This window comes from Neobacillus notoginsengisoli (assembly GCF_003515685.1).
GTDB classification, from domain to species: domain Bacteria; phylum Bacillota; class Bacilli; order Bacillales; family Cytobacillaceae; genus Bacillus_D; species Bacillus_D notoginsengisoli.
Window position 1 is genome coordinate 284,735 of the sequence record NZ_QWEG01000002.1, and the last position, 115,343, is coordinate 400,077.

92 protein-coding genes and 1 pseudogene (1 of these 93 cut by a window edge) are annotated in these 115,343 nt (G+C 42.7%); 15 read left to right on the forward strand and 78 right to left on the reverse strand.

Annotation, left to right across the window (positions count from 1 at the left end):
- On the reverse strand, positions 1–4,412 hold the 5' portion of the coding sequence (locus D1B31_RS04075) for a chitobiase/beta-hexosaminidase C-terminal domain-containing protein (RefSeq protein WP_240035156.1). It extends 112 nt beyond the left edge of the window; 4,412 of the gene's 4,524 nt are visible here — the first part of the coding sequence; its start codon is at positions 4,410–4,412; the stop codon falls past the left edge of the window.
- Positions 4,413–4,522: 110 nt separating this feature from the next.
- On the opposite strand from D1B31_RS04075, the gene D1B31_RS24055 reads away from it, so the two are divergent.
- Complete coding sequence (locus tag D1B31_RS24055; protein ID WP_158587439.1) at positions 4,523–4,669, forward strand: hypothetical protein; 147 nt, start codon at positions 4,523–4,525, stop codon at positions 4,667–4,669.
- A 135-nt stretch (positions 4,670–4,804) separates the two neighbouring features.
- Here D1B31_RS24055 and D1B31_RS24820 read toward each other — a convergent pair whose 3' ends face one another.
- The 19 genes from D1B31_RS24820 to D1B31_RS04175 form a co-directional block, all read right to left on the reverse strand.
- Positions 4,805–9,802 carry a 5'-nucleotidase C-terminal domain-containing protein gene (locus tag D1B31_RS24820; RefSeq protein ID WP_240035166.1) on the reverse strand — a complete coding sequence of 1,666 codons (4,998 nt, stop codon included), beginning with the start codon at positions 9,800–9,802 and terminating at the stop codon, positions 4,805–4,807.
- A 715-nt stretch (positions 9,803–10,517) separates the two neighbouring features.
- Entirely contained in the window at positions 10,518–12,014 is a 1,497-nt protein-coding gene (gene xylB, locus D1B31_RS04090; RefSeq protein WP_118919465.1) for a xylulokinase, read from the reverse strand.
- Between the two features lie 61 nt (positions 12,015–12,075).
- Entirely contained in the window at positions 12,076–13,194 is a 1,119-nt protein-coding gene (locus D1B31_RS04095) for a GntR family transcriptional regulator (RefSeq protein WP_118919588.1), read from the reverse strand.
- 70 nt (positions 13,195–13,264) lie between these two features.
- A complete protein-coding gene (gene araA / locus D1B31_RS04100; protein ID WP_118919466.1) occupies positions 13,265–14,758 on the reverse strand; it encodes an L-arabinose isomerase in 1,494 nt (497 codons plus the stop codon).
- 28 nt (positions 14,759–14,786) lie between these two features.
- Positions 14,787–16,457 (reverse strand): ribulokinase, encoded by a 1,671-nt coding sequence (locus D1B31_RS04105; protein WP_420846058.1) that lies wholly within the window; start codon positions 16,455–16,457, stop codon positions 14,787–14,789.
- An 11-nt stretch (positions 16,458–16,468) separates the two neighbouring features.
- Positions 16,469–17,161 carry an L-ribulose-5-phosphate 4-epimerase gene (gene araD / locus D1B31_RS04110; RefSeq protein WP_118919468.1) on the reverse strand — a complete coding sequence of 231 codons (693 nt, stop codon included), beginning with the start codon at positions 17,159–17,161 and terminating at the stop codon, positions 16,469–16,471.
- A 161-nt stretch (positions 17,162–17,322) separates the two neighbouring features.
- A complete protein-coding gene (locus D1B31_RS04115) occupies positions 17,323–17,862 on the reverse strand; it encodes a D-lyxose/D-mannose family sugar isomerase (RefSeq protein ID WP_118919469.1) in 540 nt (179 codons plus the stop codon).
- Positions 17,863–17,893: 31 nt separating this feature from the next.
- On the reverse strand, positions 17,894–18,769 hold the full coding sequence (locus D1B31_RS04120) for a class II fructose-bisphosphate aldolase (RefSeq protein ID WP_118919470.1): 876 nt from the start codon (positions 18,767–18,769) through the stop codon (positions 17,894–17,896).
- Positions 18,770–18,780: 11 nt separating this feature from the next.
- On the reverse strand, positions 18,781–19,797 hold the full coding sequence (locus tag D1B31_RS04125) for a carbohydrate kinase family protein (RefSeq protein ID WP_118919471.1): 1,017 nt from the start codon (positions 19,795–19,797) through the stop codon (positions 18,781–18,783).
- Between the two features lie 38 nt (positions 19,798–19,835).
- Positions 19,836–20,831, reverse strand: a complete 996-nt coding sequence (locus D1B31_RS04130; RefSeq protein ID WP_118919472.1) for an ABC transporter permease — start codon at positions 20,829–20,831, stop codon at positions 19,836–19,838.
- 1 nt (position 20,832) lies between these two features.
- Positions 20,833–22,323 (reverse strand): sugar ABC transporter ATP-binding protein, encoded by a 1,491-nt coding sequence (locus D1B31_RS04135; RefSeq protein ID WP_118919473.1) that lies wholly within the window; start codon positions 22,321–22,323, stop codon positions 20,833–20,835.
- 160 nt (positions 22,324–22,483) lie between these two features.
- Complete coding sequence (locus D1B31_RS04140) at positions 22,484–23,443, reverse strand: sugar ABC transporter substrate-binding protein (RefSeq protein ID WP_118919474.1); 960 nt, start codon at positions 23,441–23,443, stop codon at positions 22,484–22,486.
- Positions 23,444–23,924: 481 nt separating this feature from the next.
- Entirely contained in the window at positions 23,925–24,734 is an 810-nt protein-coding gene (locus D1B31_RS04145) for a creatininase family protein (protein WP_158587440.1), read from the reverse strand.
- Positions 24,735–24,913: 179 nt separating this feature from the next.
- Positions 24,914–26,314: an APC family permease gene (locus tag D1B31_RS04150; RefSeq protein ID WP_118919476.1), complete on the reverse strand. Its 1,401-nt coding sequence runs from the start codon at positions 26,312–26,314 to the stop codon at positions 24,914–24,916.
- A 341-nt stretch (positions 26,315–26,655) separates the two neighbouring features.
- Positions 26,656–27,537 (reverse strand): IclR family transcriptional regulator, encoded by an 882-nt coding sequence (locus D1B31_RS04155; RefSeq protein WP_118919477.1) that lies wholly within the window; start codon positions 27,535–27,537, stop codon positions 26,656–26,658.
- A 38-nt stretch (positions 27,538–27,575) separates the two neighbouring features.
- Positions 27,576–30,149: a fibronectin type III domain-containing protein gene (locus D1B31_RS04160; protein WP_158587441.1), complete on the reverse strand. Its 2,574-nt coding sequence runs from the start codon at positions 30,147–30,149 to the stop codon at positions 27,576–27,578.
- 164 nt (positions 30,150–30,313) lie between these two features.
- Positions 30,314–30,682 carry a hypothetical protein gene (locus D1B31_RS04165; RefSeq protein ID WP_118919479.1) on the reverse strand — a complete coding sequence of 123 codons (369 nt, stop codon included), beginning with the start codon at positions 30,680–30,682 and terminating at the stop codon, positions 30,314–30,316.
- 202 nt (positions 30,683–30,884) lie between these two features.
- Complete coding sequence (locus D1B31_RS04170) at positions 30,885–31,643, reverse strand: anthrax toxin lethal factor-related metalloendopeptidase (RefSeq protein ID WP_240035157.1); 759 nt, start codon at positions 31,641–31,643, stop codon at positions 30,885–30,887.
- Positions 31,644–31,910: 267 nt separating this feature from the next.
- Complete coding sequence (locus tag D1B31_RS04175; RefSeq protein WP_118919480.1) at positions 31,911–32,894, reverse strand: aldo/keto reductase; 984 nt, start codon at positions 32,892–32,894, stop codon at positions 31,911–31,913.
- A 93-nt stretch (positions 32,895–32,987) separates the two neighbouring features.
- On the opposite strand from D1B31_RS04175, the gene D1B31_RS24060 reads away from it, so the two are divergent.
- The gene (locus D1B31_RS24060; RefSeq protein WP_158587442.1) at positions 32,988–33,245 is read left to right on the forward strand and encodes a hypothetical protein; all 258 of its coding nucleotides are present in this window, start codon (positions 32,988–32,990) and stop codon (positions 33,243–33,245) included.
- A gap of 259 nt (positions 33,246–33,504) precedes the next feature.
- On the opposite strand, the gene D1B31_RS04180 is transcribed toward D1B31_RS24060, so the two are convergent.
- The 24 genes from D1B31_RS04180 to D1B31_RS04295 all read right to left on the reverse strand — a co-directional run bounded on the left by D1B31_RS04180 (position 33,505) and on the right by D1B31_RS04295 (position 62,980).
- Positions 33,505–35,235: a glycine betaine ABC transporter substrate-binding protein gene (locus D1B31_RS04180; RefSeq protein ID WP_118919481.1), complete on the reverse strand. Its 1,731-nt coding sequence runs from the start codon at positions 35,233–35,235 to the stop codon at positions 33,505–33,507.
- The gene (locus D1B31_RS04185) at positions 35,232–36,443 is read right to left on the reverse strand and encodes a quaternary amine ABC transporter ATP-binding protein (protein WP_118919482.1); all 1,212 of its coding nucleotides are present in this window, start codon (positions 36,441–36,443) and stop codon (positions 35,232–35,234) included. Before D1B31_RS04185 ends, D1B31_RS04180 begins: the two co-directional genes overlap by 4 nt.
- Positions 36,444–37,176: 733 nt before the next feature.
- Positions 37,177–38,136, reverse strand: coding sequence for an ATP-grasp domain-containing protein (locus D1B31_RS04190; protein WP_118919483.1), 960 nt, complete (start codon positions 38,134–38,136; stop codon positions 37,177–37,179).
- 24 nt (positions 38,137–38,160) lie between these two features.
- Complete coding sequence (locus tag D1B31_RS04195) at positions 38,161–39,471, reverse strand: type III PLP-dependent enzyme domain-containing protein (protein WP_240035158.1); 1,311 nt, start codon at positions 39,469–39,471, stop codon at positions 38,161–38,163.
- Positions 39,468–40,418 (reverse strand): beta-1,6-N-acetylglucosaminyltransferase, encoded by a 951-nt coding sequence (locus D1B31_RS04200; RefSeq protein ID WP_118919484.1) that lies wholly within the window; start codon positions 40,416–40,418, stop codon positions 39,468–39,470. Before D1B31_RS04200 ends, D1B31_RS04195 begins: the two co-directional genes overlap by 4 nt.
- A 249-nt stretch (positions 40,419–40,667) precedes the next feature.
- Entirely contained in the window at positions 40,668–41,762 is a 1,095-nt protein-coding gene (locus D1B31_RS04205; protein ID WP_158587443.1) for a polysaccharide pyruvyl transferase family protein, read from the reverse strand.
- Positions 41,763–41,949: 187 nt separating this feature from the next.
- Positions 41,950–43,764, reverse strand: coding sequence for a right-handed parallel beta-helix repeat-containing protein (locus tag D1B31_RS04210; RefSeq protein ID WP_118919486.1), 1,815 nt, complete (start codon positions 43,762–43,764; stop codon positions 41,950–41,952).
- A gap of 106 nt (positions 43,765–43,870) precedes the next feature.
- A complete protein-coding gene (locus D1B31_RS04215; RefSeq protein ID WP_118919487.1) occupies positions 43,871–45,043 on the reverse strand; it encodes a DegT/DnrJ/EryC1/StrS family aminotransferase in 1,173 nt (390 codons plus the stop codon).
- Between the two features lie 103 nt (positions 45,044–45,146).
- Positions 45,147–45,749, reverse strand: a complete 603-nt coding sequence (locus tag D1B31_RS04220; RefSeq protein WP_275670693.1) for a sugar transferase — start codon at positions 45,747–45,749, stop codon at positions 45,147–45,149.
- Between the two features lie 28 nt (positions 45,750–45,777).
- Positions 45,778–46,809 carry a dTDP-glucose 4,6-dehydratase gene (rfbB, locus tag D1B31_RS04225; protein WP_118919489.1) on the reverse strand — a complete coding sequence of 344 codons (1,032 nt, stop codon included), beginning with the start codon at positions 46,807–46,809 and terminating at the stop codon, positions 45,778–45,780.
- A 48-nt stretch (positions 46,810–46,857) separates the two neighbouring features.
- Positions 46,858–47,757, reverse strand: coding sequence for a glucose-1-phosphate thymidylyltransferase RfbA (gene rfbA / locus D1B31_RS04230; protein WP_118919490.1), 900 nt, complete (start codon positions 47,755–47,757; stop codon positions 46,858–46,860).
- 42 nt (positions 47,758–47,799) lie between these two features.
- Entirely contained in the window at positions 47,800–48,954 is a 1,155-nt protein-coding gene (locus D1B31_RS04235) for a DegT/DnrJ/EryC1/StrS family aminotransferase (RefSeq protein ID WP_118919491.1), read from the reverse strand.
- 130 nt (positions 48,955–49,084) lie between these two features.
- Positions 49,085–50,119 (reverse strand): ATP-grasp domain-containing protein, encoded by a 1,035-nt coding sequence (locus D1B31_RS04240; protein ID WP_118919492.1) that lies wholly within the window; start codon positions 50,117–50,119, stop codon positions 49,085–49,087.
- A 142-nt stretch (positions 50,120–50,261) separates the two neighbouring features.
- Positions 50,262–51,743, reverse strand: a complete 1,482-nt coding sequence (locus tag D1B31_RS04245) for a lipopolysaccharide biosynthesis protein (RefSeq protein ID WP_118919493.1) — start codon at positions 51,741–51,743, stop codon at positions 50,262–50,264.
- Positions 51,740–52,702 carry a glycosyltransferase family 2 protein gene (locus tag D1B31_RS04250; protein WP_240035159.1) on the reverse strand — a complete coding sequence of 321 codons (963 nt, stop codon included), beginning with the start codon at positions 52,700–52,702 and terminating at the stop codon, positions 51,740–51,742. The genes D1B31_RS04245 and D1B31_RS04250 overlap by 4 nt, the downstream gene beginning before the upstream one ends.
- Positions 52,703–52,826: 124 nt before the next feature.
- Entirely contained in the window at positions 52,827–53,915 is a 1,089-nt protein-coding gene (locus tag D1B31_RS04255) for a glycosyltransferase (protein WP_118919494.1), read from the reverse strand.
- 15 nt (positions 53,916–53,930) lie between these two features.
- The gene (locus D1B31_RS04260; protein WP_118919495.1) at positions 53,931–54,950 is read right to left on the reverse strand and encodes a glycosyltransferase family 2 protein; all 1,020 of its coding nucleotides are present in this window, start codon (positions 54,948–54,950) and stop codon (positions 53,931–53,933) included.
- Positions 54,950–55,957: a glycosyltransferase family 2 protein gene (locus tag D1B31_RS04265; RefSeq protein ID WP_118919496.1), complete on the reverse strand. Its 1,008-nt coding sequence runs from the start codon at positions 55,955–55,957 to the stop codon at positions 54,950–54,952. Before D1B31_RS04265 ends, D1B31_RS04260 begins: the two co-directional genes overlap by 1 nt.
- On the reverse strand, positions 55,954–56,973 hold the full coding sequence (locus D1B31_RS04270) for a glycosyltransferase family 2 protein (protein ID WP_118919497.1): 1,020 nt from the start codon (positions 56,971–56,973) through the stop codon (positions 55,954–55,956). Before D1B31_RS04270 ends, D1B31_RS04265 begins: the two co-directional genes overlap by 4 nt.
- On the reverse strand, positions 56,973–58,172 hold the full coding sequence (locus D1B31_RS04275) for an O-antigen ligase family protein (protein WP_158587445.1): 1,200 nt from the start codon (positions 58,170–58,172) through the stop codon (positions 56,973–56,975). Before D1B31_RS04275 ends, D1B31_RS04270 begins: the two co-directional genes overlap by 1 nt.
- A 10-nt stretch (positions 58,173–58,182) precedes the next feature.
- Positions 58,183–59,367 (reverse strand): glycosyltransferase family 4 protein, encoded by a 1,185-nt coding sequence (locus D1B31_RS04280; protein ID WP_118919499.1) that lies wholly within the window; start codon positions 59,365–59,367, stop codon positions 58,183–58,185.
- Positions 59,368–59,453: 86 nt separating this feature from the next.
- Entirely contained in the window at positions 59,454–61,280 is a 1,827-nt protein-coding gene (locus tag D1B31_RS04285; RefSeq protein WP_118919500.1) for a polysaccharide biosynthesis protein, read from the reverse strand.
- 358 nt (positions 61,281–61,638) lie between these two features.
- The gene (locus D1B31_RS04290; RefSeq protein ID WP_118919501.1) at positions 61,639–62,298 is read right to left on the reverse strand and encodes a CpsD/CapB family tyrosine-protein kinase; all 660 of its coding nucleotides are present in this window, start codon (positions 62,296–62,298) and stop codon (positions 61,639–61,641) included.
- Positions 62,282–62,980 (reverse strand): YveK family protein, encoded by a 699-nt coding sequence (locus D1B31_RS04295; RefSeq protein ID WP_118919502.1) that lies wholly within the window; start codon positions 62,978–62,980, stop codon positions 62,282–62,284. Before D1B31_RS04295 ends, D1B31_RS04290 begins: the two co-directional genes overlap by 17 nt.
- A gap of 451 nt (positions 62,981–63,431) precedes the next feature.
- Here D1B31_RS04295 and D1B31_RS04300 point away from each other — a divergent pair, with 451 nt between their 5' ends.
- From D1B31_RS04300 to D1B31_RS04310, 4 genes are all read left to right on the forward strand, one after another.
- Positions 63,432–63,788 (forward strand): helix-turn-helix domain-containing protein, encoded by a 357-nt coding sequence (locus tag D1B31_RS04300; protein WP_118919503.1) that lies wholly within the window; start codon positions 63,432–63,434, stop codon positions 63,786–63,788.
- A gap of 384 nt (positions 63,789–64,172) precedes the next feature.
- Entirely contained in the window at positions 64,173–65,201 is a 1,029-nt protein-coding gene (locus D1B31_RS04305; protein WP_118919504.1) for a PTS sugar transporter subunit IIC, read from the forward strand.
- 247 nt (positions 65,202–65,448) lie between these two features.
- Positions 65,449–65,610 (forward strand): hypothetical protein, encoded by a 162-nt coding sequence (locus tag D1B31_RS24065; RefSeq protein ID WP_158587446.1) that lies wholly within the window; start codon positions 65,449–65,451, stop codon positions 65,608–65,610.
- Between the two features lie 272 nt (positions 65,611–65,882).
- The gene (locus D1B31_RS04310; RefSeq protein WP_118919505.1) at positions 65,883–66,062 is read left to right on the forward strand and encodes a hypothetical protein; all 180 of its coding nucleotides are present in this window, start codon (positions 65,883–65,885) and stop codon (positions 66,060–66,062) included.
- Between the two features lie 192 nt (positions 66,063–66,254).
- Here D1B31_RS04310 and D1B31_RS04315 read toward each other — a convergent pair whose 3' ends face one another.
- From D1B31_RS04315 to D1B31_RS04330, 4 genes are all read right to left on the reverse strand, one after another.
- Complete coding sequence (locus D1B31_RS04315) at positions 66,255–66,581, reverse strand: hypothetical protein (protein WP_118919506.1); 327 nt, start codon at positions 66,579–66,581, stop codon at positions 66,255–66,257.
- A gap of 197 nt (positions 66,582–66,778) precedes the next feature.
- Positions 66,779–67,564: a MurR/RpiR family transcriptional regulator gene (locus D1B31_RS04320; protein ID WP_118919507.1), complete on the reverse strand. Its 786-nt coding sequence runs from the start codon at positions 67,562–67,564 to the stop codon at positions 66,779–66,781.
- Positions 67,565–67,970: 406 nt separating this feature from the next.
- Positions 67,971–68,720 (reverse strand): glucosamine-6-phosphate deaminase, encoded by a 750-nt coding sequence (locus D1B31_RS04325; protein ID WP_240035160.1) that lies wholly within the window; start codon positions 68,718–68,720, stop codon positions 67,971–67,973.
- Positions 68,721–68,822: 102 nt separating this feature from the next.
- Positions 68,823–70,415 carry a PTS transporter subunit EIIC gene (locus tag D1B31_RS04330; protein ID WP_118919508.1) on the reverse strand — a complete coding sequence of 531 codons (1,593 nt, stop codon included), beginning with the start codon at positions 70,413–70,415 and terminating at the stop codon, positions 68,823–68,825.
- Between the two features lie 524 nt (positions 70,416–70,939).
- Here D1B31_RS04330 and D1B31_RS04335 point away from each other — a divergent pair.
- Entirely contained in the window at positions 70,940–72,196 is a 1,257-nt protein-coding gene (locus D1B31_RS04335; protein ID WP_118919509.1) for a Zn-dependent hydrolase, read from the forward strand.
- 310 nt (positions 72,197–72,506) lie between these two features.
- Here D1B31_RS04335 and D1B31_RS04340 read toward each other — a convergent pair whose 3' ends face one another.
- From D1B31_RS04340 to D1B31_RS04370, 7 genes are all read right to left on the reverse strand, one after another.
- Positions 72,507–74,066, reverse strand: a complete 1,560-nt coding sequence (locus D1B31_RS04340) for a hydantoinase/oxoprolinase N-terminal domain-containing protein (protein WP_118919510.1) — start codon at positions 74,064–74,066, stop codon at positions 72,507–72,509.
- 1 nt (position 74,067) lies between these two features.
- Positions 74,068–75,159 (reverse strand): DUF917 domain-containing protein, encoded by a 1,092-nt coding sequence (locus D1B31_RS04345; RefSeq protein WP_118919511.1) that lies wholly within the window; start codon positions 75,157–75,159, stop codon positions 74,068–74,070.
- A gap of 99 nt (positions 75,160–75,258) precedes the next feature.
- Positions 75,259–76,599 (reverse strand): purine-cytosine permease family protein, encoded by a 1,341-nt coding sequence (locus D1B31_RS04350; protein ID WP_118919512.1) that lies wholly within the window; start codon positions 76,597–76,599, stop codon positions 75,259–75,261.
- A gap of 18 nt (positions 76,600–76,617) precedes the next feature.
- Complete coding sequence (locus D1B31_RS04355; protein ID WP_118919513.1) at positions 76,618–77,430, reverse strand: nitrilase-related carbon-nitrogen hydrolase; 813 nt, start codon at positions 77,428–77,430, stop codon at positions 76,618–76,620.
- Between the two features lie 74 nt (positions 77,431–77,504).
- Positions 77,505–78,449 (reverse strand): DUF1177 domain-containing protein, encoded by a 945-nt coding sequence (locus tag D1B31_RS04360; RefSeq protein WP_118919514.1) that lies wholly within the window; start codon positions 78,447–78,449, stop codon positions 77,505–77,507.
- Positions 78,450–78,693: 244 nt separating this feature from the next.
- Positions 78,694–80,274, reverse strand: a complete 1,581-nt coding sequence (locus tag D1B31_RS04365; protein ID WP_118919515.1) for a PucR family transcriptional regulator — start codon at positions 80,272–80,274, stop codon at positions 78,694–78,696.
- 295 nt (positions 80,275–80,569) lie between these two features.
- Positions 80,570–80,770: a hypothetical protein gene (locus D1B31_RS04370; RefSeq protein ID WP_118919516.1), complete on the reverse strand. Its 201-nt coding sequence runs from the start codon at positions 80,768–80,770 to the stop codon at positions 80,570–80,572.
- A 414-nt stretch (positions 80,771–81,184) separates the two neighbouring features.
- On the opposite strand from D1B31_RS04370, the gene D1B31_RS04375 reads away from it, so the two are divergent.
- Together D1B31_RS04375 and D1B31_RS04380 are read left to right on the forward strand one after the other, a co-directional pair.
- The gene (locus D1B31_RS04375; protein WP_118919517.1) at positions 81,185–82,066 is read left to right on the forward strand and encodes a DMT family transporter; all 882 of its coding nucleotides are present in this window, start codon (positions 81,185–81,187) and stop codon (positions 82,064–82,066) included.
- 83 nt (positions 82,067–82,149) lie between these two features.
- Complete coding sequence (locus D1B31_RS04380) at positions 82,150–82,545, forward strand: secondary thiamine-phosphate synthase enzyme YjbQ (RefSeq protein WP_118919518.1); 396 nt, start codon at positions 82,150–82,152, stop codon at positions 82,543–82,545.
- Positions 82,546–83,664: 1,119 nt separating this feature from the next.
- Here the strand turns inward: D1B31_RS04380 and D1B31_RS04385 are convergent.
- From D1B31_RS04385 to D1B31_RS04405, 5 genes are all read right to left on the reverse strand, one after another.
- Positions 83,665–84,120, reverse strand: coding sequence for a hypothetical protein (locus D1B31_RS04385; RefSeq protein WP_118919519.1), 456 nt, complete (start codon positions 84,118–84,120; stop codon positions 83,665–83,667).
- A gap of 6 nt (positions 84,121–84,126) precedes the next feature.
- Positions 84,127–84,945 carry a DUF3100 domain-containing protein gene (locus tag D1B31_RS04390; protein WP_118919520.1) on the reverse strand — a complete coding sequence of 273 codons (819 nt, stop codon included), beginning with the start codon at positions 84,943–84,945 and terminating at the stop codon, positions 84,127–84,129.
- A gap of 128 nt (positions 84,946–85,073) precedes the next feature.
- A complete protein-coding gene (locus D1B31_RS04395; RefSeq protein ID WP_118919521.1) occupies positions 85,074–86,267 on the reverse strand; it encodes a M20 family metallopeptidase in 1,194 nt (397 codons plus the stop codon).
- A gap of 15 nt (positions 86,268–86,282) precedes the next feature.
- Entirely contained in the window at positions 86,283–87,161 is an 879-nt protein-coding gene (locus D1B31_RS04400) for an NAD(P)-dependent oxidoreductase (protein WP_118919522.1), read from the reverse strand.
- Between the two features lie 228 nt (positions 87,162–87,389).
- Entirely contained in the window at positions 87,390–88,841 is a 1,452-nt protein-coding gene (locus D1B31_RS04405) for an aldehyde dehydrogenase family protein (RefSeq protein ID WP_118919523.1), read from the reverse strand.
- A gap of 1,039 nt (positions 88,842–89,880) precedes the next feature.
- Between D1B31_RS04405 and D1B31_RS04410 the strand changes: the two genes are divergently transcribed.
- Entirely contained in the window at positions 89,881–90,930 is a 1,050-nt protein-coding gene (locus D1B31_RS04410) for a YecA family protein (protein ID WP_158587447.1), read from the forward strand.
- 69 nt (positions 90,931–90,999) lie between these two features.
- Here D1B31_RS04410 and D1B31_RS04415 read toward each other — a convergent pair whose 3' ends face one another.
- The 6 genes from D1B31_RS04415 to D1B31_RS04440 form a co-directional block, all read right to left on the reverse strand.
- The gene (locus D1B31_RS04415; RefSeq protein WP_158587448.1) at positions 91,000–92,454 is read right to left on the reverse strand and encodes a PAS domain-containing protein; all 1,455 of its coding nucleotides are present in this window, start codon (positions 92,452–92,454) and stop codon (positions 91,000–91,002) included.
- 240 nt (positions 92,455–92,694) lie between these two features.
- Complete coding sequence (locus tag D1B31_RS04420; protein ID WP_118919526.1) at positions 92,695–94,590, reverse strand: PTS fructose transporter subunit IIABC; 1,896 nt, start codon at positions 94,588–94,590, stop codon at positions 92,695–92,697.
- Positions 94,591–94,678: 88 nt separating this feature from the next.
- Positions 94,679–95,590: a 1-phosphofructokinase gene (gene pfkB / locus D1B31_RS04425; RefSeq protein WP_118919527.1), complete on the reverse strand. Its 912-nt coding sequence runs from the start codon at positions 95,588–95,590 to the stop codon at positions 94,679–94,681.
- Positions 95,587–96,339, reverse strand: coding sequence for a DeoR/GlpR family DNA-binding transcription regulator (locus D1B31_RS04430; protein ID WP_118919528.1), 753 nt, complete (start codon positions 96,337–96,339; stop codon positions 95,587–95,589). Before D1B31_RS04430 ends, pfkB begins: the two co-directional genes overlap by 4 nt.
- Positions 96,340–96,691: 352 nt before the next feature.
- Positions 96,692–97,417 (reverse strand): endonuclease, encoded by a 726-nt coding sequence (locus D1B31_RS04435; protein WP_118919529.1) that lies wholly within the window; start codon positions 97,415–97,417, stop codon positions 96,692–96,694.
- The gene (locus D1B31_RS04440; protein ID WP_118919593.1) at positions 97,414–98,379 is read right to left on the reverse strand and encodes a S8 family peptidase; all 966 of its coding nucleotides are present in this window, start codon (positions 98,377–98,379) and stop codon (positions 97,414–97,416) included. Before D1B31_RS04440 ends, D1B31_RS04435 begins: the two co-directional genes overlap by 4 nt.
- Positions 98,380–98,673: 294 nt before the next feature.
- Here D1B31_RS04440 and D1B31_RS24070 point away from each other — a divergent pair, with 294 nt between their 5' ends.
- The gene (locus tag D1B31_RS24070) at positions 98,674–99,834 is read left to right on the forward strand and encodes an SEC-C metal-binding domain-containing protein (protein ID WP_158587449.1); all 1,161 of its coding nucleotides are present in this window, start codon (positions 98,674–98,676) and stop codon (positions 99,832–99,834) included.
- A 165-nt stretch (positions 99,835–99,999) separates the two neighbouring features.
- On the opposite strand, the gene D1B31_RS24075 is transcribed toward D1B31_RS24070, so the two are convergent.
- On the reverse strand, positions 100,000–100,158 hold the full coding sequence (locus D1B31_RS24075; protein ID WP_158587450.1) for a hypothetical protein: 159 nt from the start codon (positions 100,156–100,158) through the stop codon (positions 100,000–100,002).
- A complete protein-coding gene (locus D1B31_RS24080; protein ID WP_158587451.1) occupies positions 100,151–100,297 on the reverse strand; it encodes a hypothetical protein in 147 nt (48 codons plus the stop codon). The genes D1B31_RS24075 and D1B31_RS24080 overlap by 8 nt, the downstream gene beginning before the upstream one ends.
- 495 nt (positions 100,298–100,792) lie before the next feature.
- Between D1B31_RS24080 and D1B31_RS04450 the strand changes: the two genes are divergently transcribed.
- The 4 genes from D1B31_RS04450 to D1B31_RS04465 all read left to right on the forward strand — a co-directional run bounded on the left by D1B31_RS04450 (position 100,793) and on the right by D1B31_RS04465 (position 105,292).
- On the forward strand, positions 100,793–101,530 hold the full coding sequence (locus tag D1B31_RS04450) for a GntR family transcriptional regulator (RefSeq protein ID WP_118919530.1): 738 nt from the start codon (positions 100,793–100,795) through the stop codon (positions 101,528–101,530).
- Between the two features lie 66 nt (positions 101,531–101,596).
- On the forward strand, positions 101,597–102,985 hold the full coding sequence (locus D1B31_RS04455) for a purine-cytosine permease family protein (protein WP_118919531.1): 1,389 nt from the start codon (positions 101,597–101,599) through the stop codon (positions 102,983–102,985).
- A gap of 28 nt (positions 102,986–103,013) precedes the next feature.
- Entirely contained in the window at positions 103,014–103,724 is a 711-nt protein-coding gene (deoD, locus tag D1B31_RS04460; RefSeq protein WP_118919532.1) for a purine-nucleoside phosphorylase, read from the forward strand.
- A 554-nt stretch (positions 103,725–104,278) separates the two neighbouring features.
- Positions 104,279–105,292 carry a PD-(D/E)XK nuclease family protein gene (locus tag D1B31_RS04465; protein WP_118919533.1) on the forward strand — a complete coding sequence of 338 codons (1,014 nt, stop codon included), beginning with the start codon at positions 104,279–104,281 and terminating at the stop codon, positions 105,290–105,292.
- Positions 105,293–105,432: 140 nt separating this feature from the next.
- Here the strand turns inward: D1B31_RS04465 and D1B31_RS24825 are convergent, their stop codons facing one another.
- From D1B31_RS24825 to D1B31_RS04510, 10 genes and pseudogenes are all read right to left on the reverse strand, one after another.
- The gene (locus D1B31_RS24825) at positions 105,433–105,810 is read right to left on the reverse strand and encodes a PTS sugar transporter subunit IIB (RefSeq protein WP_338036449.1); all 378 of its coding nucleotides are present in this window, start codon (positions 105,808–105,810) and stop codon (positions 105,433–105,435) included.
- A complete protein-coding gene (locus D1B31_RS04470) occupies positions 105,726–107,063 on the reverse strand; it encodes a PTS transporter subunit EIIC (protein ID WP_240035161.1) in 1,338 nt (445 codons plus the stop codon). The genes D1B31_RS24825 and D1B31_RS04470 overlap by 85 nt, the downstream gene beginning before the upstream one ends.
- Before the next feature lie 76 nt (positions 107,064–107,139).
- The gene (locus D1B31_RS04475) at positions 107,140–108,543 is read right to left on the reverse strand and encodes a Sapep family Mn(2+)-dependent dipeptidase (protein ID WP_118919534.1); all 1,404 of its coding nucleotides are present in this window, start codon (positions 108,541–108,543) and stop codon (positions 107,140–107,142) included.
- Positions 108,540–109,196 (reverse strand): transaldolase family protein, encoded by a 657-nt coding sequence (locus tag D1B31_RS04480; RefSeq protein ID WP_118919535.1) that lies wholly within the window; start codon positions 109,194–109,196, stop codon positions 108,540–108,542. The genes D1B31_RS04475 and D1B31_RS04480 overlap by 4 nt, the downstream gene beginning before the upstream one ends.
- A 55-nt stretch (positions 109,197–109,251) precedes the next feature.
- Complete coding sequence (gene glpX / locus D1B31_RS04485; RefSeq protein ID WP_118919536.1) at positions 109,252–110,244, reverse strand: class II fructose-bisphosphatase; 993 nt, start codon at positions 110,242–110,244, stop codon at positions 109,252–109,254.
- Between the two features lie 13 nt (positions 110,245–110,257).
- The gene (locus tag D1B31_RS25275; RefSeq protein ID WP_476738900.1) at positions 110,258–110,857 is read right to left on the reverse strand and encodes a dehydroquinate synthase/iron-containing alcohol dehydrogenase family protein; all 600 of its coding nucleotides are present in this window, start codon (positions 110,855–110,857) and stop codon (positions 110,258–110,260) included.
- 66 nt (positions 110,858–110,923) lie between these two features.
- A pseudogene (locus tag D1B31_RS25280) lies at positions 110,924–111,414 on the reverse strand (iron-containing alcohol dehydrogenase); the annotation flags it as partial.
- Between the two features lie 38 nt (positions 111,415–111,452).
- Positions 111,453–112,172 (reverse strand): ribulose-phosphate 3-epimerase, encoded by a 720-nt coding sequence (locus tag D1B31_RS04500; protein WP_118919539.1) that lies wholly within the window; start codon positions 112,170–112,172, stop codon positions 111,453–111,455.
- A 99-nt stretch (positions 112,173–112,271) separates the two neighbouring features.
- Positions 112,272–113,663, reverse strand: coding sequence for a tryptophanase (locus tag D1B31_RS04505; protein WP_118919540.1), 1,392 nt, complete (start codon positions 113,661–113,663; stop codon positions 112,272–112,274).
- A 163-nt stretch (positions 113,664–113,826) separates the two neighbouring features.
- Complete coding sequence (locus tag D1B31_RS04510) at positions 113,827–114,456, reverse strand: helix-turn-helix transcriptional regulator (RefSeq protein ID WP_158587452.1); 630 nt, start codon at positions 114,454–114,456, stop codon at positions 113,827–113,829.
- Positions 114,457–115,343: the final 887 nt, after the last annotated feature.

The window sequence follows — 115,343 nt, forward strand, 5'->3', positions numbered from 1 at the left end:
GGATCTAGCTTGTTCCATTGAAGGAGGACAGATTGCTTGCCATGGAGTGGAAGCGGGTACGTATTAACCCTGTCGGCCAGCTCCAAATCAATCTCTCCGTTTCCTTCATAACGGACTGCCATATACATCAGCATCCTGGCGATATCGCCTTTCACGCGGTTTGGCGGCTCCCATGAATCGCCGTCATATTTACATTCTGTACATTCGGAGTGTTGAGTTCCACCGTTATCAAAATCCAAATGTCCGCGAGAACTGTTGACAGATGCATCGGTTGGGCGCAAATGATGGATATCTGTTCCCGGTCCAATCGTTGTCCCGAAATTGCCATGCGATTTTGCCCAGACATGCTCACGATTCCAGTCGTTGACACCCGAACCGAACGTCGTTTTTGCTTGTGAACGGTTTGTGTAAAGCAGGATGACGTTGTTTGGATTTTTTGGATCTTCATCCGTTTTCTTCAATGCTTCTGTCACCTGGGCATACGATAATTTCGTCTGCACTTTAATGATAGTGTGTAATGCCGCCTTCAGGTCAGCACCCGTTTTACCGGATGCTGCCTGATAGTAGGCTTCCACTTCAGTTGGGGGCTCTCCGCCCCCAACTGGCGGTTGTTCCCCTCCTACAGGCGGTTCATAACCTGTTGGCGGGATGACTTCACCTTCCACATTAGCGAATTTAATTTTGCTAACGTCTACGCCTTCCTTAAACGTCCACTTTCTGACTTGATCAATTCCGCGAACCTCGCTGACATTGCCATTTTCGATGACAACTTCCTTTATATCTGCGCCGCTAAGGTCGATTTGTGCACCTGGTGCGGTTGGGCTTAGGATGATGACTGTGTCCTTCAGTCCTTCGCCGCTCAGTTTAGCGTACGCGCTCTTTACGACAATCCCTTCAGTAATGACAGAGGCAGCGTCCATCGAAATTTCAGCAGCCGCATTGCTCACCGTCAGCTTCTTCGTTTTAAAGCCCTTAAGATTGTAAGGCTTTGTGCCTGCCGGCGGTGTTAATGGCGGCAAAACTTCTGCCTCTGACTTTAATTGAGTCTGAATGAGGACTGGGTCATGGTCACTTGCACGGCCATGCACGTCCATGAAGCCTGAGTTAATGTTCAAAATATCGACAGTCGTATTTGCTGCCATATTGTTCGTTACTAATACATGGTCAAGAACTTGGGCATTGCCTTGGTATGAGTAATTGTAACGCTCATTCGCAGGAACTTTATCAATCATGTTGACCATTTCGTTCCCTTTCGCGATTTCTAGCGTTCTCGTGAATTCAAAGTCATTGAAGTCTCCAAGTAAGACAACGTTCGCGTTTGGATCTTTTGCCTTAACATTCTTCACGAAGTTGTTTACAATCGAGGCAATTTTATGACGCTGAATTTCACTGCTCAATACCGGCGGCTGGTTTTTGCCCATTAACGGGTGGTCTCCGCCTTTGGAATTGAAGTGGTTCGCAACGACGATAATGCTTTGGCCCTGGAATGTAAATTGGGCTGCGAGCGGTTTACGGCTTGATTTGAACGCCTCGTTCGTTGGATCAATCCGACCCGGGTTTAATGTCAGCTTGCCATTTTCAAAACCGACAGCTTGTGTAGCTGTACCCTTTGGTGCTCCTGCTGCCAGTGAAACACGCGCAGGATTATACAGGAACGCAACACGGATGTTCGCTCCAGGCGCGCCACCATCCTGGTTATTGGCTGGCGCTATTTCTGTATACGCATACGTCGGTCCGCCTAGCGCCTTTACTTTATCAATGATTTTTTGCGCGCTTTGGGTTCCGTCTACGACCCCGCTATCTGTTTCACCGTTGTTATCCTGCACTTCGTTTAAGCCGATAATGTCAGGATTTTTCATTTTCGTCACAATGGCATCAGCAATCTTTGTTACCTTGTCATCTGGAGTAACAGTTGAGAAGTTCTCAACGTTGTACGTTCCAATCGTTAATTTATCAGCCGCTGGAACAATACTTGTTGCAGCACGGACGATTGGCGTTTCTGTCAGCTTAGGAAGCGTCGGTTCCTGGGCCATTACTTTAAAGTTGCTGTACCCATAGTTCACAACGCCTTTAACCGGGCCTGTAAAGTAATCACCCATTTTGGCGCGGTAATTTTTATTGGCTGTCGCGCTATTCCTGACATCGACACCAATTCGGTCTGGATTGTAGTCATTCTCTGAAATACGCAATCCGCCTGGCTCAACATCGGTTGGGTAATCCTTTGGCACCACCCAAACGAGTCCGTCTTTTTGCAATGCAATCACTTTCGGGTTATCGATTTCGACATACATGCCTTCAAGGCTTTCCCAAAAATCAATCGCATCTTCATTTGGTTCATATTTTGTAAATTGGTCATTATCAATGATTTCTGGCGGGGCAATCCGGTCTACTCCAAGCTTGACTGGTGCTGGGAGTGATGCCGTGCCGTTTTTTGTAATCGTTGCAGCTTCGATTTGGGTAATGGATAAATCGGTCGTAGCTTTTTCAGCATACCCTTCGCCATAGTATTCAGATACTTTACCTGTTACCTTCACACGGTCACCAATCGCTACGCCGTGGGAAGTTTTAAATACAAGAATTCCGTCAGATGTTTCAGGGTCGCCGTCACCAACCAGATCCTGGATGAAGAAACGGTTCGGCCCGTCAAGATACGTCACGACACCTTCAACATCTGTCACGGTTTTACCGTTTAGTATCGAGTTGTGTGTTTTGCCTTGAATATCGTAAATGTGAATTTGGCCATCTTGGATAAGGTAAGCAAAAACAGCAACGGCGCTGTTTTTCATATCTGCTTTCACAGCCATGGCTTTAATGGTCATCGCTTTGCTCACGACGATTGGCTGCGTAAAGGCCGGGCTCGCTGTCGTCGGTTCACTGCCATCCACCGTATAGTGAATTGTCGCGCCTTCAGTCCCTGTCGCCAATGTAACTTCCGTGCCTTCTTTCACCATGCCAGCACCAGGATTCGCCATTACAGGCTGGACAATGGTTGAATCTTGGATAATGTCAGCTTCATTGCGCGGAATCAATTGGTACACGCCATTGAACGAACTAAGAACTCCGGTTACTTCTTCATAGGTTGTTCCAGTAGTAAGCATTGTTGAGCTTGGCGGGCGAATTTGGAAGCTTGTCCCATCGCCATCTGTTGCTGTAAAATTGCCGCCGGAGAATGCGCCAACGGTTACGTTTTTAAGTTTTAGGAGAGTTGCTTCTTTGCTTTCCCGCAAGTCGGCTGCCTTAACTAATACAGCGGCCGGGACAGCTTCTTTGCCGGTTACGATAATGTTTTCGTGATTGGCTTCGATTTCAAGCAATGTCGCATACTCGACCAATTTTCCAGAAACCGTAATCTTATCACCTTGTTTAATCGTTTCGCTATCCGTCGGTGTGTAAGCCACAAGCCCGGCTGTAGTATCCTGGAAGTAAATTGCCCTTCCCAAAACGGCTGTAACGACACCACTTGTTTGCACATTTGATTGTAATGCCATCGCCCTGACTTCAGCGATTGTGTTTGCCTTTAGCATCGTGTACGCAAAGGTTGCGAAATCGCTGTTATCCAAGCCAGCTTTGATTGCAATGGCTTTAATAGTTGTGTTCGCGTCAATTTTTATCGGAGCTTTGTATTCTGTGCTAGCCGCTGTTGGCGCAGAGCCATCAGTCGTGTAGTAAATTTTTGCATCAGCAGTGGCTGTTGAAAGCTGGACTGATGTTCCAGCTGGCACTGCCCCCGCTGCTGGTGAGGCGGTTACAGTTGCAACCTTTGTTTCAATAGGGGTTGAACCGCCGTCCATGGTGTGAGTTCCCAAGTTTGTAAAAACATTCAATCCTAAGCTTTCCCATTCTACTGCTGGGTCGAAAGCATCGCTTGGGTTTGTATCGCCCTTTGTAACCGAGCTTTTACGGACAAGCGTTTGATCAATTGTTTTTACAGTTGTTCCCCAAGCTGTATTTGGCCTGAATCCTACTTGGCCAATGACATCGATGATTGTGCCGTTATGTTTCAAGACAACCGCGTCATCACCGTTAAAGTTGATGACACTTTTGCTTGTATCCAGCAAATCAGTTTTAGCCTTGATTGCTGGATCTGCATCATCTCTGGAAATTACGAAAGTTTTGCCATTAGCAAGTGTTGCATTTGGATCAGTTGACAGCTTCATTGTGAAAGTAGTCGTGGCAGCGCCATTACTATATTGCTCAAGCGTGTATTCACTTAGCTTAACTGGTGACCCAGTTCCATTGTAGAGCTCAATTGCCTTATTAAAGCTTGTACCTTCGATATATTCTGAAATGAATAGGTCGGGAGCCGTTGTTGCAGCAATTGCTGGCTTTATATGGAAGTTAGGCAAGATAATGCTGATTACCATAATCACTGTAAGCAGCATATTCAATTTCTTTTTACGGCTTCTGGTCAAAACTGCACCTCCAGGTAGCATGTTTTTCGTTTTTCATGGGATAGATTCTCCTAACTGTAGCTAGGAGAATCTATACATTAATATGGGACTAATGTTGAATACTAACTACGTTGATTGAAGCGGAGGGCACCGACTCCGGCGGGATGCAGCGGCAAGGTGGAGACCCCATGAAAAGCGGAAGCGCCTTGGTCAGGGGCGACAGGCTTAAGACAAGCCGGACAGAAGGCGCAGTTTGCCTTCTTGACGGATTGGCTTAAGACCCCGAGCCCCTAGGCGCTGCAGCTAGACTGACAGGCGCTAAAGCGCCGAGGAGGCTCCACTGACGCCCCGCGGAAAGCGTGTGCCCGAAGCGGAAATCAACATCCATATCCAACAAACAGCCTTACTTTTAATTAATCTTCAAATAAGGTTTCGCCTTCGACTGTGACGTTAATTATATCTACGAAGCCGCCTTTTATGGTGAGGTTGCCTTTTACGATGGCGTTCTCAATTTTATCAACGTTAGTTACATCGACAATAACGTTTCCGTTATAAACCTTTGGATTGTCCACAGTACCGCTGAATTTATCACCAGCAATGACTTGTGGTGCAACGTTGATGATCCGTCCTTCAACTTGTGGATTAACCGTTTTGTTTGGCTGGGCCGCAATGAAGTCATTGAACATTTCCCAATCGACGAATCCTGGCTCGCTTACACGTCCTTCTGTATAAGCTTTCCCGAACATCGTGAAACCGTCGCCGCCTTTAGCTGTAAAGACATTTGTTGCGACAAAGTAGTTCTTTGCTTCATCCAGCGCCGTGTACTTTCCGTCTTTGCCTTTTACTTCAATGCTTTGAATTTTTTCGCCGGCAGGCTTAGTGCTGTCATACGCAACCTTCAGGCCGGATACTTGGAGGAAGCCGCCAAAGGCATTCGGAGCATCCTTCACACTGTATTCAAGCGCTGCCCTTAGTTCACTGCCTTTTAGGTTCATAATGCCCAAAGTATTTCCGAATGGAAGGACTTTAAAGACATCGGCTAGCGTAATGTTTCCGGCAGGAAGCGTTGCCCGGACTCCGCCGCCATTTTGAACAGCAATCAATGTATCAGGATTGATTGTTTGTGCTTTTGCCAGCATGCCGTCCGCAATGAAGTTGCCAAGGTTTGTTTCCCCTACACGTGCAGGAGGGTTTCCACCAATCAACTCAACAGCTGCTGTACCAACGACTGTATTTTCCTTTTCAGTAACAGCCGGCTTGTATGCAGTATTCAAAAGGTCCAATGTCTCCGCATCTTCTGCATATGTGCTGATGTCAAGCAGCTTGCCAGTTGTTTCTGGAACGATGACTTTGCCGTTCTTGTCGAACGTAACATTTAATGTTCCTAGGAACTTGTTGTATTCATTTGCCTGAACAATCACAGTCGGCTCATTACCTGTTTTGTCAAATACAGGCGCATCAAGCTTCGTATGAGTATGACCGCCAACAATGACGTCAATTCCTTCAACTTGTTTCGCTAGCTCCAGGTCATTATCCCAAGCAAGGGAGTCATCATAGCCAATGTGTGTCAAGGCAATAATCTTGTTAACGCCTTGAGCTTTAAAAGCATCAACTGATTTTTGTGCCTCTTGAACGTAATCTTTGAAAACAACACCTGCGCCAGGGCTTGAAATTGTTGGAGTTTCAGCTGTTGTTAAGCCGAAGATTCCAACTTTTTCGCCGTTTACAACTTTGATGATGCCGTTATAAATTTCGCCGCCTTTGGCGTTATCTGTTGTGACATCTTTATGGAAACGTGATTGTAAGTTCGCGTCGTTTGTAAAGTCTACGTTAGCGCTGACAAATGGGAAGTTAGCGCCTTTGACAAAGTCAGCCAGTACAGCCGTACCTAAGTCAAATTCGTGGTTTCCAAAAGTCATTGCATCGTAGCCTGCTAAATTCATGAACTTAAGATCTGCCAGACCTTTAAATTCATTGAAATATAATGTTCCAGAGAATACGTCACCGGCATCAAGCAACAATGCGCTAGGCTTGTCTGCCCGAACAGATTTAATGGCTGTCATTTTTTTCGCCACATTAATCTTGTTTGTTGCATTGTCCACGTTTGCGTGTGTGTCGTTTGTATGCATGATGTTCAGGGTGAATTGTCCAGCTTTATCAATGATCCGGCCTTCCACTTCAGGGCTAACCGTCTTGTTTGGCTGGGCAGCAATATAGTCATTGAACATTTCCCAATCCACATAGCCAGGTTCGCTTACACGGCCTTCTTCATAAGCTTTTCCAAACATTGTGAAGCCGTCGCCGCCTTTAGCAGTAAAGACGTTCGTCGCAACGTAATAGTTTTTGGCATTATCAAATGCTGTGTACTTTCCGTCTTTGCCTTTTACTTCAATGCTTTGAATTTTTTGGCCAGCAGGCTTTGAGCTGTCGTAAGTAACTTTCAGGCCTGATACTTGCAGGAAGCCGCCGAAAGCTGTCGTTGGCGCATCCTTCACGCTGTATTCAAGCGCTTCTCTTAATTCACTGCCTTTTAGGTTCATGATACCCAAAGTATTTCCGAATGGAAGGACTTTAAAGACATCGGCTAGTGTAATGTTTCCAGCAGGCAGTGTCACACGGATGCCGCCGCCATTTTGAACAGCAATCAATGTATCAGGATTGATTGTTTGTGCTTTTGCCAACATTCCGTCCGTGATGAAGTTACCAAGGTTTGTTTCACCAGTACGTGCTGCAGGGCTTCCGCCGACTAATGGAACAGCAGCGGTACCAACCACTGTGTTTTCCTTTTCAGTAACGGCCGGCTTATATTTTGTATTCAATAGATCAGCTGTTGCAGCATCTTCTGCAAATGTGCTGATATCAAGAAGTTTCCCAGATGTTTCTGGAACGATGACTTTACCGTCCTTGTCAAACGTAACATCCACTGTTCCTAGGAACTTGTTGTATTCATTTGCCTGAACAATCACGGTCGGCTCATCACCAGTATTGTCAATAACAGGTGCATCAAGCTTTGTATGAGTATGGCCGCCAACGATAACGTCAATTCCCTCAACTTGTTTCGCTAGCTCCAGGTCATTGTCCCAAGCAAGAGAATCATTATAACCAATGTGTGTTAGTGCAATAATTTTGTTAACGCCCTGTGCTTTAAAAGCATCAACTGATTTTTGTGCCTCTTCGATGTAATTTTTGAAAACAACACCTTCGCCAGGGCTTGAAATTGTTGGTGTTTCAGCTGTTGTTAAGCCAAAAATACCGACTTTTTCACCATCAACAACTTTGATGACGCCATTGTAAATTTGGCCGCCTTTGGCGTTATCTGTTGTGACATTTTTATGGAAATTTGATTGTAAGTTCGCGTCGTTTGTAAAGTCTACGTTAGCGCTGACAAACGGGAAGGAAGCCCCTTTGACAAAGTCAGCCAGTACAGCTGTACCCATGTCAAACTCATGGTTTCCAAATGTCATCGCATCATAGCCTGCTAGATTCATAAACTCCAAATCAGCGAGGCCTTTGTATTCATTGAAATACAATGTGCCAGAGAATACGTCACCAGCATCAAGCAACAATGCGTTAGGCTTATCTGCACGAACAGATTTAATGGCTGTCATTCTTTTTGCCACGTTAATCTTGTTCGTTGCATTGTCCACGTTCGCATGTGTGTCATTTGTATGCATGATGTTCAGGGTGAATTTCTCTTTTGGCTGGCCCGCTAAAAGATCAATATTGAATTCAGTTACGCCATTAACCACGAAGTTTTTCTTCAGCTCGTACCATTTCGCTTCTGAATTGAGCCAGATTCCTTCCAGCACATAGGTGCCGTTCGGCATTGTTGTAATGAATTTTCCATTTGCATCTGTCGTCATGTCGTACCATACTTCTTCACCAGAAGCCGTATGGACACTGAATGTTACGTTTGGCAAAACTTCATTGCCTTTCTTCAATACACCTGAAACGTTCGGTGAAACAGTACCTGTTCCATCCTTAAGCACGTCAATATTCAGTTGCAGTGAGCCATCAACCGTGAAGTCTTTCTTCAGCTCGTACCACTTTGCTGCGGCACTATCCCAGATTCCATCAATTCGATACGAACCGTTTGGAAGTTTCAACTCAAAGTTTCCATTTGCTTCTGTTTTCGTATCATACCACTTGATTTCTCCAGTTGTTGTATGAAGGCTGAAAACAGTATTGCCCATTGCTTCTGTTCCCTTTGAAAGAGTACCAGTTACATTGAAAGCGCCCGCAATATTAATAATTAATTCGGCTGCTCCTTCAAGCTTGCCATCTTTCATCGTGAATTGCTGATTAAGCTCATACCATTTTTTAGCGGCTCCATCCCAAATACCATCTACTTGGTAGCTGCCATCAGGTAAATTGAAATTGAACTTACCGTTTTTATCGGTTGTTGCGTCATACCATTTATTATCAGTGCTATGGAGACTGAATGTGAGATGGTTGAATGTTTGCGAACCATTTTTCACATATCCAGTTACATTCCAAACACCTTCAGCTGGATTCAGTCCATCTAATACAAGTGCATGCAATCCGTCTACTAAACCATTTTTAATTGTAATGGTTTTGCCAAGCGGATACCAAGTTGGCGCGACCCAAAGGCCTTCAATCTTATAACTTCCATCTGCCAGATTAAATGTGAAAACTCCGTTTGCATCAGATGTATAATCATGCCATTGGTTCGTTGCTGTATTTTTCAAGCTGAAGGTAAGGTTAGCGAGAGGCTCTCCTCCCAAGACAACCTTTCCTTCACCTGGTACTGCATCTGGATCCGGCTGCGGTTCTTTGACTTGAACCGCTTCGCCTTTGAACTCGATTTCGCCGATGCGGCTAGTGCCTCCGGAAGCGATTGCAAGGCCATTTGCCGCTATTTCAGATGTTTTTAACCATCTTACATGGACGATGTCCTTGTCATTTGCTTCTTTAGGTAATGTGGCATTCGTTAATGCTCCTCCACTAGTCCAACTCGCTGCAACAGTTACCGCAGCTCCCGGAACGTCTACCCAAGTGGAATTATCCAAGCTATATTGGACCTTGAAATCCCTTGGTCCTGTATTAGAGCTATATTGTTTAGATGATAGGGTAATATTTTCAAAACCTTTTGTGGAAATAGAGACTTGCCAATAACTAGGGTTGGCTGTCCATGGGGTTGCATTTGGAACATTTATCCCAGTTGTTGGACCAGCGTTATATCCTGTAATGCTTGCACCTGTTACGGATAGTTTTTTGTCCGCATTCGCAGGCGTTCCCGATGTTACTACCAGGTTGTTTCCTTTGCTAAAATCCCACTTCGCCAATGAAACAGGCTCTATGTTTGCGCTTACATAACGGGGTACGACTAGTGCTAAAAGCATAACTGCGGTTAAGACTAAGCTAATCCACTTTTTTGATCTGTTGAACATCCTATTCACAGATTATTTCCCCTCCAAATCTCCTAAATATTAAAAAAAAGACATCCTGTTTAGGCGAGGAATTCCAGTTCCCCCAAACGTTCCCTCTCTTTCCTTTTGAAATTAACTTACAATTACTAGTTTATATTTTTTATTCACATAATTCTACAAGTTTTAGAAAAACTACCAAACTTTCTACCCTGCTTTTTTTAGCGAAATCTATCGAAAGAACCAATATCGCTCCAAAGTTTGGTACCATTGGACTAATATTCCAAAGGAGTGAGGCAGAGGGACGGTTCCAGTGCCTCATTTCTGAAATGAAAATTGCCCGCTGGATAGGCCGGCGGGCAAAGTGTTGTAAATTTAATACTTTTGTAGAATTCCGAGTGCAATGCCATGACAGCTCCTTCTATTTTGCTTTCAATACTCCTCAAAACTTTAAAAGCAACCTGTTTCCATCACCAATTTTACATATCCCTCTCTAACCAAAATAGGCGCAACATAGGATGCTTCCGGGAAGTTCCGATGGCCATGGTCCTCCCCGAGAATTCTTTACAAAGTTCAATGTAACAATCAGAACGAATATCAAAGCTGTTGTTTCCCCAAAAAATCGTCATTCCATCCTTTACGGAACCCCGATATTTAAAAGGTACAAAAAGAAGCAGGGAAACAACCCTGCTTCAAATTCTTTCGCCTCTCGAATGAAGCACTGGAACCGTCCCCTGCCTCACCTATAACCAAATAGCTGATTGTTGATGTCTTTTGTATTGGGATAGATCGCCTGATATAGCTGGAATATATCGCGATAGATGGGCACATTTTTTTTATTTGGTTGATAGGTTTTTTCTACTTTAATGAATGCTTCGGCGCATTTTTCGAGTGAGGAATACCAGCCGCATCCTAGGGCCGCGAGCATGGCTGCGCCTATTCCAGGTCCTTGTTCGCTGGATAGTTTGTGGACGGGGGCGTTAAAGATGTCTGCCTGGATTTGCAGCCAGGTATCATTTTTCGCTCCACCGCCGACAGATATGATGGAATGGACTTCCTTCCCTTGGTCTCTGAACAGCTCGACCGTTTCATTCAAGGAAAACGTTATGCCCTCGAGGACAGCCCGGATAAAGTCCTTCCGTTCATGGGAACTGTCTATTCCAATGAAGCTGCCTCTTATATTCGCGTCTGCGTGCGGCGTTCTTTCGCCGACTATGTACGGAGTAAACAGCAGCCCTTTTGCACCGGGAGGAACGGTCTCGACCCCTTCAAGAAAACTCTCGAAATCTTCTCCCTTAGCAAAAGTATCTTTAAACCAGCTTAGGCTAAAGCCGGCCGCAAGGGTGACTCCCATCGTGTAGAAAGCGCCCGCTTTGCCATGATTAAAGAAATGGACTTTTCCTTGATAATCAAGGCTTCCGTCTTCCTCATAGGACAAAACAACTCCTGAAGTCCCAATGCTGCAAAGTGTGCTTCCATTCTTTACAACCCCGCTTCCAATCGCGGCACAGGCATTGTCGGCACCGCCCGCAAATACCTTTACTGTCTCCGGCAGACCCGTTTGCTCGGCAATGTCGGGAAGGATTGTGCCGACGAAATCATGAGACTCGATGAGGGGCGGACAAAGCGATAGGTCAATTTGCAAAAGATCGCATATTTCCTTCCTCCATACTTTGTTGCGAATATCGAGGAGCAATGTGCCCGCAGCATCGGAATAGTCCATATGGATTTTCCCTGTCAATCGGTAGCGGAGATAATCTTTTGGCAAAAGGAAGGTCGAGGCTTTTTCAAAAAGCTCCCGCTCATGTTCCTTCACCCACAAAAGCTTCGGCAGAGTGAACCCTTCAAGCGCAGGGTTCTTGGTGATTTCCAGTAATCGTTCTTTTCCGACCATGCTGTAAATTTCTTCGCATTGCTTTGTAGTCCTAGTATCGTTCCAAAGGATGGCATTCCTCAAAACATTTCCCTGCTTATCCAATAAAACAAGTCCATGCATCTGGCCAGAAAAACTTAAGCCCTCTATGTCAGCAGGACTCCCCTTGAAACCTGCGAGTATTTCCTTCAAAGCTTCCTTTGTTTTCTCAACCCATTCTTCCGGATCTTGTTCACTATAGCCCGCTTTTTCTTGAATCAACGGGTATGCTTTTGAAACCTCGCGGCATACTTCGCCAGTATTGGAAAGGAGCAAAACCTTTACAGCACTTGTTCCTAAATCTACGCCGATGACGTACTTCATTTTTCTAAACCTCCCCATAAAAATATGCCGGAGTACAGTCCAGCATTTACTCCATGAAGGCTCAACTGATTTCTTTGTTTTTACACGCTTCCTCCCCAAGGGAAGCTGCTGATTCCCTGACAACTAACTTTGGCTCAAACACTTGCGATTCGACATTCTCATTCAACTGGCTCCCGTTACATTCAATCATCTTTAGGATCATTTTGGCTGCCTTTTTACCCATTTCACTTTTTGGATGTTCAATGGTTGTCAGTTTCACTTCAGTAACATCCGATAAAAAGGAGTCATCAAAGCCGACAATCGACAGGTCGCCCGGGACAGAAATTCCCCTTTCTCTGACAACATGAAGGAGGAGAATGACCAGCTCATCATTATAACAAACAATCCCAGACGGCTTTCGTTCGGTGGAATCAAGCATTGCTTTAAATTCCTCAACTGCCTTGGTTGTTTTTTCAGTGGTTGAATACGTAATGATATGATTAGGATTTACCGGAATATCATATTTGCGGAGAGCTTTGAGAAAACCTTTCATCCTCTTTACACCCTGCAGGTCGTCTGTTTTAAAGAAACCCGCTATGTCGCGGTGCCCAAGGTTGATTAAATGCTCCGTTTGCAAAAACGCTCCTTTTTCGTCATCAAGAACAATGCTGACTGGTTCAAGCTCTTCATAATAGGCGTTTATCATCACGTACGGAATACCCATCGTTTCAAGATTAAGATACTGGCGAATATTTGGGTTTGATGAGGCGCTTCTGGTCGGCTCAATAATAGCCCCATCATATCGCTGTGAAATAATCGTCTCCAAAATGCGTTTTTCGTTATCATAATCATTATCCGTACTAAAAAGGCTAACCTGGTAACCCCTTTTGCTGATTTCCGATTCAGCCCCCCTGATAATCGAAGGAAAAATGTAATCCGAGATGTAGGTCGTTACGATTGCAACCTTTTTCTCCCTTTCTTCGGCTGAAACCGGCTGTTCCTGAACTGAGCGCCTTGCACAGAAGGTACCGGCCCCTTGTTCTGTATACAGCCATCCTTCGCTTACAAGTTCGGCAATCGCTATGCGGACTGTATGCCGGCTCACCTGGAATTTCTTCATCAATTCACTCTCAGAACGAATCCGTTGATTGGGTACGAATGTACCATCTTCAATTTTTGACTTTATCCAACTTTTTACCATGCCATACTTAGTTTCGGCCACAACAATGCACCCCGTTACTTTGAATTGCGGCTCCAAATCAAGCGGCGATTCATAATCTTATTCCATAAAGGAACTCGTTTATTTTAAGTTCCTGTTTTAGACGGTGAAGCTCTGTATTTCCATCAATAATGACGCATTCAATGCCAAGCATTTCCGCCATGTCATAGAGATGGTCTTTTGACAGCACGAGCGATAAGACAGTATGATGGCTTCCTCCGGCGTGGATCCACGCCTCGGCGGCAACAGCGAGTGATGGAAGCGGCTTCCATAATGCTTTTGCAAGAGGAAGCGCGGGCGTTTTGTGGATTTGTTCCACAACCTCCACCTCATTTACTACGAGGCGGAACCGGCCATCTATTTGGACTAGGGACGCGACAATGCCCCTTCCCTCCCTCGCCTCGAACACAAGCCTTGCAGGGTCATCCTTATTTCCAATTGAAAGCGGATGAACTGCAATTCGAGGTTTTTTCGCTGCAATCGTCGGGCAAATCTCGAGCATATGGGCCCCCAATGTCAATTCATTTCCGGGCTCGAGATCATACGTATAATCCTCCATGAATGAAGTGCCGGTATTTCCGGAAGCGACTTTCATGAGCCTCGTAAGGCCAGCTGTCTTCCAGTCCCCCTCGCCTGCAAATCCATACCCCTTTTTCATGAGCCGCTGGACGGCAAGGCCCGGGAGCTGGCTGAGTCCGTGTAAATCCTCGAAATTGGTCGTAAAAGCTGTATACCCGCCTTCTTGCAAAAAAGACTCCAATCCTAGTTCGATTCTGGCCTGTTCCTTGATTGAATCCTGAAGCCAGCCAGGAGCCAACGCTTCTTGTTCCATATCATATAATGCAGCATATTCGCCGAAAAGCCGGTCAACCATTTCCTCGGGAATGGTCCCGATTCTTTCAACGAGGTCGCCGACACCATAGTAGTCGACAGTCCAGCCGAGTTTCACCAAACCCTGGAGCTTATCGCCTTCAGTGCTGGCAACATGTCTCATGTTATCGCCAAACCTGGCGATGCGGATGTTTCTGCTCTCCTGGATACTGGCAGCCGAATACATCCAATTCTTAAGAGGAGAAAGAACTCCCTCGTCCTTCCAATAGCCGACAATCACTTTCCTCTGTAATTTTAAATAGGCAGCAGTATAACCGAATTCCCTGTCACCATGTGCGGATTGATGCAAATTCATGTAATCCATATCAATCGTTTCCCATGGGATGCTGCGGTTAAATTGAGTATGAAGGTGGCATAGAGGCTTCTGCAGCTTCGATAGGCCTTCCATCCACATTTTTCCCGGTGAAAATGTATGCATCCACGTAATCACCCCGGCGCAATTTGGGTCTGCATTGACCTCAAGGATGAATTGCAGGATCTCTTTGGAAGTTGTCAGAACTCCTTTGAATTCAATTTTAAACGGAAGGTTCCCTTCACGATTGAAAAAATCAGCCATGTTTTGCGAGTTCCTGCGAACCTGCTCAAGAGTTTCCTCTCCATATAAATGCTGGCTTCCCGCAACAAACCAAATATTTACTGAATCTTTCTTTATCATTCATGCCCCTCCATACTCGACGGATCATTTATTCCAATGTACCGGATCTGAGTAATCTCAGCTTTTTCATAACATCATTCTCACCCCGGCCAAAATAATCATGCAGTCGTTTATATTCTTGATATATTTTATCATAAATGACTACGTTTTCTTTCATTGGACGAATGATTTCGTCACGGATTCTTGCCATTTTATCCGCGGCATTCAGAATCGAGCTGTACCCACCCGCTTCCTCCCCTGCAGCCACAGCCGCGAACATCGCAGCGCCAACTGCGGGAGTATGCTTTGAATCAGCTATTTTAATAGGAAGGTTCGTTACATCAGAATAAATTTGCATGAGCAGCCTGTTCTTTTGAGGGAGCCCTCCGCATGCATACAGTTCATTGACTTCAACACCATTTTGTTTGAAGGTGTCGACAATCATTCTTGTTCCAAACGCCGTAGCTTCAAGGAGGGCACGGTACATCTCTTCCGGCTTCGTTTGGAGAGTCATTCCGAGAAACAAGCCGCCAAGCTCCGTATCGACCAGAACGGAACGATTTCCATTCCACCAATCAAGAGCCAATAATCCGGTTTCACCAGGCCTGTATAATGAAGCTTTTTCCTCCAAATATTGATGGATGTTGAGCCCTCTTCGGTTTGCTTCCTCTTTCACATAAGCTGGAACACCTTCTTCAACAAACCATTCAAAAATGTCGCCAACTGCCGACTGTCCTGCTTCATAGCCGTAATATCCCGGAATAATCCCGTCCTCAACCACCCCGCACATGCCCTCCGCTGATTTTTCCTCCTTGCCGAGCACCATGTGGCAGATGGAAGTACCCATTGCCATCACCATTTTCCCAGGCTCAACCACGCCGACTGCTGGGACCGCCGCATGAGCATCGACATTCCCGACCGCCACCGCAATCCCTTCCGGAAGGCCAGTCAATTCCGCCATTTCTTTTGTCAGAATTCCGGCTTTTGTTCCAAGTGAAACAACTTCTCCCCTCAGTTTCGTTTCAACTAAGTTTTCAAGGCGCGGATCCAACTCTTTAAAGAAATCACTGCCTGGATAACCGTCTTGTTTATGCCAAATCGCCTTGTAACCAGCCGTGCAGCTATTCCTCAGAAGGTTGCCGGTCAACTGGGAAATAACCCAGTCCGTCGCTTCCACAAATTGATCCGCTTCCTCATAAATCTCCGGTGCCTCATTCAGGATTTGCCATATTTTTGCGATCATCCATTCAGATGAGATTTTTCCGCCATACCTTGGCAGGAAGCTTTCTTCCCTGGCTTCGGCAATTTCATTAATTTTATTCGCTTCATTTTGGGCGGCATGATGCTTCCATAACTTCACCCAGCTGTGCGGATGGTCTTTAAAGTCCTCCTTTAAGCAGAGCGGCTGGAATTGCTGATCTACAGGCAGCATCGTGCAGGCAGTAAAGTCAATTCCGATTCCAATAATGTCCGTTGGATCCACACCTGATTGGCGAATGACTGCCGGTACCGATTTAGTGATGACTTCCAGATAATCATTCGGATGTTGGAGAGCCCATTCATGTCCCAACTTTTTTCCCGAATGGGGTAATTCAGTATCCATGACCCCATGCCTATAAGGTGTTACATGGTCGGACACTTCCTTACCATCCTGTAGCGATACGAGAACGGCTCTTCCAGATTGTGTGCCATAATCAATTCCAATCGTATAGTTTGTCAAAATGATTCCCCCTATTTCGGCTGACCATAATATGCATTTTTGCCGTGTTTCCTGAAAAAGTGCTTTTCAAGCAACAACTGGTCCATCGTTTCAAGCCCGTTGTTCAGTTGCAGGGAATGAAAAGCCATCTTCGCGCATTCTTCTAAAACAACGGCATTGTGGACTGCTTCAGCAGGGTCTTTTCCCCAATTAAACGGAGCATGGCTATGAACGAGCACACTCGGGATATTAGTAGGGTCTATATCCTTGAACGTTTCGACAATGACAGTCCCAGTTTCAGTCTCATAGTCCCCCAGTATCTCCATTTTTGTCAGTGGCCTTGTACAAGGGATCGTCCCGTTAAAATAGTCTGCATGAGTAGTACCGAGGGCAGGAATTCCCTTGCCTGCCTGTGCCCATGCAGTTGCCCATGGAGAATGAGTATGGACAATTCCGCCAATCTCGGGGAAGTGTTTATACAAGACTAGATGGGTTGCTGTATCTGAAGAAGGCCTCAAATTTCCTTCTATAACGTTCCCGTCAAGATCGACGACAACCATATCTTCGGCCCTCATTTCCTCATAAGAAACACCGCTCGGCTTGATGACAACGAGGCCATCCTCCCTGTTGATTCCGCTTACATTTCCCCACGTAAATGTGACTAACCCGTATTTGGGAAGAGACAGGTTTGCTTCCAATACTTGCTCTTTCAATCTTTTAAGCAAGGTTCTGCACCCCCTGAATAAACTTGTATTCTATTAAGTATGCTTTCTTCAATTTGTCCGTACAAGTTAGGTCGAGCTTCCGCAATATTCAACTCAATGCCAGATCTACCTATCATTCATCTGGAAAAAAGGAGGCAGTTCACTTTACCTCCTCTGTGCTTTTATTCAACCTCTGGGATTCTTCTAATACGCGTGTCGGTAAAGATATCTTCTTCGTCTGTACTTCTAGTGGAAAACTCTGAAACAACCGCCCCTTCTTCACCCGCCTGGAACCAATGAAGGGTATTCGGGTAAATCGTATACTGCTCGCCTGGGCGCAGTGTCACTTGGTGAAAGACAGTATAATAGTCTTCATCTCCCGCGGGAGGATTGGCCGAGCGGTTCTCGGTTTCGGCTCCTTCCACAAACAAACGGACCGTCCCGTACCTGCAGCGGAACGTTTCTTCTTTCCCATCATCGAAAGACCTCTTAGGGTGCTTATGCTCCGGACAGGTCTGATAAGGGAACAGGACGAGTTCCTTTGCGCAAACGACATCGGTATTCACATATGTAACCAATTGCAGACCGGTTTCTTCCACCTTGCCAAGACCGAAATCTGCTACTTCAATCTTATCCTTCTCTTCCTCAGTCAGAATAATATTCGCTTTTTCAAAGTACTCCAGTGCCCTGGCTCTGATTTTTTCATATTCTTCTCTTTTCATTTGGCTTCCTCCTTTAGTCAAATTCAAATCGTCACGCGTTGATTTTATTCATGAAAATCTCCATTGCTCTCTTGATATCCTGTTTCATCGCTTCTCTCGCAAGGACAGTAAAGTCATGATAAAAATGGGGAGGCGCTTCTTTTGCAATAAATTCTGTTACAGCCTCGGCTCCGGCCCTTGCTACGTAACTATAGTAATTAATCTTTCTTACTCCCGCATTGATGGCTCTTACATATTCGTCCACACGCAACCCTGATCCTCCATGCATGACTACTGGCTTTTCGATATTTTTATATATGGACGCCAGCCTGGCAAAATCAAGATTCGGCTCCTTCATGTAAATACCATGAACCGTTCCAAACGAGGCCGCCAACGCATCGATATTCGTCCTTTTTACAAAGTCCCTCGCAACTTCCGGGTCCGTATAATACTCCTCAGCCCCATCAGACTCGCAATTTTCACTCACAGTCTCCTCGCCGCCAATCCCGGAGGAGGTGATTACGCCGAGTTCCGCTTCGACGGATACTTGATACTGGTGGGCAAAATCAACAACCTCGGATACAATTCGGATATTTTCTTCATAACTCATATGGGACGCATCAATCATAACCGAGCTGAAGCCAGTCTCAATCGCTCTTTTGACAACATCAAGAGATGAGCCATGATCAAGGTGAACCGCAACCGGTACACTGGCTTTTTCAGCAAGGTTGACGAGGATTGGTCCCATTATTTCCAACGGAGTTAGTTCAAAATGAACTTCGGCATGCGATAAAATAACAGGTACCTGTAATTCTTCCGCTGCTTCCACAGCCGCTCTAGCTGATTCAAGTGTAGGGGAATTAAATGCACCGACAGCATAATTTCCTTCGTCCGCCTTCGAGAGTATTTCTTTTAACGTGACTAGCATGCTTACTCCTCCTATATATCAATCTCATTATTTTTTGGAAAGGACCTGTACATCGAAACAAGTTTTTCAAACCTTTGGACGCCTGATGTACTGTCCTCTTCCAGTAAAGAGGAGGCTGCCGCAGCAGTTCCGATTTTCATCGATTCGGCAATGGACAGTCCCTTATACGCCCCGTATAGTGTACCAGCGAGATAGGCATCCCCTGCACCGACAGTCCCTTTGATTGCTGAGCTTTCCAGCTTTAGCGATGGGACGCTGTGGAATTCGGCGCCGTCATATCCGAAACTGCCTTCTGGAGTATGAATGACAACCCAATCCTTTACTCCAAGTCCCATTAATTTTGATAGAACACCGCTAATTTCATGGGTCTTTAGCATCCCGGAGCGATCCCTCAGGTCGACCCCGACAGTTTTGCCAGCTTCAATTTCGTTTATGATGCAATAATTCGTATATTTTAGGCTCGGCGGAACGATTTTCTGATAGCGGCTGCCTCTTTCACTAACAATATCGATCGATGTCTTTAGCCCTTTTTCCTGGGCAGCCTTCAGCAGCCTGGCCATTTTCGTTCCGTATTCCCCGTCCTCCCGGTCAAGTCCATCAAGCAATAAAATATACGCTATATGAAGAATGCTTGCGTTCAATTCATCGAGGTTAATCGTATTTTCATTAAATAAATGTGCATTCCCTTTGTAAGTAAAGAACGTTCTTGTATGGTCTGAAGCATCGTGGAAAACATCCGTAAAAGGGGTATCTCCGACAATTTTAAGCTGGCTTACATCAATATTTTGATAGCCTTTTAGACGTTTTTGCAAAAAGCTTCCTTTTTCGTCTTCACCGACTAGAGCAACCACTTCAATCGGCACTTCCGGATCGATTCTCGCAATGCTAATCCCACAATTAGCCACCGCTCCCCCATGAGACAAGGAAACACTCTGGATTGGTGAGAGCTCGGATTTATCCGGAAAACTAGCAATCTTCTTTATTTCATCCACCGCAATCGTTCCCGCAATAGCAATACCCTTTCTCAAAATAACCACCCATTTCAGTAAAGGCTTTAGTAAATCGGTCAGGATTTCCTTCTCTTAATGACATCTGCATAAACGGCTACAATAATCACAATCCCTTTAACGATGTATTGCCAAAAGGAGCTAACGCCCATTAAATTCAATCCGTTGCTCAGTACCCCAATAATTAGCGCGCCAATGACAGTACCACCAATCCGGCCGTATCCGCCAGTCATACTCGTTCCACCCAATACAACCGCCGCAATGGCATCGAGTTCCGCGCCTTCGCCGGAGGTTGGCTGACCGGAGAACATGCGGGATGCGAGGACAATCCCGGCGAACGCTGCCATCAGCCCACTGAAGGCATATGCAAAAAATGTGACTCTCTTAATATTGATGCCGGAAAACTTGGCAGCTTCCGCATTCCCGCCCACTGCATACATATAACGGCCGAGCTTCGTTTTATTCATGATAAAATAACAAACGATCAACAAGATGATTAAATATAAGACAGGCATTGGCAAAACTCCGAATAGATAGCCAGAACCAATGAAGTTAAACGATTCTGACATGACCCTGATCGGCTTCCCATCCGAGATGACATATGCCGCACCCCTGGCAATATTCATTGTCGCCAGCGTGATAATAAAGGGCGGAATGATCGTTGTTGCGGCAACGTATCCATTAATGGAGCCAATCAATACTCCAACCATCAGCCCTACGAGGACCGCAACAATTACTGGCGCTCCAAAAAGGGCAATCAGGCTCGTTGTCACAACGCCGGTTACCGCCATAATTGAGCCGACCGACAAATCAATCCCTGCGAGAATAATAATCATCGTCATAGCTAGTGCCAAATAAAGGTTCGTCGATGTCTGCCTTAATACATTCAGTAAGTTGTTGGAGGACAAGAAGTTGGGGTTAATGAAGGAAATAACCACACACAGAACGAAAAAGCCAATCAGTATCCCCATATTGTCCTGGATAAAATTTTTCGTTCCATATCCCAATTTCATGGGAAGGCTGCTTCTCCTAGATTCTATATTCACTTGTGCCATCTTATTTACCCCCAGTAGCATATTGCATGATTGTTTCCTGATTAAACTGTTCCCTGTTCAATATCACCTGGATTTCACCATTACCCATAACGGCAATTCTATCGCTCATATTGATGACCTCAGGCAATTCTGATGACACCATGATGATTGACACTCCCTCTTTAACCAGGTTGTTCATAATTGCATAGATTTCAGCCTTCGCACCAACATCCACTCCCCTTGTCGGTTCATCGAGTATGAGCACTTGCGGCTTTGTCGCAAGCCATCTTGAAATGAGGACCTTTTGTTGATTGCCGCCGCTCAGCGTCCCGACTAGCTGATTTTTGCTAGGAGTCTTGATTGATAGGCTCTTGATATAATTGTTCGCTTGCTGTTCTTCGTGATGATAATCGACACGCAACAGCTTCATAAAATCCTTTAAGACTTTAATCGTAATATTATATTCAACAGACTTAATTAGGAATAAGCCCTCTTCTTTTCGGTTTTCTGTAACATACGCGATTCCATTTCGAATGGCATCATTCGGATTCTTAATGGCTGTTTTTTTGCCATTCACATGGATTTCACCCTCGCTGAATGGATCAAGACCGAAAATACACTTCATCAGCTCTGAGCGTCCCGCACCGACTAAACCGGCAAAGCCTAGAATTTCGCCTTTATGTAGATCAAAGCTGATGTTTTCTAAGACTCCTTTACGAGTTAAATTCTTTACTTTCAAAACAACTTCATCCGTCGCGGAAAAATCCCTTACATAATAGTTATCCAATTCCCGGCCAACCATCATTGCAATCAATTTCTCATTAGTCGTTTCTACCGTCTTCACTGTCCCAATATATGTTCCATCGCGCATGACCGTAATCCGGTCAGTAATCTCGAAAAGCTCGTTCATTCGGTGCGAAATATAAACAATGCCAACTCCCTTTTTCTTTAAGTTACGAATGGTCTTGAACAGAAAATCGACTTCCTTGTCCGTCAATGAGGAAGTTGGCTCATCCATGATAATAATCCTCGAATGGAAGGAAACTGCTTTTATAATCTCAATCATCTGCTGTTGGGCAACGGTAAGCTTATTGACTGATGTTTTTGCTGATAGACCGAGGTCGAAATCATTTAAGAATTTTTGGGCATTTTCATACATCGTTTCTATGTCGACAAAGCCAAACTTGGTGAGCGGCTCTCGGCCTAAGTAAATATTCTCGGCAATTGATAAGTAGGGGACAAGGCTGATTTCCTGATGTATGATACTGATTCCATATTTTTGCGCATCCTTCACATCGGAAATAGCCGCTTCCCCACCGTCGATAAAAATCTTCCCTTCATCAATGCTGTAGATTCCGCCCAGAATCTTCATAAGCGTTGATTTTCCCGCGCCATTCTCACCCAAGAGCGCGTGGACTTCTCCACTATATAGTTCAAATCTGACTCCCTTTAAAGCGTATACACCGGGGAATCGCTTACTTACATCTTTCATTTCCAACAGCGCACTACTCATAATTGCCACCTCTTTTAAAATAAATGGGCGACTCAACAGAGCCTTCAGCCTGGCTTTACCGAAAGGATAGCCAAGATTTCTCACACTATCCTTTCAAAAGAAGGCTCCGATCAAACGTTGCAGTCACCCATTATTTTGCTTGTTATAGCCACACTACTATTTACTGCCAGCCATCTACTCCATACTCATCAACGTTGTCTTTGTTGATCAGGAATGTCTCAACTGGAACTCTTTTTTCAAATTTCTCTTTGTTAAGGATCTTGTAAGCTACCTCAACAGATTGCTCACCAATCGAGATAGGGGATTGAGCACCTGTTCCTACTAATGGGCCACCTTCCTTAATCGCAGCCTTCGCATCAGGGGATCCGTCTACACCATAGATAGAAATTGCAGTTTTATTAGCCGCCTTTGCAGCTGCAAGCGCTCCAAGAGCAGTCGGGTCGTTCCCACCCATAATCGCGATAATGTCAGGATGCGCCTGAAGAATGTCTTCTGTAATGCCAAGTGCCGTTTCAAGGTCGCCTTTCGCATCCTGCTGGGCAACGATATCAAAGCCTTTTCCTTCAATCGCTTCCATAAAACCAGCCATTCTGTCGTTAATCGAATTCATTGTAGGGCTATCAAGAACAGCAATCTTTCCGCCATCTGGATACCTTTTGACTAGGTCTTCACCCGCAACACGGCCGGCATTCTTGTTATCAGAGCCAACGTACGCTGTCACATTATCGAAATCCTTAACTTCAGTGTCGTAGTTAATGATAGGAATATTGGCTTCCTTTAGCATGACCAAGGCAGGCCGGATTCCTTCCCAATCCACCGGGTTCAGGAAAATCGCATCAATGTTCTGTGAAATCAAGTCTTCGATCTGGTTGATTTGCAGTTCAACATCCATTGCTGGGTTCATTGTTATCAGCTTATCGCCATTCGCTTCAACTTTTTCACGGATCGACTTTTCAAGCGCCTGGAAGAACGGGTTGTTCTGAGTCATGGACGTATAACCGAAAACAAGCTTATCCTTTTTTCCTTTACCGCCGGAACTGCCACTCGATTTTTCACTGTTACAAGCGACCAGAGCCAAAGCTAACATCGCAACCAATAAAATTGATAAAAACTTCCTCATTGATTTAAAGCCCCCTTAAATCTAATAGTTTTATATTGAAGCCGCCTACAAGCAGCCTAATACCAAGAAATAAAACGCCAATTAAGCGTTTTCAATTCTAAACAAATAACTATGTATGCCCTTACATGCCTTATCTAGATTATATACATGTACGTATAAGTTTACAAGTAGTTTTTAGAAAATTCATAATCAATTGCGTGAATTACAGTATTTTTGGTGATTTGTATGGGTAACTTTGAAAAGTTATTAATATTTATTAGATAGTAGTTGGGATAGCCAATAAGTTATTCTTACAAAATACCCACTTGTACGTTCAAATAAAAAATCACTGGATTTAATTACAGAGCAACTCCGGGCGCACATATAAAAGAAGCAGGATCGCTCCTGCTTCTAACGGTTTATGAATGAGGCACCGAAACCCCTAAATTAATTGTGAAAATTTCCCAGGTTTTCCAATGAAGCATTAGAACCGTCCCCTGCCTCACAATGGGATTTCTCTTTTTCTGATGGTCACTTCGACTTCTTCTTCGCAGTATCTTACGAATTCGATTAGGTTTTTCATTAGTTCGCGGTGGTAGGTTTTTCCGTTTTCGGCGGTGGAGACGGTTGGGTCGCCTACGACTCCGATGTTTTTTGAGCCTTCTCTATATCCTGCTACGTCGCTTGGGACGAAGATGGTATCTCCTTCGACGAACGGGTCGTGCTGCAAGAATGGATGTTTTAGATGGATGTTCCTGACTGCTTTGTCCATTTCGAGCAGCTCTGGCATGAGGTGGAGCATATGGGATGTTTCCATCTCGTCCGCGTGTCCGGCGCCGCCTGGCTCTGATTTTTTGATTTCCCCGCCGATCTTTTTTGCAATATAGAACGGATCGGCGATCGCCAAGAACGCGCCTGTTTCATTCCGCAGCTTTGTAATTGCAATTTTCAATGGCGGGAGATTGGCTTCCCGGTGCCCGTTGATAATGATGATTTTTTCAAAACCGTGATAGATTAGGCTTTTGCAAATATCATACATGAGACTGATGAGCGTCTCCGGCCTCAACGTAATCGTCCCCGGGAACGCCATATGATGCGGCGCCCAGCCGACCCAATTCGGCGGCGCTACTAGCGTATCCGTTTGCTGGCCTAGGTCCTCAGCCACTTTATTCGCCACAAATGAATCTGTCCCGAGCGGTAAATGCTTTGCGTGCTGCTCAACACTACCGACCGGCACAATGATCGTCTTCTTCTTTTGCAAATAGCGTTCGACATCTTCCCATTTATTTTCCTGTAGCCACACACTTTTCATGAAATAACTTCCTTTCACATTGGATTCGCCAGCACAACAAATTTTACGTAGTGACATCTTTTACAGCACTGCGTTTTTGCAAAGGGAAAGCTTCTCGGAATTCACGATTCAAGTTTCCACTCGGCAAAACGACTTCCGAACGGCTTTCCCCGTCTGAAAACCAATTTTCTTCTATATTATTACTCTACCAACTTCTCCATCGCTTCCTCATCGAGATAATCCCAGCGGGTTCTTGAATACAGGAAATAAAACGCGGTGATCAACACGAGCCACGAAATCCCGATGATCAATGGAATCGTGTCAATATACGTCAGAATCCAGAACGACGCAATTGCTGCGAAAATCGCCAGCACCGGGATGTTATTCACGTTCAACGGATAGCGGAATTGCGCTTTGATGTGCGGCTGCTTAATCCTGACGGCAATGACCGCGATATTCATGATGGCCATCATCAGCCAGTTTGAGAACACGGCAGCGCCGACCGCAATTGAAATCGCCTTCCCGTACCCCATTGTGCTCATCAGCGTTGCTCCAAGTGCAATCACACCCGTGAAAAGCGTCGCGTACACGGGTACTTGAGTTTTCGCACTGACCTGTCCCAAAACCTGCGGGACCGCTTTTTCCCTCGCCGCGGCAAACAGCATCCTCGACGAACCGAGCAAGCAGCCGACAGTCGAAGTACCGGTTGCCGTCAAAGCGGCAATCGCGATCAGCACGGCGCCAACTCCAGGCAGTACCGTTTCAACCGCCAGTGACAACGGAGCAGTCGAAGTAGCCAGCAAAGCCGGGTCTGCTGCCGACACAACTCCAAAACCAGTCAGGCAATACAAGATAACGACTGTCACCAACGCCGAAATCTGTGCCAGCGGCAGGTTCCGCCTCGGGTTCTTCGCCTCTTCCCCCAATGTGAGAACAGCCTCAACTTGCATCTGGCCAAACGCAATCAGCGCAGTCGCAGCAAAGACGCCTGTCCAGCCATTTGGCAAAAACTCCGCAATTTTGAAAGGGCCGGTCGGATTATGGAAAATTGTAATAATGGCAATTGCAAACAAAGACACGACCTGAATAATTGAGAAAAACGTATTAATTTTGCCAGTCGCTTTAATCCCCATCAATAGCAGCCCGGTAATCGCAATCGAAATCGCCGGTGCGACAACGGTTGTTGGCAGCGACGGGAAAATATAATTGAAATAGCCAGCAAAACCTAAGTTGACGGCGCCCGCCGCAAATGCGAACGACAGGAAATACAAACCCGAGCACCAGAGCGCCATCAGCTTGCCCAAGTCTTTATGGATTGGTGTAAAAGCGAACTTCGAATAAGCGTACGAAGCACCCTCATACGGCCAAATCGACGCAAGTTCCGCATAGCTCATGCATGACAAAATCGCAATCGCCCCGGCAATCAGAAACGCGACGAACAACGCCGGACCCGCCTGGGCAACCGCCGGGCCAATGACCGTGAAAATTCCTCCCCCAATCAGCGCCCCGACCCCGACACTCCATAAATCAACAAACCCCAACCCTCTGTTCAGCTTCCCATGTCCCGAAACAGAAACCGGAACAGATACCTCTGACTTCATCTCCTAACCCCCTATTTCATTATTTGAAATATAAATTTCATTTTTGCAAAATTGCATTCTCTATATATTAGCCGTCAAATCCGAAAATCCTTCTTTATTCGACGAAATATTTTAAAAATTCATTTTATAGTGAAAAAACTAGTTTTCTAGTGCCTTCAACTAGAGATGTTTTCATTTTAATAAATAGTTTAGGCGTGTGAGTGAGTGAGCATTGCTATCAATGTGCTAGCTTTATCCAGAAACTTTGTGGCGATATCCGGAATTCCCCACCCATTCAGAAACCAACAACCATATCCATCAAATCAAAACCAAAACAAAAAACACTCCCCGAAAGAAGTGTTTCACCCTAAATCCGCCTCAATATTCCTCGCTGCCGCCATCAACTTCTCTATATAAACATCGATCTTCTCGTCCTCGAAATCCTGCTCGGTCCCAATGACACTCAACGCCGCCAGCACCTCAGCATTGATATTCTTAATCGGCACCGCAACGGCAATCGTCCCTTCATACAGCTCGCCCTTGCTCACTGCATATCCGTCCCGGCGAATCCCGGCCAGCTCCTCAAGAATTTGTTCTTCGTCCGTCTTCGTATGGGGCGTAAACAACTGGTACTCCGCTCCGGCAAGAATCGCCTTCTGCTCCTCCTCCGGCAACACCGCCAGCAATACACGTGGACATGCCGCGGCATACAATGGCACACGCCGTCCCACCTGCGGGAACACCCGGATCAGCTTCAGCGCCTCGAACTGCTCTACATAAACCGCATCCTGTCCATCTCGGATTGCCAGTTGCACCGAAAGATTCGTCTCATTCCGAAGCCGCAGCATCTCCTTCTTCGCAGACGCGCGGATATCCAGCTGGCTGTTCACAATCTGGCTCTTCTCCAGAAACCCCATTCCCAACTGAAACCGCAACTGCCCCTCTTTCGCCGCCCGCCGGATATATCCGAACTTCTCCAGCGAACAAATCATCCGGAACACCGTCGGCTTCGGAAACCCCGTCATCACCGACAACTCCTCCAAACTCAAGCTGGGATGCTTCAAATCAAAACACTCCACAATCCGCAGCGCCTTCTCCACACTCCCGCTCCTGCTCGAAAGCTCCCTCATCACCGATTCCCCTTCAATCATCAAATAGAAATCTACTATTTTCACTATAACAAACCCGCCTGCAAAATCACATTTTTTCCATTTTGAAGCAAAGGGACGGTTCCAGTGCTTCATTCGAGTCCCGAATGAAGCAGTAGAACCGTCCCCATGCCTCACTTTACACCAAGCACACCCGTCCAGCCGCTGTACACTTTTACGCCGCCGACAACTCTATAGGCACGCACCTTGTAGTAGTAGACTTTGCCCTTCGTTAATCCGGTGTTTGTGAAGGTGGTGGTGGTGACTGTTTTTACGAGTGAGTAGGTTCCTTTTAAGGATGTTGCCCTGTGTACTTCATAGCCGCTTGCTCCGGCGACTGCGCTCCAGGTTGTTTTAATGCTTGTAGAACTAACCCGGGCTGCTTTGAAATTTACTGGTACCGCTGGAACAGGTTTTGCCGAGACAACGGTTGAGTACGTACCGTAAACCTTTGTACTCCCGACTATCCGGTAAGCCCGAACCTTATAGTAATAGGCTTTGTTCGTTGTTAAGCCGCTGTTCGAAAAGCTGCCTGATGTCGTGGTTGCCACACGCGAATACGTTCCAGTGCTCGATGTGGCTCTGTATACCTCGTACCCGCTAGCTCCTGTAACCGCACCCCAGCTTAGTTTCACTGAATTGTAACCGCTCGATGCTGCTTTAACTGCCGGTGTTGAAAGGGCAGGTTTTGCCGAAACAACCGAACTGTAGCCGCCGTAGACTTTCGTTGTCGTACCTCTGTATGCCCTGACTTTGTAGTAATAAGTTGTTCCGGTTGCAAGGCCTGTATTGGCAAAAGAAGTGCCGGTGACAGTGCCAACTTTGGTGTATGTCCCATTTTGCGTGGTTGCCCTTTGAATCTCATACCCAGACGCGCCGCTGACCGCACCCCAGCTTAATTTTATTGAATTATAGCCGCCTGATACAGCTTTCACCGCCGGTGTTGGAAGGACAGGTTTTACCGAAACAACGGAACTATAATCGCCGTAGACTTTCGTTGTTGTGCCTCTGTATGCCCTGACTTTGTAGTAATAAGTTGTTCCGGTCGCCAGGCCCGAGTTGACAAAAGAAGGACCGGTAGCGGTTCCGACCTTTGTATAGGTTCCATTTTGCGAGACAGCCCTGTAAACCTCGTACCCAGTAGCACCTTGGGCAGCTGACCAGCTTAGTTTCACACTATTGTAAGATGACGGACTCGCTTTTAAACCGGATACCCCTCCCACGGCATGAACCTTGAAGTTATACTGGATTCCATTCGTGAAAACGCCGGAGATTTTTACAAAATACTTTCCCGCTGGCAAATTGATCGCCTTGGTTGCATAAGAAGGAGCAGTCGAACCGCCATTTGTAGAAAAGTTCATGACTTTCGTACCTTTTGAATCAAGAATGTCATAATACCAATAGGAGCCGGAAAGCTGCTTCGCGGTCAGATACACATTCCCCGACACAGGTACCGAAAACGAATAAAAATCCTCATAATCTCTATAGGTTTGAAGAGCCCCGTAATAAGTTGCATTTAGATTAATTGGGTTTGCCGTTAATACAGTATTATTAAACTCTTTTTCAAAATAATTGCCGCTTGTATACTGAACCGAAAACTCATAAGGCACGTCGACGGAACTGCCACCATTAACAATTTTGATATAATAAGTTCCCGCTGCCAGGCCTACCTCTGAGACTTTGTTCCCCGTTGCAAAACTTCCAGAATCAGTCGATACATACTCAAGCACCCCACCGTTTGAATGGAGAATATACCCGTTCCACGATGAACCCGGCTTTTGTTTGATTGCCAATTTTACGTTGCCGCTGGCAGAAAGCTGCACCTTATAAAAATCCTCATCAGATGAGTCTGCGATGACACCTTTATATGTTTTGTTCAAAATGATTTGATTGGCCGCGGCAAGACTGTTATTAAACTCCTTCTCGTAAAACTCGGAAGAAGTGAAGTTCACTTTGAATTGATATTCCTTATCCGAGGTATTATAACCCGCGTCTTTTATTTTTAGATAATAGGTTCCTGCTGGAAGGCCCACCTCCGCCGACATCATCCCCACTGCATTGGTGCTCCCCTCTGTCCTGAAAGATTGAACCTCCATCCCATTAACATCCATTACTGAGGCAAACCAATTCGCCCCCGTCACATTATTCATGTTGAAGCTAACATTTCCATTCGTAGGGATCGTAAATCGGAAAAAATCCTCATCGTAGTAGCCTTGAATTGCACCCTTGTAGCTTGTATTAAGCCCAACCGGATTCGCATTCGCAATGGTATTGTTAAATTCCTTTTCATATGTACTGCCCGCAGTAAAACCAACAGTAAATTCATAAGGCTGAGTAAAATTGTAACCGCGAATTGAAATATAATAAGTTCCTTTCGGCAGTCCAACCCCCACGCTTGCAACCCCTGTCGCCTTGCTGCTCGAGTCCGTTGTAAAATAACGAAAAACATTCCCACTCTCATGCAAAATAGAGGCAGTCCAATAAACCCCGCTTTGCTGCCTGACTGACAGCTTCACCTTCCCATCAGACGGAATCGTAAACTTGTAAAAATCTCCATCGTAATCTGTATTCTGCCCAGTAACAGTCTGCTCTAAATTGATCTGAGTCGCATTAGCCATATCAGCAGAAGCAGCCCCAGGCAACATCATAAAAACCATCATCGCCGCAAAAAGCACCACAAACCCCGAAACAAAAGAAGCCCTCTTCATCTCGTCATTTCCCCTCATCCCCATTAGTATAAGAAAAGTATAAACTACCAAACTGGATAAAAATATATAAATTTCCCAAGAAATGATGCACAGGTGATGCACAGGGACGGTTCCAGTGCATCATTCGGGACCCGAATGATGCAGTAGAACCGTCCCTCTGCTTCCTAATCTGTTTTAATTTCGTAATCGGTTACTCTATCATGGTTATCAAACCGAATAATTAGCCATTCACTATCGATACTAATAAAGCCACGCTCGTCCCCCAGGTAATAGACAAGATTATCTGATTCTAAATAGGCCTCTTCACCCTGCTCTCCCAATAGGTCTATTATCTCTGCTTTGGACATCCCTTTTAATCTCACTTCTGACAGTAGACTGTCTACCATTTCCACTCTTTCCCCCGGTTCATTTAACCATCTATCTCGATTAAACTGATCAGGTGAAAATAACAAATGTAAAAGGAACAACACTCCTCCTGCAAACAATCCAATAGACAACAACGTCAACATAACAACCTTAATCGTTTTTCCCATTTCATATACCCCTATTGGACTTATAGTTAGATTTTTTTATTCGCAAAATACTTTCTTCTATATCTTAACATGAATATCCATTTAATCCCATGCTGGTTTTAAAAAACAACTGGCCGCTGGCTAAGGGTAAATCAAAAAAACAACCCGCCGGGAAATCCCGGCGGGCAGTCAAATATTAAAGCTTCACACCACAACCTCGCCCCTAAGAAGCAAGCTGCTGAACCCGGAATTCCTGGCCTTTGGCCGATCGTTCCTTCGCTGTTGTTCTTCCGTGGTTTGGAATGTTGCGATACAGCTTGTCCATGAATTCATATGTCTTGGGCGCAACTGCCTTCAAATGATTCCTCGACTCGTCCCCGCGGTGGAAATAAGCAAAGGTCTCTGCGAAATACTCTTCGGGATAGGTGTAATACGCATTGTCTGAAAAACCGAGCCTTTCCTCGGAATGAATCTTTCTGAATTCCTCAGAGTGGCTGATATTGCCGAACACATAATAATCAATGGCATGGGCCGTTTCGTGCAGCTCAAGATTGAGGGAGCTATGCATATTCCCCGCATCGCTATACCCAATCCGGGCAACAACCGTTTTTCCGCCAGCACCCGGCACATCGTCCCACGTATAGGGGGTATGCTCCCAACCGCGCGGAACAACACCTTTTAGATAGGCATATTCAGGAAGTTCCGTCAGCGCAAAATTAATAAATTTCACCTCGACGCCTGCCTTATGTAGGGCAACGAGAATATTCGGATGGATATTCCAGACCCGGTAAACCATATCCCTCGCTGCCTGGGTATCATAATCACCATTCGTCTGAACCGTAACCAGCCGGTCGAGCACATTATTAACCTGCTCCGTCTTTCCCTGCGGTACTGCTGCAGAAGCAGACCCGGCAAAGCCCAGCGGAAGCAGCAGGCACACCGTCATCAACATAAACACAACTTTCCGATTAAACCCCTTCAATTCAAAAACTCCCCCTTTTCAATTAAAAAAAACTTACTTTTCAAAATCTATCCATGCCCAATTCAAAAAGCAACCAACTCACCAACCGTTAACACCTATTCTTAACTATACAGAATATTTAAAATACTACAATTAAAAAGGAATCGTCCCCCTGCCTCACAAAAAAGCAAAAGCCACCTAATGGGGGCTTCCGCTTTTTTTGACTACCTTACTTGTGAAATATCCAACACGTGTAACAAGAAAAATCGGGGAGAGACAGGCAACACTTCAATAAACACCCCTGATAAAGTCATGTACCTCATTTTTATAAAACACCTGAAGCCGTTTTCTCTCCTCAGCACTAAAGGATGGAACAGTCAGCGCTCCAAGGTTGTCTTCTACCTGCCTTACATTCCTGAAACCCGGAATGACACAGCTAATTTCCGGATGGTCAAGAATCCAGCGCAAGGCCGCCCTTGTCATATTTCCTCTTCCTTCTGCAATCCACTCAAGTTCCCGGCTTAACCTCACCCCTCTATCAAATTCAAGGCCTGCAAATGTCTCCCCAACATTGAAAGCTTCGCCATTTTGATTAAAATTGCGGTGGTCGTCCCCCTCAAAAACTGTATCCTTTGTAAACTTCCCCGTCAGTAAACCGCTGGCTAGCGGCAGCCTGATTAGAAGGCCGACACCTTTTTCTTTTGCAAGTGGAAGCAATTCTTTCTCCGGCTTTTGCCTAAAAATATTGAAAATCACCTGAATGGCACTGGATTTTGTTTCATTTACGACGAACAGTCCCTCTTCAACGGTCTCGACGCTCACACCGTAATGCCTAATCTTTCCTTCTTTCTTTAAATCCTCCAAAACAGTAAATACTTCGCCCTGCTTCAGGATTTCGAAAGGCGGGCAGTGAATTTGATACAAATCAATCGCTTCACGGTTCAGTCGTTTCAGGCTGGCCTCACAATAGTCGCGGACCTGGTCGTGCGAGTAGGTTTGCGGGTCATAAATATCCCCGGCGCGGCAAAACTTTGTTGCAATATGGATTTTATCTTCTTTCCCTTTTGTCACTTTTGCCAAAAGATCCTCGCTATGGCCTTCTCCGTAAACATCGGCAGTATCAAAGAAATTGACGCCAGCATCCATGGCCGCCTCAAGTGCCTTCAATGACTCTCCGTCGTTGACTTTCCCCCAAGAGCCGCCGATGGCCCATGTTCCAAAGCTTATTTCACTAACCTTTATGCCCGTGTTACCCAATTGACGGTAGTTCATATGTAATTCCTCCCTCATTTATTTAAAATTTTTCTTATTCAACTTAGAAAACACTTTCTTAAACATACAAAAAAATTAGCATTCGACTTGGTAATGCTAAATCCAGTAATTAATAATTTTTTAATAGTAGCTACCTTCACAGATTTTTCATTATTCCTAGAAACCAGGCACGTTTCAGCCCTATACACAAAGCTCCAAATTTCGATACATGAGGAAAAAAATGATTCAAACAGTGAAAAAAACGAAGGTGGTAAAGAAAAGGGAGTAAAAAAAACGGTAGCTACCACATCAAATTCGACAACCCCCGCCAAAAACCTTCTCCCCTTTCAACTATTTTTGTCCATTCTGTGAAAAATAACATGCTCTAATGCTCTAACTTCCCCCCTCCCTTCACCACCAACCAAAACAAATAAATTCTTCAGTTCCGGATAAATTGGCCGGCTCAAAAACCCGCCAAGCTACAGCTGCCTAGCGGGTTTCAAAATCTAATAAATGAAGCAAAGGGACGGTTCCACTGCTTCATTCGTGACCCGAATGAAGCGCCGGAACCGTCCCCGTGCCTCAAAAAAAGCGAAAGCCACTTAACCATGGCTTTCGCTTTTTTGAAAACTTATTTCAGATCTTCTATTGACTCAATTTCCATATACTCCGGAACGACCAACCCGAGCTTCGTGCCTTCAAGGTTTGGTCCGAGATCGATGAACTTATCTTTGTACGTATTGTAATACTCCAGATGCGTACCCGGCAGCCACGCTGCGACCATCGCATCCGAACTGCCGTTGGCGACACCCGCGAACATTGGGCCCACTTCGACCTGGCTGAACGTCACCTTGTACCCATTCTGCTCAAGCACTTTGCCAATCACATTCGTACTGGCAATCTCCGTATCCCAGGCAACATAGACAAGGTTGACCTTTTCGCCATTTCCTTTTTGGGCTCCTTTTGTCCATGCGGTGACTTTATCCTGATGTTCAGCGATCCATTTTTCTGCCGCTTCCCCTGGGCTCATTCCCTGTTCGATCGAGGCCATGACGGCTTCAATATCACTCGTCTCCCATGCGAATTGGTCAAGGATTTTATAGGCGCCCGGCGCATCCTGTTCAAGACCTTTACGAACAATCGTATGAATGGCTTCAGCCTTGCCGAAGGTTCCTTTTGGGTCATCGAGATACTTCAAGTCAAAGGAAGAAAACATCCAGTGCGGCGACCAGCCAGTTACAATAATCGGCCGTTGATTTTTATACGCTTTTTTCAACTCAGCAATCATTGCTGCCGAAGAGCCTTCAACAATCTTCCATTGGTCCAGCCCGTAATCATCCATTGCCTTGTCGGCTCTCGCCATGATGCCAGCTCCAGGTTCAATCCCAATGATTTTATAATTGGTTTGGGCTCCAACCCCGGCAGCATTCCCATCTGGAGCCGCCTTTTCTTTTGCAAAACTTACCCCAATCGCGGTTCCGACGACGAGCACAGCTACAATCGCAAAGACGATTTTCCCGTTCACGATATGCCTGTAAGCAGGCTTACGTAAGTTTTGCGAAAGCCGGTCGAGTATAATCGCGATAAAGACAATCGATAATCCTGCCTCGAATCCTTGGCCGACATTAATTTGGCTGACAGCCCGGTAAACATCCGCTCCTAGCCCAGGTGCTCCAACTAACGAAGCTGTCACAACCATGGACAAGGCAAGCATAATGCTTTGGTTGACCCCGGCCAAAATCGTTGGTGTAGCCAAAGGAATTTGGACTTTCAGCAACTTTTGGCTCCTCGTTGAACCAAACGCATCTGACGCTTCAACCAAATCTTTCGGCACTTCCTGAATGCCAAGATTCGTCATGCGGATTGTCGGAGCAATCGCAAAAATAAATGATGCGATAATGCCTGGAACAACCCCAATGCCAAAAAATAAGATCGAAGGAATTAAATAAACGAATGCAGGCATGGTTTGCATAAAGTCTAAAACAGGCGTGAGGATCCTTTGCACCGTTTTGTATTGGGCGCTCCAGATGCCAAGTGGGATTCCGATCACAATTGTGAGGACTCCGGCCACTAATACAATCGCAAGCGTTTGAATCGTCGAATCCCAATAGCCGAGATTTTCGATGAGCAATAAGCTCACTAATGTGAATATACCCAATGGCCACCTGCTCGTATACGCAACGAGAAGCGTTAAAACGAGAATTAACACGATAGGAGGTCCCGCACTTAAGACATCCACGATGAGATTCAATATCCCATCGATTACAGTCGTAATAAATGAAAACAAGCCAGCAAATGCGACTGTGATCCATTCAACTAGAGAGTCTACCCAATTACCTAAGGGGATTTTTGCTATATTCATTCAGTCTCACTCCCCATCTCGTTCAAAGAGTCTTTATTGCCTGCTAAAGCGCCAATGACAGCTCCGCGGACAATAATTCCTTTTATTCTTTTCTCTTCATCGATGACCGATATTGGCAGACTTGACGTTGCCATCGTATCCATCAGATTGGCCAGTAATGTATCTTCCGTAACCGTCGGAATGTCCGTTGTCATCACTTCAGAGATAGTCAGACTCTGGTCAATTGCCTGCCGTGCCTGATCAGCCGTCAACGCCCCAAGCAGCCTCTGCCTCCGGTCAACGACAAATATGCTCGAATATCCCTGTTTCCGCATGATCTCCAAGGCCACCCTTGGACCACGGTCGACACTGATTCTTTCCGGACGTTTCATAATATGAGAGGCCGTCAAAACTTTTGATAAATCGACATCTTCAACGAACTTCTCGACAAATTCATTCGCCGGCTGCATCATGATCTGTTCCGGTGTGCCCAATTGAATGATGCTCCCGTCCCTCATCAACGCAATCCGATCGCCAATCCTTAAGGCCTCATCCAAGTCATGCGTAATAAAAATGATCGTTTTCTTGTATTGTTCTTGAATTTCGATCAATTCATTCTGCATGTCTTTGCGAATTAATGGATCAAGAGCACTAAAAGCTTCATCCATTAAAATGATATCTGTGTCGCTAGCAAGAGCCCGGGCAAGGCCTACCCTCTGCTGCATGCCACCACTCAACTGCGAAGGCAGCTGGTTTTCATAGCCCTTCAAACCAACACTCGCCAAAGCCTTCATCGCTCTTTCGCGACGTTCGGCCACAGGGAGCTTCTTAATTTCTAGCCCATACTCCGCATTTTCCAAAATCGTTTTATGCGGGAACAGCGCGAAATTTTGAAACACCATGCTGATTTTTCTCTGCCTGACTTCCCTTAACCGGGCACTGTTCATTTTGACAATATCTTCATTGTCAATCAAAATTTCGCCGATTGTTGGATCAATCAGCCGATTGAACATCCGGATCAAAGTGGACTTCCCACTCCCGGATAAACCCATAATGACAAATATTTCACCGGGGTAGATTTCAAAATTGACATTATTCACCCCGACTGTCAGCCCAGTTTGTTTCAATATTTCACTTTTTGATTTACCTTGTTTCAATAAATCAATCGCAGCCCTAGGAGATTTGCCAAATATCTTGGAAACACTCCTGACTTCTACTATGGGATTCATAAAATCACCTCATTCTAAAAAATTGCCCATATCATATTCAGTTTTGCCATTTCTTAGCTTTTTATTTGCCTGGAAAAATTTAAGGAGAGACGAGCGAGGAAAAGGCTATTAAGCGACAATTTACTCCTGAGCATAAAGTTGGCACTCCCAAAATACTTTTACTACTATACACGATTTAGAAGGAAATTTCTCGTTACAAGCCTTATCTATATTGGTAAAACGCTTACAACCTTATAAGAGGAAAATTAATTCATCCCGCTCAAATGAAAATCACTCGTTTAATCAGTTTGATTTAACGAGTTTTTAACGGGTGGTGACATGCACCTGACACAACAACATGTGTAGCAATCACACTAATGAAACGAGAAAAAATAAGGGGTGACAGTGAATTTCGCGATGATATTCGTATGGATTGTTAGGGATAAAACCTTTTGGGAAGTAACTTTAAAATGCGGAAAAGTCTGGGGAGAGGAAAAAAGACGAAGCTGAGGCGGGGATCTCCAAAGAAAATTATGCTTTCTTTAAAAATATGTGCATTTCCAGGAATTACGTTGTGGAGATTGTCAAGTGATTTCCATGACAACCTCCCACTTTAGGTTGGCAAAAGCCTCCTCAGAACTAACAAGGTTCCAGAATCGGCTTCTATTGAGCTATTCGTCAAGAAATAAAGCATTCCATCAAGTTATGGAAAAACACCGTATCTCCCGTTTATTTCGAGTGATTCAAGATTTTGTTATAATACGATAAAATGATCAAATTTCACTAACTTTTTGCCTTCTTCATAATGGTCTTCATTTGGAACATTTGGCAGGCCTTTTAAATTATTGATGATGTTTTTCACAAAGTTTTGGCCTGATACATGGGCGTGAAGATAACCGCCGCCAAATCGTGGATTTATTTCCGATATCATATAACCACTTTCGGTTTTAAAACAATCTACATCAATTGGGCCATTGGGTTTAAGCACAACAACTAGTTCTTCAATGATTTCTTTTAAGATAGGGTCTTTGTAAGAAACTGATTTATCCGTTTCCCCCGACCTCATCGATATTTTTCTTTTCAAAAATATACTCGTCACTTCATTCGTTATAAAATCTACATAGCAATCGACACCAAATTCTTCACCTGATATAAAAGGTTGAATCACAATTTCTTCAGCTTTATCCTGATAAAAATACAGTTCCTGAACAGTTTCAACCTTATGAATCCCAATACTTGCACTGCCTCTTCTCGGCTTTACAATAAGCGGGAATTCCAGTTCATGATGATTTATATCATTGATAATCTTATCAATATCCGTGTAAGTTGGCACACAAGGGAGATCATGTTCCTGACAAAATTGAAACGTCAAATATTTGTCAAAACAACATTCCACAACGTTTTTGTCAGAAACAATCACCTGAATGGAGTTCCTTTCAAACTCCTCTTTACAATTCGCCAACAAAGTTAACTCGGGATCTATCAAAGACAAGACCCCAGCAATATCGTATTTTTTACATAAATCAATGATGTGATTGATATATGATGGGTCATCGATACGTGGTACAACTTCATGAAAATCAGCGTGATACAAAGCTGAAGCTGTCGAATCGCAGTCAACCGCCACCACTTTTCCGCCATTTTTATGAAGCTCTTCCTTAAAAAACTCCACTAATTTGGCCCGACGCCCAGCACTGCAAATTAAAATATTCATTTGTTTTATTCCTCTCAAAAAGATTTAAAAATAATACAATTCCTCATTAAAAAACTGCCGGAACGTTTCCTTTCGCCTAACTTCAACCAACTCACCATCATCGACTGCCACAATACTTGGCCGTACTTTTATAAACGGCGGATTGAAAACAATTGTATAGGCCCCAACATTTTCGAATACAATATAATCATCTTGTTGAGGCAAGGCGCCGGCGATGTCATGCGCTAAATAATCTTTTTCCATACACGTATACCCGACAACATCAAAAATTTCTTTCGTGTATCCTGAAACCTCATTTTGGCGAATAACGTGCATCGGCAAATTTCTTTTATGCATCGTCGGTTTGATATTATGGACGCTGCCATCTACGAGAACAAAATGATTCCCCCGGATGTTTTTGATATCAATGACTTTTGCGATAAAAATGAGGACATTCGCAACCATTGCCAGTCCAGGTTCCAATATAAGCGTCGGCTTATTTTTGAAATCATTGAATTCTTTATTCATAACTTCGCAGATTGGTTGGGCATACTCATCAAAAGTAGGGGCCACGGTCTGAAAGGATTTAGGTAACTCGCCGTAAATACCGCCTCCAATGTCGATGTACTCTAAACCATCAAGGATCGACTCTTTCGCGATTCGGCAAAGTTTTTCAGTAATGATTCTATACGTTTCTGCCTTTCTTTCGCTTGTCGAAAAATGGCCATGCAAACCTGTAATTTTAATATTTTTCAGTTCTTTTAGCTGCATGACCAAGTTTTGAAAATCGCCATTTTCCACACAAATCCCGAATCTTCCAATATCGTACCCTGCCTGGTGGGGACTGATGCCATTGTCGGAAATATCAAAGTTGACCCTTATCCCAATTTTTATTTGTTTCTTTGGATGCTCCAGGGCATATTCCTTTACAAAATCGGCCTCATAGAAGGATTCGATATTTACAATACTTTCATTATTTAGAGCATATTGAATATCCTCCCTGCTTTTTATCGGCCCGTTAAAAATGATCCGTCTTGGATCCTCACCGATTTTAATCGCCAAGTCATATTCCAGGCGTGAAACCACTTCTGCATAGGCGCCTAATTTGGATAATTCCTTGCACAAATAAGGAAGATAATTGGTCTTATAGGAGTAGCCAATAATAAAATTTTCATACCTGCTTTTAAAGGCATGCTCAATCTTCTTATAGTTTTCTCTCAATTTATTTACATCCAGTAAAAAAAAAGAGGAACCGAAGTCCCTCTCTAATTCACACATCTTCTTATAGTCAATCGAAAGTGTATTGATCCTATAAGGGATGGGCTTATTTTCAGCTGCTTGAACCAGGTTTTTCATCGACCTGTATCCTCCAAAAAGTTTAATAGACAAGTTCTTTTTTTTTGAACATGTTTTAAAGTAATTTTCTCCGTGAAATAATCTATGACCCGCGAATCAACGTTTTCGTCAAACTTTCTGGCAAAATAATCATTCGATTCCTCGATTGCTTGAATATCTCCCATTTTTAAATTTTGTGGGGAATTCCGTTCGCCTAACGTTTCTCCCCATTTCAAAAACATTTGGTTGTTATTGATCACAGCATGTTTATACGGAGAGTTCATAATTAAAGTTTGAAAAAAGCTTTCATCCGGAACCAATGTATGTTCAAAAAATGTGTAGTACCACGGATTATCTTCCAAAAAGTTCAACATATATTTTGCTACTTCGAACGGAACCGAAAACCACTGTGAACCTTTATAAAATAAAAATTCTTTAGGCCAGCTGTTCTTATTGGGCGAAAGATTTATGCCCTTGCTATAAAAGATTAGCAGGAGTCTTCTATACAGCCGAATCGGGTGAGCGGCAGTATATCTCCTCCTCGCTGCCTTTGCCCAATTCATCTTCATGAAACCCAAGTGTTGATCATCCATTTTTCGATAGTTCATATATATTTTCCCGCGATTTTCTGTTAACAGGCTTTTGAATCCATCTTTCACCAGGAGATCCTGGCCGCTTCTTAAGCACACAAAATCATATTCATTTTGCGAAAAGATGACTTCTTTCAATAGAAGGAGCGTCGCATCAACCTGGCCTATATCCCCCCATTCACAATTGACACTTTGCCGTAATACTTTGACATGCGGATTCTTCAATATTTTCCTATTCATATTTTCATAGTTTTTTCTATCGATATGAACAAAGACATCTGCCTGATCCTCAGCAATAAGCTGTTGAATAAACGTATTCACTTGATCGGGGTTTTTGTGAATTTGCAGTATATACGCGGTACGCCGGGCGATTCCCATTCGCTATAAACTCCTTTATGAATGTGTACACAAAAAGAATATATCTGAATCCTCCATCAGCAGAGGGTTATCTCTCCTACTGGCTTCCTTACATAATCCCGAACGATAAAAAGATAATAAAATCCATATCCACGCAAAGGAGATAGGTTATTAAACCTAATTTCCCGATAGGAAGCCTGTAATAAAGCGGCCCAACAACTGTGTCTGTTAATCCTATAAACTTCCTGATCGTTTCTTTAGCAAAATTCTTTAGCGTTCTTGAAAGGATCTGACAAAGACTTTTTCACTATTTAACGCATCGTCAAGCGGACGAAACTTATCACGTAAATCAACTTCTTTTTTTAATTCATCACTTTCGTCATGATATAGCTTATTTATATATTCTAAAATTTGCTCTGGATTGGTTTCCTCTGTAAAAACAATGAATTTTAAATCAGCTAACCATTCATTATATGTTCCTGCAATTTTATGATTACTGTTTGGTAATACGACACAGGGAGTTTTTGTGATGGCACAAAATATCATTCCGTGTAACCTGTCAGTAATCACAACCTTTGTTTTTTTAAAAGCATCCAATAGTTTCGTCAATTCTTGCTTGCCCAATTCTTTTGGCAGGTTAGGAATATACGTATCATACGCATTTACGTTTGCGTATTTCTGTTTAATCGATTCTATTAGGCTCTCTTTCTGCTGCTTTGTTAATTTTTGCTCCATATCGCTTCGTAAACACAAGATGATGCCGTCCCTCAGTGCTTTTGAATCCATATTCTTTAGGGATAAGACAATATCAGGAACTAGATAAACGTGATTGTTTTTAAAACTTTCTTTCATGATTCCGTATGATTTAGCCTCTCTTGCAAAAATGTGTAAATTCGGATGTTTAGAATAAACTTTTATACTTTTTTTTAAGGATTTAACAGTCTTAAAATCGATCGATTGAGGGAATGAGATGATTTTATTTTCCGGAAACAATTTAATGATATAGCGCCTGCTATCCTCCAACACCTGATAAGCGTCTCCCATATTTCCCCCGCCAATAATGGTCAAAATATCCGAGGAACGGATAAAGCTTTTTATTCTTTTTAGAAGATAGACGTCATTGGCATATATGGCCATAATTTTGTGATATGGGAACTGTTCCTTAAGATAATTAATTTGTGCATATGTTATCGCGATATCGCCGAGGTTCCCATAATCAGCCGCAATGGCAACAAAGATTTTTTCTTCCTCTTCTGCTACGCTTGGGTAAAAATCTTTGTCGGAAAGGAAGTATTTAGACATTATTTTTAACTTAAAAGGGATTTTTTGTGCCAAAATGGATTGTAAATGGCTGTCGATTAACATCAGTGTGTTCATCCCCTTTTTACAAAATGTCTGTGGAAGTGATAACGAAGTGGAATATTTTTAGGTTCATAGTACTTTGATAGATCGGCTTCTCCATGTAAGGACAGATAAAACAGCCGCTAATGATAGAAAAGAATTAGACAAAAAACTAAACCATACATACGGACACATTAGGAAACCCTTCGTTCTACTCTGTCAAATCAGAAATTTGATTGCCCGAAATGGTTAACCCTTTTATCGCCCCGGTTCCGGATTCAGTTTTGGTTATGCCCCTTTTTCCTCCTGAAATTTCATTATTCCTGATTTCAATATTTTCCATGAGGCGATCATTTGCAATAATCTCAACACCCGAAGCATTTTTTACAATATTGTTTTTCATTTTTACATTCCGGGTTATTCCTTTAATAAAGAGTGCGTACCCGGCAAAATCCAAAAATGTATTATCGAGAACCACCAGGCCATCGATTCGCTTGTTATCATAAAAGTTATAGTCAGTAAAAATACCATACTCAAAATTTTTAAATTGATTATTTGAAATGGTTGTATTCGATATATCTGTTTCTGATGCAAAAAAACGGACCCCCGAATGTCCCGATCCTCGAAAACGGTTCCGCATGATTGTTGTATCCTGGGCTCCCGCGGTAATGTGTATCCCATTTTCTTTCGTAGAAATATCATTGTCAAAAATGCGAGTTCTTTTTGACAAGACTCCCCACGTTCCTTCAATTGTGACTCCTCTTTCGGAATCAATCTCATTATTATGGATTTTTAGGTCTTCATTTTTGATCCAAACAAATATGGCCCCAACCTTAAACAGATTATCGTGGACCTTTCCGTTTTTTGTTTCCATCACAAGGAATTGGCCAGCCGGACAATATATATCGTTATTGTAAAAATCAACATCATGAAAGAAATTGCCTTCCCCCTGCCCGCCTTCCAGTTGGACACAATAACCTTCAGTATTCGAGCTAAAGATGTTATCCCAAATCTTCGCATTATAGAAAGACATTTCTTCCCAAGGTTCAAAATGAAGAGCAGGGCGCCCGGCCTTTGAAGTACTGACATTATTGAAAATTTGCAGATTGTTAACTTGTTCAAGAACGATATTTGAACGCCGGTTATTTTCTAATATATTATTTGAAATAATCACATGATCGCTTGTTTCAGTCGATCCTGAAATGGAAATCCCATCTCCAACCGCATTGATCATCCTGTTATTATCAATCAAGATATTCTTGCTGTCCCACGCAAAAACCCCGTGCATATGTTCTATGCCTTTCGGATGTTTTTTCGCATTGCCATCAAAGGTGATATTCTGGATCTTCACATTACTGACACTTTCCAGATTCACCAAGCGGGTAAAATCATCCGGTGCCCGTTTGGATAATTTAAGTAGGACTGAGTCACGGCTTTCTCCCACCAAGTTGACGTTCGACTTTAAGAATAGTGGGTGTAAACTATATGTTCCTTTTGGCACATATACTTCCCCGCCGCCTTTTTTTGCCACAGCGTCGATTGCCTCCTGAAAGGCATTCGTATCATCACGCTTCCCGTTTCCAGATGCCCCATAGTCTTTGACATTCACTTGTAAGGATGTCCAATTGACTGCTATCGGTATCGTCTTAGCCACATCTTCGTATGTTACTGTAAGGGTCGCAAAACCTGGCACCTCGGCAAAAATACCTCCACTTTTGTCCACAGTTGCAACTCTTTCGTTGGATGTTGAATAACGGCTTTCCTTTGTCACATTTTTTTCAGATCCATCCGGGTAATGAGCAGTTACAGACGGCCGAATCGTTTGCCCTTTATTTAGGTTGTAACTAGGTGCATCCATCGTTAAAAAGACACGGGAAGTCCCAGAATGGCGTTTGTCTGGAGAAAGATTGATTGTACTCAAAAAATCCTGTTTTTTATTCCCAATAGAGTGAATGTAGTCCTTAAAAACAATTGTAAGCGTTAGTAATATAAATAAAAAAAGGATGATTTGATGCTTACTGGGCAATATCCTGCCTCCTTTATACAATGACTGTTAAAGTTAACGGATTTTCCCGTAATCATTCGTTAGCAGCAGGCCCACTTAAAGCTTAACGTATGAATTGACGGTTGAATCACCCTGATAAACGGAGTGAGTTTACTTTAATTGAATGGCTTATGCAGTTTATGACTCTCATCTGTTGTTCTTTTGCCATTGATGACCCAGAAGGAAGGCAAATCCCCTTTTGAAACAATTCTTCTGCGACATGATGGCATTCGCTATGAGGATAATAGGAAGTATCTTTAAACAGCGGCTGTAAATGAAGCGGTTTCCATAAATACCTTGCTTCAATATTCTCTTCATTCAACACCTCTAACAATGCCTTATTAGAAATACCAGCTGTCTTTTCATCAATCAATAACGTCGTCAGCCAGCGGTTAGAGCGGCTGTTTTCCAGTTCATTCATAAATGTAATACCAGGCAGTCCGGATAAATGCATCACGTATTCGTTAAATATGGAGCGTCTGGCCCCTACCCTGTCCTCCAGAACTTGTAATTGGGCCCTGCCAACGCCCGCCAGGATATTACTCATCCGATAATTATATCCAATCGCACTGTGTTGGTAATAGGGAGCAGCGTCCTTCGCTTGTGTAGCGAGGAAGCGGGCTTTATTCATCGCACCCTCGTCATTGGACACTAACATTCCGCCACCAGACGTCGTGATAATTTTATTGCCATTAAACGAATAGATGCCAAAAGCTCCTAATGTACCGCTCGCTTTTCCTTGATAAGTGGACCCGAGCGATTCTGCGGCATCCTCAATAACCTGAACGTCATATTCGCTGCACAATCGAAGGATTTCGTCCATTTTTGCATTTTGCCCATATAGATGAACGACAATGACCGCTTTTGGGAAATTTCCTTCTTGCTCTGCCTCCTTTAAAGCCCTTTCCAATGCCTGAGGGGACATATTCCAGGTTTCGGGTTCGGAATCAATAAATACAGGTTCGGCACCTTGATAAAGTATTGGGTTCGCACTCGCCACGAAAGTAAATGTTGAACAAAAGACCCGGTCCCCAGGGCCAACCTCCAATAATTGCAGAGCTAAATGAATTGCTGCGGTCCCCGAACTTACTGCGGCAGCGGCATTCACTCCAAGGTAGGAGGAAATTTCCCTTTCAAAAGCATCAACGTTTGGACCTAATGGTGCAATCCAGTTCGAATCAAATGCACTGTCGATATAAACTTGCTCCTCTCCACTCATATGCGGTGGAGAGAGATAGATTTTTTCTTTATGATTCTCCATTTTACAGCCCTCCGTTAATGTATAAGGAAACAAAAAAACTATCGACCAGTGACGATATCGATAGTTGTTTAGAAAATGAAATGGCTGCGCTACTCATACGATGCTAGCTGCTTATTTTAGAATTCCCCTGAAAGTCTGGCATGGTTACATGGTTTTGATTACTTATTCCCTCTGAAATGAGTACCTTCTTCATGGTCAGAAATAAAATTTTTAAATCCAAATAAAAACTTTGATTCTGGACGTACCAAACATCCAACTTAAACTTTTCTTCCCATGTCAAAGCATTTCTGCCATTTACTTGCGCCCAACCGGTTATCCCTGGTTTTACTAAATGGCGTTTGGCCTGTTCTTCACTATATAATGACAAATATTCAGAGAGTAAGGGCCTTGGACCAATTAAACTCATCTCACCCTTGATTACGTTAATAAGCTGTGGGAACTCATCAAGGCTAAAACTTCTGACCATTTTGCCAAAAGATGTTAACCTTTCTTGATCCGGTAATAACCTTCCTTGCTGATCTCGCTCATCCGTCATTGTACGAAATTTATAAAGCTGAAAGATTTCCCCATTTAACCCAGGGCGTTCTTGTTTAAATAGGATTGGCGACCCTAGTTTTATCCTTATCAATACGGCAGTCAACAAAATGAACGGGAAAAACAAAATAAGACCCAAAATGGATAATACCAGGTCTACTAATCTTTTCATTTTACACCTCATGTATTACGTTTTCGGGTTACCCATTTTTCAATGAGACGTATTGTTTGCTGAAATAATGTTCGTACTCTCCATTTAATATGCCTTCCCACCATTGTTTATTCTCAAGATACCAAAGAATTGTCTGGCCAATTCCATTTTCGAACGTATAGGCCGGTTTCCAGCCTAATTCCGCCAATTTAGCCGGGTTAATCGCGTAACGCTTATCGTGGCCTAAACGATCAGGAACAAATTCTATAAAACCTTCTGATTTACCTAGAATCGCCATGATCATTTTGACAATCTCTAGATTTGACAGCTCATTATATCCGCCTACATTATAAATTTCTCCATTCCCGCCCTCATGCAGAATAAGGTCTATTGCGCTACAATGGTCCGATACATGCAGCCAATCCCGAATATTCTTGCCGTCGCCATAGATGGGAACCTTTTCATTCGTAAGAAGACGTGAAATGGTTAGAGGTATCAGCTTCTCTGGAAATTGATATGGTCCATAGTTATTGGAACAACGCGTTATATTCATCGGCAGCCCATACGTTTCATAGTAAGCCCTGACCAGTAAATCGGATGAAGCTTTACTTGCACTATAAGGACTATTTGGTTGGAGCGGCGTGTCTTCAGTAAAAAATGTGTTTGGGTCGAAATCCAATTCCCCATATACTTCATCAGTAGACACATGGATAAATTTACTCAAACCAATACGTTTTGAAGCTTCCAGCAAGACTTGTGTCCCTAATACATTCGTCCGGACAAATACTCCCGGGTCGGTAATTGAACGGTCCACATGGCTTTCAGCGGCAAAATGGACGACATAATCAAACCGCTCCTTATCAAAAAGCGGGATCATCGTGTCAGGGTCGGCAATATCCGCTTTTATAAAGAAGTAGTTGTCTCTGCTTTCAATATTCCGGTGCTTCGTTAAGTCACCAGCGTACGTTAATAAATCAAGATTATAAATATCATATGCAGGGTACTTGTTCACCATGTATTGAACAAAATTCCCTCCTATAAAACCAGCTCCGCCAGTTACAAGGATTTTTTTCCGAGCCATTTTTTCACCTTCTTTAAGTACTGTCAACACGATACCTTAACCATTTTTTTATTGGGCTTCGACTAAATTGTTTTCAAATGCAGCTTGATTAGCTAAACTCAACAGGTATTTCCCATACTCAGTTTTACGCAAAGGTTTTGCCAACTCTATTAATCTTTCCATGCAAATATATCCTTTTCGGAATGCAATTTCTTCTAAACATGCGACCTTTAAGCTTTGGCGCCTTTCAACGATTTCTATAAAAGTCGATGCTTCGAGCAATGATTCATGTGTCCCCGTATCCAGCCAGGCAAATCCCCTGCCCAATAACTCAACCTTAAGTTTTCCCCTTCGCAAATATTCTTCATTAATAGACGTAATTTCGAGTTCGCCGCGAGCAGACGGTTTAACAGATTTAGCAATTTCGACTACATCATTGTCATAAAAATAAAGGCCAGTGACAGCGAATGATGACTTCGGATTTAACGGTTTTTCTTCTATTGAAATAGCCTTGCCCATTTCATCAAACTCCACGACCCCGAAACGTTCAGGATCTTTCACATTATATCCAAACACTGTCGCACCTTCAGATCGTTTTGCCACACGTTCTAATATTTTGGTAAACCCTTGGCCATAGAAAATATTATCGCCTAAAATCATTGCAACGGAATCTTCACCAATGAAATCTTCGCCAATTAAAAAAGCCTGGGCTAAACCGTCCGGGCTTGGTTGTTCTCTATACTCAAGGGTGATGCCGAATTGCGAGCCATTGCCTAACAAAGATTCAAACCTTTTTGTATCCTCCGGAGTTGAAATAATTAAGATGTCTTTTATGCCAGCAAGCATTAAAGTCGAAAGAGGATAATAAATCATTGGCTTATCATACACTGGCAACAACTGTTTGCTCGTAACCATGGTTAACGGATAAAGTCTCGTTCCATTTCCTCCTGCCAGGATAATCCCCTTCACTTGTTAAACTCCCTTCTTATACAGGTTTTTTGATGGAATTTATTAAAGTATTAATTCGTTCTCCCTCTTATCGGAAAATAAAAAATGATCCCGTTCTCTGGGATCACCTTCAATGATCATCTGACAAATTCGATCAACATCTTCAATTGGTAAATCTGGATAAAGGGGCAGTGTTAAAACTCTTTCAGCTATATAATTAGCAACCGGTGTTTCACCAGGCTCAAACCGATCTTGATAACAATCAAGGCTATTTGTTAACGGATAAAAGTATTTCCGGGCATGAATATGATGTTCCTTTAATAATGCATACACTTCATCACGGCTCATTTTATAATCCTCGAACAACACTGGGAAATAAGCGTAATTGCTTTTCACACCTTTCTGTCGCTGAACCAGCTTAATCCCTTTTACATCCTTGAGGTTTTCAAGGTATCTTTCCGCGACTGCCTTTCTTCTCAAGATTTCCCGATTGATGTTACGTAGATTACAAATCCCCATGGCTGCCTGAAATTCATTCATCTTGGCATTCCCACCAATAATGTCAACCGACTCCGGTCCCGTTATCCCAAAATTCTTGATTTCATTCAGCGTTTTTCTTAGATTGGATTCCCGATACGTTACCGCTCCGCCCTCAATGGTGTGAAAAACTTTTGTAGCGTGAAAACTAAACATTGAAGCATCCCCAAAGTTGGCAACTCCCTCACCATCTACCGTAACTCCGAAAGCATGGGCCGCATCATAAATCACCTTGAGATGATATTTTTTTGCGATTGTTTCAATCTCCCGGACATTGCAAATATTCCCATACACATGAACTGGCAGAATCGCAGATGTTTTTTCAGTTATTAACGGTTCAAGTTTACTGACATCGATTGTGTAATCTTCTGCATGAATGTCGCAAAAAACGGGGGTCAAACCGTTCCTTACAATCGCATGGGTTGTAGAAGCAAACGTAAAGGGAGTCGTAATAACTTCACCGGTTAGATTAAAAGCAGCAACCGTACTTTCCAATGCAAGATGGCCATTCGTAAACAGAGTCACATTTGGAGTATTTAAATAGTGTGCTAACTGTGATTCCAATTGTTTGTGTTTGTCCCCCATATTTGTCAGCCAGCGGCTTTCCCATATATCTTTAATTTCCGCAACATACTCCTCAAAAGAAGGCATAGAGGATTGGGTTACTTGGATAGGCTTCATGATTCAACCCCAATTCATATAATATGCTCCATTAAAAAAACGACTAAAATCCGATTGAAGAATTTACAGTCGCCCTATATACGTCTTCTAAACTAAACAAATTATTTTCCAACTTTTGAGATTCCCCGAATTAGGTTGTTTTAGCAATTTCATATTTTTTTAAATGAATAACATTAATATCCTTATGTCCGATAACCCCATATTTTTCTTCAATCAAAGACTTTGAAGCTGCTTCTCCCCGGATCCACTTTACAATCGCTAATGGTAGGTTTACTCCTGCCATATGGCTAAAAGGATATCCACCACCGAACCTGGCGTTCATTTCTAAAATAAACGGAGTATCATTACTCATGAAAACATCAATGTCTAAGTTAGCAATATGCTGAAGCCGTTCACTTATTGATTTACCCAGCGATTTTAAAATGGGGTAATCCACTGTCTCTGCACAGTCAGTCTCTCCTGAACGCATGGAAAACTTTTTCTTTACAATCGTGTTTTGATATCGGGCATTCAGGTCATTAATAACATCCAGGCCATACTCTTGGCCCATAAGTTTTTCTTGTATTAACACACTAGTAACCAGGCTTCCATTCGCCATATATTTTAAGTAGCTGTTTTTAATATTTGAAATGGTTTTGTTAAATAAAACCTTTAGCTCCAACTCGGTTTCCGCTTCAAAAACACCTATAGACCCCATCCCCCAACGTGGCTTTATGATGACTGGAAAGTGAATTTCATTATTCCTTAATGCATGAAGGACGTCAGTCAATGAATGATAAGTCTTCGGGACGTTGAAGCCATTTTTCTTTAAAAAATAATAAGTTTCTAGTTTATCATTACAAATGTTTATCACAGACTCACAAGAGACGATGACACGAGTTCCAACTTCCTCAAATAACGATTTATTTGCCGATAAAATAGGCAAATCAATATCAAACAGTGATATAATCGCATCAATCTTTTTCTCTATACAATAGTTTAATAAAAATGGTATATAATTCTCTTCATATATAAAGGGGGTTATCGTAGAATGGTCCGCGTAAGAAAAAGCTGGTGTTACATCGGAACTATTGGATACATGTATTTCACCCTTTTCCCCCAACGCTTCTTTAAAATAGGTTATTAGGTAACTTCGCCTGCCCACAGAAGTAAGGAGTATATTCATGTGAACATCCTTTCAAAATTGGTTTAATTGATCAAAAATAGGTGTTTTTTGACTATTGTTTGTTTCAGTCCGCTCACCGGTATCATCCGTTGGTGAAAAATTAGCAAGGTACATCTTTTCCCAAGAACATGTTAGTCCACACTTACATTCTCCCTAGTCTAATTTTACTAACTCGTTTTTTTTCTTTTAAAAACTCTTTACCTGTTAATTGTAAATATGTAAAACATTCATTCTTATAAATAATGGCTAAACCAATATATACAATAATGCCAACAGTTATTTGAAGCATTACTGTAAGGAGCAAGGGAACCCCAAAAAATTGTATACTATATACACAAGCCCCCATAATGAGTGAATGAATAAGTGAAGGTATAATATCTTTCCATTGCTCGAGAAAACTATAATTCAGCAACTTTAAATTTGGGTAAGCATTTATAAAACTGGAAATGATGCCTCCTGCCAAGACACCTAACGCCAAAGCATACACACCAAAGGGAATGGTAATAATCAGGATGATAACCCCAACTATTTTCTTAATAATTTCCAATTTCAAAAAGATATCGCTTCTTCCTAACGCGTTAATAGCCTGCAAATTAGCCGTATGGATTGGCCATAAAGCATATGATGCACAGAAAATTTGCAGGAATGGAACAGCAGGAAGCCATTTTTCTGTAAGTAATATTTTCACTAGCGGTTCCGCAATAACAGCCAGACCCACCATCATTGGAAAAATGATAAAAGAGCTTGTTACAATCGATCTCCGCATCATACTTTTCACTTTAGGTCTGTCGTCTTGATTCAACGCTAAGGCTGGCAGCATGACAGATTGAATGGACCCATTTATGTTGATTATAATTACACTTGGAAACTGCTCGCCTCTATTATAAAAACCGAGCATTGCCGGGCTAAACAATTTCCCTATCATGAGACCTCTTAAATTGTTGTACAATGTATCAATCAATCCAGAGACCAGTATTTTCCAGCCAAATGAAAATAATCGTTTTACCTTATTTAATGAAAACAGTAGTTTAGGCCTCCAGTTTACTACCATCCACAAAATGATGGTAATGACTAACTGATTGGTCAAGTGCTGCCCAATCAATGCCCATATACCAAAACCAGTATATGCCATTACGATACCGACTGGCCCAGAAATCATAATTGCACCTAGACTGCTGAAGAACAGTTTTTTAAATTCCATGTTTCTCTGGACAATGACATTCTGAATTGAATTAAAAGCGCCAAAAAACAAAGATAATGACAAAACCCTTAACAAGATTATTAATTGGGGGTCTTCAAATAATAAACCTAAAAACGGAGCAGTAAAAAATAGAGCAAAATATAGAATACTGGAAAGGACTAAGTTTAAGTAAAATACAGAATAAAGATCAACTTCATCAGCATCTTTCTTTTGAATCAATGCGGTATTAAAGCCACCTTGTACAAGAACCCCAGAAATTGTAATAAAAATTGCAATAAGCGTCAGTTTTCCGAATTCCTCCGGACTCAGTATACGAGCTAACACAATGGATACGACAAATTGTATTCCTTGTACCCCACCTCGTTCCATGAACTTCCAAAACAAAGAAGAAATGATTTTGGACTTTGTCACTTCTGTGTTCATAAATGTAATTTCCTTTTTATTCTAATCAATGATATTAAGACTCTAGGAAAGTGCCATTGTAAAAACCACCTTAACTTTGTCTTATATGTAAATTCAGAAAATATAAACCTGAATTCATCTATAAAAGCTTCTTTATATTTTCCTTGCTCCAATAAGAGATCAAACTGATTACGTTTTATAGTCCTTTTGATAAGATCCTCATATTTAAAACCTGTATATTGATTTATTTCATTTAGCATAATTGCAATTTTGTCAAGGTGCTTTTTATAATTCTCAACACTAGAAAGCGTCCGTTCCGACCATGAACCGCTAACTCCTACCCGATAAGCTGACATATATTCATCCAAATAATAGACAGTGCCCTTTAATGCTAAATGAATAGCTAATGGATAATCACTAACATGAGCGTTTTTTAAAAAATCAGGAATATCATATGCAAACCTGGTGGGATATAACATTGAATTTGTCATAAAAAGGTTTCCACCTCGCTCAATTACTTCCTCTGCCGTAAAAATTCTTCCCCCTTTGTTTGGCCTGCTCACTGATTTTATTTTCTTATCTGATCCTGATACAATAGTTGCTGCATGAACACATAAACTGCATTCAGGGTGCTTTTCCATAAAGTCCACCTGTTTTTGGAGTTTATAAGGATCTATCCAAAAGTCGTCCCCTTCACAAATCGCAGTATATTTTCCTGCGGCTCGTTCACCATTACGCATCAAATTTTTTTTCCCTAACGAATATTGATTAACAGCCTGATAGATTGGTTTAATGGTCTCTGGATATTTCCGTTCATATTCTCTAATGATATCCGCTGTTCCATCTGTAGAGGCATCGTCATGGATTAATATTTCAAAGTCAAAATTTGTTTTTTGCATTAAAAAGCTTTCTATCGCATCTGCTATATAATCTTTATGGTTGTAGGTAATACAATTTATACTAACTAACATGTTTTTCATGGTCATTCCCTCCCACGATAACCACATTCCTATATTTTCTCCTTCAGTTAACTCATTAAGAAAAGCCCTATACTTTATGTTTAGGGCTCTTGAATCGGATTATGTGGAAATGTAAAAAACGATCTTAACTAAATAATTCAATAATATCTTGTTTTACATTCGTCTTAAAAAACGGATAGTTACCAAAATCTTTCCCATTTTCGTTCATTTCTATGTTCATTATTTTATGGAACCCGCTATAAATCTCCTCTGCCGAATGGACTAATACACCATATGGATAGTCTTTCATCAATTCCTCTGGTCCTCCACACCTTGTTGAAAGGATACGTTTGTTTAAAACCATTGCTTCAGCGACTACTAAACCAAAGGATTCCACTTTTGAACTACAAACAATTGCATCACTGTCCTTCATGTATATATAAGGATTTTCTACAAAGTCCAAGATCTTCACATGTTTTTCCAAGTTGTTCGTTCTAATTTCTTCTACTAACTTACTTTTTTCGGGGCCTGACCCGATTATCGTTAAATTGACATCGTAATTTTCATCTCTGATTTTTTTAACTGCTGATACTACAGAGAAAAACATTTTTTCTTCCGACAATCTTCCAATACAGCAAAATTTGAATCCGTCCTTAAATGGAATTGTGTTTGGAGATCCCTTTTTTGATAAACTGATAACATTCTTATCATCAATTAAGTTATAGGTTACTTTGCTATTTATTTTTTCATATAGATAGCTCCTGTATTGATTTTTAATATAGTTCGATACACTAATACATTTGTCAAAATTCATTAAATACCTAATCAATTTCTTTTTGTTTATGAAATAATACAAATTATTATCATTGTATAAAGGATCATTATGCTGCCAGCAGTATTTTTTAATTTTCATATTTCTAATACCCGAAACAAGTTTGGTCGGTATACCTTCTTGATAAGAGACAATATAATCATATTTTTTTCTTATAAAGAAAAACGAAAGTATTTCTGAGGAGAAAATTTTGAAAAATCGATTGATAAATATATGCCCCTTATCAAAAAGATATTGATATTTTGTTCCCTCAGGCAATTGTTTCTTTAATTTTTCGCATTTGTAGATTGACATAACCGTTATGTCTGTATCCTTATTGATTAATACTTTTATAATATCAATTAAGGATTTTTCTACTCCTCCGAATTCGACAGCTTCTAGTACGAACAATATTCTTTTCATGGTTCACCACGGCTATCAATAATTTAATGTCTTAAGTATTACTTTTACTTTGTTCAGAAATATAACCCCATAAAGATTATTAGACACTAAAAAGCGAAGGAGTATGGTATTGTACCGGCTTATTTTAACGTTTTCAAAATTCTTACCGAGCCCCCACAACTCCGTCTCTTGTTTTATAAGTTTCTTTTTTTTTGAAAATGGGATATTCTGATTTCCAATGATACTTTCAATATGGTAAATACATTCATTGATCTTGTTGGTAATGACATATTCTTTAATGTTAACCCCAAATATTTTTGTGAATTCCATTTCAGATTCTAACAATTTACTAACTAATTCAAATTTATTCTCATAATATTTTTGTGAGAGGCCCTGACCGGGTCTGACCATGTAAATATATACAATATCCAATATAGTAATAATCTTTTCTGATTCCCTAAAACAGCTTAAGTTAAAGAGTAAGTCCTCTCCTAATGTCATACCAGCATCAAATAAGATATTCTTTTCCTCTAAGAAGGTCCGACAATATAGTTTATTCCAGGGTGCATTTATCACTTTATTCCTTTTTAACATTAAATACTTGGTTGCAAACTCTTCTGAAGAAAAAACTTCTTCCCCTCCATTGAATCTCTCAAGAATAACTTTAGATTTTTTTAAGTATTTTCTTTCCTCGAATCCTCCAATTACAACTTGAGCATTCTGTTGCTCAGCTGCCTCAACTAATTTACTTGTTGACTCTTCAGGTAAGAGATCATCAGAATCAACAAACCGAATATATTTTCCTCCAGCCATATTTAATCCAAAGTTACGGGCAGCCGAAACCCCTCCATTTTCTTTTTTATATACCTTAACCCTATTATCCGAACTCTCATACTGTTTGCATATCTGTAAACTATTGTCTATTGATCCATCGTCAACCAGTATGACTTCTATTTCTTTATGTGACTGGTTTAGTACACTCTCTATTGTATGAACTAGATATTTTTCAGAGTTATATATTGGTAAGATTATACTTACTAATACATTTGTACTCATTAAAATAGCTCCTTCTCCTTGTAAAAATAGCCCATAATTATTTTATTACTAATGAATGTTTTACAAAATCCATAACCCAATAAAGAACATATACTGAGTATTTTATAAATTTTTGAAACGTCTTTAGTTTTGAGCATAATGAAAGAACTTTTTCTAACATTTCTTGTAAGCAGCTTACCAATCGTATAAAATTCATTTTCCGGAAATTTATAATTATATCTTAATAGTTCGATTAAAAGTCCGCAGCTCCCATATGCATAATAAAATTTAGTATATTCTAATAAATCTTTATAATACTGGTTTATAAAAATTGTCATTTCTTCAATGGCTTCAAGGTATTCCAGCTTTTTTTTTCTGAAACTGTTACGAAGAATACTATCTGCTCTTTGAACGTAATAATATTTTGCTGCGTCACTGTAAACCGTCCTATTTGATTTTGCAAAAACTTTATATGTTGTAAATACATCCTCGAATATTTTACCTTCGGGATACCGGACTCCATCAAATAAAGCCCTTCTATATAATTTATCAACTGCATAATGATGAATGGTATTTGCCTCCAATAGTGACCTCATACCCTCAATGTTATTTAGAATGACTAAATCACCAGAAGGATATTTCTCAAAATATACTTCACCACCCTTGAAAACTCTTTGAAGATTACAAATTGAAATATCCGCAGAAGTTTTTATCAGATTATTTATTAATACTTCATACATATCGTTTGCAATGTAGTCATCCCCATCTACAAAACCAATAAAGTTTCCTGTTGCAATATCTAACCCAGCGTTTCGGGCTGAGCTTAATCCTCCATTGGGTTTATTAATTAACGTTATTCTATTATCAGAACTAGAACTTTTTTTTATCAGCTTAAGTGTATTGTCAGAAGAACCGTCATTGACGACTATAATCTCCAGGTTTTTATATGTTTGAGAAATAATCGATTCAAGACATTTTTCAATATATGCTTCAACGTTATATGCAGCCACGATAACACTTATTTTCATCTTAGCACTCTCTTTATATTTAGAATTTTGGCCAAAAATAGTATGAATTTACTGTTATTTGTTTTTAAAATTTGTTCAATAACTATTGTTGAAAAATCATAGGGATGATTTTTAGCAATAACTTCTCTTATTTCTTTTCGACTCAAAATATCTCTAATCAATTCTAATTTTCGTTGATAAGTTAACTGACAATTCCTTTTGTAAAAATCCATAAAATAAGCCATGATGTCCCGGATTAAAAACCGATCGATCATAGCTTGATTTTTTTTTAATATTCCCCAGTAAGATAGGAGATTCCTAATTTCCATTAGGAGGTCATATCGAACATCAAATCGGTTTAACCGAAAACGTGACACAAGCCCTTCTCCTTTTTTTACACAATAGTTTACGAATGCCAGATTTAAAATTTTTACGTGTTCAATATCTCTAATGACAGCTAGATTGAACTTTAAATCCTCCCCAATGTTTAAATCTGCCGGGAACTTTATTTCCTTTTCTTTTAAGTAGCTAGTTAAATAAACCTTATTCCAAGGAGCGTTAATCATTTCATTTCGTATTAATGAAACGGCATAATCCCTGAATCTATGTTGGTCATGAAAAGTGAGCATCTGTTCACTCGGCAGTAAACAATCGCTGTATTTATTTTCAAAATCGACATTGTAACCGAAGATCATCAGTTCGATGTTTGGGGTTAAGCTTGCTGCCATTTGTTTAAGTGCTGTTTCTACATAAAAGTCATCCGCATCCAGGAATGTAATATACTTACCTTGTGCTTGCTCAATTCCTACATTCCTTGCATAGCTGACACCTGAATTTTCTATGGAGAAAAGCTTTATTCTTGGTTCATTTCGAGCGATATCTTGGCAGATTTCATGGCTGCGGTCAGTGGAACCGTCATTGATCACGATGATTTCGATACCCATGAAATCCTGGGATAAAATACTGCCAATGGCACGGCTGATGGTTCTTTCAGCATTGAATACCGGAATGACAATCGATAAAAAAGGAGTGCCCATCAACTTGTTTCCCCTTTGCTTTTTAGAACTAGAAAATAAAACAGAATATAGTAGAACCAGAGTACCGTTCGGCGTAAATCATTAATCCCAAAGCCATACACGATTAAAGAAATGACCGAACATAAGATAAAGGTATTCACATAGGTGTTTTTCGTTAATTTTGTAACCATAAGGATATACGCTAATCCCCCGGCGATTCCGCCTTGGGTAAGTATTTGCAGAAAAGAATTATGAGCTTCATACCCATCAAATACATCGTCACCGGAATATGAGCCGGGACCCAGGCCGAAAATGGGCGAATAAAGCCAGGCTTTAATGGCATTGCTCCAAATGACAAGCCTATTCTCTCCATTGGTATCACCATGAAAGAAATCATTGATGAAGATAAGAATCAATTCGGAATTGAACAATAAAACGAGAAGAAGGATGCAGAATAACGCAATAATAAGGCCATAAGAACGATGTAGTTTATGAACAGATTTCACTGTCATAACTATACAAAAAATGAGAGTTGCAATCGCCCACGCCGCCACCAATGTAGAAGAAGTCGTTGACAATCCTATGAAAACACTTAGAACAATCCCTGCTAAAGCCAGGATTTTTACTGTCATTTGTTTTTCAATGGTCATGATATACAACCCGATAAATGGAAAGGGAGCGATGAAGTAGGCAAATTGGTGGTAATCATTAGCAAATGGAGAAAAAATGTCAGCCCCCCCATATGTTAAACTAAACCCCAATAAAACAGTCCTGCCTCGCAGATAGATAAAAAACAACGTGCCTATTACAAATAATCCGCCGAAATAAAGAAAACGCACTAAACTGTATAGGCTGGCAAAATTGCTCTTTTTAAGGAAGGTTTCAAATGTAAAACATAAAAATAAGATTACTACATAGGCCTGATAATCGAATTTCACATCTTGGGGCGCGATTCCTAAAAAGGTATTGACCGCATAGCCGAATGTCATGAAACACAGAAAGGCGACCCAAAATAAAGAAAAGAAATGATGGTGAAACGATACCAGGATTTTCTTCTTGCCAACTAGCTCGTTCAGACAAAAAAATAATAAAAGCAGCTCTCCAAGGCCAAATGCACCGAACCTTAGTGATGTGAAACCAAAAAACAAAACCATGGTCAAAATAAGGATATTTTGCGGACTAAATAGTACATAATGTTCCTGAGTCAGTTTATTTTCCATACGAACACCTTTATGAAATTGTTTTTGTAAACATTTGCTCATTTTGTTGATTGTTTAACCCATAGATCTCCATAAGCTGACCAATCACTTGTTTAACATCATATTGTTTAATAGATTCATAGGCATTCGAGCCTATTTTCTCTAAAAAATCTCTGTTCCGGTAAAGCACTTCTATTCTTTGGGCTGTTTCAGCCGCATCCCCAACATTTACTAAAAATCCGCTCACCTTATCTTCAACTAAATCACGAATCCCTCTAATCCTTGTTCCGATTACTGGTTTCCTGCAGGCCATCAATTCCATGATATTTCTAGGCAGCCCTTCCCGGTAAGACATGAGGATGCCAAGATCACTCGCTGTTATCAGCGCGGTTATATCATCCCGATTCCCCAGGAAATGAATCCGGTCCTCTAACTCCCTTTCCGTCAGCTCCATTTTAAGTCTCTCAAGAAGCGGGCCATCACCGGCACAAATCACTTGTACATGGATTCCTTTTTGCTTAAGAATGTCCACAGCCTCGATCATCTGTTTATGATTCTTATTATTGTTCACTTCAGCAATCATGATGATGACGAAATCATCCTCGTTTAAGTTTAGAGTCCTTCTGACCTCATTTCGATCATATAAATCAGCACGATAAGAAGCTAATTTTACGCCAACCCCATTGGCCAGATGAGTTCCCTTCACCTTGAACCTCTTTGCCCGCTCATAATCTTCAGTGTTCATCGTAATGATCGTGTCCGTATAGCGAGCCATCACCTTTTCGATAGGGTAATAAATCCCCCAATTGACGAGCGGCGCTCCCTTATAAAAGTGGAACCCATGGGCCGTGTAAATTGTTTTCAGTTTTGGGAATCTAAGCTTTAGAAGCCTCCCGTACAAGGCGGCGATTGGCGTATGAACATGGACGATATCGTAGTTGAATTGATTCTGGATCTTCATCAGGTCAAAAAAAGCCTTCACGTTCTCGGGATGTAACGGGTTCCGGGTAAAAGGAACATCAAAAAACCTGACCCCGAGATTGGCCAGGTTTTGATCGGCTTCTTCATCGATTGAACACGCACAGTCGACGACATTGCCTTCATTTATAAGCTTTTCAATATGAGGTACTAAAAAAGAATTGATGGTTCTGCTCAAGGTTGAGATATAAAGGATTTTTTTCACTTCGTTCACCAGCCTCAGTTGGTCTTTATGCATTTTTTCAAAAATATCCTGAAACTTAACAACATAATATGAACGGCCTCCATTCCAGAAGAATGGAAATCTGTTTCTATAAAAAACCTTTAAACTGAAATGGATAATAGCCGCTTTGAAGCGACTTTCCCATTTGCAATCAACAAAAGTTTTTCTCTAATTTCTTCCTTTTCTAAAGTAGGAAAAGTTTCAATTAAATGATTGATCTCTTCCATATATAACTCCGACCTTTTACCAATGTAAATTTTCGGATAAATTTGCTTCTCATGAACTTCCTCTTCTTTGAGAAGTTCCTCATATAACTTTTCGCCAGGCCGTATTCCCGTGAATTCAATTCCGATTTCCTCGACTGAATTTCCCGAAAGCTTTATCAGATTTTTGGCAAGGTCAACAATCTTAACAGGTTCACCCATGTCCAGTACGAAAACTTCTCCGCCTTTTGCTAAAGAACCAGCTTGGATTACCAGCCTGGAGGCTTCGGGAATCGTCATAAAGTAACGAATCATGTCAGGATGAGTAACGGTTACAGGTCCGCCATTTTCAATTTGCCGCTTAAATAAAGGGATCACACTACCACGGCTCCCGAGCACATTGCCAAATCTTACAGTCACAAACTTTGTAGAGCTTTTGCGGTCCATTCCCTGAATGATCATTTCAGCCAGTCGCTTCGTAGCTCCCATTACACTGGTCGGATTGACTGCTTTATCTGTAGATATCATCACAAAAGTTTTTACGCCATTTAAACTGGCCGCCTTTGCTGCATTCCTTGTACCTATTACATTGTTCTTTAATGCTTCTTCAGGATTTCGTTCCATAAGGGGTACATGTTTATGGGCTCCCGCGTGGTAAACAACATCCGGCCTATAGTCTTTCATTATCCTATTCATTTTTTCTTCATCCCGCAGGTCTGCTATTTCCGTGATGAATTCTATTGAAGGTGATTGATTAGACTCGATTAATTCCATTTCGATTGAATAGATGCTGTTTTCACCATGGCCTAACAAAATAAGGCGTGACGGTTGAAAGGATACAATTTGACGGCATATTTCGGAACCAATCGATCCCCCGGCCCCAGTAACCAGGACTGTTTTCCCGGATAGATATTCTGAAATATTTGCGATATCGAGTTTAATTTGTTCCCTGCCTAACAAATCCTCTACCTGTACATCACGAAATTGACTGACAGAGACCTTCCCTGAAACCAAGTCCTCAAGCATAGGCAAAATTTGCGTTTTCGCATTCGTTTTGGCACATTCTAAAAAAATTGCATTCAATTCCTTTTTCTTAAGCGAAGGAATGGCGATTACAACGTTTTCAATATTGCGTTTTCTAACAAAGGATTCGATTTGATTTGTTCCACCTACAACCGGTATTCCAAAGATATCAAGGTTGTGCTTTTTAATATCGTCATCTATAAATCCAACCGGAAGAAGTTCCGTATCGCGATTTTGCAAAAGCTGTCTCGCCACCATTGATCCAGCAGACCCCGCGCCTACGATTAGCGTTTTCTTCTTGTTCCCTTTTTTGTTAATAAAAGAATCCCGAAACACTCTCAAGCAAAATCTGGATCCGCCGATAAGAAAAATATGTAGCAGCCATGTTACCGCCAAAAGCCTGAAAGATATCTTATGTATAATGAGCTGTTGAACGAATAATGCTGCCAGGATGGATCCAGTGACTACTTTTAAAACAATCATCAGTTCCCCAATACTTGCATATTCCCAAGCCTTTTTATACAAATGAAGTTTGAATGAAAGAATATGATGGCTGACCAGGATTGCAAGAGCTGTGATGACAATCGAGAATGTCACTACATGGACGGTTGCATTCACTAGGAATCTGCTAAAAAAAAGGGCTGTTAATACAAAACAGGAATCCACCAAAATAAATAAAGACAACCTTTGTTTGTAGGTCATTTTCACACCCCCTTAGTGTTAACGATTGGAATTTTTACACCTGGTAACACTTGACCCAATTAGACATCAAGGTTCATAAACATACACTCCCTATAAATAACATTAAAACCTTTCATTATAAGATCTTAGAAAGATGTTATAATGAAAGATTTTAATGAAACATGGGGCATCCAACCCCTCCTCACATCATACTCTCGACGACAAGCGTCTAAGGTTCCTTTCAACCCACAGCATGATCGAGTACCTCCATTGTTAACGATAAGGAGATATCACCAAGTTTCAACACCGCTCTATAAAGTGTGATTTCGTACCTTATTGAGAACGAGCGAACCAAAAAAAGCCTTAGTATGCCCTTCAACTAGCTCTCATTTAATATAATTCCTAAACATTTTGCTTTAGAGTGTTTCAGCTGTTTCTTTACTTTCATTATGTCATCACTTTTCGTTTTTCCAGACTGGATGACAATGATTAAACCATCGCATTGATTTGCTAAAATTTTCGCGTCAGAAACCTCCAATATGGAGAATGTGTCAAGTAAGACCACATCGTATAATCCCGTTGACTTGAGAATGAGGGATTCCATATTTGGAGAACCAAGCAGTTCTGCAGGATTTAACGGGATCGGCCCACTAGGTAAAAGGTCTACCCCTTGTATACCTGTGTCGGCAATCGTATCCTCGAATCTGACTCTTCCATTTAACAAATTGCTTAACCCTATAGAATTTTTCACTTTAAAAGAAAAATCCAGGATTGGATTTCGTAAGTTCGCATCAATTAATAAAACCTTTTTCCCTTGTTGTGCCAATGATATGGCAAAATTCGCGGCAACTGTTGACTTCCCTTCTTGACCATTGGCAGAGGTAATCATGATTGTTCTCGCATTTTTACAATCAATCGAAGAAAGATAATTTGTTCGAATGGTCCGGTATTGTTCCGCAATTGTACAAGTAGGGGCAGTGGCAGCCACCAGACTAACTTTCTTATTTAGAAAAGACGATTTTCTATTCGTTAGTTTCAAGAGAATGCCTCCTTATCTCCGCTTTTTCGTTTTTATTCTTTTTTTGAGCGGTGTTTTTCTTATTCATTTTTGAAACACTCCCTAGTACCGGAGCCTCCAGCAGTTGTTCTGCTAACGAATCCGTCCTTACCGTGTTATCCATGAAATCTAACAAGAAAATCAACCCCATGCCTGCAATCAACCCAATAATAAAGGCAAGCACAATTTTATTTTCGTGATTGATATTAATGGGTACTGTGTTGATTTTTGCTTCGGAATAAATACTAATATCATTCAATTCAAACGTTTTTTCCATTTCACGTTTAAATACATTTGAAGCTGTATTGGCAATATCTGCTGCAATTTCTGCTTTTCGGTCAATAACAGAAATTTCTACTATTGATGACCCTCCAATACTTCCTGCGGAAATGCGCTGGCTTAACTCTTCAGGGCTTGTATTTAAATCCATCTCTTTTACTACATGTTCCAAAAATCCTGGTTCTCTAATCATTACCATTAAAGTATTCATAAGTTTATCATCAGCATTCACAATCATTTTAGAAGAGGTTTGGTAAAGGGGTTTCGTGATATAGAAGCTATAAAGAGCTCCTAAAGATGTGAAAAGAATGGTTATGAAAAGAAGGATCCATAAGCGATTCCTAATAATCTTTAATATGTTTTTTATATTGATTTCTTTATCCATAGTTTTTCACCACTTTGTTTTTTTTTTGGAGAGATGTTCTTCCCTAAGAACCAAACTCAATTTCAAGTTAGGAAATAATTTAACATCCCTCCCAAATATATGTAATATATGCTAATATTAATTCTGTATACAGAACAAGTCAATGGCATTTGATAAAAAAACTTATCCAAAAAAACTCTCTTTTCTTCTATAAATATACATAATTCATCAATTGTTAATATAAAGTGTTTATCCACTTTCGTACCGATTCATCCTTTATAAAGAACGTCTGTGCTGGATTAAAAGGGAAATAGCAAACAATTTTCTACATTTATTATTTTTCGTGATTTTTTCTACATTCACTTCTATGTGCCTTTTTGTAATAAATTAGTTCTTTTAAAAGAACAGACTTTGTTTTATAATTCCAGATATAAAAATCGTCATCCCGATATGAACAAAAGGAGATATCGCTATGATTGGAGAGCGAATAAAAAAACTGAGGGAACAAAAGGGGTATTCAATCAGCGAACTAGCTGAATTAGCACATGTTTCTAAATCTTATTTAAGCGGGATGGAAAGGAATCTTAATAAAAACCCATCTATTCACTTTTTATTGAAAGTGGCTAAACCTTTGGATGTTTCGATTGAGTTCTTGCTTACCGGAAAGAATCTGGAGGTAATTGATTTTGACAATGGTAAGACGATCGGACTAGACCCTGAATGGAAAAAAATAATTGAAAAAGCGATTGAAGATGGAATTAACAAAGATGACTTTAAGGAGTATATAAATTATATTAAGTTTAAAATTTGGGAAAAAAAACAACAGTGAGACAACATATTAGCCACAATCCCCTTTGTTGGCCAACAAGGATTGATTAACTTCATCTGGCGAGGATGGAAAGCTGCTTTTCCTCCATCTCTTATAGGGGGCTGTACTGGAAAGCCTACTTGCGCATACAATGCTTATTACTTGCTTTGGCCTTAGCTGGCGACTTGCATTTCAAAAAGGAAGCCCCGCTCATTACCGGATTGTAAGCGCTTTCTAGTTATCTGAAAAAACAAATAACATTGACACCACCAAAAAATAATTATACTATAATAACAATTATCTAAAAATTATTACTAGCTACTAATAGCAGCTACAACATTAAATGTTTTCTAATGAAAATTTTTAGAAGATTCAGGTGATCGCATTTAGGAGGCAAATTCAACAATGAAACCATCAACAAAGAAGTATTTGGTCGACCGAATGTATAAAGCTTCACAAGGACTGGCCAATGCAGTCCTCGTTACGCTAGGAATCGGCCTGCTTATGGAATCTTTAGGAACCTTTACTGGCTGGGAAGGGTTCGCTACAATCGGAAGAACAACACAACTAATGCTTGCTCCGGCTCTTGGCGCAGGGATTGCCTACCAGCTTGGCGGCAATACACTCATTATTTTTAGCGCAATGGCTTCAAGTACGATCGGAGCCAACGCCGTCAGACTGACGGAAGATGGCACCGTAACACTCGTAACGGGGCAGCCGCTTAGTGCTGTTTTGGCCGCTGTCATTGCGACATGGGTAGGAAAAAGAGTAATGGGGAAAACAAAGCTCGATATGATGGCCATCCCTTTTGCAGCTGTATTAGTCGGAGGCATTGCCGGGGTCTTCCTGGCAATGATTACGACACCTCTCATCACGTGGCTAAGCGCGCAGATTGCCACTTCGGTTGAAGGTTCGCCGATTATTGGGCCAATGGTTATTTCGCTTGTTTGGAGCATTTTCCTTATGTCACCGGCATCCTCCGCGGCGATCGCAATCGCCTTGCAGCTTGACCCGGTTTCCAGTGCGGCGGCGCTCATTGGCTGTACGGTCCAGTTTGCTGCATTCACGGCAATGTCGTATAAACAAAACGATATTGGCGCCAATATCGCCCAATCGCTCATTACACCGAAGGTTCAATTCCCTAACCTCGTCAAAAATCCTCGGTTGGCGATCCCGCCCTTTATTGCGGCCGTTATTTGCGCCCCGATTGCAACAGTCATTTTTGATTTCAAAGCATCCTATAAGCTAGCCGGGCTCGGTTTAAATTCATTGATTGCGCCGATCAACATTTTGGCTGAACAAGGCCCTATCGTCCTGGCAATCTATATTGCTTTTGGCATTATCCTGCCAATCATTATTTCACTATCAATCTTTAAACTTATCAGCCTAAAAGGTTGGACCAAAGCTGCCGACTTAAAGATGGAATTGCAATAGCCTGAGTCGGATGAGTGTAGCTGAGGCTGAGTGGGGACGGTTCTAAGTCTGCCAATAGGCGAAACAAGAACCGTCCCTATTTTTTCTCATTTCTTTTTCCGATTATAACGTTTCCCTGTCATTAAAAGGTTTACAGCCTAATAAAATTGGGTATAGGAAAAACTCTAGGGGACAATCCATGGGTTTAGGTTAGCTCAACGTTTTCCACTTCTCTTATGGTTGAAAAATGCGGAAGGAGGAACAGTTAATGAAACAACTATCTGATCCAAATGAATGCATTTATTGTGGCGAGCAGCTGACGTTATGGGAAAGAAACAGAAGCTATTGTTGGGATTGCAGCGAAACGACTTCCCCTGAAGCTTATCACGAAGAAGAAATTGAACTGACTACTAACGTGGACACCCAATAATAAGAATCCGCACCTCGGTGCGGTATTTTTTTGCATGAACCCGAATCCAGCCAGCGGGATTCATTTTTCTTTTGCAAAAATTGGTCCCTGCCCCAAAAGCCATCCGGACCCACACCAATCCACCTACACGACAAGCTCCCTACCCGCGGCACCTATTCTAAAAAGACGAAAAGTTGACACGAATTAGTCATGGTTACGCAACAATTGAAGTTCTTTTTGTCACAAAAACAATGTGATAATAGTGGTAACATAGAACGAAAGGATGACTTAGCATGGAAACGACGTTACAAGAAATGCTAAATGAACGCCCGGGGATGAGCATACTCCAGCTGAAAAGAGCCTTGCTCGTCCAACAAAAAAACGGATACGTTCTCATCGATGCCGAAATTGCAACCCTTGAACTCACCCAAACCTTTACATACGAATACACATTGCTTAGTTCGGCTTATTGAAGCACTGGAACCGTCTTCTACCTCGAGATTGTGTGGCGGTCTATTTTGAAACAAGAAAAAACTGGGGGGGCGCCAAGGTTCAGCAATAAAAATAAAAAGACGCGTCCCTCTCGCATAAATGGATGGGGACGCATCTTAACTTTTTGGAAAATAATAATGAGGCTATAAGAGGAATATCGGTAGAGGCAAATCCTAGCCAAGTCTTCTTTTCAAAACTTCCAGTTCACGTTCGTTTCGTGCAGTTTTTTCCCAAATAAAATCCTGATCCAACTCCAGCGCTTTAAGCCTATCGACAACTTCCTCATGGCGTTGTGCACTTTTTATCTTCTCAGCTTCAAAATCTTCACGCATTGATGTCATATCGCCTTGCATTGAAGTCATATCGCCTTGCATTGATGTCATATCGCCTTTCATTGCTTTCATGTCACGTTGCATTTCTTGTTGCAACGTGTTTGTTTTTGCAACCATTCCCACCAATTGGACTAACATATCTTCAATTCTCGCTAGCCTATCCTCCATGTCACTCTCACCTCCTTCTGCTCTTCCCATTATACAATAACTTCCCCTCAATCAGCGACCTGATTTCAAAAAGGAAGCACGGGGACGGTTCTACTGCTTCATTCGACACCCGAATGAAGCACTGGAACCGTCCCCTGCATCACCTTGCATTGGAAATAAAACAAAAAACCGGGCAATTTTCGCCCGGTTTTTGCATTTTATTTTACAGCAGACTCACGTTCGTTTAGGTAATTTGTAAATCCTTCATACAATAAACTTAATACTAAATTTAATGTACAGTAGGATGAATTATTTAATTGGTTCACTTTATTTAAATGAGTGACCTGATAGTAAAGATTGTAATTAGCCAAATACGCTAATTCATTCCGGGAAAAAACGGTAACTGAAATGGTTGGTACTTTTTTAACCACTATATTTTTTAACATTGCATCAATGGAACCGGTTTTTCCGGATAATGATGCAACGATTAATAAATCATTCGGGGTGATGGCTTGGGAAATTAACTCAAGCTCTGTTTTACTAGGTATGATATTTAAGAATATATTATGATTCAATAAACATCTTGAAAATTCTTTAAGCATTAAATTTTGTCCGTAGCCTGTTCCATAAGCAAAAATGTTTTTTGATTTTAAAAACAACTTATAAATTTCTTGTAAATTTTTATCTCCCTCAAAAAGTTTGATCGTTTCCTGGACATCTTTTAATAAAACTGAGCTATGAAAAGACTGATTATGGGAGACTTTCGCATCTCTGATTCTATCAGCCTCTTCCTTTATAAAATATCGAAATTCACTATAGCCATCAAAACCTATTTTCTTTGTCGTCCTAATGATTGTAGAGGGGGAGACATTACAATTCTTTGCAATTTCTGTGACAGTTTTATCTTTACACAACTCGATATTCTGACTAACGTAGCTAATTACATGTAAGTCATTATCGTTTAATTGATCATAATATTTATTAATCAACGTTTCCAAATTCATGATCAGGATGCCCCCCAAAAAAGTTCCTACTACCTTGTAATCTTTTGATTTCTATTTCTGTAAAGCCATGGAATTCGAATGGCATTATTTCATTATTATAACATACCCGCTAAGCATCATATTGAATGGGAATTTGTATACTTTCTAACCTATACAGGTCAAATATTCCGACCTAATAATCGGTGGAGAAATGCGAAAAAGAGGAAAAGGTTTATTTATTATTTTATAGAAAGCAAGGTAAGAAAGGCATTTTGAAAAGGGGGTTCATTCTAAAAATATGATGAACAACACTTTATTAGCAAAACTTAACGCAGAGGGCAAGCAAACGTTATAATACAAATAATAGTAGTACAAACCATAAATCCCGGTCCGTACTACTATTTTAGTAATGAATCATACGAATAGATTAAATGCTCTTGTGCTCTTTTTCCAGTAGTGATGCGGCGTCTTCATCAATAATGACAATCGCGTTATCAAAATTTCTTAACGCTGTAGCAGGGCAATCTGGAGTGATTTCTCCTTCCAGTAAGGCTTTCACTGCTTCAGCTTTATGTTTACCTGATACGAGCAGCAAGACTGTTTTTGCTTCCAATATTTCTGTGAACCCAAGAGTCAACATTTCGGTTGGGGCTTCTTCTCTCGTAATCCCATATTCCCTCATTGTACTTTGGATGGTAGAATCGTCATGTTTCGCTAAAAACATGGTTGAATCAAATGGAGTTCCTGGCTCATTGGCACCGATATGGCCATTCGTACCTAAACCGAGCAATTGAACATCCATAGGATATTGGTTTATTATTTCTTTATATCGGGCAATTTCTTTGTCCGAATCTTCAGCCTCGCCGTCAATCAAAAAAATGTTTTTAGGTTTCACATTTATGAGGTTATATAAGTTTTTATACATAAAAGACCTTACTGAATAAACCGCATCTCTCGGACCCATATATTCATCTAAATTCATAAAGGTTGTATGGCTAATATCTAAACCTTTATGAATGCCTTCCACCAATAACTTAAATACTCCTCTAGGGGTACCACCCGTTGTCATAGAAATAACGGGTTCCTCGTTGTTTTTTATCACTTCTCTAATGATTTCATAACCTTTGGCTGACATTTCTTCATAATCTTTGACAAATATAGTTTTCATTTTTTTCATTAAAGCCGAATAGCTTTAATGACTCTCCCCTCCTCTTGGTTTTGTAGGTTCTCTTTTCAAAAAGACTAACTATTCTTACATGACAAATTCAATTTTTGGAAATCAATTGTTAACTTCTTTTTTCAGAGATCGTGCTGCCTGTTCTACTTTAGACCCATAAACGACTTGAATATTTTGCTTATCAATTTTAACCATACCCATGGAACCTGTTGTTTTTAAGATTGACTCATTAACAATTGAAGTGTCTTTTAGAACTAACCTTAATCTTGAAATACAATTATCAATCTCCACGACGTTTTCTTTTCCACCTAACGCTTTAAGAATAGTCGCTCCGAAATCATCTCCAACTGAACCTGCGGCAACTTCCTGCTCACTTGAAACTAAGTCGGAGTCTGTCGTTCTGCCAGGTGTTTTCACGTTAAATTTCAGGATGACAAACTTAAATACATGGTAGTAAATAACCGCATAGATCAAACCAACTATGACATCCAAGTACCATTTCGTATAGGTACCTTGTAAAATACCAAAGATGGTTAAATCAATCAGCCCTCCCCCAGCGTTTCCAACCCCGACATGCATAATTGTCATGAGGAAAAATGACAAACCAGCCATAAATGCATGGAAGATATAGAGGAGTGGGGAGATAAAAATAAAGGCAAATTCTATAGGCTCAGTAATACCTGTTACAAACGAAGTTAGCCCAGCTGCAAGCAACATCCCTTTAACCTTAGGGCGCTGTTCCAAGTAAGAAGTTTTATACATGGCATAACATGCTGCTGGTAATCCGAATACCATGAAAGGATGGGTACCTTGTGTTAAAAAGCGGGTAGCTTGTCTTAACGTATCAAGATCGGGATTAGGAGATGCAAGCACTGCATTAAAGATGGACAATGCTCCTGATACTGTCTGGCCGTCAACAACAGCGGTACCGCCGATTGGTGTGAAACGAATCAACTGGTTTAATACATGATGCAACCCTGTTGGAATAAGCAACCGTTCTGCAAAGCCATACATAAAAGTACCAATGGCTCCTGATTTGCTAATCAAGCCTCCCAAACCATTAATGCCCATATTAAAAAATGGCCAGACAAAGTAAGAAATGATTGAGAGAAAAGGGATTGTCACGATAATGACTATTGGCACAAAACGGTTTCCACTAAAGAAACTAAAAGCAGTAGGAAGTTGTTTCGTATGATAGCTGTTATGAATAAAGGCAGTCCATAATCCAACAAGTATTCCGCCAAAAACGCCCATCCGATACGTAAATACCCCTAGCATGGTTTCATAGGCGTTGGAGATCTCAAATGCCCGAATTTGGGAAGTCCCTTGTTGTACTAAATAGTCAACCGAAGTCGTATCGGCTGTAATATTATTTAATTTTAGTAGATAGCCAATTGTTACATGAAAGATGATAAACGCAATAACCGCGGCAAAACCGGCAATTTCCTTATCCTCTTTGGCCATTCCGGTTGCAACCGAAATAGCAAATAATATAGGCAGCAAACCAAACATCGTTCCAACAATTGCCCGTACGCCGCCCACGAAGTTTTGAATAATCGTCGCGTTTGATATGGTTTCACCAACAAGTGCCGGGTTTTGCAAGACTGAAACAATACCTAAGAGCAATCCCGAAGCAACAATAATTGATAAGGGGCCCATCAATGTTTTTCCAAGTTTTTGGATACCAGTTCTCATATAATCCCCACCCCGCTAATTTTGCATTGGAAATAAATTTCCAATCGTATTTTCTGTATAGTAACGATAGATCTACCAACCTATTGCAAAATAATTAGATCAGCTTAACTTTCAATTAAAAAACATTTAATCATCTATCATTCCGGTCGTTCACCAGCTCCCTATAATTGTATGTTATCCGGAAACATACCATCAAAAAAATATCTCTAGAGATTGATAACAGCTTTAAAGAAAGCCTTTACATTAAACTTTCTGTTGTCATGGTATCACTATAAAAATGAACCAACAATATATTCTGATGATTAAAATTCCTTTATCAAATTCTGAATATTAATTCATAATACGAAAAAAAATTCAGGAAAAATATACCTTATAGGTGGGTATATTTTTTATAAAAAAGAATTTTATTCAGAATGAGAATAATTAATCTACTTTCATGACAATTATTGTTGACCAAAATATCAAGTGCTACGATGAGTCCAGAAAGTCTATCCAATTTTATACTATTGAAAGGGACGATAAGCATGAAGGTTAATCTGGACAGGGTAATTAGAGACATCGAGACACTGGCTACCTTTACTGCAACCCCAGGAAATGGAGTTACAAGGTCATCCTATTCTCATGAGGATAAGTTAGCAAAAGCATATTTGAAAAATGAGATGGAAAAAATAGGCCTAATGGTTTGGGAAGATGAATTCTCAACATTATTTGGGCGCAGAGAAGGAAAAAAACCTGAAGCACCTGTTATTATGATTGGATCTCACTATGATTCTGTGGTAAATGGAGGGGCATTTGACGGAGCTGCTGGAGTTGTAGCTGCCTTAGAAATTCTTCGAGTGTTCCATGAAAATAATATTGAAAATGAATATCCTATCGAAATCATCGCAATGAATGCAGAAGAGGGAGAAACATTTGGACCAAGTACAGGGGTTTCAAATTCCCGGGCACTTGTTGGGACTTTAACGGGGCGAGAACTGGATACCGTTAAAAATAGGCACGGTCAAACCAAAAGAGAAGCGATGAAAGAATATGGTCTGATTCCTGATTTAAAGCTCGCAAAGAGAGAAAAAGGCACCATAAAAAACTTTATAGAACTACATATTGAACAAGGGCCTGTTCTCGACAATGAAAAACGGGATATAGGCTTAGTCGAATATCTCCCAGGAATCGGTCGATATAAAGTGAAATTTCATGGAAAATTAGCAGACTCAACCGCACCGATGGAGACCCGGAAGGATGCATTACTCGCTGCCTCAAAATTTACTGTAGCGGTTAATCAAGTTGTAAAGTCATTAGGGGCCGGAATTACAGGCGCAGTCGGAGAAATGGAGATTTCCCCTAACTCCCACCAATTTGTGCCTGATTATGTTCAGGCTAAAGTAGAAATTAGAACGTTTGATAAAGAGGTTCTACAGAATATTAATTTATACGAAAAACTAATGGCTGAATTGAAGTCTATACAAGAGGAAACGAATGTAGAAGCTGAACTGATCGAAATGGCGAGGATTGGCTATCCAAATCCAACTCCTCCAAGTATCATGTTAAAAGAAAATGTAGAGATCATGGAAAACATCTGCAGAAAATTAGATTATAAATATAAGATCATTAATAACGGGACCGGCCATGATGCAATGATTATGTCAGATTTTGCTCACACCAATATGATATACGTGCCAAGTAAAGGGGGGATTTCCCATCACCCTGATGAATGGACGGACTATGAAGATTTGAAAAAAGGAATAGATGTGATGATGCATTTAGTTCTGGAAATATGTAAGTAATAAATAGCTAGTTTACACTATTTAAGTGTATATCTATGTCATACAACGAGATTGAGGTAAAAAAAGCCGCCACCCGCAGCACTGTGTTAGCAGAATTGTGGATGGCGACTTTTCTTTTGGTCAGAAATCTCCTCTCTTATCCAAGAAACTCTATTAACGAAGCCTTTGCCCCGTAGCATTCATGCGTTCCAAAATAGAATTAGTGGGCGTGAGTAAAAACTTTACAAACCATAAGGGTGGTTCTCCTAGTCTTTTCATTTATTTTTCATTTAAAAAAACCAGCTAAACCGTCCCCTTGTAACCCCTTGTACTATTGCGCCAAGCTCCCCGCTGCTTTGACTCTTACACGTGTGGCATTGCCAGGTAAATAGGCAAGTGGAACGTCTTCTATGTCGACTATTTCACAGGTGTCTTTATCGGCTCCTGCTGTTACAGCTTCAGAGATCGCCATTTGTTTTGCCAGTTCGATCGTTTTTTCACGTCCTAATTCCTCCAGGGAGAAAACGCGTTCTACTTGTCCGCTTACTTGTGAGATGGCAGAGCCAATCGCATTCGCAACGCCGTGATTGTTTGGTTGGATGACTTCCGAAGTGCCCTCTAAAGATTCTGGTAACAAAATACTTCCTCCACCCACTACTATAACTGGGACCGAATCGGCACTCGTTTTCATTTTATCGATCGCGATTTCCACCATAGAAATCATTTCTTTATAAACATTCACTATTACATCATGCTCTAGATGCTGTACTTTGCTTGGATCGCCAATATCTGCTTTTCCTAACGCAACAACCACATCGGTTGCCGTTAAAGTATCTCCCCCAAAGACAAGAGCTTTTTCAGTTAATTGATAGCCGACACTATCCGGGCCGATCGTAAACTCCCCATTATCTCGAATTCTTATAATCGTGCCGCCTCCTAAACCAACTGAAACTAAGTCAGGCATTCTGAAATTGGTTCGTGCTCCACCAATTTCAACGGCAAGCGAAGATTCCCTTGGAAAAGATGAAACCAGCACGCCAACATCTGTAGTCGTTCCCCCAACATCCACAACAATAGCGTCTGAATGTCCTGTTAAGTAGGATGCTCCCCGCAAACTATTGGTTGGACCGCAGGCAACGGTCAGAATTGGATATTTTAAAGCATATTCAACGGACATTAACGTTCCATCATTTTGCCCTAAAAATACTCTTGCATTTATTCCTTCTTCTTTTAGGGCATTTACAAAACCGTGTATCGTCGTTTTGGCTACGTTCACAACGGATGCATTTAAAATTGTTGCGTTCTCTCGCTCTAAAAGTCCAACACTACCAATCTCACATGAGAGTGAAACAGGCAAATCCTCCCCTAAGACCTCCCTCATAATTGCAGCGGCACGCTCCTCATGGTCACGGGAAACTGGTGAAAATACGGAAGTGATAGCAACAGAGTCCACTTTGTCTTTTAGTTGATTAGCAATATTATATAATTCCTCTTCATCAAGCGGCATGATTTCTCTTCCATCAAATTCGTGCCCGCCGCGAACGATATAAACAAATTTGCCCAATATGTCGCGTAAATCATCGGGTACCCCAATTAAAGGTTTAACAGCCAGTGTAGCTGGTGCACCAAGACGAATAATACCAATGGAATTTAATCTTTTCCTTTCTACAATTGCATTCGTACAGTGGGTCGTCCCGAGCATCGCATATTTGATTTCCGAAGGCGGAATCGTCGAGGAAGCAATCACAGCTTCAAGAGCCTTATATATCCCTGTACTAACGTCATCCGTTGTTGGTGATTTCGTTTCCGCAATTACATTTAATTCTTCATCAAGAATAACTGCATCTGTATTTGTACCGCCTACATCAATACCAATCCGATAAATACTCAATTCACTCAGCCCCCTCTGTCATTAGCTTTTCAACGGGAATGTATTCTACGTCATATCCAAAGTAAGAAGGGCCGCAAGTTTCAATTCCTTTCTTCGTTCGCCATTTTTCATCGCACGGCATCCCGATCACAACACATCTTGCACCGTATCGTAATCCTTCTGTTGTAATTGGCAAACCAGTTTCTTCATCCAATACAGCAATTAAGTCAGGCGTCACACATAGTAATTTATTTTCTGTCACAGCAAGTAAATGTTCATTCTGGAACCGAAGACTTAACTTTTCTCCACGATACTTATACAAACCATCAATTGTTGCTGTTCCTCTTGTGAACCCGGTTTCGGTTTTCCGATTAATATCGGTTACCTTTCCCCGGAATAATTGGAATCCATCAGTTATTTCCAGTATCTTTTCAATTGGATTATACCCTTCAGCTTTTGCAAGACGGATGGAACGCCCAATTTCCTCTTCTAATTGCAAAATATTAGGGATGCCGCTTTGTTTTAAATTTTTCCCTTTCATCGGATAGATGGCCATCATAACGGATCCACCCATTTGAATTGTTGCATTTCGTGCAAGTCTTTCCGCCCATAGATTATCAATCGTATTCAATAGTGCAGCATTTCCTTTTTCGTCCGATATAACCATAGGGGTCGCTGAAACACCATCCAAATAAAAAGTGGTCATCTGTAATTCCGGAAATGCCCGACCCATACCATCCACATCAATGACAGGAAGCTTTAATTTTGCCGCTAGAGCTAATGGCAGCATGGAATTTATTCCTCCAGCTTCTATTGGCATTGTTGCAACAATCGGTTCTCCAAGATAAGCTTCCAATGTTTTGAAAGTTGCAATTGCCTCTTCCCCACTTGGTGCCTTTTCGACCATTACAGTTGGTGCCCCCATCATACCGGTCGGAACAACGATATCATCGTCGCCTATTTCATCAATGGAGAGCAATTGAATCGGACCATATTCCTCCACTGCCTGTAGTGCCATTAATTTCCCAATATAAGGATCTCCTCCGCCGCCGGTTCCTAGCAACGCGGCGCCGACTGCAATATCTTCAATTTCTTGCTTCCCAAGTAATCTCATTAGCCTTCGTTCACCTCAACATAGATTTTTGTTCAACCCGCTTAAGTCTCCGTCAAAAAACTGCAAGATACTTCCCCTTTGTTGTCAAAAAACATTGACTTAAAGAGAGGACTGTTCATAGGTATTGACACTTCCATAAGTAACAACCTTATTACGGTTGACTACTAGACTAATCAACCAGTAAACGAGGCCGCCAACAACAAGGGAATTAACGGATGGAATGCCCCAGTCAATTGTTAGGCCAACAAAAATTGCCGCCGCCCAAGCAATCAACGTAATTGGATTCCATGCTTCATAACTCTCCGGCAGGACGCCTTTCGCACGGGATTCTTCCAGTTCCCTTTTATACCGCTTGACAACGAAATATTCCATCGTCAAAATCCCCCCAACAGGCGGTAAAGCAACCCCTAATAGGATTAGAAACCCTTGGAATTGTTCTAGAATGCCCATTACGGAAAATAGTGTACCGGCTATTCCCAAAATAATCGTGACAACCGTTCGATTGACTCGTTTCCCAAATCCCAAATCAATTAGGTTCACAACGCCAAGAGAAGAAGAATATAAATTCCAATCATTAATTTTTAATGTGGCAGTGATTAACACGATTGTTCCGATAATTCCACTTGTCCCCATCACGATTGAAATAACATCAGAAGATTTTGCCACATGGGCAAGAATGACACCAATCATTCCGATTAGATATTCCCCAATCGTAATCCCAATTACCGTCTGCTTAACCACATCTCCAACAGAGCGATTGAAACGGCTCATGTCCGGCGTAATAATTGCACCTGCAATAAATCCACCTGCAACCATGCTCGCACCCATAGCAATGGAAATGGTTGGTCCAGGAGTAGGCAGGCTAATCAACTCACCAAATGAAAATTTTGTTAAAACAGTGCTAATTGAATAAAAAACAACTAAAAGAAAGAGTGGAACGGTAATATATGCGGTAATTCCTAATGAAAGTATGCCAAATAGGACCACAAACGTAACGGCCAAACCGGTAACAATGGACCACATCCAGACAGGACCGCCTAGAATTTGATGAATTCCGTTGGCGAAAACTTCATTTTGAATTCCAAACCAGCCAACCATAGAAATAGAAATGACTAAACTTAGCAGGATAGAACCCACTTTTCCAAAACCAGCCCATCTGACTAATAAAGTGGTACTCAACCCCTCCTTCATTCCGGCAATCCCGACGAAAATGGAAACGATCTCAAGAATGACCGATCCTAAGGTAACCGCCCAAAACGCCGACCAAAAGTCCATACCAAAACCTAGAGCCGCTCCGAGCAAAAATTGCGAAAGGGCTGAAATTTGGCCAAACCGCATCGTGGCAATGCCAAACCAGTGTTTCCTCTCACTTTGCGGCACTCTTGATAACGCATAATCATCATACTTTTCGGCAAGTGTTACGTCTTCTTTTCTTGTCATACTTTCTCCACCTTTCCCTTAGTTATTTTGATAAATTTCAGGCTTTCTGTCCCTTAAATACGAAATTTGGGTTCTGTATTTATTCATTTCTTCTAAATCAATCGTCACCACTTCAACCGTTTCTTCATCTTGCGGGAGTTCAGCAATAATGCCACCTCTTGGATTGCACACCTTGCTTTTACCGAACAAGTGTAAATCACCTTCAAATCCAACCCGATTTACCCCAATTGTGAAAAAGATATTTTCCAACGCACGTTGTGGAACATTTAAATCCCACATATCCTTATCCTGAATCCTCCATGCGGATGGCATAAACACAAATTCAGCCCCATTTAGGCAGAGTGAACGGCAGGTTTCAGGAAAGCCGATATCATAACAAATCGCAATGCCAAATTTCCCATACTTTGTTTCAAATACCGGATAATCAGAGCCCTCTTTAAAATAAAGCCTTTCCTTTGCCCATAGATGTGTTTTTGCAAAACTCCCCATGCTTTGCCCATTGTCATCGAATACCAGAGCAGAATTATAAAGAATTCCTTTCAAATCCCTTACTTCACTAAAAGGTGCAATCAAATAGACTTGATTGTCTTTTGCTGCTTTAGACATCTTTTCAAAAGTGTAATCAAAGAACTCTAATGATAGAAATCCCATATCGTCGCCAAGAATATCGACATTATAGCCTGTCGAAAACAACTCCGGTAAACAAACAATATTTGCTCCTTTAGCTGCTGCTTCTTTCACCGCCTCCACTGCTTTATTTACGTTATATTCCACTTGTCCCACTTTTGCAGCGAATTGGACGATCCCAATATTGACGTTCCTGCTTGCCATAATCAGCGCCTCCTTTTAAAATCTATCTAGAATTTGACTGGATAAACGATAAACGATTAACGACATAATGATCATTACTGTTCCTCTTTATTCCCCAAGGTCTGAAGTACCTTCATCGATCCATATAATTGCTGAAGCCTTAAAAACTCGGCTTCGTCATAGAACTGGCACTCTCCTTTTGTAAACGCTTTGGCGACCTCAATACTAAAGCGGACGGCTTGTGCAATATCAATCTCATGGCTTGCCCCAGTGCTGCTGCCAGGAACAATCGACCTTGTTGTAATGGCAACCCCGACTACAGGTCGATTTGTAGCGACTGCGGGCTGAAGAATGCTATTTAGGTGATATAAGTCGTTCCCATAAGGAGTAATATCCTGTGTGGTAACCGCAAACGTTGTTGGAAAATCTCCAGTCGTTATTTCCATGAGACGAAGCAAATCATCACTAAACCTTAAAATATATCCCTCTTTTACTGTTGGAGAGATGGCAATCCCACGATGGTTAATAATCTTATTGCCTTTAGTCGTATCAATCGACAGGATTGCATCCATTTCATCTAAAACCTCATGTTCATTCATGATCTGCATATCGACTGGCGATCCCATAAATTCAACTGGATCGTGAGACTCTACTGGGGCTTCAGGGCATACGTGTGTCGTAACATAAATATCACCTGAAAGACGATCGCCCCTGCTAGCCATCGTTGCTAGTTTTAAAGCAATCGTAACAGCCGCAATCGCACCATCCCCATCAGATACAGAGCCAATTTTATAAGGGCGTGCTCCTAATCCCCCTAATCTACCGACAATTCCTAATGTCGGGGCCGTACCATTTGCAGATTTCCCATTTGTTCCTTTAATAACTATCTTCACAAAGTCTGTTGAGCCTTCTGCCCCTTTTACGGTTTTATACGATGCATGACCATACTCAAATGAATTGAACATCTCCACTACTTTTTGACCATTAGCCTTTGGATCATCAAGCAATTCCAGCACTTCTGACGTAAACTTCAAAGACATTCTTTTTCCTCCCTACTGACCGCTTTTGCTATTCATAAATGGTCGAATCTATAAAATGCCGTTTGACTCCAGAAAATACAAATTTAAAATATGTAATATTTAAAAAATTATAAATCTTAAAAATCCTATTGTATATGTACAAAGTGGGCAATCTTTTGTAAACGTATCTTCCTAGTTTGAATATGGAATTGGGTTGGACCTTTTTTGTGGAATAAAAAAAGAGATGAATCGGTTTCCTTGAAACCTAATTCAATCCCTTAATTTTTAAACAAAATTGTAATATAAATATATTTTCCGAGTCATCCAAATCCATGCCTAATAACTCCCTTATACGTTTGAGCCGGTTGGTCATCGTTCTCCGATGGATAAACAGCTTTTCAGCCGCCCTAGAAGCATTGCCGTTTTCTTGTAAATAAACCTCAAGTGTTTCTAGTAAACTTTGATCTGAATGAAGAGAAAGTGAATTTATTATTTCGTTAACGTATTGCTGTACTAACGGCTCTCGACTTATTTTTACAAGGAATTCATAAATGCCAAGTCGATCATAAGTAAAAATCCTTTCCTCTGGGGAAATCTCCTCTCCAATTCGCATAATTTTAGTCACTGCATTCATTTGTTGATCTACTTCCTGTATATTATGAAATAATGGACTGATTGCTATATAAGTGTCGGAAATTGACGATTTATTTAAAAAACTGCTAATCGTTGCTTTTAGCTCGGCTTTCTCCATTGCATAATTTCTTGGAAAACAAAGCAGGGCATAGGATTGGAACTGTTTTTCAAATACGACTGCACGCTGGACTTCGGCTATTTCCATTATTAAATCATTTATTTTTTTTTGAAATAAAAAGCAATGCTCCAAAAAAGACTCGTTTTCGGAAAAAAAGACTTGATTTAAATCCCTTTTAAAATGGATAAGAAGATTCTGCGTGTCGGCCTCTTCTACAATTAACCTTTCCAATTGTTCTGACTGGGCCATTCTTTGCCGGTGAAATTCCATAAAATCGCTGATAATCGTGTCATACACTTTGCCTTTTATCATTTCTACATTCATCCCAATTGCGTGGAATTGCTCTTTACGATGATAAATTAAATGGATAAAGGCGATAATTTTACCCTTCATTTTCAAGGGGATGACAAACCGATTTCTCTTACCTGGAACATGAATACAATGGTTGATACTCGAATCCAGCTTCTTTGTCCACTCCGTGATGGCTCCTCTATAATTCTCATTACACGGAACGGAAAATAAAAGCAACGAATTTCTCCATTCATCTTGGCTAAACTTATTACTTCTATACAATAGTCTCCCTTCGACGTCTTCTATATAAATTGAATTGCTTACTATGGCGGAAAGGCATTCGACCGCCTCATCGGTCGACTCAAATACCCTCTTTTTAAATGAATAAAATAGATTATGCTCATCACTTACTATCTTATCGGCTTCTTCAATTAATTGCCTATTAATCAAGGTAAGTAAATCAATGTATGCTACATCTTTTGGGATGATGATAATGGGAAAATCACTTTTTTCCGCCAACGAAATAATTTCCTTCGGTATCCAGTCTACAAATCGTCCCAGTTTTACAATCAATCCTGCGGCGTTTTTATGAATTAAAGTTTTGACTATGTGATATTGCTGATGGGAATCATCCTTTACTGGATAAAAAGAACTGATCACTAAAGTACCCTCTCTAGCCCAATTTTCAACCTCAGGTACTTCCATCACTTCTACTGTCTTAATTTCTCTTATCAGCCCTTTTTTACCAGCAATAATTTCTGCTTTAAAACGACTTCCTATATCAAGAGCTGTGGACACCTTCATAAAACTCCCCCTACAAAAAACTAGAAAAGAGACAATGTCTATGTCTGATAACCTTGATATTATCAGAAAATTATATATTTTAATATAGTTAGAGAACTAACTTAACAAGTTTTAAAAGGATGCCTAGCATAAGTTTCTCATCACTTTTGCTCATTGTTCTCCTAAAGTGATAAAGAAAAGGCACAACAGTAGCTTTGAGCGCTAGTTGTGCCTTTTCGTATTAATTATCCTTCCACTTGTCCACTATAAAAGCCATCGTCCTCTGAAAAACGCGAAATCATATTGCCAATTAAATTTACAATGATTTATTCACTTTCATCCCAAACGTTAAAATCTCAAAACTATTTTTAAGAATAAACCCATAGTTATTTTTATGGTCGATGACGATATCTCCATCCAGATCGCGGACTACCTGCGGGTCAATCGCGATTGTCATTTCATCGACTTTAAATACTTCTTCATCGTTTAGTTGCTCAACCTGAGCAAGTTCGTACACAAAGGTAGCCCCTCAACCGGTTGTGCGGACTTGATGGATCTTAATGATTGGCTCCGCACCAAACACCTGAACAAGCTGCTGTTTTGCATCATTACTAATCGTAACTTTCATCTCTTTCACCTCGATACTACTTTACCCCTACACAGCCGCCTTAAGCAAAATTTCTGCCGCCACCATAAGAAACCCCTGGACAAAAACGTACACTACGACTGCAATAAAGCAGCCCAACCCCGCCTCACCATTTGCCCAAGATGAAGCACGGGGACGGTTCTACTGCTTCATTCGACACCCGAAAGAAGCGCTGGAACCGTCCCCATGCATCCAAAAATGCAGCCAAACCTCACCTCACCTCACCATTTGCCCATACAGGCATACATTAAAAAAGGAGTCTGTAAAGAACAAGGGGCGAACTTTGTGAAACTGAAGGAACTTGCTGTTTTATTTACTCTGGCAGCTTTGTTTGGATCGTCGTTTTTATTTGTGCGGATTGCCTCCCCCGCCATCGGGCCCTTCCTGACCTCCCAGGGGCGGGTCACCTTTGGCGCTCTTGGCTTGTTGGCGATTGTCCTTCTTTTCCGAAAATCAGTCGATTTTAGACTGCGATGGAAACAGTACTTCATCATCGGCGCCCTGAATTCCGCCATCCCCTTTACGCTCGTTTCCTTGGCGGCCATTCATTTAAACGCATCTTTATTGGCCATCATCAATGCAATGGTCCCCTTTTTCACAGCAATCGCAGTCTGGGCCTGGCTGAAGGAAAAGCTTGTTTTTGCAAAAGGGCTTGGGATTGTGCTTGGGTTGATCGGCGTCGTCATAACAGTTGGCTGGAGTCCAGTCGAACCAAGCCTGGAGGTATTTCTGGCGAGTTTGTGCTCACTCCTCTCGACCGTTTCCTATGCCTTCGGCGGCGTTTATGCCAAGAAAACCTTCAGAAACTGCTCGCCATTGGCGGTTACTACCGGACAGCTCGTGGGTGCCACACTTCTATTAATCCCTATTACCTTGGTTGGATTCCCGGAACAAACGCTGAACATAACCCCGGCCGTTTTACCCGCGGTACTCGGTGTCGCTTTATTTTCAACAGCCTTAGGGTACCTCCTCTATTACTATCTCATCGAGCATGTCGGCCCGACAAAAACGGTGACCGTTACATTTTTGATCCCGCCATTTGGCATGATATGGGGAGCAATCTTCCTCGATGAACAGATCACCCCCGGAATGATTGCCGGCCTGTTGATCATATTGGGCAGCCTCGCCCTCATAACAGGCATTGGAAAAAAGCGAAGCAGGGAATAAGCCCCCTGCTTCACAATCCGTCCCATGTGCATCCTCGAAACTACTATAGTAAAGTAATAGGAAAGACAAATAGGAGGCTTCCCATGCTAAAAAAATTCACACTCCAAACGAATCATCGGGACGAAATGGTCGAAGTAACCGAACTCATCCAAAACTTTGTCTCAAACCACAGCCTGAAGGATGGCGCGGTAATCGTCTATTGCCCGCACACGACAGCCGGCATCACCATCAATGAAAACGCCGACCCCGACGTTAAACGCGACATGATCCGCCGCTTCGATGAAGTCTATCCGTGGCACCATAAACTGGACAGGCATATGGAAGGAAACACAGCCGCCCACATGAAAGCCAGCACAGTCGGCCCATCCCAGCACATCATCATCAACGACGGCCAGCTGCTCCTAGGAACATGGCAGGGCATCTACTTCTGCGAATTCGACGGACCCAGAACCCGGCATTTCTTTGTAAAAACCCTATAACTGAAAATGGCGCCGGCAACCCCCTTCTGGCAAAATAAAAACCTTTTGCGTCCGCCCTGAACTCCAACGGCCCGGGCTCCCGCCATCCTGGCAGGCGGCCTAGCCCATCCGCACATTGCGTTGAGTGACACTCTAACCGTCTTCTTGCGGATTGTTGTCACGCATCCATGTCTTGCCTGACAACAAAACCGGATTTTCCTTGGTTGTTGTCACGCATCCGGACTTTGCGTGACAACTAAACCGAGTTTTCCTTGATTGCTGTCACTCATATGGACTTTGCGTGACAACTAAACCAAGTTTTCCTTGATTGCTGTCACTCATCCGGGCTTTGCGTGACAACAAAACCGGATTTTCCTTGTTCGTTGTCACTCATCTAAATCTTGCGTGACAACCAAAACGGATTTTTCCTAATTGTTGTCACTCATCGGTGCCTTGCGTGACAACAAAACCGGATTTTCCTTGTTCGTTGTCACTCATCCGGGACTTACGTGACAACCTCAACCGGTTTTGACTGATTGTTGTCACTCATCCGGGCTTTGCGTGACAACAAAACCGGATTTTCCTTGTTCGTTGTCACTCATCTGGATCTTGCGTGACAACCAAAACGGATTTTTCCTAATTGTTGTCACTCATCGGTGCCTTGCGTGACAACAAAACCGGATTTTCCTTGTTCGTTGTCACTCATCCGGGACTTACGTGACAACCTCAACCGGTTTTGACTGATTGTTGTCACTCATCCGGGCTTTGCGTGACAACAAAACCGGATTTTCCTTGTTCGTTGTCACTCATCTAAGTCTTGCGTGACAACCAAAACGGATTTTTCCTAATTGTTGTCACTCATCGGTGCCTTGCGTGACAACAAAACCGGATTTTCCTTGTTCGTTGTCACTCATCCCGGACTTGCATGACACTTCAACCGGATTCCGGCCGCTAACTGTCACTCATCCGCTCTTTGAGTGACCCTGCAAGCGAATCTCAGATGCTAACTTTCACTTAAACGGGCCCTGCCTGTCACCTCAACCACTCCTCATCACCAAAAGTCAAAAATTTATTAATTCCCAAACCACAAAAAACCGCATGACTACCTCAGCAGCCATGCGGGTCAAGCCCCTTGTTTCCTTAGATAACCCCTTGAAACCGCAAAATAATCTCCGCAATAATCGCAGACCCAAGGTACGTCCCCAGCAATACGCACATCCCAATAATAATCGTTTTCCAACCAAGCTTCGCGAAGTCTGCCCATGAGCGGCCAATGGAGATACCCGCATAGGCTAAGATAGGCGTTGCGATCGCTAACAAATTGACTTGTCCTGTCCACTCCACAATATTCTCCTGAAACGGCATACCCGGAATGGTGATAATGAACCCGAGAATTCCGATATAGGCGATACTCGGAATCTTTTTAAACGGAAGGGCTTTATGAATAACCAGCCCAATCAAGCTGAGTCCTACTAGCACAAGCAACCCCGGAAGCGCGGCAAGGGGCATCACTTCATAACCAATCCAATTTCCTAAAAGAATCAATAAAGAAACAATCGTAAATAATAAGAGCCATTCTTGGATACTTTTTAACATTGGTCATTACGCCCCCTTTGTGTTCGCTTGAACTTCTTTTTTACTTCTCATTCTTGATAGAAGATTATACATTTTTTCGGTTAGCGGCAGACCGATTAAAATACTCGCATATAATCCAGTGACAGACGTTAAGAGATTACTAGCCCCGGAAAAGGCAGTAATTTCGTCGGCCATGTCCGGAAAATTCGCTACTAGCGGCCCTAGCGATGCAGCCGCCATACTGCCGCTACCCACACCAGATGCCATTGCAAAAGAATACGGGTGAAGAGGCGTGGCTGTCGCTAAAAATCCTGAAATAAGTCCTAAGAAAATCGATCCGAAAACTGTACCGAAAATATAAATCGCCATCACGCCGCGTCCTTCCGGTGAAGAAAGGCCGTATTTATCCGTAATCAGCGCCAGGTTTGGTTCACGGCCAATCGAGTGCGTCATCCCGACCGCCTCCCGCTTCAGCCCTAGCAAAATGGCTACCGGCAAGGCAAGAAAAATGGTGCCGAGGTTTCCAATCTCCTGGAGAATGAGTGCCGGGCCAGCTTCAATGAGCAATGGCAAAGCAGGGCCTGCTTGAACGCCGAATTTTGCGATTAATAGAGTGAGCGTAATAAACACGAGCGTTTCAGCGTTTTCAGACTGCTTTTTTGACACAACTGGCGTAAAATAAACGGCAATCCCGATGATGACCGCATACAGCATCGGCAATAACAAAATAACCCCTGCTCCAACTGGAATCCGATGCGTTCCAATCAGTTCAGCCACAATCACAATGGCTAGTACAGTAAGATGCAAGCGCCAATCCTTCCATAGATTCGTTGCATTTTCACTCATTTTTCTCTTCCCCCTTTTGACATTTCAAACTATTTCAAAAAGCTTTGTTAAAGAAGGATGTTCATTTGCGCTTGAATCAACACTATTCAAAACAGCAAGATCCCCTTACACAGCCTTCAAAAACCAAATCACCCAACTGCTTCTTTCGCATGAACTCTCATATATTTCAGTGTTGCCTTTCCAAGTACCTTCGCCGCAATCAACAGCGCACGCTCGTCAATATCGAATTTAGGATGATGATGCGGGTAGGAATCCTTCCACTCAGGGTTCTCCGCACCTGTGAAGAAGAAAGTCCCTTTGACATGCTGGAGATAGTACGCATAATCCTCCCCACCCATGACCGGTTCGGTTTCCGCAACCTTCTCCACGCCAGGCACGTTTTCCGCCAACCGAGCAACAAATTCTGTTTCTTCCTTGTGATTGATCAGCGTTGGATATCCGCGAGAATACGTAAACTCAAAGTCAGCGCCATTCACTTCACACGTTCCGCGGACGACTCTTTCCATTTCCTTTTCGATAAACGTACGAGTCTCTTCCTTAAAGGTCCGGACCGTTCCAATCATTTCAGCCGTATCCGCAATGACATTGTACGGATTTTTTGCCACGAAGGAAGTGACCGACACTACCGCGGAGTCTAAAGGATCCACCTTCCGGCTGACAATTTGCTGGAGATTGTTAATGAGTTGGCCGCCAACGACGATGCTATCAACCGTTTGATGTGGATACGCGCCATGTCCGCCCCGCCCTTGGATTTTAATATCAAACCGATCGGGAGCGGCTTGAATCGCGCCAACCCGATAGCCGATTTCACCAAGAGGCAGCTGCGCCTGTAAATGCGTACCGAAAATCACATCGACGCCATCGAGACAGCCATCCTCAATCATCGAAATCGCCCCGCCTGGAGGCAATTCCTCCGCATGCTGATGGATAAAGACAACCGTCCCATCCAATTCCGACTTCATCCCGTTCAAAACCTTAGCTAGTCCGAGCAATGTCGCCGTATGGCCATCATGGCCGCACGCATGCATCACCCCATCATTCCTGGACTTGAACGGCAAATCTGTCTGCTCCAAAATCGGCAACGCATCGAAATCTGCCCGCAATGCGACGGTTGGCCCCGGACGGTCTCCCTTCAAATACGCAACCACGCCATTACCGCCAACACCGGTCCTAACTTCGTGGCCTAACTCGCGATGAACATTCGCAATGTATTCCGCTGTTTTGACTTCCTCGAAAGATAACTCCGGATATTCATGCAAATACCGGCGAATCGAAACAATCTCTTCATAGATTCCATCCAATTTTTCAAATAACTTTTGCAAAATAACCCCTCCTTATTACTCCATCATCTCTCTCAAAACCCGATAAACCGCCGACGAATCCTGCTGACCCATCCCTTTGTTCCTGCCCAACTGGAAAAGCTGATGGGTCTTATCACTGACAAATGTTGCAATACCTGAATCTTCCGCCAATTGATGATACAAGTGGACATCCTTCGCCATATTGGCAAGCGAGAACTTCACATCATCAAACGATTCATCCAACATATTAACGCCGAATACATCCATCGCCCGCGTCTGCCCAGACCCTTTTTGCAAAATCCCGGCCAGTTTTTCCTTACTAACTCCCGACCTTTCCCCAGTCAGAAACGCTTCACTTAATAACGAAATGACCCCGGCCACCACCATATTGTGGCAAAGCTTGACGGTTTGTCCCGCTCCGCTCTTTCCGACATATTCAATATGCTTGCCAACCGCCTGCAAAACCGGGAAAATGCTCGGATAATCCTCTTCATTTCCACCAACCATAATCGTTAACGTCCCGTTCGCCGCTCCTTGTGGGCCTCCGCTCAGCGGACAGTCGAAAAAGGAAACGCCCATCGACGCAGCAATCCCGTGGATTTCCCTTGTCAAAACCACGTCATTCGTACTCATGTCCAAGATGAAAGACCCTTTTTTCATCTTATAAAGAACCCCTTTTTCATCATGCAAAAGAGTCTCCCGAATCACATCCGGCGAGGCAAGCGAAAGGATCAAATAATCAACCTCGCTAGCCATTTCTCCAGGGCTTGTACAAGAAATCGCACCAAGAGCAGCCAATTTCAACACGGCATCCGGATTGATATCATACACAAGCACCTGATAATGATGTTTCAGTAAATTCTTTGCGATCCCGCTTCCCATTAGCCCGCAGCCAATCACACCAACCTTGGTCATACGCCCCCTCCGCCCCTCATTAATTTGGCTGTTTTAACAGGTCCGTTGATTTCTGCTCCAGGCGCTTCGCTTTCCGCGGGCGGTCTTGGAGCCTCCTCGGCGCAAGCGCCTGTGGGGTCTCCCACTGACCTTTTCTCCCGCAGGAGTCTACGCGCCTTCCAATCCAATCAACACTCACCTAACACAATTATTTCTTTTGAACAAGCTACCATTGATGGACGGTTCACGTTACGCCTTAATATAAACCGTCTTATACTCCGTCCAAAACTCAAGAGCTGTTGAACCTTGCTCCCTCGGACCGAGGCTCGATGCTTTTTTGCCGCCAAACGGATATTGGTTTTCAAAATAATTCGAAGGAATATTCACGTGTGTCACACCTGTTTGAATGTGTTTCACAAAATGCATCGCCTTCTCCAGGTCCTTTGTATAAATCGTAGAAGACAAGCCAAAGTCACTATCATTCGCGACGTCTAACGCTTCCTCATACGAATCGACTTCGATCACCGCGATTACCGGCGCAAAAATTTCCTCTTTGAATATCGACATCTCACGGGTAACACCGCTAAATACAGTCGGAGCGACAAAATAGCCCTTGTCCCGGCCTTGATCAGTCAGTCTCTTCCCACCGCATTCAAGCACCGCCCCCTCCGCCACAGCCAGATCGATATGTTTTAAATAAAGATTCAATTGGCTTTCATCAATCACAGGGCCATTGTCCGCCTTTTCATCAAAGCCATCCGTAATATGTAAAGTATTCGCAGCTTCTACCAATCTAGCAATAACTTCTTTCGAAATGCTTCTCGGCACAATCAAACGGCTCGTCCCTGTGCACCGTTGGCCATTATCAAAAAATCCGCTAATGACAACATTTCGAATCGCCTCCTCTAAATCAGCATCCTCAAGGATAACCGAGGCGTTCTTTCCACCCATTTCAGCCTGCATTTTTCCGCCGCGGACCGACACTGCTCTTCCCAACGCCAAGCCAACATCCGTTGAACCCGTAAACGAAACCGCTTTGACTTTCGGGTGCCCACCGATCGTGCTGCCAATCACACCGCCAGGGCCTGTCACCATATTCACAACACCATTTGGCACACCCGCTTTTTCAAACAACTCGATGATTTTCACACTGATCAGCGATGTGTTGCTCGCCGGCTTAAAGATCACCGTATTCCCGGCAACAATGGCAGGGGCAATCTTCCATATCCCAATTCCGAGCGGGAAGTTATACGGAGCAATCACCCCAACGACGCCGAGCGGTTCCCTCACGGTATAGGCAAAAATATCAGCATTCTTAGAAGGAACCGTTTCTCCCTTTAACCGGGTCGCTTCTCCACTGAATTGCTTCATCGCATCAATCGTGATGCTCACTTCCGCTAAAGAATTTTTATACGTCTTCCCAACTTCTTTTGTAATAATCGCCGCCAATTCTTCTCGTTGCTCTTCCAGCAAATAAATTAACTTGAACAAGACGTCCCCCCGCGCTGGGACCGCAACCTGTGACCAAGTCTTAAACGCCTGTTCCGCAACCGAAATCGCCACCTCTACATCACGTTGATCAGACTTTTGGAAATACCCCAGCACTTCTTCCGTGTTCGCCGGATTAATACTCGCATACACTTCCCCAGATCGAGCTGCCACCCACTCGCCATTAATATAGTTAAAAAACGTTTGGGCCAACCTACCTCACCTCTTCTCATTTTCTGGAAGCTGCCGGAGAGGCAATTGCTTCTATTGTGACTAATTATAATATTCTAAATTTTATTTACAAATATAGCAACCCCAAATTTCACTTTTGCATTTAGAGGCAGCACATATAACTCCGTTGCACTCATGATTCCAACCCCTCCTCGCAAAATAAAAACCTTTTAAAAGCAAAAAAACACGGAAGCCAAAGCTCCCGCATCCAAGCAAAGCGCCCCATCAAACCATGAGAACCGTCCCCATGCATCGTGACAACCTCAACCGGGTTTGACCGTTTGTTGTCACTCATCCGGACTTTCCGTGACAACCTCAACGGGTTTTGACTGTTTGTTGTCACTCATCCGGGCTTTGCGTGACAACATAACAGGATTTTCCTTGTTCGTTGTCACTCATCCGAGCCTTGCGTGACAACAAAACTGGATTTTTCCTGATTGTTGTCACTCATCCGGATCTTGCGTGACAACCAAACCAGATTTTTCCGGATCGTTGTCACTCATTCGGATTTTGCGTGACAACAAAAACGGATTTCTCCTAATTGTTGTCACTCATCCGGACTTTGCGTGACAACAAAAACGGATTTCTCCTAATTGTTGTCACTCATCCGGACTTTGCGTGACAACCTCAACCGGTTTTGACTGATTGTTGTCACTCATCCGGTCTTTGCGTGACAACCTCAACCGGTTTTGACTGATTGTTGTCACTCATCCGGTCTTTGCGTGACAACCAAAACGGGTTTTGACTGATTATTGTCACTCATCCGGACTTTGCGTGACAACCAAAACGGGTTTTGACTGATTATTGTCACTCATCCGGACCTTGTGTGACAACTTAAACGGGTTTTGACTGATTGTTGTCACTCAGCCAGATTTTGCGTGACAACCTCAACGGTGTTTTCACTGAAAAACCAGGGAGTGACAAGCACTCCACCGGTTTGCCAGCCTTTAACTGTCCCGCCTTTATTTGCTTTGTGCTATGATAGATTAGTTGAAAAAGTAAGTGAAAGGATGAGCAAATAGTGTCAACGATAGGCCGTAATGATAAATGCCCTTGCGGGAGCGGCAAGAAGTACAAGAAATGCTGCAGCAAGGGGTCGGTTGTGCAATTAGAACAGGTGCTAGACGGGGAATTGCGGGAGCTCCAAGCCGATATGATAAGATACACATGGAATAACTATGAATCCGAAATAAAAGAATATTTAAAGGAGCATTACGATAACTTCTCGGTTCCGGACGAGGCATCTGAGGTGTTTGAATTTTGCGCACTAACTTGGTTTGCCACATCCGTTGTCAAAAACGGGAAAACAGTCCTCGATGAGTACCTCGACTCTTTTGCCAAAACAATTTCCAGGCCAAAGGTCAAAGGATTGGCCGAAGCTTGGAGAAACAGTTACCCATCTGTCTTCCGTATGGTCGAATTGGAGAATGGCAAATTCCTAACAGTTGAAGATATTTTCACAAAAGAAACATCACAGGTAAAATTACTTGATCAGGACTATTTACCGGAACAAGGGGATCTCATAATCGCAACGGTCCTTCTTTCCGATCCAAAGTTATTTTTCGGAACCTTCTTTAACATTCCAGCCAACTTTGCAAAAGAAGTTGAAAGAGCGGTTCTCGCATTATATAAAGAAACCGGAAATGGAAATCCTAAGGCCTTTATGAGAGATTCATTCCTGGTCGCCCTTGATCGCTTTATGTTCCCAGAACCAGTCACCCTTCTGGACGGTTGGGAATGGGCTTCGGAAAAACACCGTGAAGTGGCGGAAGAATACCAGGAATACATAGGGGAAATAGATGGTTCAAAGGAGTTCGTAAACCTTGGCCTAAAACTTTGGTTCCATTACAGTGATAAGGCAAACCCGATCATTCGAAACCCTCAAATCTATACAGCCGCACTCATTTATTTGATTCTGTCACAGATTCCAACTGGAGGTACAATTTCGCAAAAGCAACTCGCTGAAGCCTTTGAAGTCTCTGCCGGCAGCATCTCAAGCAAGTTCAGGGACATGAAAAAAGTCCTCCACAAAGAACTTCAAGAGATAGAGGAAACAACCACCTCAGCATAAAACGAAGCAAGGGGACGGTTCTGCTGCTTCATTCGACACCCGAATGAAGCACTGGAACCGTCCCCTGCCTCATTCCTCTAACCTCGGTAATTCCACCCTGAAATTGGTCCCTTTCCCCACTTCACTACTTACCTCGATGTTTCCTTTATGGTTCTGGACAATGGTAAAGCTGACCATGAGCCCAAGACCGGTTCCCTGTTCTTTTGTGGAATAGAACGGCTCTCCGATTCGGTTCAGCATTTCCTCGGACATGCCAAGACCGTTGTCTTTGATGTCGACAAAAACATTGCCTCCGTCGGCAGACAACGAAACACGAAGATCTCCGCCTTTTGGCATTGCTTCAATCCCATTTTTAATCAGATTGATAAACACCTGTTTCAACTGGTGTTCATCGCCTAAAACCGAAACTGCATCAAGTCCCTTCCCATAGGCCAAATCAATTCGGACATTTTTCAGATTGCATTCCGATTCCAGCAAGGAAATGGCATGCTTGAGAATGGGGACCAGTTTCTTTTCTTTGAATTCAACTACATAGGGCTTAGCCAGCACCATAAAGTCATTGACGATATGGTTGATTCTTTCAATTTCATCAATGATAATGCTCAGATACATTTCTCGGCTGGCTGTCTCGTCTTCTTTTAGAAGCCTGGCGAACCCACGGAGCGAAGTGAGTGGATTGCGGATTTCATGCGCTACCCCAGCCGCCAATTCCCCAATGACCGACAACTTTTCTGCCCTGACAAGCATCTCCTCTGTTTTCTTCTTAGTGGTAATATCATGGCCGATTTCCACATAGCTTTTAATTTTCCCGTCGGCAGACATGAACGGAATGATCGTTGCGTAAATCCAGTAGAAGGTTTCATCTTTGGCCTTCTTGAGAATCTCCCCCTTCCATACCCCACCCTGGCCAATTTGATCCCAGATCTTGTTGAAAAAGGATTGGGGATGGAAGCCTGAATTCAGGAGACTTTGGTCTATACCCACCAGCTCGTCCTTGCTATATTTGGACGCTTCACAGAAATTATCATTCGCATAGGTTATTTTCCCTTGAGTATCCGTAATGACGATAATTGAGGACTCATTGAGTGCCGATGCTATTGAACTTAACGATTTTGAGGTGATGATCAGATTTTCCTCAACTTGTTTTTGTTTCGTTATATCCTCACTGATGCAGATGTACTTCTCGGGTTTTCCGTCCATACCGAGTTGCGGGACAATTTTGGTATGCATCCAATAGAAGCTGCCATCTTTGGCTTTAATTCGCATGTTCCCTACCCAAGGGAATCCAGAACGAATCTTTTCAAGGATTCCCTGAAGAAACCTTTCGGAATGATAACCCGAATCCAGCCAATCATACCCTTTTCCAACCAGCCCTTCCTTTGGGTATCTGACTAATTCACAAAAAGCATCATTAACGTAAACAATCACTCCATTTGAATCTGTTACCGATATACTAAACGCTTGATCGAGAGCAGCCAGTATATCACTCGAAAAGTCCATTGACACAGGTTCCAAAGCCATCATCGTTCCTCCCCTGAAAAGTAAGCAACCCATTTAAAACTATTATAATATATCTCGAGGAAAATTATTGGAATATTTTAAAACATTTCCAAAACACTAATCAGGGAAGCAAAGGGACGGTTCTACTGCTTCATTCGACACCCGAATAAAGCACTGGAACCGTCCCCTGCCTCACTTGTGGAACAATTAATCTGTGAAATAAGAAAAAGCGGGGTGTGACAGGCACTCCCCACTTCCAATCTCCTACTCTACCACTCTCTTTTTCAATACCCCCAACAACACCGCTGTCACCAGTGCTCCCGCTATGATGGCGAATAGGTACAGAACCCAATTCCCTTCCACGAGCGGCGTGACAAAAATTCCGCCGTGCGGTGCTCTTAGCCCGATGTGGAATGCCATGGAGAGTGCGCCCGCGACGGCGGCCCCTGCCATGATGGATGGAATGACCCTTAGAGGATCTGCTGCGGCGAACGGGATGGCGCCTTCCGTAATGAAGGAAAGCCCCATAATATAGTTTGCTTTTCCAGCATCTCTTTCTTCGGTGGTGAACTTATTTTTGAAAAGAGTTGTCGCGATCGCGATGCCGAGCGGCGGAACCATTCCGGCCGCCATGATTGCGGCCATTGGCTCGTATACGCCGTTTGTGATGAGACCTGTTCCGAACAGGTAGGCTGCTTTATTGACAGGCCCGCCCATATCGAATGCCATCATCAAACCGACAACCACACCTAGTAAAACTGCGTTTCCGGTCCCAATGCCTGACAGCCACTCTGTGATTCCCTGATTCAACGCACCCACCGGTTTATTCACAAGGTAAATCATCAAAAATCCAGTCAATCCGATTCCGAATAAAGGATACAGAAGGATGGTCTTGACCCCTTCAAGTGACCGAGGAAGAGTAGCAAACAGCTTTTTCAATCCAATGACAATATATCCAGCAAGGAAACCGGCAACAAGGCCGCCAAGGAATCCGGCCCCTCCAACATTGGCAAGCACCCCTGCTACCGCCCCCGGCGCAAAACCAGGTCTGTCCGCAATGCTCATCGCAATAAAACCGACAAGAATCGGTACGAGCAGGCTGAACGCTCCGCCACCGCCGCCAATATCCATCAATGCTTTTGCTATCGGATGGAAAGAAGGATCATTCGGATCAAATGCGTTATAGCCGAACAGGAAGGACAGCGCAATCAAAATCCCGCCGCCAACAACAAATGGAAGCATATTGGAAACACCGTTCATCAAATGCTTATAAATTGTTGCGCCAATCGACTTCGGCTTATAATCCCGGCCACCTGCACCACTCGCGGATACTCCGCTACCCTTATAGATTGGAGCGTCCTTTTTGACCGCCCTTTCGATCAATTCCTTCGGTTTCCGGATCCCTTCAGCTACCGCCGCCTGAATCAACGGCTTACCGGAGAAGCGCTCCATTTCAACCTTCGTATCAGCGGCAACAATGACAGCGGTCGCCTTTCTAATATCGTCCGCAGTCAGGACATTTTTCGCCCCGCCCGAGCCATTCGTTTCGACTTTAATGTCGACACCGAGTTCAGAAGCCTTTGCCTTTAGGGCATCCGCGGCCATATACGTATGGGCGATTCCAGTCGGGCACGCAGTCACGGCGACAACAAACGGCCTTTCGCCAGCCGCCCCCGTCGACTCTGCTGCCTGTTCTTCCTCATCATCCTGGTCATAGGCGTTGATGACCTCCAAGACCTCTTCCTTTGAAGAAGCCGCCATCAGCTTTTCCCTAACTTCCGGCCGCATCAGCATCCCGGATAGCCTCGCAAGTGCTTCGAGATGGGTATTGTTCGCTCCTTCTGGGGCGGCAATCATGAAGAACAAGTGGGCCAGCTGCCCGTCCAATGATTCAAAGTCAACCCCAGCTTCCGATTTACCGAACGCGATTGCTGGCTGTTTCACTGATTTTGTTTTTGCGTGCGGGATGGCAATCCCATCGCCTACCCCAGTCGTGCTTTGGGCTTCCCTTTTCAAAATCGCTTCTTTAAAGGCTTCCTTGCTGTCAATCTTTCCAGCTTCGTACAGAATTCCGACCAGGCTATCGATGGCATCTACTTTCTTCGTTCCCCCAACCGATAGGAGAATCGTTTCCTTCGTAAGCAGCTCCGTGATTTTCATCTGTTTCCCTCCTCAAAATAAGCTTACATGTCTCTCTATGCAAAATTCCGTTTCCAACCAACCTGTGAAAAGAAGAATGACAGCCACCCTACCTCTCCGTCACTTCCACCTCTTCCAAAAGCTCCTCCGTCTTTTCCTTCGTCCCAAGTCCAATCGAGAAGGCAGTCGCGCTTCCGGCAGCCACGCTGTATCGGAACGCTTCCTTTTCACTGCCCGTTTCCAAGTATTTGGCGAGGAATCCAGCAACCATCGAATCCCCGGCGCCAATCGAACTCCTTACTTCGCCCTTTGGCACAGTTGCCGAAAGCGCCATCGTTTCATTCACGAAAACAGCGCCTTCGCCCGCCAACGACACAATGACATTTTTCGCCCCCAGTTCCACAAGCTTTTTTGCAAAAGGAAGGGCCTCATCCGGCATATGAATGTCAACCCCGAAAAACTGGCCAAGCTCGTGATGGTTCGGCTTTATCAAAAATGGCCGGTAAGGGAGAACCGTCTTCAAGAGGTCTCCCTCCGCATCCACGACAACCTCTGTACCGTTTTCGCTGCAAATCCGGATCAGTTCTTTATAAATGTTTTTATCCATTCTGCTCGGGATGCTTCCGGCGAGCACCAAGGTGTCACCCGATCGAAGCTCGGCGATTTTGCCCTTCAGAACGTCCAGGTCGTCAGCGGAAATCGCCGGACCCTGCCCATTGATTTCTGTCTCTTCTTCGGCTTTCATCTTCACGTTGATTCTCGTTTCCCCGTCCACTTCAATAAAAGAAGTCTTGACTCCCTTTGCTTCAAGCGCATCCTTTACAAATCGGCCTGTAAAGCCCCCGATAAAGCCGGTTGCGATCGAGTCTACCCCCATCGACCGAAGCAGAAGAGAAACGTTAATCCCTTTTCCGCCTGGTATTTTCGCTTCCTTTTTCGTTCGGTTCAAAGCCCCAAGCTCAACCTTGTCAAGCGCCACGATATAGTCGATCGAGGGGTTCAACGTCAATGTATAAATCATGATGTCACGACCTTTATGTCTGTTTTACTGTTGTACTGTATATGAAGTTCTTCATCAAGTTGATTTGTAAGAATAGTGGCCGCATCCAGGCCTGCAATTTTGGCAAAAGAAACTTCCGAAAACTTCGAGCTGTCAGCCAAAATGAATGCCTCCGCCGCCAAGCTGAGCGCCTTTTGCTTCACCATCGCCTCTTCCTGGTCAGGAGTCGTGTACCCATAGTGATGATGAACGCCATTCACACCTAGGAAGCACTTGTCAAAACGATACTGCTCCAGGCTCTCAATCGCGCCTCTGCCAATGATCGCATTCGTTTTCTGTTTGACGTATCCGCCAATGAGATAACACTCTATTCCTTTTTCCAACAAAAGCTGAATATGCATGAGACCATTCGTCACGACAACGATGTCTTTTTCGGGCAAAAATTGAATCATTTCCCTTACAGTGGAGCCGGCATCCAGATAAATGCTGTCCCCTTCTTCCACAAGGCTTGCCGCATACTTGGCAATCATGACTTTTTCATGAAGGTTTTTGGAAGATTTCTCGGCCATGCTCGGCTCCAGCAACTTCCTCTGCAGCCGTTCCGCTCCCCCGTGGACCCTCTTCAGGAATTTCTTCTCCTCAAGCTGCGTCAAGTCCCTCCGGATCGTCGACTCCGAAGCCCCCGTTGCATCCACAAACTCCTGCAGCTTCACATGAGGCTTCTCCTTAATCATCTGCAAAATCACCCGATGCCTCTCAGGCGTCAACATAAACCGTCACCCTCTTCCTAAACTACCTCCATTATAATGAAATCGATTTCAAAAATCAATCACTTTCATTCAAAACCAATCAAAAACAACCAGAGAGAATCATCTTTTCCCCAACCCCTTCCGGGAAGCACGGGGACGGTTCTACTGCTTCATTCGACACCCGAATGAAGCGCTGGAACCGTCCCCTGCCTCAATCTATGAAACAAGAAAAACCGAGGAGTGACTGACCCCCCGATTAAATAAATAAAGGTGCTGGCCAATTGACCAGCACCTTTTTGATTCTGAAATTATTTTATATCAGCATTTCTGCCCATTCAGGATAATCGATAAACGGATTCCTGTTCCCTTGAATTTAAAATATAGCCGCATTTCTGTGCTTTTCATAGGTCGTGACTGGATATCGGCTGTGCCATACCAGTAAAAGCGGCAGGTTTACTTTGTCATGGATGTCCACATTTTTATATCTAAGAATGAAATACATCGTCGCTCTGGAAACGATGCCTTTTCCATACTCTGGCTCGAACTTTTGTTCTTCCGTCATTCCGCATCCTTCCCGGATATGCTGTATGGAGACTTGAGGCTCGTATGAAACGAAATCATGGTACGGAAAGTTGCTTCTCATCCTGTTGCATGAAGGCTCGCAGGCAAAAAGGTGGTGGAGATCCCCACGCATTGGTTCTTGCTCATCAAACCAGGATTGCGGGACGACATGCTCACAATTAAACAGTTGATTTCCGGACATGGCACCCGGTTCATTTTTTTCCAGACGTTCCAGCAGCATCATGTCGTGGACAATCGTCTCCGAAACATCCATTCTTCTTCCAGAATAAAGGCTCTTGAGCTCGCCGTTTTCCTGTAAATCCACCCATGGGTAGACATAGCGGTGGGGTGCATACGTTGGCCGGTTCTTGTGTGTACTTTCAATGATGTGTTGAGCACTGTTCTTTAAATCCGATAAATCAATGTCTTTATAATACTCAATCTTGGCTTGCTGGTCTGTGTACTCATCATAGTAAGGCTGGTCCGCTCTATTTTGCAAAAGGTTTTGAATATCGTCAGAAAGCTTTAAATGACTCATAATGCCTTCAATAATGTTGCCTGGAATTCATGATCAAAAATCCTGGATAAATGATCCGGCACGGTTAAATAGACGAGCCCGTTTCCTTCAAGCCGCGGTGAGTGGCCGAGCGGGACTGTTCGTTTAATTAGCTGTGCGAAGAGCTCCGACTCCGATAGCTTTCTATCAAAGCTTCTAACTGCAAGAACCTTAATCAGCGCCAGTGCTCCAGACACATGCGGAGCAGCCATGGATGTTCCAGATAGGGCTGCATATTTGCCATCCAGATAAGTGGACATGATGTTTTCCCCGGGAGCCACCAGATCTATTTCATTATTGGAATTCGAAAAATCCGAGGACCTTCTTTCCAGATTGATGGAACCCACGCTGACGACTTCGTTATAGCAGCCAGGATAGGCGAATTCATTCGTGTCGTCTTTTCCATCCCCTTCATTTCCGGCGGCGCAGACGACGAGTATATTATTACGCACTGCGTTCCTGATGGCTTCATGTAGCTCAGGCACATCATTCGGACCCCCGAGGGACATTGAAATAATGTCCACTTTCTGTTCCACGGCATAATGAATTCCATCTATAATCCAATCATATTTCCCAGAACCGTTCCGGCCCAGAACCTTTATGATCAACAGATTGGCTTCAGGCGCCATACCGATGACTCCAAATTTATTCTCTCCAGCAGCAATTGTGCCTGCGACATGGGTGCCATGGCCGTTGTAATCTTTAAAGATGCCGGGGTCTCCTCCATCATCGGAAGTGAAATTCCTGCCCCCGATGATCCGATCCTTGAGGTCGGGATGGTCTATGTCACAGCCTGTATCCAGCACAGCAACTGTTATGCCTTTTCCCTTCGTTTCGCCCCAGATTTTAGGAGCCTGAATTAATTCTACACCTGATGGAACTTCGTTTACGCTTTCTGTTGTTTCGACCACCTGGAACGGAATAACACGGACGTATCGATTCATTTCCTTCCCTCCCTTTAAGAATAGCTGTGGAGCCAAGCCTTGTTGTTCACCTCTATTATAATAGTTGACGGAATATTCAAACAGATTCATTTGTCGCATGTCTCCAGCCCTCAGAGAAAGTTATTTTGGGTAAAAATCCCCATATGAAGCAGGGGACGGTTCCAGTGCTTCATTCGACACCCGAAAGAAGCGCTGGAACCGTCCCCCTGCATCACTGGTTTTGAAAAGCGCGGCTGGTTGCAGGCTTGTGGTATTCTAGAGTTACTATATAGAATTTAGTCGAGGTGAGATTTTATGGTTGGCAGAAACGATGCATGTCCGTGTGGAAGCGGAAAAAAATACAAGAAGTGTTGCGGAAAAAATGATGCAGTTTCATTTGATCAGATGATCGATAGTGAATTGTTCGAAATTCAGGGGGATATTTTACGATATACTGCGGATCGATATGAGAATGAAATTGAGGATTATGTGGAAGAACATCTTGATAATTATCCTGTTCCGGAAGATGCGTATGATTTAGTAGGTTTTTACGCGCTGACTTGGTTTACCACATGCCTTTATAAGAACGGGAAAACGGTGCTGGATGAATACCTGGATGCTCATTCGCAAACGATCACCAGGCCCCGGACGAGAGAAATTGTCCAGGGATGGAGGAACAGCTTCCCTTGCGTGTTTCGGATAACCAGCTTGGACAACGGAAAGTTCCTGACAGTTGAGGACATTTTTGCAAAAGAAAGCTCGCAGATAAAACTGCTCGACACAGAGGATCAGCCGGAAGAAGGGGACCTCATCCTCGCAACGGTGCTTCTTTCAGAACCAGCGGTGTTTCTGGGGACCTTTTACAATCTGCCTGCCTCCAAGGCTGAGGAAGTGGAAGAGGAGGTTCTTGATTGGTATAACGAGAGCGGGTTCAGCGACCCGAAGGAGTTCATGAGGGAAGAGTTCCTTGTGGTGCTCGATACCTTTATTTCTCTCGACATACCCGACATTGATCCTATTGAGGATTTAGAGTGGCATTCGGAAAAACATCGCGAAATAGCAGAGAACTTCCGGGAAATGATGGAAGAATTGGAATTACCTAGTGTGTTTGTCAAGCTTGGGATTACACTCTGGTTCAGCTATTGTGAAGCGGCGAAGCCGAAGATTTCCAACCCTTCCATTTACGAGGCAGCGCTTTTCTACATGATTACATCGCTCACTCCGGATCCAAGCCCAGTTTCTCAAAAAGATCTGGCCGCTCTGTACGGGATTTCAGCAGGCAGCATCTCCAGCAAATACTCGGAAATGAAAAAAGTCCTAGAGAAAGATCTTAAGGAATTAGAAGAAATCATCGCCAACTCACACATGGACGCCCTATGGGACGAAGATGACGAGGACTTCTTTTTTGACGAAGAAGATGATGAAGAGGAAGATGAGGATGAAAAAAAGATAGATGATGATGATCTGCCATTTTAGTCGTAAATCAAATCATGAAGACACCTGGATGCCTTAACCGATGACCAACACCGTCCTTATCCTTCCTTGGATAACATAAATACAAACCGATTCTAAATGTAAACACCCACTTTATTTACCTATAAGTGGGTGTTACTGTCAGAAGAAGTGGCAGGCCCTCCTCTCCTACCATATCAAAATCTCATGATCGAAACGCAGCATCGCCGCTTCGATTCCATTTTCATCAGCTTCATGCAGAGGAATTTCAAGCCAGTCATCATTATCGAAAACCAGCCTGATTTTCCACTCCTCCATTTCGGACCGTTTCACCTTTCGGCTAATCAATGAGCATAACGAATCCAGGGTAGCCGGGAACATCGCTGTCAAACCTCCGTCCAGTCACAAACAGCTGCGGCATGACATAGGCGGTAAGCATACCTCTCCCCCGCTCTCCCTCAAAGAAAAACTGCAAATAATCTCGCATGAATATAACAGAACTTACCTCAGCTTTTCCAGTTCGCGTATCATCTTATTTTCCCCCGGTAATTGTAGATTATATTTTTAACTTTCCCCGTCCCTGCCTATGTAAGCAGTAAAAAAATGAACACTTTGCGACATTGAAGCAGGGGACGGTTCCAGCGCTTCATTCGACACCCGAATGAAGCAGTAGAACCGTCCCCTGCCTCACTCGAGGAACTATCACTCCGCGTAACAAGCAAATCGGACGTGACAGCCAACGGGTACTTCTTGAGAAGTTATACAATAATATTTTTTTGGAAGGGCTTGCATTTTAAAAATTGATGTGCTAATTTTAACTTGTATAAAAAATAGACATGTCTACTACTCTTAAACTACACGAATGTGATAGGAGTTTTGACAAGAAGAAGGGCTTATTTGTCTATGATTGTTCAAACAAGCCAACAGTCCTATATTTAATAAATATATTCTAAAATACCTGTTTCCAAAGGAGACTGGACGGATGAATAAAAATAAATCCAATAAATTGAAAAGGCCGCTCTATGTAAATGTTTATGATGAACTTCTTCTCCTAATTTCGAAAGGGGAATTCCCTGTTGACACAAGGCTTCCTTCAGAACCGGATTTAGCGAAAAGCCTCGGGGTCAGTCGGGCAACTTTAAGGCAGGCTTTGGCACTTTTACAGGATGACGGATTGATAAGAAATATACATGGAAAGGGCAACTTTGTCATTGACTCTTTACACAATGAACCAAGTGAGATTCGATTGGAAAAATTAACGAACCCGATGCATAAGTGCCATATAAGCTCGTTTGACCGGGTCGACATACAATCCTATTGGGACCCCGATACAGAATATACAAAACAAGTATTAAAAAGAGATTCATCCAAGGTAGCAGCGATTGACCGTTTTTATTATAAAGAAAAAGATTTAGTCGGCTATGCTTTTACCTTTCTATCCTTGGAAACCGCAGAAGAGTTGGGCTTGGACCTGGATAATAATGAGCTCCTGCTTGATTATCTCGAAAACCAGGCGTACAAAGATGCGATTCAGGGAGATATCGAAATAAAGTATACACAGACTGTCAATATAGCGAGTCGAAAAGATAGTCTTTTAGGCCGGAAAAATTGCTTTTTGCTCATGGAAAGCCTTTACAGCAATGCGAATTCACCAATCATGTTTAGTAAATTTTATATACCTCAGCAATTTGCGCAAATAAAAGTAAAGGCATTCAAATAGTGATTGGACTAGTAATCTAACGGAAACTCCCAAAAAATTTACTAACAATAGAAAGAGGAAAACGGAATGAGCCAAAAACACCCTGATTTAATTCCAGAAAGTGAAAGAGTTGGACAACCTAAGCAATTGTTTTGGATTTGGTTTGCATTGAACATCGGTATTATGGGATTAGTCTACGGCGGGATTATCGTAAGCTATGGCCTTAACTTCATTCAATCCGTTATTGCTGCATTCCTGGGGGCTGCATCGTTTGCTCTGATCGGATATCTTAGTTTGCCAGGCAAGCTCGGAAAAGCTCCGACATTTGTATTATCCAGGGCCCCTTTTGGATCAAAAGGAAACCTGATACCAGCTGTATTGGCCTGGATTTGTTTGATTGGCTGGCTGAGTGTCGGTAACGTTCCGACAGGTATTTTCTCCATTAATGCCATCGTAACAGCACTTGGTTTTGAAGTAACAACGACAGTACAAGTGATCGGCCTTATTGGCCTAGCGATTGCAATTATGGCTTTATCACTAGTAAACCAAGAAACTCTCGTAAAAGCTCAAACAATCTTCACCTATATTTTCGGTGCAATGACAGTCGTAATTTTGGCTATTTTAGTTCCGCAAACAGACTGGTCGGCCCTTATGAATATGCCGAATGGAGATTGGGCAGGAGGCGTATTGCCCGCGATTTCCATCATCATTGCCGGTTCTGCACTTAGCTGGGCTATGTGTGCGAGTGATTATTCCTGTTACCAAAGCCCTCAATCTTCGAATAAATCGATTTTCTGGACAACGACGATTGCATCATCTTTTCCGCTCTTTGTCATTATGTTCCTAGGAATTTTAATGAATGCAACGAATCCTGAACTAATTAGCTCAGCCGATCCAATTGCTGCATTGGCTTCACAAATGCCGAAATGGATGGTCATTCCATACTTCATTACAGCACTTGGCGGAATTATTCCACCGGCGGTTATTTCACTTCGTTCCGGACGAAATGCTTTGGAAGCTACAAATATTAAGCTTTCAGATCGAGCATCGATTATTTTCCATGGTGCCATCATGATAGTGCTGCCAACTTATGTATTATTCATAAATGGTGACTTCCTAGGCTCATTCCAAATGTTTTTAGGGGTTGTCGGTATTGGCCTCGCTGCCTGGACAGCTGTATTCGTAGCAGATTATGTGATCCTCCGCAAAAAGCAGGGATATGATCCTGATATCATCTCAGGTGATAAAAATATTGCTGTCAATAAGGGGAATGTCACAATCTGGTTTGTAAGTGTGAGTGTCGGGCTTCTCTTCACTTCAAACCCACTATTCCCCGCTCCTTTTGCCAAAGGAATTTTCGATGGCAACAGCTTGGGAGTATTGCTGACATTTGCAGTGGGCTTGGTTTTAAGCTGGATTTATTCATTAGCACAATTGAAGAAGCAGACAGCTGTAGAACATGGAAACGCAGCTTAACTAACCAATTTATTGGAGGTAAAGGATTATGAGTATTCATTTAAACGCAAAAGAAGGACAAATTTCTGAAAAAGTATTAATGCCAGGAGATCCTCTTCGCGCCAAATATATTGCAGATACTTTTTTAGAGGATGTTGAGTGCCATAATACAGTTCGCGGAATGTATGGCTATACCGGAACATATAAAGGACATAAAATTTCTGTCCAATCATCCGGAATGGGCGCCCCTTCCATGAGCATATATGCCACAGAGCTAATAAAGGATTACGGTGTAAAAAACATTATCCGTGTCGGAACAATCGGGGCAATGAAACTGGAAGTAAAAATCCGGGATGTTGTCATGGCAATCGCAGCGACAAATGACTCCAAAATGCAAAATATCATTTTCCCGCAAATTAATTATGCGCCAAATGCCAGCTTTACTCTCCTTGAGAGAGCCTACCGGTTATCCAAACAGAATGAAGGATTGAAAGTTCACGTAGGAAATGTATTCACTGGCGATGCATTTTACGAAGACGACGATTCCATGATTCGTAAGTTGGCTGATTACGGTGTACTAGGTGTGGATATGGAGACAGCTGCTCTTTACACCCTTGGTTCGAAATACAGCATCGACGTATTAAGTATTATGACAGTGAGCGACCATGTTATTACAGGTGAAGAAACAACAGCCGATGAGCGGCAGACAACCTTCAATGACATGATTATTGTAGCGCTAAACACTCTTATCAATGAATAATTTTTTCATTAAATAAAGGCACCCTGTAAAGCAGACACTTAATACCGCTTTACAGGGTGCTTTTTCATGTAGGCTTCAGAGAGGTCCCCTCTTATTTTCCAACCATTCAACCCTTCCTGGCAAAATAAAAACCTTTTAAAAGCAAAAAAAAATGGAAACCAAAGCTCCCGCATCCTAAAGTCCATCTTCTACATGTAAAAAACAATTTGATTCCTTCCAGAATCAGGGCGATACATCTACAGTGATGTACCAGAACCGTCCCCTGAACTTAATCCTCCGTTCCTTCTTCATTTAGTTTTCATGACGCCTTTTGCCTTATGCCCCGCACTTTCTCCTCAATCTCTGAATTGTCTTTTTCGCATTCTTTCCTTCTGTGCCCGTCTTTTGATTCAAATGTACGATTCGAACTTCGGCACGAAAGGCCTCTTGGGACACAGATACCTGCTCCACTTCGGGTGTAATACATGTGATTTTAAATACTTCACAGAATCCTTAGATGGGATATGATGGAAACAGGTGGTTATACCCCATATCTCAGAAAGGATAACAAGTGAATGGCTAATATTTTTGAAAGATTGCTGCAACTTTATCAGAAGCAGAACAGTTGTGGAAAGACGCCTCTTGAGGATTTTGTGACTGAGCTATTCGTGGGGATTTTACAGATGGATCAACTGCTGCTTGACGGTTTTGTGAATGATGTTTTGTTGATTGATGGTTCCGATTTTAAAGTCAATTCCCAAGTCCGATTTTCTCTACCATCCAATCAAAATTGTATCATCGATCTTGTTTTTGAAAATAATGATACGGTTTGCTTTTTGGAGAACAAAGTGGCCAGCGGCGAAGGACACCGACAACTGGAACGTTATGTTTCTGTGTTAGACCGCTTAAGTAGAGATAAAGGAAAAAAGACATATCTACGGTATTGCACAAAAAATTACGATCCAAAGGCAGTTACCGGATGTTCGTTTTATCAGTTTCGCTGGCAAAGAATTTATGAATTTTTGGATAAGCAAGAGCAAACAGACATAATCATAGCATTCCTAGAACTATTAAGAGGTGAAGAAATGGGAGGTATAAAGGATTTTAGTATCGAGGATATTGTGGTAATGAAAGGGATCCAGGACGTCTTAGCAAAAATGGACGAAGTATTGGATTTGGCCAGGGAGTCCTTCATTCAATTTTTTGGCCAACCGTACCAGCGGGATCACGAACGGCTAAAGCAGCTTCCATCCCAAAACCGCTATTCCCTCTGGACAAATACATATAGCGGCGAAGATATTGAAGTTATGATTGGCTTCGAAATGGAAAGTGTCAAAGAAACAGTTCCTCCTGTCCTCTTTGTTCAGGTCTATAGAAGAAAGGACCTTGAATTTGCAGTTAAAGTAAAATCACATTTAGAAGGAAACGGTGACAAATTCGATTTTTATCAAATTGAAAATGATGAGGTTTATGCTTGGTTTGAAACCTCGCTGCTAAACTTCTTGACTACCGATGACCAAAAAGCCGGAATGGTTAAATGGTTTTTAGCGAAGATGGAAAAAGCACACAGGATTATTGATAGTTTATAATTTTGCAAACTTCATGTGGTATCGGTTCATATTTATCTACTCTTATATGCATTTTGACCGAAAGGCTTTCGACCAAAGAGTAACAGGCTCAAACATCAAAAAACCCCATCCTTTTAAAGATGGGGTTTTCAAAACCACTCCTATTCCATATCAAGCGCATCCTTCACTTGAGCAGCCAGTGTGATGACGTGTGCTCCATAGATGATTTGCAGTGACTTGCCGCTTCGGACAACGCCTTTGGCATCGAGGTCGTTTACCCACTTTTCGTCACCTTCGACTTGGCTTTCGTCTTTTACTTCAACTCTCAGTCGAGTCGCGCAATTGGTGATATAGTTGATGTTTTCTTTGCCGCCCAGAGCATCAATGATCCCTTGAATTTGTGCTTTGTGCACAGGCTCATCCGCTACAGCAGCTTCCTTCTGCGTAATATAATCTATTTTCGTATAAAGCTTGAGTGCATCCTTGCTGTCTTCACGGCCGGGGGTTTTGATATTGAATTGAATTTCAATATGGCCCAGCGGAAGGCGAAGTAATAGGCCGCAAAGTAAGCCGGGATTAAAAACAGAAGCGATAAGGCATGGACCTTGTCCGTCTGAAGCAGGTTCGGGAACATGTCCCGGACGGCCGTCCCGATAATTGAGACATTCAGTATTTCCGTGAGTACATAGGATAGGCCGGATAATGGTACGTGAATTAGGAAAAAAAGCAGTGGCTGAACAAACAAGAACGTATATTCAATCGGCTCCGTCACCCCGATCAGCACGGCGGTCAGAATGGCGGGAACTAGTAAACTAGCAACCTTTTTACGATTTTCCTTCTTCGCTGTCAGGTACATGGCCAATGCGGCACCAGGTAATCCTCCAAAGTGGAATAGGACACGGCCAGTGGTAAAGTTCCGGACAATATAACTTGTTTCCTCCGGCGATCCCATCTGGGCCAACATAACGTTCCGGACGCCTTCGTAAAGAGTCCCGTCAACCATCATTGTCCCGCCTACCGATGTATATTCAATCGGGAAAGCAATCAGATGGTGAATTCCGATTGGCAGTAAGGCACGATCCAATGCACCAAATACGAATGTACCGATCAGTCCGCTGGCGGTAATAAAGTGGCTGAGCCCCGCAAGGCCAAGACCAATCGTTGGCCATGCATAATAAAGGATTATTCCGACAGGCACAACAACGATAAAGTTAAGAATTTGAACATAACGCGGCCCGGAAAAGAAAGACAAAGCGTTCGGCAACTGCTTGTCACAATACCTATTATGGAAGAAACTCGCCACTGCACCCGCAATCAGCCCAGAAAAAATCCCCATATTATAACTGAAAATCCCCAAGTTATGCCCAAACAAAGAGTTGAAATTTTTTGCATCTAGCTCGGAATAGCCGTTTTTCATCAACGCTTCAATCGTTGTCGTATCCGGTGTTAAATTGTTGATGGACATCATCGTGTTAATAACCGTGTTGATTCCAAGAAAGAGGACAAGTCCTCCCAGCGCGGACCAGCCTTTTTCCTTCTTCGCCAGCCCAAAGGCAATACCGACAGCAAAGAATACTGGCAAAAACCTCATAACCATAAAACCCAAGCTATTGATTACCACAAAGAAGCTATGGACGAGGTTGCCTTCCTTAATCAGCCAGCCCAAATGTAAAGCGTTTACATTTTCGATGTTGGCAAAAGCAGCTCCCACCCCTATAAAGATTCCCGCTACAACCAGCAGAATAACTGGTATCATCATTGACCCGGCAAATACTTGAATTTTAGCTTTCATGACCATACACCCTTTTTTTGTATAGATTATTTATCTATGAACATAATCTAAAGGAGGCCGATGCGATGCTGCTTTTCTATGACGCCAGTAATCGAAGCGCTTCGCAATAGATGATGATTGCTTTATAAAAAGTTTCTATACGGATACATTCATTTGGCTTATGAGTGTTTGGGCAGTCTCCCTCGAAAGTTGGCCCAAAAGCTACGCCATTTTCGAGTGCCCTTGCATAAGAGATGCCGCCTTTTGTCAGGCAATGAGCATTTTCGCCAGTCACCTCTTCGTACGCCTTTTTCAAAACTCCAATCAACTCGGAACCCGGATCGACATAGAGATGCTCTTTCGTCTTTTCAATAGATAATGAGAGTCTGTTTCGGCTACTGAAAGTTTCGAGCGTTTCCAAGGCCGAATGAAAGGTCTGCCCTTTTGGGAATCGATAATCAAAGGCAATTTCAAAGGTGTTTCCATCATAGGCCACAAAAGGAATCCCGAAAGTAGATAGGCCCATTTTCGGATCTTCCAAAAACAATCCGATTTTTTTGCCGAAAACATCATCCAAAAGAAAACTTTCCGTCAATCTAGTAAACTTGCTGCTGTTTTCATTGAGACCTTCCACCCCTATGAAATCGTTGGCAAACTTATAGAAAGCATTTTTTCCCTTGTGGGGATTTCGGGATAATGTTTTTTCTCCTCGATAGAGAGCGGTAACCTCCTTACCGGAGATCGTTACCTGGTCCGCTCCCTGAAGCAGTGAAACCAATTCATCCGGCTTTTGGCTAAAAAATTTTGCCGTCAGTGACTCACATATAAAACCGTACTGCTTTTCACTTTTAATAACCAGTAGAGTATGGACTGCCACGTCTGTACGAACATCGCCGCCATAGAAAGACATCGTCCCCTGGATGACTCCTTTTTCGCCGTTTACGATCGGAAAATCGCCATCCGGAGAAAAGGCCATTACAGGCTGGGGGTTGTAGCGGAAATAATGGTCCATACATTCCCAGGTGGTTTCTTCGGCACCTCCCACGATGAGCCGGATTTTTCTTTTTAGAGGAATCTGCAAATCCCGCAAAATTTTCATCGCGTAATAGGCTGCGAGGAGAGGAGCCTTGTCATCATTGACGCCCCTGCCATACAAGTGACCGTCATGATCCGTCAATGTAAACGGATCAAAAGTCCAGTCTTCAATATTTCCTTCGGGAACAATATCCAGATGTGCCAGGATTCCGACGATTTCTTCACCTGTCCCAAGCTCGCTATGAAGCGCATACCCACCAAAGTCTTCATGGAAAAAGCCATCCCGTTCCATGATCCGGATCATTTGGTCAAAAGCTTGGCGAACACCTGAACCGAATGGAGCAGAAGGTCCGGCCGATTTTTCGTCGTAGACGGACCGGACCGCCACCAGGTTCGCCAGATCTTCCATTATCAGTTCCTCATAATATTGCAGCTTTTCATAATAGCTTTTAACGTAAGGGTTCAAGGGGCAAGCGCCTCCCCCGTATCCAGCACTTTCTTCATGTCATCCGCAAACCGGTCCGCGCCCGAAACAGTTAATGGGTGGTGGAAGGTTTCTTCCATCAGCCGGTATGGCACTGCAATATAATCGGCAAAAAGCGTTGCGCTCTCAAGCTGATATTTCGTTCGAATACTAGCGGCAACCAACTTCGTATGATAGCCCTTTGATTCCACAATCCTAGAAATATTTCGGATCAACTCCAGTCCGTCAACGCCGATTTCCTCGTTTCTTGCGACAAACAGAAATAAATAATCTGCGCCGGCGTTAATCGCCATCATAGCTTGGTTAATATCAAAAACCAAAGTAATGGCCGTCTTGATCCCTTTTTCTTGCATCAATCTGGCAAACTTCAGGCTTGCAGCAGAATAATTAAGTTTAATGACAATATCCTTAGAAATCTCAATTACTTTTTCAGCCTGTCGAACCAAATCCTCGTCGTCATCCGCAATTACTTCAGCTGTCAGCAAAATATTTTTGTCATGATAATCCTTTAAGAAATCATAAAAGCTGACATTTTCCTTCAGATAGAGAGAAGGATTTGCTGTGACCCCAGCGGCGCCGACCCTGAGTGCCTGGTCAATTTCCGTGTAATTCGCTGAATCAATGAGATATTTCATTACATCGTCTCTTTTCTTTTCAAAACTCCGTAAACTGATTTATTATAACGAATTTTCAGTTAATTATAGTTACAGGGTACCTAGAGGTGATAAAATGCGTACTCCTGTCTTTTCCGATAATCAATAAACTGTCGGTTTTCATTTTTCCATCCAAACCCTTGGTGACGCCTCGCAGAATTTCTGAGTTGGTAATGCCAGTGGCGATGAAGATCGGCTCTTCCTCCAGAACAAGGTCATCCAGTGCCAAAATGGTATTCACAAGAATTCCTTTTTGTTCACACCGTTCTTTCTCCGTTTTAGAAATTACCTCATTTTCGGGAGTCTGCCCTTTTACCTCACTTCGGAGCAAAAGTCTCGCCTGCATGTCTCCTCCAAGAGCTTTTAATACGGCAGCGGAGATGACACCTTCCGGCGCCCCGCCAATTCCGTACATCAAATCGATGCTGCCTTTGTCCAGTGCGAGATGTAAGCTGCCAATCACGTCCCCGTCCGAAGGAGACAATACTTTGATCCCTCTTTTACGAAGACCGGCGATCACACTGGCATGCCGCGGCTTATCTAGGATCAAAATTTTTAGATCACTAGGTTCTTTGCCTAATTTATCGGCAACACGATCAATGTTTTCCTTTAGGGAACGGTTCAAATCAATCGCCCCTTTTGCCTTCGCGCCAACCATCAGCTTTTCCATGTACATGTCCGGGGTGTTGATCAGATTTCCTTTTTGAGTGATGGCCATGACGGTCATCGCACCTGGTAGGGCTTTCGCCGACAGGGTTGTGCCTTCAATCGGATCGACCGCAACACTGAAGGAAAACTCGGATTCTTCATTTCCAAGCACCTCTCCTTGGTAAAGCATAGGTGCTTCGTCAATTTCACCTTCGCCCGCCACTATCTGAAAACTGGCATTTTGTTCGTTTAGCCCGGAGCGAATCGCTTCCACGGCAACTCGGTCGATTTCCTCTTTATTTCCACTTCCGATTAACTCATAGGCGTTGATTGCGGCTTTTTCTGAGACATGGACAAGGGAAAAGAACAACGCTTTACTCAAGTTCCCACCTCCGTTACAGGCTTTTCGCCAAAATTTCCTGCATCTGTTTAGAATCTGTCAGCGGTAGGTTAAAAAACAGCTTTTCCTTTAGTTCCTGAACAAGAGCATCTTTGTCTCCCGCGAATGTAAACGGCTTGTCCAGCCCGATTGCCCGGAGGAAGTCCTTCATCGTTTCGGATGCCAACTCCCCGAGTGATCCGGTGTCTTTTGATGGACGGTAGTTTTTTAAAATTTGAATCAAAGTTTCTATTTTATTAGGAATGGCTGTGCTTGCATGACTCAAATAATTCGGGTAAACAAGTGCCAACGTCTCGCCATGGGCCATTTTCGGGAAATAGCCATTAATCGTTTCGGCGATTGGGTGTGGCGCCTCGGCTCCCGCATTGGAAAGGCAAATCCCAGCCAGCGTATCGGCATAGGCAAGCTTCTCTCTGAGCTCGATATTTTCAGGGTCTTCAAGTACAAGCGGAAGAGTCTCGACAATGATTGAAATGGCCTGTAAAGATAGAGTTTCCGTCAGCATGTTGGCTCTTGGATTAAAATAGCTTTCCATCGCGTGGCACATGGCATCAAACCCAGTAACAGCAGTGGTGGTTTGCGGAACCGTCCGCATGAAGTCCGGATCAACAAACGACTCTTTTGGAAAAAGGCATGAATGGAAAAGAGTCAATTTCTCTTTATTAATGCTGTCCGAAATCACAGATGCCTGTGTAACATGGGAACCCGTTCCGGATGTTGTTGTTACTGCAAGTACCGGGAGAGCCTCAGCCCTTATCTCGTCGGAGAAGGGATTTGCAAATTTTTCAAAACAATCCTTCCAAGAGAAATGCTCGTTTTTTGCCCTCAAGGCAACCGCTTTTGCCGTATCCAAGCGGAGCCGCCACCATAGGCAACAATAAAATCGACTTGTTCTTCAATGGCGAGTTTTTGAGCGGCTTCGACCATGTCAGTGGTCGGATTCGGCTGGACCCCCTCAAAAACGACATACTTTACTCCGTTGTTCTCCAGGCTCTCGGTGAGATCCCTAAAGTATTCTTCACGTTTACTGTTTTTTACAGAAGCTCGGACAATCAGGCATTTTTCCCCGTAACCTTTGGCTGCTTTTCCGATTTCCTTTCTTATTCCGCATCCAAAATGAACCTTCGCTGGTGAGTAAAATGAAAACTTCATGCCGTTCCCCCTCTCGTTTAATCCCGGAATAAGGCGGTTTATTCACCGAAGTATTTGATACTTGCTTTGTCGATGGCTTCACGGCATGCTTTTACGCCGGCTGTAATTCCCTCGGGATATTTGAAAATGCCGGAAGAAAGGATGATAACATCGGGTTCGGCCGCAACCATCAGGTCCAGGTTGTCATGTCGTAGTCCGCCGTCTACGGCGAGTTCACATTTCGGATTCATTTCATTGATCAGCGCACGAGCTCTTTTGACAAGGTCCAGGGAACTCCTTCTCCAGCCCCAGTTGTCTTTACCGTCTGTTTCATCAACACCATGAACGACAATATGGAGGCGGTCGATGTCATAAATCGCTTCCTCTACAAAGGATAATGGTGTATAGCAGCCAATAGTGAGCCCGATCTTCAAACCAAACTCCCGGCAATAGTGAATAATATAAGCAAGCGGGGCACCCAGAAATTGCTCCGCTGGAATGATCAGCATATTCGCGCCTGCAGCGGCAATTTTCTCGATAAACAGCCGGTCGCATTCACGTGTATAGATATGGCATTCAATTGGTTTATCAGTAACTGGACGGATGCCCTCAATAATCTGGTGGCCACCCATCAGCTGCATATTTCTCAGGTCATACATATCCGCAGCGTCGGAATGGATGTAGTCGGCGCCGGCCTCGCTTGCTTCCTTGACGATATCAGCGATATGGCCATAGTCGACATGGGCAAGCCCTGCGGCAATCTTAATATACTTTTTCATATTCGCATCCCCCTCTATTAATTTTGAGAAAAGAGTATTTTTCCATGTTCCAAAAGGCAAAAGGTGATACCTGGGACTCGCCTTTAGGAGGGAAATTCTCTAGCTTTTATAAAGTTCAAACCCGGCTGTAAAGTGCCTCAGTGAAGTGATTGGGCCCTCATAGACCAGCTTCATGCCTTTGTACTGATCCCTGTTTTTGTAGATTTCACCAAGGGCATTGGCGATTACATTTATGTGGCTGTTTGTGTAAACCCTTCGGGAAATGGCGATTCGCATCGCTTCGATGTCCGGATAAATGTCCTCGCCGGTTTCCTTGTCCTTTGATCCGAAAGCACAAGCACCGAGTTCAACAGCACGTACACCAGCCTCTTCGTAGAGAGCAACCACCAGACGCTGGGATGGGAATTCTTTTTGCGGAATATGCGGGAAAAATCTTCTCCCATCGACATAGACTCCGTGCCCACCGGTCGGTTCAATAATTGGAACCCCTTTTTCCTTTAGGAGGTCACCGAGGTACTTCACCTGATTAATCCGATACTCAAGGTATTGCTCGTCAACACCTTCCTGCAGCCCGACAGCGAGCGCTTCCAAATCACGCCCGGATAATCCGCCATAGGTTATAAATCCTTCATGAACGATGGCCAGCTGTTGCGCCATTATGAAGACCTCTTCATTTCTGGAGACAAATAATCCGCCAATATTGACGAGTCCGTCTTTTTTCGAACTCATGGTCGCTGTCTCGCAATACGAAAACATCTCTCTTGTTATTTCTTTGATTGATTTATGTTTGTAGCCTTCTTCACGCTGCTGGATGAAATAGGCGTTTTCCGCAAGCCGCGCCGCATCGATGACAACGGGGATGTTATGGCGTTTTGCCAGATTGCTCACTTCTCTGATGTTTTGCATGGAAACCGGCTGTCCACCATTGTTATTGCAGGTAACAGTAATGATGACTACTGAAATGTTTTCCGCACCTTTTTCATCAATCAGACTCTGCATTTTTCCAAGATCAATATTTCCTTTAAAGGGGTGGGGCGGGCTCGCTGTATCTTTTCCGTTATCAACGACATAGTCAACGGCCAACGCTCCCAAAACTTCAGCATTACCGCGGAACGTGTCAAAGTGCATGTTCCCGATGGCGTATTTTCCTTCTTTTGCATAAAGCTTTGCCATAATGTAGTCGGCGGCTCTTCCCTGGTGGGTCGGCTGTACAAAAGGCATTCCGAAAATATCCTGAACAGATGCTTCCAATTTATAAAAACTTTTCGAACCAGCGTAAGATTCATCGCCAAGCATTAGAGCAGACCATTGTTCACTGCTCATCGCCGAGGTTCCGCTATCGGTGATGCAGTCGATATAGACATTCTCCGCCTTGATCTGGAAGGCATTGTACCGGGCTTGCTTCAGCCACTGTTGACGCTCTTCTTTTGTTGTCTTTTTGATTCTTTCCACCATTTTTATCCGAAATGGTTCCGCTATCATAAATTGCATGTGAGAATCCTCCTCTCTTTGGTGTGAATATTTTTACATCCTGTGAACATTTTATCAGCAATAAGTTTAACCTGCAATCAAAATTTTCTAAATTTTTTAACAATCGAATAAAAGAAGACCCCTTTTTGCTAAACTACAGCAAAAAAGAGGTCTTGTTTTAGTGTTAAAGCTTACTTATATAGCGGTAAACGGATGTTTCAGATGTCTGAAGTATTCTTGCTAGCTCAGCGATCGAGCCTTTCAGCAAAAATGTCCCCTTTTCATCCAACAATCGAATAAGCTCCATCTTTTCGTCATGGGATAGGCGTTCAGGAGGCACATCAAATTTTTTGAGGGCATCTTGGATTGTTGTCGTCAACAGGTCTTCAAAAGAAAGATTGAATCCCTCATAAAAGTTTTCTTCTCTGTATTGAATGGGCTCGGACCCGCTGATTAACCTGTTAAGCAGGTTACGGAGCTCAATCAGCTCGTCCACCTTATAGTTGATGGTGAGTACCCCGAGCAATTCACCGTTTGGATTTTTGATAAAATGGGTCGCTGACCGGAGTTTTTTTCTTTCTGATGAAAAAGCCCGATAGTTTACGATAGAATCTTCTTCTTTATATAATTGTTTTTTGATGAACCTTTTCTCCATATCGGGGATTGGGCTACCGACATCCACTTGAGGATTGAATGGGTTTTCAATAAATACAACGGCTTCTTTTTTTGCATCATACAAAACGACTTCCGAATCCGATCCGAGGAACCGGGCGATAAACTTAATTAATGGAATAAATGACTCCAAATCCGACAAAACAGTTACCCCCTCATTGACACCATTCAAATATTTTAATAGTAACATAAAACCCAATATATATTCTTTACAACGAATAATAGTTTTTCTTTGCTCGGTGGGATGAAGACGCATATTTAATAGGACGCGGCCTCAATACACAAGTATATTATTATCAATACACCCATATCCAAATTATAACAAATATCTTTTTCTAAATGTGCTTTTCATTCTATTTGCAGCTAATTTTTTTCTTTGCACAATCAAAAAAATAAATCTTGCTATACTACCGTGGGTAACAGGTACGAAAACTATATGGATGGGGGTTTTAAAGGCGCATCCTACAACCATCCAATACGCCTGCATTTTCACCAAGATGATTAAGTAAATCGCATAGAAAAATATATAACGATCTACTAACATCCTAAACCTGAGAAAGTAAATTTACCCATCACCGAAGTAGAGTATATACCCCCTCATTACGTAAATATCCAATCCAAACGGTTAAAATCATTACAACCTCGTAATAGGAGGAGTTCTTTAACCCCCCACCTTGCAAAATAAGAACCTTATAAAAGCAAAAAAAACGGAAGCAAAAGCTCCCGCATCCCATACTTTATTTGCTACACGCGTTAAACCCTCATTTGATTCCTTCCGGAATTAACGAATACATTCATAGTGAGGCACTGGAATTGTCCCCTGCCTCACTGGCCATTTCAAATTAACAGCACCATTTGCTAGGATGAATCCCCCATCTTGGACGCCATAGCCTTCGATCAACCTCGGCAGCAGAAAAACAGCCATACAAGCGGTCCTACCTAAACTCCACCTCGAGGTAATAAGCAAAACTTATCGCAACTCACAAGTAAAACTCAAACTTAACACAGATGTCCATATTAGAGGCCAAC

Bases quoted from the DNA above. Each gene is read 5' to 3' on its own strand.
- D1B31_RS04320 (WP_118919507.1), bottom strand. From the start codon at position 67,564: ATGAATTTGGAAACGTTGATTAATAAATATTATGATCAATTAAACGAT.
- D1B31_RS25275 (WP_476738900.1), bottom strand. From the start codon at position 110,857: ATGCGGACGGTTCCGCAAACCACCACTGCTGTTACTGGGTTTGATGCC.
- D1B31_RS04115 (WP_118919469.1), bottom strand. From the start codon at position 17,862: ATGAAAAGAGAAGAATATGAAAAAATCAGAGCCAGGGCACTGGAGTAC.
- D1B31_RS04480 (WP_118919535.1), bottom strand. From the start codon at position 109,196: ATGAAATATCTCATTGATTCAGCGAATTACACGGAAATTGACCAGGCA.
- araA (WP_118919466.1), bottom strand. From the start codon at position 14,758: ATGATAAAGAAAGATTCAGTAAATATTTGGTTTGTTGCGGGAAGCCAG.
- D1B31_RS04385 (WP_118919519.1), bottom strand. From the start codon at position 84,120: ATGTTAAAAAGTATCCAAGAATGGCTCTTATTATTTACGATTGTTTCT.
- D1B31_RS04200 (WP_118919484.1), bottom strand. From the start codon at position 40,418: ATGGGAATCGCCCGGCGTACCGCGTATATACTGCAAATTCACAAAAAC.
- D1B31_RS04380 (WP_118919518.1), top strand. From the start codon at position 82,150: ATGCTAAAAAAATTCACACTCCAAACGAATCATCGGGACGAAATGGTC.
- D1B31_RS04305 (WP_118919504.1), top strand. From the start codon at position 64,173: ATGAAACCATCAACAAAGAAGTATTTGGTCGACCGAATGTATAAAGCT.
- D1B31_RS04470 (WP_240035161.1), bottom strand. From the start codon at position 107,063: ATGAAAGCTAAAATTCAAGTATTTGCCGGGTCAATGATGATACCAGTT.
- D1B31_RS04315 (WP_118919506.1), bottom strand. From the start codon at position 66,581: ATGGAGGATAGGCTAGCGAGAATTGAAGATATGTTAGTCCAATTGGTG.
- D1B31_RS04150 (WP_118919476.1), bottom strand. From the start codon at position 26,314: ATGAAGTCAGAGGTATCTGTTCCGGTTTCTGTTTCGGGACATGGGAAG.
- D1B31_RS04365 (WP_118919515.1), bottom strand. From the start codon at position 80,274: ATGAAGGTGTCCACAGCTCTTGATATAGGAAGTCGTTTTAAAGCAGAA.
- D1B31_RS04500 (WP_118919539.1), bottom strand. From the start codon at position 112,172: ATGAAAAAGTATATTAAGATTGCCGCAGGGCTTGCCCATGTCGACTAT.
- D1B31_RS04185 (WP_118919482.1), bottom strand. From the start codon at position 36,443: ATGAATCCCATAGTAGAAGTCAGGAGTGTTTCCAAGATATTTGGCAAA.
- D1B31_RS04130 (WP_118919472.1), bottom strand. From the start codon at position 20,831: ATGGCACAAGTGAATATAGAATCTAGGAGAAGCAGCCTTCCCATGAAA.
- D1B31_RS04300 (WP_118919503.1), top strand. From the start codon at position 63,432: ATGATTGGAGAGCGAATAAAAAAACTGAGGGAACAAAAGGGGTATTCA.
- D1B31_RS04260 (WP_118919495.1), bottom strand. From the start codon at position 54,950: ATGAGTACAAATGTATTAGTAAGTATAATCTTACCAATATATAACTCT.
- D1B31_RS04455 (WP_118919531.1), top strand. From the start codon at position 101,597: ATGAGCCAAAAACACCCTGATTTAATTCCAGAAAGTGAAAGAGTTGGA.
- D1B31_RS04420 (WP_118919526.1), bottom strand. From the start codon at position 94,590: ATGAAAATCACGGAGCTGCTTACGAAGGAAACGATTCTCCTATCGGTT.
- D1B31_RS04165 (WP_118919479.1), bottom strand. From the start codon at position 30,682: ATGGGAAAAACGATTAAGGTTGTTATGTTGACGTTGTTGTCTATTGGA.
- D1B31_RS04255 (WP_118919494.1), bottom strand. From the start codon at position 53,915: ATGAAAAGAATATTGTTCGTACTAGAAGCTGTCGAATTCGGAGGAGTA.
- D1B31_RS04275 (WP_158587445.1), bottom strand. From the start codon at position 58,172: ATGGAAAATAAACTGACTCAGGAACATTATGTACTATTTAGTCCGCAA.
- D1B31_RS04135 (WP_118919473.1), bottom strand. From the start codon at position 22,323: ATGAGTAGTGCGCTGTTGGAAATGAAAGATGTAAGTAAGCGATTCCCC.
- deoD (WP_118919532.1), top strand. From the start codon at position 103,014: ATGAGTATTCATTTAAACGCAAAAGAAGGACAAATTTCTGAAAAAGTA.
- D1B31_RS04310 (WP_118919505.1), top strand. From the start codon at position 65,883: ATGGAAACGACGTTACAAGAAATGCTAAATGAACGCCCGGGGATGAGC.
- D1B31_RS04330 (WP_118919508.1), bottom strand. From the start codon at position 70,415: ATGAGAACTGGTATCCAAAAACTTGGAAAAACATTGATGGGCCCCTTA.
- D1B31_RS24080 (WP_158587451.1), bottom strand. From the start codon at position 100,297: ATGCGAGATTATTTGCAGTTTTTCTTTGAGGGAGAGCGGGGGAGAGGT.
- D1B31_RS04160 (WP_158587441.1), bottom strand. From the start codon at position 30,149: ATGAAGAGGGCTTCTTTTGTTTCGGGGTTTGTGGTGCTTTTTGCGGCG.
- D1B31_RS24070 (WP_158587449.1), top strand. From the start codon at position 98,674: ATGGTTGGCAGAAACGATGCATGTCCGTGTGGAAGCGGAAAAAAATAC.
- D1B31_RS04120 (WP_118919470.1), bottom strand. From the start codon at position 18,769: ATGCTAGTCACGTTAAAAGAAATACTCTCGAAGGCGGACGAAGGAAAT.
- D1B31_RS04295 (WP_118919502.1), bottom strand. From the start codon at position 62,980: ATGGATAAAGAAATCAATATAAAAAACATATTAAAGATTATTAGGAAT.
- D1B31_RS04140 (WP_118919474.1), bottom strand. From the start codon at position 23,443: ATGAGGAAGTTTTTATCAATTTTATTGGTTGCGATGTTAGCTTTGGCT.
- D1B31_RS04220 (WP_275670693.1), bottom strand. From the start codon at position 45,749: ATGAAAAGATTAGTAGACCTGGTATTATCCATTTTGGGTCTTATTTTG.
- D1B31_RS04435 (WP_118919529.1), bottom strand. From the start codon at position 97,417: ATGAGTCATTTAAAGCTTTCTGACGATATTCAAAACCTTTTGCAAAAT.
- D1B31_RS24820 (WP_240035166.1), bottom strand. From the start codon at position 9,802: ATGTTCAACAGATCAAAAAAGTGGATTAGCTTAGTCTTAACCGCAGTT.
- D1B31_RS04250 (WP_240035159.1), bottom strand. From the start codon at position 52,702: ATGAAAAACATGTTAGTTAGTATAAATTGTATTACCTACAACCATAAA.
- D1B31_RS04280 (WP_118919499.1), bottom strand. From the start codon at position 59,367: ATGCATAAAGACCAACTGAGGCTGGTGAACGAAGTGAAAAAAATCCTT.
- D1B31_RS04205 (WP_158587443.1), bottom strand. From the start codon at position 41,762: ATGTTAATCGACAGCCATTTACAATCCATTTTGGCACAAAAAATCCCT.
- D1B31_RS04400 (WP_118919522.1), bottom strand. From the start codon at position 87,161: ATGACCAAGGTTGGTGTGATTGGCTGCGGGCTAATGGGAAGCGGGATC.
- D1B31_RS04450 (WP_118919530.1), top strand. From the start codon at position 100,793: ATGAATAAAAATAAATCCAATAAATTGAAAAGGCCGCTCTATGTAAAT.
- D1B31_RS04285 (WP_118919500.1), bottom strand. From the start codon at position 61,280: ATGACCTACAAACAAAGGTTGTCTTTATTTATTTTGGTGGATTCCTGT.
- D1B31_RS04175 (WP_118919480.1), bottom strand. From the start codon at position 32,894: ATGAACTACCGTCAATTGGGTAACACGGGCATAAAGGTTAGTGAAATA.
- D1B31_RS04465 (WP_118919533.1), top strand. From the start codon at position 104,279: ATGGCTAATATTTTTGAAAGATTGCTGCAACTTTATCAGAAGCAGAAC.
- D1B31_RS04325 (WP_240035160.1), bottom strand. From the start codon at position 68,720: ATGAAAAAAATGAAAACTATATTTGTCAAAGATTATGAAGAAATGTCA.
- D1B31_RS04195 (WP_240035158.1), bottom strand. From the start codon at position 39,471: ATGAAAAACCTGGTTCAAGCAGCTGAAAATAAGCCCATCCCTTATAGG.
- D1B31_RS04240 (WP_118919492.1), bottom strand. From the start codon at position 50,119: ATGAATATACTCCTTACTTCTGTGGGCAGGCGAAGTTACCTAATAACC.
- D1B31_RS04095 (WP_118919588.1), bottom strand. From the start codon at position 13,194: ATGGTAAAAAGTTGGATAAAGTCAAAAATTGAAGATGGTACATTCGTA.
- D1B31_RS04180 (WP_118919481.1), bottom strand. From the start codon at position 35,235: ATGAATATAGCAAAAATCCCCTTAGGTAATTGGGTAGACTCTCTAGTT.
- D1B31_RS04350 (WP_118919512.1), bottom strand. From the start codon at position 76,599: ATGACAAGAAAAGAAGACGTAACACTTGCCGAAAAGTATGATGATTAT.
- D1B31_RS04270 (WP_118919497.1), bottom strand. From the start codon at position 56,973: ATGGGCACTCCTTTTTTATCGATTGTCATTCCGGTATTCAATGCTGAA.
- D1B31_RS04265 (WP_118919496.1), bottom strand. From the start codon at position 55,957: ATGAAAATAAGTGTTATCGTGGCTGCATATAACGTTGAAGCATATATT.
- D1B31_RS04245 (WP_118919493.1), bottom strand. From the start codon at position 51,743: ATGAACACAGAAGTGACAAAGTCCAAAATCATTTCTTCTTTGTTTTGG.
- D1B31_RS04335 (WP_118919509.1), top strand. From the start codon at position 70,940: ATGAAGGTTAATCTGGACAGGGTAATTAGAGACATCGAGACACTGGCT.
- D1B31_RS04235 (WP_118919491.1), bottom strand. From the start codon at position 48,954: ATGAAGCCTATCCAAGTAACCCAATCCTCTATGCCTTCTTTTGAGGAG.
- rfbB (WP_118919489.1), bottom strand. From the start codon at position 46,809: ATGGCTCGGAAAAAAATCCTTGTAACTGGCGGAGCTGGTTTTATAGGA.
- D1B31_RS04215 (WP_118919487.1), bottom strand. From the start codon at position 45,043: ATGGAGAATCATAAAGAAAAAATCTATCTCTCTCCACCGCATATGAGT.
- D1B31_RS04155 (WP_118919477.1), bottom strand. From the start codon at position 27,537: ATGAAGCACTGGAACCGTCCCTTTGCTTCAAAATGGAAAAAATGTGAT.
- D1B31_RS04390 (WP_118919520.1), bottom strand. From the start codon at position 84,945: ATGAGTGAAAATGCAACGAATCTATGGAAGGATTGGCGCTTGCATCTT.
- D1B31_RS04430 (WP_118919528.1), bottom strand. From the start codon at position 96,339: ATGTTGACGCCTGAGAGGCATCGGGTGATTTTGCAGATGATTAAGGAG.
- D1B31_RS24060 (WP_158587442.1), top strand. From the start codon at position 32,988: ATGCTAAATCCAGTAATTAATAATTTTTTAATAGTAGCTACCTTCACA.
- D1B31_RS04345 (WP_118919511.1), bottom strand. From the start codon at position 75,159: ATGAGATTACTTGGGAAGCAAGAAATTGAAGATATTGCAGTCGGCGCC.
- D1B31_RS04505 (WP_118919540.1), bottom strand. From the start codon at position 113,663: ATGCAATTTATGATAGCGGAACCATTTCGGATAAAAATGGTGGAAAGA.
- D1B31_RS24065 (WP_158587446.1), top strand. From the start codon at position 65,449: ATGAAACAACTATCTGATCCAAATGAATGCATTTATTGTGGCGAGCAG.
- D1B31_RS04145 (WP_158587440.1), bottom strand. From the start codon at position 24,734: ATGAAAAGTGTGTGGCTACAGGAAAATAAATGGGAAGATGTCGAACGC.
- D1B31_RS04355 (WP_118919513.1), bottom strand. From the start codon at position 77,430: ATGGCAAGCAGGAACGTCAATATTGGGATCGTCCAATTCGCTGCAAAA.
- xylB (WP_118919465.1), bottom strand. From the start codon at position 12,014: ATGAAGTACGTCATCGGCGTAGATTTAGGAACAAGTGCTGTAAAGGTT.
- D1B31_RS04190 (WP_118919483.1), bottom strand. From the start codon at position 38,136: ATGAATATTTTAATTTGCAGTGCTGGGCGTCGGGCCAAATTAGTGGAG.
- D1B31_RS04440 (WP_118919593.1), bottom strand. From the start codon at position 98,379: ATGAATCGATACGTCCGTGTTATTCCGTTCCAGGTGGTCGAAACAACA.
- D1B31_RS04360 (WP_118919514.1), bottom strand. From the start codon at position 78,449: ATGTCTTTGAAGTTTACGTCAGAAGTGCTGGAATTGCTTGATGATCCA.
- D1B31_RS04415 (WP_158587448.1), bottom strand. From the start codon at position 92,454: ATGATGGCTTTGGAACCTGTGTCAATGGACTTTTCGAGTGATATACTG.
- pfkB (WP_118919527.1), bottom strand. From the start codon at position 95,590: ATGATTTATACATTGACGTTGAACCCCTCGATCGACTATATCGTGGCG.